We start from the raw sequence: 115,343 nt of genomic DNA on the forward strand, positions 1-115,343 counted from the left end.
CGCTGCCCCCGCCACCGCGACGACGTCCGGCCACCGAGCCGAGCCAGCGCCATGGTGGCGGGACGCGGTGATCTACCAGGTCTATCCGCGCAGCTTCGCCGACGGCAACGGCGACGGCATGGGCGATCTCGCCGGGATACGCGGCCGGCTCCCGTACCTGAAGGAGCTCGGAGTCGACGCGGTCTGGCTCAGCCCGTTCTACGCCTCCCCACAGGCCGATGCCGGCTACGACGTCGCCGACTACCGTGCCATCGACCCGATGTTCGGCACGCTCCACGACGCCGACGCGCTGATCCGCAGCGCCCACGCCCTGGACCTGCGGATCATCGTCGACCTCGTGCCCAACCACTGTTCCGACCAGCACGACTGGTTCCGCCAGGCGCTGCGCGAGGGCCCCGGGTCCCGGCTGCGCGAGCGCTTCCACTTCCGGCCCGGCAAGGGCGAGGACGGCGAACTGCCGCCCAACGACTGGGAGTCGATCTTCGGCGGACCGGCCTGGACGCGGACGGTGAACCCGGACGGCTCACCGGGCGAGTGGTACCTGCACCTCTTCGCCCCCGAGCAGCCGGACTTCAACTGGGAGCACCCGGCCGTCCAGGACGAGTTCCGCTCCATCCTCCGGTTCTGGCTGGACCTGGGCGCCGACGGGTTCCGTGTAGACGTCGCCCACGGCCTGGTCAAGGCACCCGGCCTGCCCGACATCGGCTCCGGCGAGCAGCTGAAGCTGCTCGGAAACGATGTCATGCCGTTCTTCGACCAGGACGGCGTCCACGAGATCTACCGCTCCTGGCGGCGGATCCTCGACGAGTACGAGGGCGAGCGCGTCCTCGTCGCCGAGGCGTGGACCCCGACCGTGGAGCGCACCGCGCTGTACGTCCGCCCCGACGAGATGCACCAGGCCTTCAACTTCCAGTACCTCACCACCAACTGGGACGCGAAGGAACTGCGCGAGGTCATCGACGGCTCGCTCGCCGCGATGCGGCCGGTCGGCGCGCCCACCACCTGGGTGCTGTCCAACCACGACGTCACCCGGCACGCCACCCGCTTCGGCAACCCGCCGGGCCTCGGCACCCAGCTGCGCGAGCAGGGCGACCGCGAGCTCGGCCTGCGCCGGGCCCGGGCGGCCACGCTGCTGATGCTGGCGCTGCCCGGGTCGGCGTACGTCTACCAGGGCGAGGAGCTGGGCCTGCCGGACGTCGTCGACCTGCCGGACGAGGTGCGCCAGGACCCGTCGTTCTTCCGGGCGGAGGGCCAGGACGGTTTCCGCGACGGCTGCCGGGTGCCGATCCCCTGGACGCGCGGGGGCTCGTCGTACGGCTTCGGCAGCGGCGGCAGCTGGCTCCCGCAGCCGGGCGACTGGGCCGAGCTGAGCGTGGAGGCACAGACCGGGGTGGCCGGCTCCACCCTGGAGCTGTACCGGGCGGCCCTCGCCGTGCGCCGCGACCACCCGGGCCTCGGCGCGGGGGAAGCGGTGACCTGGCTCGACGCACCCGACGGCGTCCTCGCCCTGTCCCGCGACGGGTTCGTCTGCACCACCAACACCACGGGCGCGCCGATCCGCCTCCCCGCACCCGGCGTACTCCTGCTGGCCAGTGCGCCGGTCGCGGTGACCGACGGCTTCGCCGTCCTGCCCGCGGACGCCACGGCGTGGTGGACGGTGTGACGATCCCCAGGCCGAGGGGCACCGCGGGGGCGGGTGCTCCCCGGCTCACCGACATCGCCGCGCAGGCCGACGTCAGCGAGGCCACGGTCAGCCGTGTCCTCAACGGCAAGCCCGGTGTGTCGGCGGCGACCCGCACCCGGGTGCTCGCGGCGCTCGACATCCTCGGCTATGAGCGCCCGGTGCGGCTGCGGCGGCGCAGCGCGGGACTGATCGGCCTGGTGGTGCCCGAGCTCACCAACCCGATCTTCCCGGCGTTCGCCCAGGTCATCGAGCAGGTGCTGGCCGGGCACGGCTACACACCGGTGCTGTGCTGCCAGCAGCCCGGCGGGGCCAGCGAGGACGAGCTCGTGGAGCAACTGGAGGAGAGCGGTGTCGACGGCATCGTCTTCCTCTCGGGACTCCACGCGGACACGGCGGCGGACCAGGGACGCTATGCCGAACTGGCGGCGCGCCGGGTGCCGTTCGTGCTCGTCAACGGCTGGAACGAACAGGTCTCGGCGCCGTTCGTCTCGCCCGACGACCACATGGCCGCGGGCATGGCCGTGCGCCATCTCGCCGAACTCGGGCACGAGCGCATCGGGCTCGCGGTGGGGCCGGTGCGCTACGTGCCGTCGCGGCGGAAGACGGAGGGCTTCCTGGCGGCGGCCGGACCGGACGCCGAACGGTACGTCCGGCACACCCTGTTCAGCGTCGAGGGCGGTCACGCCGCCGCCGCCGAGCTCATCGACGCGGGCTGCACCGGAATCGTCTGCGGCAGCGACATGATGGCGCTCGGGGTGATCCGGGCGGCGCGCGAGCGCGGCCTGGACGTGCCGGGCGAACTGTCGGTGGTCGGGTACGACGACTCGCCGCTGATCCCCTTCACGGACCCGCCGCTGACGACCGTGCGGCAGCCGGTCCAGGCCATGGCGTCGGCGGCGGTCGGCGCGCTGCTGGAGGAGATCCGCGGGAACCCCGTGCCCAGCACCGAATACGTCTTCCAGCCGGAGCTGGTGGTACGCGGCTCGACGGCGAGGGCGCGGAGCTGACCGGTCGGCCGGGACGGCCGTCACGCCATCTGCCCGCAGGGTGAAAAACCTTGCAGGCAGATGGCGTCCGTGTTTCCCGGATGTGTCCGAACGGTTGACCGGGCAATCGTTCGGGCCTACCGTCACCTGCGCGGAGGGTCCTTTCAGTTTTGCAGCAAGAACCTTCAACACCCCCACCCCAGGCCCTCGCTCACCACCTCCCACCTCCCTTCCTGAGCCGCAGGAGGAAGCACATGGCCAGCAGATCTCTGGCTGCCGCGCTCGCCGTCGTGGCGGGCACGGCAGCCGCGGTGATCGCGCCACCCGGGGCAGCGCAGGCGGCCCCGCCCGGCACCAAGGACGTCACCGCCGTCCTCTTCGAATGGCGCTTCGACTCGGTCGCGCAGGCGTGCACCGGCACCCTGGGCCCGGCCGGGTACGGATACGTCCAGGTCTCCCCGCCCCAGGAGCACATACAGGGCGGGCAGTGGTGGACGTCGTACCAGCCCGTCAGCTACCGGATCGCGGGGCGGCTGGGCGACCGCGCCGCGTTCACGAACATGGTCGACGCCTGTCACTCGGCGGGCGTCAAGGTCGTCGTCGACACCGTCATCAACCACATGGCCGCCGGGAACGGCACGGGCACGGGCGGCTCGTCGTACACCAAGTACGGGTACCCCGGCCTGTACTCGGCCCCGGACATGGACGACTGCACCGCGCAGATCACCGACTACCGGGACCGCGCCAACGTCCAGAACTGCGAACTCGTCGGGCTCGCGGACCTCGACACCGGCGAGGAGTACGTCCGCGACAGGATCGCGGGCTACATGAACGACCTGCTGTCGCTCGGCGTCGACGGCTTCCGGGTCGACGCCGCCAAGCACATGCCGGCCGCGGACCTGGCCGCGATCAAGGCCAGGCTCAGCGACCCGGGCGCGTACTGGAAGCAGGAGGCGATCCACGGCGCAGGCGAGGCCGTCCAGCCCGACGAGTACCTGGGCAACGGCGATGTGCAGGAGTTCCGCTACGCCCGCGACCTCAAGCGGGTCTTCCTCAACGAGAACCTGGCGTACCTGAAGAACTTCGGCGAGGGCTGGGGCTACATGACGAGCGGCAAGTCCGCCGTCTTCGTCGACAACCACGACACCGAGCGCGGCGGCGACACCCTGAACTACAAGAACGGCGCCGACTACACCCTGGCGAACGTGTTCATGCTGGCCTGGCCCTACGGCTCGCCGGACGTCCACTCCGGCTACGAGTGGTCCGACAAGGACGCGGGCCCGCCCAACGGCGGCACGGTGAACGCCTGCTACAGCGACGGCTGGAAGTGCCAGCACGCCTGGCGCGAGATCTCCTCCATGGTCGCCTTCCGGAACGTGGCGCGCGGTCAGGGCGTCACGAACTGGTGGGACAACGGCGCCGACGCGATCGCGTTCGGCCGGGGCGACAAGGCGTACGTGGCCGTCAACCACGAGACCTCGGTGCTGACCCGCACCTTCCAGACCTCCCTCCCGGCCGGCGACTACTGCGACGTCCAGTCGGGCACGGGCGTCACGGTGAACGGCGCCGGCCAGTTCACCCGGACCCTCGGCCCGAACACGGCCGTCGCGCTGCACGCCGGTGCGAGGAACTGCGGCGGCGGATCGTCCGCCTCCGGCGCCTCGTTCGCGGTCAACGCCACGACCGTGCCCGGCCAGGACATCTATGTCACCGGCAACCAGGCCGCCCTCGGCAACTGGAACACCGGCAGCGCCCTCAAGCTCGACCCGGCGGGCTACCCCGTGTGGAAGCTCGACGCCGGCCTGCCCGCCGGCACCTCCTTCGAGTACAAGTACCTGCGCAAGGACGCCGTGGGCAACGTCACCTGGGAGACCGGGGCGAACCGTACGGCGACGGTCCCGCCCACCGGCAGGGTGAGCCTCGACGACACCTGGCGGTCCTGAGGTCCAGGGCCGGGCGGCCGGCCGCCGGTGCACGTCCCGGCGCCGCCGCCCGTCCGGACCCCGGGCGCGCGCGGCCGGGGCGGCACCACCACCACGGCCGTTCCGCCCGGACCCGGGCGGTCCGAGAAGTCCCGCGGGCCACGGGCCGCGCGCCACGAGCCCACGAGCAGCCCATCAGCCCACGGCCACAGACGTGTTCCGACGAGTACCGACACGCGTTCCGACACGCGTTCCGACGAGTCCAGACCAGTGAGGAGAACCCTTGTGACACCCCCCTCGCGCGCCCGGCGCAGAACGGTGGCGGCCGGCCTGGCCGTGGCCGTGTGCGCCGCACTCGCGCCCGCCGTGCCCGCCGCCGCGGCGAAGCCGCCCGCCCCACCGTCCGACGCCCACCTCGCCGCACAGCCCGCCCGGCACGATCTGACGCGCGAGCAGTTCTACTTCGTGCTGCCGGACCGGTTCGCGAACGGCACGCGGGCCAACGACCGCGGGGGACTGACCGGTTCACGCCTGGAGACCGGCTACGACCCCACCGACAAGGGCTTCTACCAGGGCGGCGACCTCAAGGGACTCACCAAGCGCCTGGACTACATCAAGGGCCTCGGCACGACCGCCATCTGGCTCGCGCCCATCTTCAAGAACCGGCCCGTACAGGGCAGTGGCGAGGACGCGTCGGCGGGCTACCACGGTTACTGGATCACCGACTTCACCCAGGTCGACCCGCACTTCGGCACCAACCGGGACCTGGAGACGCTGATCGACAAGGCCCATGCCAAGGGCATGAAGGTCTTCTTCGACGTCATCACCAACCACACCGCCGACACCGTCGACTACGCCGAGAAGGCCTACGGCTACCGCCCCAAGGGCTCCCACCCGTACCTCGACAAGAGCGGCCGCCCGTTCGACGACCGGGACGGGATCCCGCGCGGCGCGGTCGACGCCGACTCCTTCCCGTACACCCCGGTCAAGGGCGAGGGCGCCGTCACCAAGGTCCCGGCATGGCTCAACGACCCGACGATGTACCACAACCGGGGCGACTCCACCTGGGCCGGGGAGAGCGCCGAGTACGGCGATTTCGTCGGATTGGACGACCTGTGGACCGAGCGGCCCGAGGTCGTCGAGGGCATGAAGCGGATCTACGAGAAGTGGGTCCGCGATTTCCGGATAGACGGCTTCCGGATCGACACGGTCAAGCACGTCGACCTGGACTTCTGGACCCAGTGGGCGACCGCGCTGGACGCGTACGCGGCCAAGCGCGGCCGCGAGGACTTCTTCATGTTCGGCGAGGTGTTCTCCGCCGACACCGCCGTGACGTCGCCGTACGTCACCCGGGGCCGGCTCGACTCGACCCTCGACTTCCCCTTCCAGGACGCGGCCCGCGCCTACGCCTCGCAGGGCGCAGACGCCGGCCGGCTCGCCAAGGTCTTCGCCGACGACTACCGGTACACCACCGACAAGGCCAACGCCTACGAGCAGGTGACCTTCCTCGGCAACCACGACATGGGCCGCATCGGCACCTTCCTGAAGCAGGACAACCCCGGCGCCGACGACGCCGAGCTGCTGAAGCGGGCCCGTCTCGCCAACGAGCTGATGTTCCTCAGCCGAGGCAACCCGGTCGTCTACTACGGCGACGAGCAGGGCTTCACCGGCGCGGGCGGCGACAAGGACGCCCGCCAGACCCTGTTCGCGTCGAGGACCGCCGACTACCTCGACGACGACCGGCTCGGCACGGACCGCACCCACGCCGACGACGCGTACGACACCGGGCACCCCGTCTACCGTTCGATCGCCGCGCTGTCGAAGCTCACCCGTGAGCACCCGGCGCTGCGCGACGGCGTCCAGCAGGAGCGCTACGCCAAGGACTCCGTGTACGCCTTCTCCCGCACGGACGGGAAGAAGCGCGCGGGAGCCGTCGAGTACCTGGTGGCCGTCAACAACGCCACCACCGCGAAGACCGTCACCGTGCCCGTGGACTCGGCGGAGTTCCGGGCCCTGTACGGCGGTTCCGGCACCGTGCGCGCCACCGGCGGCCGGGTCACCGTCACCGTGCCCGCGCTGTCGTCGCTGGTGCTGCGCGCGACCGGGCCCCTCGCGGCCCCCGCCGCGAAGCCGTCCCTCACTCTCAGGGCCCCCGCCGCCGGGGCGACCGGCACCGTGGAGATCTCCGCCGCCCCCGAGGGCGGACGACTCAACCGGGTCGTCTTCGCCGCGCAGGTGGGCAACGGCAAGTGGCGCACCCTCGGCACCGCCGACCACGCCCCGTACAAGGTGACCCAGCACATCACGGCGCCCGCCGGGACGCCCCTGCGCTACAAGGCGGTCGTCGTCGACAGCCTCGGCCGCACCGCGAGCGCCCGGGCCGCGACCACCGCCGGCCAGGTCCCGCCGCCCGAGAGGCCCACGGCCGTCGAGCGCACCCACGCCGTCGTCCACTACAAGCGCGCCGACGGCGACTACGACGGCGCACGGCTGAAGGCCGCCGGGACCACGGCCGCGTTCACCGGCCGCGACGCCTGGGGCGCCTTCGCCTGGGTCAAGGTCCCCGAGGGCACGTCGGCCCTCTCGTACACCGTCGAGAAGGACGGCGCCGCCGACGGGCCGCAGCGCACCATCGACCTCGGCCGCACCGGCGAGGTCTGGATCACTCAGGGCCAGGACGGCCAGTCCGGCACCGCTCCCGACGGTGCCCGCCCGCCGCAGGACACCGGGAAGGCCGTGCTCCACTACCACCGGCCCGACGGCGACTACGACGGCTGGGGCCTGCACACCTGGACGGGCGCCGCCGAGCCCACCGACTGGTCGAAGCCGCTGATGCCGGTCCGGAAGGACGCGTACGGGGTCACCTTCGAGGTCCCGCTCGCCGACGGCGCCGGCTCGCTCAGCTACATCGTGCACAAGGGCGACCAGAAGGACCTGCCGACCGACCAGTCGCTGTCCTTCGGCAGCCACGGCCGCGAGGTGTGGATGCTCGCCGGGCAGCCTCAGTACCTGCTGCCGATGAGCGGCGGCGCGCCGTCGCTGGACCTGGCCGAGGCGGAGGCGCAGTTCATCGACCGCACCACCGTGGTGTGGAAGGTGAAGCCCACCGACGCCACCAGCCAGCAGCTCGTGTACGCGCCCGGCGGCGGCATCGGGATCGTCGACGGCGCACTCAGCGACGAGGGGCGGTGGTTGCGGCTGAACCCGTCCGCGCTGTCCGACGCCCAGAAGGCGAAGTACCCGCACCTGAAGGACTTCCCCGCCTTCACCGTCGACCCGCGCGACCGCGACCGGGTCGAGGACGCCCTGCGCGGCCAGCTGATCGCCACCCAGCGCAACGCGGCCGGCGCCCTGCTCGCCGCGACCGGAGTGCAGATCCCGGGCGTCCTCGACGACCTGTACGCGGGCAGGGCACAGCAGGCCGCGCTCGGACCGGTGTTCCGCAAGGGGCGCCCGACGCTGTCCGTGTGGGCCCCCACCGCACGCAGGGTCGCCCTCGAACTGGACGGGAAGACCGTCCCGATGCGCCGCGACGACGCCTCCGGCGTCTGGTCGGTCAACGGCCCGGCGAGCTGGCGGGGCAAGCCCTACCGGTACGCCGTGACGGTCTGGGCGCCGAGCGTGCGGAAGCTGGTCACCAACAGGGTCACCGATCCGTACTCCACCGCCCTCACCACGGACTCGGCCCGCAGCCTCGTCGTCGACCTCGCCGACCCGAAGCTCGCGCCCGAGGGCTGGTCCACGCTGCGCAAGCCGGCCGCCGTGCCGCTGAGGGGCGCCCAGATCCAGGAGCTGCACGTCCGCGACTTCTCGGTCGCCGACCGCACCGCGAGGAACAAGGGCGGCTATCTGGCCTTCACCGAGCGTGAGTCGGACGGTATGAAGCACCTGGCGGCGCTCGCGAGGAGCGGCACCTCCTACGTGCATCTGCTGCCCGCCTTCGACATCGGGACCATCCCGGAGAGGAAGTCGGACCAGTCCGTGCCGGACTGCGACCTGAAGGTGTACGCACCGGACTCCGAGGAGCAGCAGGCCTGTGTCGCGAAGGCGGCTGCGAAGGACGCCTACAACTGGGGGTACGACCCACTGCACTACACCGTCCCCGAGGGCTCCTACGCCTCCGACCCCGAGGGCACGCGCCGCACGGTCGAGTTCCGGCGGATGGTGCAGGGCCTGAACGGCGCCGGGCTGCGCACCGTGATGGACGTCGTCTACAACCACACCGTCGCGAGCGGTCAGTCCGAGAAGTCCGTGCTGGACCGGATCGTCCCCGGCTACTACCAGCGGCTCCTCGACGACGGCTCGGTGGCCACGTCCACCTGCTGCGCCAACACCGCGCCCGAGAACGCCATGATGGGCAAGCTCGTCGTGGACTCCGTCGTCACCTGGGCGAGGCACTACAAGGTCGACGGCTTCCGGTTCGACCTGATGGGCCACCACCCGAAGGCGAACATGCTCGCCGTCCGCAAGGCCCTCGACGCGCTCACCGTCGCGAAGGACGGCGTCGACGGGAAGAAGATCGTCCTGTACGGGGAGGGCTGGAACTTCGGCGAGATCGCGGACGACGTCCGGTTCGTCCAGGCCACCCAGAAGAACATGGCCGGTACGGGGATCGCCACCTTCTCCGACCGGGCGCGGGACGCCGTCCGAGGCGGCGGCCCGTTCGACGAGGACCCGGGCGTCCAGGGCTTCGCCTCCGGTCTGTTCACCGAACCCAACGGCTCCGGGGCCAACGGCACCCCGGCCGAGCAGAGGGCCCGGCTGCTGCACTACCAGGACCTGATCAAGGTCGGACTGTCCGGCAACCTGGCGTCGTACACCTTCACCGACACCCGGGGCCGCACGGTCAAGGGCTCCGAGGTGGACTACAACGGCTCACCCGCGGGCTACGCGGCGGTACCCGGTGACGCCCTGGCCTACGCGGACGCCCACGACAACGAGACGCTCTACGACGCGCTCGCGTTCAAGCTGCCGCAGTCCGTCCCCGCGTCCGGCCGGGCCCGGATGCAGGTCCTTGCGATGGCGACGGCCGCGCTCTCCCAGGGGCCCGCACTGTCGCAGGCCGGCACCGACCTCCTGCGGTCGAAGTCGCTGGACCGCAACTCCTACGACAGCGGCGACTGGTTCAACCCCGTCCACTGGGACTGCCGCGACGGCAACGGCTTCGGACGCGGCCTGCCGCCGGCCGCCGACAACAAGGACAAGTGGCCGTACGCCAAGCCACTGCTGACCGCGCCCGCGCTGAAGCCCGGCTGCGCGGAGATCACCGGCACCTCGGCCGCCTACCGCGATCTGCTGAGGATCCGCACGACCGAGAAGGAGTTCGGACTCGGCTCGGCGGACGAGGTGCAGTCGGCGCTCTCGTTCCCGCTGTCGGGGACGGACGAGACCCCGGGCGTGATCACCATGCGCCTCGGTGATCTGGTCGTGGTGTTCAACGCCACCCCGGACCGGCAGACCCAGCGGATCGGCGCCCTCGCGGGCACGTCCCACGGGCTGCACCGGGTCCAGGCCGGAGGCGCCGACCCGGTGGTCAAGTCCGCGTCGTACGACGGTGCCACCGGCACCTTCGCGGTGCCGGGACGCACGGTCGCCGTCTTCACCCGCGGCTGACGCGCGGCGGCGCGCCGGGGTCCTCGGGGCTCAGGCGCGCTGCTGCGGAACCCGCGCCGCGGGTGCCGGGGACGGCACCCGCGGCACGAGGACCACGAGCCTGCCGACGAGGTCCCCGAAGGGCCCGTCGGCCGGCTCGTCCCGCATGATGCGCTCCAGCACGGCCGCCATGTCCGGGTCGTACGCCGCGGGCACCGCCACCAGCGCCGCGAAGTCGTGGACCAGTTGGAGCTCCAGCTCCGCGCGCGGTATCTCCCGTCCGTCCAGCCAGATCAGCGCGGTGGACTCGGCCAGTGACACCCAGGACCGCACCACCAGCCGCAGCCTCGGCGCCGGGTCGGTGACGCCGAGATGGGCCATGATCTGCTCGTAGGCCGCCTGGCGGACCCCGTCGATCACCGCGCTGGTGGTGCCGGTGCCTGCCGCGGGACCGCCCCGCATCAGCGCCGAGAAGCCCGGTCCGTGCTCGTCGACGAAGTCGAAGAACCGGCGCATCACCCTCAGCAGCCGTCCGCCGAGCGGTCCTTCGTGCCGCTCCGAGAAGCGGTGGGCGAGGTCCTCCGCCGCGCGCCGCAGCGCGGCCTCGTACAGGCTCTGCTTGCCGGGGAAGTAGTGGTAGACCAGCGGGCGCGAGATGCCCGCGGCGGCGGCGATCTCGTCGATCGACACCTCTTCGGGGGAGCGGTGGCTGAACAGTTCCAGCGCCACCCCGATCAGCTGCTGCCTGCGCTCTTCGACGCCCATCCTGCGGCGAACCCCGGTCGTCATGCGAACAGCCTAACGGCCGGGCCTCGGACGCCGTCCGCCGCTCGGCCGTTAGGCTTCCGGAGCATGACCGCTTCTGACCAGGAGACACCCGCGGAGACCCCGGCACCCTCGGACGCGTCCGCACTCGTGGACGCGCCCGCGCCGGCGGGAGTGCCCGCGGTGGACGGGCCCGTACCCGTGGACGCGCCCGCGCCCTCGGAGGCGTCCGCAGCCGCGCCGGGGGCCATGACCCCCCGCCAGGCCCGGACGCTCCGGATCGCCGCGGCCTCGGTCGTGCTCGTGGCGCTCGGTGCGGTCCTGGCGGTGCGGCTGGCCAGTCGCACGTCGGTGCTCGTGGTCGGGGTGTACGGACTGGCCATGATCCTGTGCGGAGTTGTCATCGAGCTCAGCCGCCACGGCCGGACCCGGCTGGGCACGTATCTGCTGGGCGCGGGTCTTGCGGCGGCCCTTGCGGCGGACTGGCTGCTGCTGCCCTGAGCCGCTCGGCTCGGGGTGCGTCGGACCCACCCGTCCCGTCCGTGCGCCGTTCAGCGCAGGGCACGCATCCGGGACCCGTCCGCGAGCCTGCCGTCGAGCTCCACCCGTACCCCCTGGCGCGCCGGTACGACGAGGTGGTTGCCCGCCGCGCTGCCGGTGACCCCGCCGGAAGTACGTACGGAGGCGACGTCCTCGCTGCCCGCGGCCAGTACGTACCACCGGCCCGTGCGGGATCTCCAGAGCACGCCCGCGAGCACCTGCGGGTCCCGCGGTCCGCACGCGGGCGACACCTCGGAGCGGGCCACCACCACACCGGGCGCCCGGGCCGCCGGGCCCGACTGCGGCGGCTGGAACTGGGCGAGCACCCGGCCGCCCGTGCCGCGCCAGGTCTCGGCGCGGGTGCACACCCAGGCGGCCCTGCCGTTCCCCTCCGGCAGCCACTGGCGCGTGTAGCGCCAGGCGTTGACCTCCCGCACCCCGTTCGAGCGCATCGTGGGCAGCAGACAGGCCGTGCGCGCCCAGGCGGTGCGGGCCTCCTCGGGAGCCTCGGGGACATCGCCGGCGGACAGCGGAGGACCCCAGGTCAGCCGGGCCGGAACGATCTCGCCGAGATCGGTGACCAGCCGCCGGGAGCCGGCTCCGGCCAGCTCCAGCGCGTGCCACGACCGGCACTCGCGGGCCTCGGCCGGGCTCGGCAGCGCCTCGGTCACCCCATGCGCGTCGCGCCGCAGCGTCCGGGGCTCCGCGTCCGGATCGAGCAGGTCACGCGCCGAGGCCCCGCTCACCCAGGGCGCCGTCAGATAGCGGACCTCGCCGCGACCGCGGTCGACGAGCAGCGCCCCGGCGGTGGCCGCGTCCGCCGAGTCGGTCCGGGCGAGGTCCAGAGCCGGGCCGCCGCTCGCGCCCTCGTCCGGCTCCGCGTACCGCACGACGCGCAGCCCGTCGTGGAACAGCACCACCCGGGCCCGGCCCACCTCGCCCGCGAACAGCAGCTGCGGCGCCCCCATCGGCGGCCCCGGCGGGGTGCCGGGGGTCGCGGACACCTGCACCGTCGCACCGGGCCGCGCCCAGACGGCGAGCGCCCGGCGCAGCAGTGCGCGGTCCCCGGTCAGCGAGCCGCGGGCGGGCCACACGGAGAAGTCCGTGCGGCTGGAGCTCCGCCAGGTCTGGGCGCCGATCCGCTGCAGCCGGGCCGGGTCCAGCGCCGCCTCGGCCGCCGGGTGGCGCGCGTACAGCGGAGCGGCCGCCTCCGCCGGTGCCCAGCCCTCTCCGGGCAGGCTCAGCAGCGTGCCGGACACCAGCACGGCCGCGGCCGCCGCCAGCGCGGCCTTCGCTTGCCGCCGGCGGCGCATCAGATCGGTCGGCCGGGCCTGCAGCGAGCATGGGTCGAACTCGGGGGACTCCAGCAGATCGACCGCGGTCCTGCCCTCCGGGGTGCGGAGCCCGTCCGCCGCCGCGAGCGCCGCGTGCGGGTCGGCCACCCCGGCGCCGGTCAGGACCTGCCGCACCGCGGCGTCCGCCAGCCCCTCCAGGGCGCGCAGCACATACGCGGCACGCGCGGCCCCGGACAGTGCGGACAGCCCCTGGTCCAGCGCGAGTTCATCGGCGCCACCGGAACGCGGGAACAGCCGCAACCCCCGCACCTGGGGCAGCAGCGGCGGGAACTGCACACGCTTCGGCCAGGCCCGCCGCCGCAGTGGGAGCCCCGCGTCCAGCGCCTGCCGCAGCACCCGCCCGCGGACGAACGCGTACCCCGGCACGGCCGTTCCGCGCGGGGCGGGCACCCGTGCCTGACGGGCCTGCGGAAGCCGGGCCGCACGGCCGCGCGGCAGGGAGCGCTGCACGATCCAGTGAGCGGTCAGCACGCGGCGGTTGCGGCCGAGGGAGGGCGGCAGGACGAGGTAGGCGATCCGTACCAGACGTGGGTAGTGCTCCACGAGCGCGGCTTCGGCCTGCTCCACGTCGACGGCGGGGGCGAGTTCCTGGGTGCTCACTGTCAGCAGAACGAGCGAATACTGCGATAGTCACCAGCCCCGGCCGGCGGGCCCGGTGAGACGGGCGCGGATCCGTGCCACCGTCTCGTCGCCCACTCCGAGTCCGTCCCTCACGTACCGCTCCAGCGAGCCGTGGAGCCTGGTCACCTCGTCCCGGGCGGCGGCCAGGTAGTCCGGTGTCACACCGATGAGGGTGAGCGCGATCTCCGGGTCGCCGCCCTGGGCGGTGAAACCCTCCACGAGCGGCGCGAACGCCTGGCGCACCGCCGGGTTCACGGAGAGGTACTCCGCCTCGACGGTGTCCTCGTCCGCGCCGAGCAGGCCCAGCACGACGGCCGCGGCCCAGCCCGTGCGGTCCTTGCCCGCCGTGCAGTGGAACAGCAGCGTTCCGGCGTCCGGCTCGGCCAGGGCCTCCAGGAACGCCCCGTAGCCGTGCCGGGCGGACTCCGTGGAGACCAGGGCCCGGTAGGTGTCGGCGAACAGGGCGTGCGCCCGGCCCCCGCCCAGCTCCCGCTCGGCGGCCGCCGGATCGCCCAGGACCTCCCGCAGGCGTGCGGCCGCGGGCACCGTGCCGGAGGACAGGAAGTCCGCCAGCACATCGGCCGCCAGCACGCGGGTGCCCGGCGGAAGGCGGTCGGGCCGCGCCCGGCGTTCCACCTCCGTGCGGAAGTCGAAGACGGTCCGGACGCCCAGGGCCGCCACGGCCGGGTCGGCCGTGGTGTCCATCCGGTCCAGCTGTCCGGACCGCAGCAGCAGCCCCGGCCGCACGATGCGGCCGCCCGTGAGCGGGGTCGGGCCCAGGTCGCGCAGATTGGCGACGGTGGTCGCGGGGATCGCGGGCATGGCGGCGGCTTCTCCCTGGTGCACGTGGGGCAGCTGGTGCGGGTGCGACGTGCGGCACGTTACCCTCCGTTCCTCTGCCCATCGGGGCGCCGACCGGGCACGATGGCCCGATGAGTACGCAACGAGCCCGAACCACCACTCCGATGGCCCTGGCCGCGCTGGCACTGACGGCCGCCATGGCCCTCACCGCCTGCGGCGGGGACGCGGACGAGGCCCCCGACGTGCCGAGGACGGCGACCGGGAGCCTGGAGCAGCTGGCGAAGCAGGCCGAGTGCGAGCCGAACATCCAGACGGACGCGAAGGAGCTGCGGCAGGCGAACTGCGCGACGAAGGACGGCAAGTACGTCCTCGCCACCTTCGCCACCGACCGCGGCCAGCGCGAGTGGATCAACGAGGCCAAGGACTACGGCGGCTCGTACCTCGTCGGCAGGAAGTGGGTCGCGGTCGGCGACGAGAAGGTCGTGACGGCACTGCGCGGCCGGCTCGGCGGGACCGTGGAGAGCGGCGCCTCGCATGGCGGGCACTCGGGGAGCGGTGCCGGCGGTGGGGGGAACGAGGACGAGCACTCCGGCCATCACTGAGCAGGCCGCGCAGGTGTGGGGGAGGGGGAGACGGGCTGGGGAGGGGTTCGGCGGAAGGTGGCGCCGAACCCCGGGGCTCGGGCGGGGAGTCCGGGGTTCGGCGCCGGCTCAGCGAGCGGTCAGCGGCACTTGCGCCCGCCGTTGATGCAGCTCACCACCTTGTTCATCAGGTTCTCGTCGAAGACGTTGATGAAGTCGCCGTGGTCGGTGATGGGCTTGTGCAGCTGCTCCGGGAACGAGTCGACCGCGAAGACGCTCGGGTTCGCCCCGTCGAAGACCGGCGGCGGCACGTCGTAGACGATGCGCTGCACGAGCTGCGGAATGGCCCGGAAGCCGTTGGGGCAGGCGCCGTTCGCCTGGGCGAAGGCGACATGGGTGCGGTGGTTGGCGCTGTCGGTGTTCTGACCGTCCCAGCAGCTCTGGAACTTGAACGACCGCACCACCTGGCTGCCCTCGGGGCAGATCGGGTACTTGTCCTTCAGCTGGCGGTCCTCGAACCCGGTGCAGCTCCACGACGCGTTCGCGTTCGCGTCACCGTTGACGAACGCCTTGGCGTCGCCGGTGATGATCCGCAGGAACCGCGGCATGGCCGTCACCTTGGACCGCGGGTTGCCGACGAAGTTCAGCGTGACCTGCGACGGCGTCTGGATCTCGCCGACGTTCTGGTCCTTGCCGCCGCCGTCGGCGTCGGCGTCGTTCTCCTGCTGCCCGTTCTGCAGCCGCAGCACCGGCCAGTAGTACGTCGACTTGTCGCCCTGGTTCACACAGGTCGTCTGCCCGTTGGCGAGGTCGTCGTCGCTGGCGAAGGCGTCGTTGGCCTGGTTGCCCACGTAGTCGTGCATGTGGTGGGCGCCGTTGGCGACACCGGGAGCGACGATCACGTTGTCCGGGTTGAACTTCCCGTTCTCGTTCACACCACAGCTGGTCGTGAACGTGCCCCGGGAGGCACCGCGCCGGTTGCGCGGGTTGTCGACGTTCGGCTGGACGGACTGGATGTCGACGAAGTCGGACTGCTCGGGGCCGTTGCCGGCCTGACCGCCGTTGCCGTCGCCCTGGTCCTGGCCGCCGTCGTCCTGGCCCTGGCCGTTGTCCTGGCCGTCGCCCTGACCGCCGTCCTGCCCCTGGTCGCCTCCCTGGTTCTGGTCTCCTCCCTGGTTCTGGCCGCCGTTGTCGTCGCCCCGCAGGGTGCACGACGCCATGGACTCGAGGCCCTGCGGCTTGGGAGCCTTGCCGCGCTCGATGAGCGCCGCGATCCGCTGGAGGATCACCCTCCGCTCGTTCTTCAGCGGAGTGAGGATCTGCTGCTGCCCGTACCGGGGGTCGCTCTCGATCCGTTGCCTGAGGTCGGCGAAGCGCTTGTACGCCGTGGTGATCTGGGTGTCCAGCGTGGCGAGTTCGCGGTCGACGTTGGCGCGCTCCTTCTGGGGCACCACGTCCAGTTCGTTACCGACGTCCGGGCAGTCGATGGTGGAGACCGACCGGCCGGCGGCCTGGGTCCCGTTGGGGTTCTGACCGCGGCTCTCACCCGCGGATGCGTAGACGTTGACCGCGACCAGCCCACCCCCGCCCAGAATCAGGGCAGCCGAGGCGGCGATCGCCCGGTTTGCCAGCGTTGAGCGTTTGCGTGTTGTGCGTGCCATGGAACTCCAATCCCGGGGTGGGAGCAACGCGCCGTTCCATACGGAGTCGCGCCTCGCCCCGTTCAGACGGGACCGGAATTCGTAGAAAACTCCATCCGCAAAACGGATACCACCGGGTGCCAACGGGCATGCCCGCGACGGCGGTTGGCGAAACCTCGCGGCTGCGCCGGTCCGGGTCCGCGCGCCCCGGCCCCCACCGCACGGGTGCGCCCGCCGGGCACGGCCTTCCGGCGCGGGGGCAGTGGGCCGGCGGTGGCGCCCCCGGGTGCTCAGGAGCCGCCGAGCAGCGCCGACTCCTGGGCCGCGGACAGGCCGACCGGGCTCCGGTCCGGACGCAGGGGAGCGCTTCCGCCCAGCCCCTGGAGCCAGGTCCACGTGTCGGCGACCGTCTCCTCGGCCGGCCGGCAGCGCAGACCGGCCGCCAGGGCCCTGGAGACGTCGGCGCAGTGCATCGCGTCGTACGCCTCGCCGCGCGGGATCCACACCGGCAGGTCCGTCCAGGGCTCCACCCCGGCCGCGGCGATCCTCTCGGCGTCGAGCCAGCGCAGCTCCGCGCCGGAGCCGGTCGCCCGGACGCAGGCCTCCAGCAGCCCGCCCATCGTGGTGTGACCGTGCGGCGAGACCAGGTTGAACGGACCGGTCAGCCGCTTCCGCACCGCGTCGAGGGTCCAGAGGGCGAGGTCGCGTACGTCGACGAACTGCACCGGCAGGTCGCGCGGACCCGGCGCGGGCACCGTATCGCCGCGCGCCACCCGGTCCAGCCACCACGGCAGCCGGCCCACGTTCTCCCCGGGCCCCAGGATCAGCCCCGCGCGCACCAGCAGCGACCGGTCGGCGCCGAAGGTCTCCGACACGGCCAGCTCGCCGCCCCGCTTATCGCGGGCGTAGTCGGTCGGCCCGGAGTCCGCCGCGGCACCCTCCACCAGCGGGCCGTCCTCGTCGAGCCCCGCGGCCGCCGGCCACGCGTAGACCGAGCGGCTGGACACGTACACGTAGTGGCCGACCCGGTCCGCGAGCAGCCGTGCCGCGGCGAGGACGGCGGACGGGGCCGACGACCAGGTGTCGACGACGGCGTCCCACTCGCCCTCCGCGAGCGCGCCGAGCCCGTCCGGCGCGACCCGGTCGCCGCGCAGCACCCGCACCCCCGCCGGGGCCTCGTGGCGCCCCCGGTGGAACACCGTCACCTGCCAGCCGCGGGCCAGCGCGGCCTCCACCACGGCCCGCCCCACGAACTCCGTACCGCCCAGCACCAGAAGTCTCATGGTGCCGAGCGTGCCCGCCCACCCGCTCCGACGTGCGGGATTCCGCTGCGGGGAGAATCCGGCCGCGCCCCGTCCGCCCGAAGGACGCCGGAGGAGCCCCGGTGACGCGGAAGGGGCGCCCGCCGGATGACCGGCGGGCGCCCCTTGGCGAAGCGGCTGCGGGATCAGACCTGGCCGGCCTTCTCCAGCGCGGAGCAGCAGGTGTCCACCAGCAGGCGGGTCACCACGTACGGGTCGACGTTCGCGTTCGGACGGCGGTCCTCGATGTAGCCCTTGCCGTCCTTCTCGACCTGCCACGGGATGCGCACCGAGGCACCTCGGTCGGAGACGCCGTAGCTGTACTCGTTCCAGGGGGCCGTCTCGTGCAGACCGGTCAGGCGGTCGTCGATGCCGGCGCCGTAGTTCTTGACGTGGTCCAGCGGCTTGGAACCCTCGCCCAGCGATTCGCACGCGGTGATGATGGCGTCGTAGCCCTCGCGCATCGCCTTCGTGGAGAAGTTGGTGTGCGCGCCGGCGCCGTTCCAGTCGCCCTTCACCGGCTTCGGGTCGAGCGTCGCGGAGACGTCGAAGTCCTCGGCGGTGCGGTACAGCAGCCAGCGGGCGATCCACAGCTGGTCCGCGACCTCCAGGGGTGCGAGCGGGCCGACCTGGAACTCCCACTGGCCCGGCATGACCTCGGCGTTGATGCCGGAGATGCCGAGACCCGCCTGCAGGCAGTTCTCCAGGTGCGCCTCGACGACGTCGCGGCCGTGGATCTCGTCGACGCCGACACCGCAGTAGTAGCCGCCCTGCGGGGCCGGGAAGCCTCCGACCGGGAAGCCGAGCGGGCGGTCCCCGTCGAAGAAGGTGTACTCCTGCTCGATGCCGAAGATCGGCTCCTGGCCGGCGAACTTCTCCGCGACCTCGACCAGCTGGGCGCGCGTGTTGGACGGGTGCGGGGTCATGTCCGTGTTCAGGACCTCGCACAGCACCAGCACGTTGTCGCCGCCGCGGATCGGGTCGGGACACGAGAAGACCGGCTTCAGGACGCAGTCGGACGCGTGCCCCTCGGCCTGGTTGGTGCTGGACCCGTCGAAGCCCCAGATGGGAAGCTCGGAGACGTCTGCGGCGGAACCCGTCAGAATCTTCGTCTTCGAGCGGAGCTTCGCGGTCGGCTCGGTGCCGTCGATCCAGATGTACTCAGCCTTGATGGTCACGGGCCCTCATCCTTTGCGGGTGCAGCGGGTATGAGGCGCAGCTTCGCAACCCCGGATTTCCCGGCCATTGCTCGATTGTGAACCCCGTGTTACTCGGGGATCCCGCGGTCCCCGAACCCGCCGTGCGCCCCGATTCCCGCCGGATCGCGGGCGAATGACCCGGGCCGGGGCCCCGGTGGAGCACGGGCGGGTGGTCCGGACCGGGCCCTCGCGGACCGCCCGGGGAGGACGCGCCCGTACCCGGCCGTCGGGGTTCGGGCGCGGCGCGGGGTGCGCGAGAGCGCCGAGGCGTACGCGAAGGGCGGCGCGGGGACCCCCGACCGCGGTGCCGCAACCGTCGTATACGCAGGTTGATCCGCGAGTCGCCGGGTGCGAGGGCCGGCCGCGCGTCGGCGTCTTCCAGGGGGACGGCGTCACCGGCGGTCCGGCCGGGCGGCTTCCCGGGGCCTGACGGCGGTGTGCCGCGGGCCCGGCTGGTGACCACCCGTCCCCCGCTCCTCCGCCGCCGCCCGCCGGGCAGACTGGCCGCATGACGAGACTGCGCATCGGACTGATCGGAACGGGCCCCTGGGCGGAGCGCACTCAGGCACCGGCCCTCGCCGCGCATCCCGGGGCCGTCCTCAGCGGTGTGTGGGGGCGGCGCGCGGAGGCCGCCGGCGCGCTCGCGTCGGCCCACGGGGTCAAGGCGTACGAGGACGTGGACGCGCTCATCGGCGCGAGCGACGCCGTCGCGTTCGCCCTGCCGCCCGACGTCCAGGCCCCGCTGGCGGCCCGCGCGGCCGCCGCCGGACGGCATCTGCTCCTGGACAAGCCGGTGGCGACGACGGTGGCCGGGGCCCGTGAGGTGGTGGCGGCCGCGGAGGGTTCGGGGGTCGCGTCCGTCGTCTTCTGCACCCTGCGGTTCGCGGCGGACACGGCCCCGTGGATCGCCGAACAGGCCGCCGCGGGCGGCTGGTTCACGGGCCGGGCGCACTGGCTGGGCTCGCTCTTCGGGCCCGGTTCGACGAGCCCGTACGCCGCCTCGCCATGGCGGCGGGAGAGGGGCGGGTTGTGGGACGTCGGGCCCCATGTGCTGTCCGTGCTGCTGCCGGTGCTGGGCGAGATCACGGAGCTGACGGCGCTGCGCGGCCCGGCCGACACCGTCCATCTGGCGCTGCGGCACGCGTCGGGGGCGTCGAGCACGGCCACCGTGGGCCTGAGCGCGCCTCCCGAGGCGTCCGGCGCGAGCATCGACCTGTACGGGGAGCGGGGACGTGTTCCCATGCCGTCGTGGAGCGACGCCGTCGGCGCGTTCCGCTCGGCGGTCGACGCCCTGCTGCAGTCGGCCCGCACGGGCGATCCGCACGCCTGCGACGTACGACTGGGCCTGCGGATCACGGAGATCCTGGCGCAGGCGGAGGAACGGCTGGGGGAGGTGCGGTCCGGGGCGGCCGGAGGCTGAACCCGCCGCGGGACCGGGCATCGCGCCGGGAGGACGCCCCGCAGCAGGCGACGCACCGGGTGCCCGCGGAGCGGTCGCGGGCACCCGGGCGCAGGAGGCGGATCAGCCGACGCGCTCGATGCGCGCGTTGCGGATCAGGAACTTCCCGGGCTCCCGGACCTGCTCGAACGCGGCGTTGTTGAGCAGTGCGCAGCTGCCGGAGGTCGACGTGACCTCGACGGTCGTCGACTTGTCGTTGTCGAGGTTCGTCACCTTGAGCTGGGTGCCGATCGGGAACTGGCCGCTGGAGGCCGCCGGAGCGCCGCCCTCACCGGACAGCGTCACGGTCGATCCGGCGCAGACGACCTCACCGGCGGCGCCTGCCTGGCCCCCTCCGCCTGCCTGGTCCCCGGCGTCGTCCGCGGGCGGCTGCTCGGCGGCCGGGGGCTCGGCGGCCTCGCCGCCACCACCCGCGCCGAGGCGCTCGATGCGGACCTCGCGGATCACGTTCTTGCCCGCCTCGCGGACCTGCTCGAAGGCCGCGGCGTTCAGCAGTGCGCAGCTGCCGGAGGTCGACGTGACCTCGACGGTGGTGGTCTTGCCGTTGGCCAGGTTGGTGACCTTGAGCTGGGTGCCGATCGGGAACTGGCCGCTGGAGGCCGCCGGAGCGCCGCCGTCGTCGGAGAACGTGAGGTTCTGGCCGGCGCATACGACCTCCCCGGCCGCGCCCGCGCCCGCACCTCCGGCCGCCTGGCCCTCTTCGGCCGGAGGCTGGGCCGAAGCCGCCGCCTGGTCTCCTCCGCCGGAGCCCTTCTCACAGCCGGCGGCTTCCTGCTGGAGGTTGATCTGCCTGATCACCGCCTCGCGGTTGGCGATCCGTGCTTCCGACTGGGCGTCGGGATTGGCGCGTTGGCCCGCGATGAAGTTCTCGTTGTTGCGCACCGCCTGGGCGAGGCCGTCACAGGCCGCCGAGGCATTGCTTGTTCCGGTCATGACAACCGCAGTGCCGCCGACCAGTGCCGTGGCACCGATCATGAGCGCGATCTTCTTCTTGCCGCTGAGGGTCTTCTTGCGCGACACGTAAGGCTCCTGTCCCCGGCTCTGAACGGCGGCCGGATCGGTTCCGTGTGCCGTTACGTACGAGTAGGCCGAGGGCCCTGCTCAACGTCCAAGCGGTGACTTCCTTAACTGCGACTTAAGTTTTCGCAGGTGGGCGGGGACCTGGAGGTTCAAGGCCGGCCGCGGGCGCCGCCACGCCGGTCGTCCCGGTCATCGCTTCGAGCGCCGTCACGCCGGTCGTCCCGGTCATCGCGTCGGGCGCCGTCGCTGCCCCGTCGCCGCCGTCGGTACCGATTCCGCCGTCGGCGCCGTGCCCGTCCGTGCGGTTCGGCCCGACCGGCGCGTTCAGCGACCGAGTGCGTCCCGTACCGCCTCGTCGGTACGTGCCACCACTGCCGTGCCGTCGTCCGCAGTGATGATCGGACGCTGGATCAGCTTCGGGTGCTCGGAGAGCGCCGAGATCCACCGGGCGCGCGAGTCCGCGTCCCTCGGCCAGTCCTTGACGCCGAGTTCCCCGGCGACCGTCTCCCCGGTCCGGGTGATGTCCCACGGCTCCAGCCCGAGCCGTTCGAGGACCTCGCGGATCTCCTTCTCCGACGGGACGTCGTCGAGGTAGCGGCGCACCGTGTACGACGCGCCCTCCTCGTCCAGCAGGCGCAGCGCGCTGCGGCACTTCGAGCACGCGGGGTTGATCCAGATCTCCATTCCGACACCGTACTCCCCGTGCGCCACTCGAACACCCCTGAAGGCCCCTTGGCCTGGGGCGATTGTCAGTGGTGGGCGATAAAATCGAACTAGTTCGTGAGGGACCAACCACCGCGCCAGGAGGTCGCCGATGGGCGTTGCCGCAATCACGACGATGACGGGGACGGGGACGGAGCAGGGCATGAGGACGGGGGCCACGAAGAGGAGGGCGAGTCGGCCGGAGCACCGGCCGGTGCTGCCCGAGCCGGCGAAGAGGCCACTGCCCGCGGGACTCCCGCGCGAGTGGTACGAATCGCACAACCGCCGGCTCAAGGCGATGCGCCTGGCCATCGCGCTGCTCGACACGGGTGTGTACCATCCGGCGAACGCCAGCGACCGGCGGATACGCACCACGGCCGAGCGCATCGGCATCCATCCGCCGTCCGACACGACGTGCCGCATGGTGCGCTCACTGATCCACTACGCGGACTGAGGGTCCGCCGGACCTGTACCTGCGGGGACCCGCACCGGTGGTTCCCGCACCGGCGGGGCCGGTACCCGCGAATCCTCGGGTCGACGGACGGCGGTCCGACGGCCGGGACGCACCTTCGGCGGCCCCCGGGCACCTGCCCGGGGGCCGCGCACGGCGCTCGGCCAGTCCACCCCCCGGCCCGTCCGCCCGGCGCCCCGCTCGTGTGGCGTGTCACAGACAAGCGGCCGGGGCTGTGGGAGGTTCAACTCTGCTGTTCCTCAGTTGAGTTGGTGCCGCCCGCCGGCCCGCATACCGAGAGGATCGAATGAGCACACTGGAAGCCATGACGCTGGACCAGGTGGTCGACACGAACCGGTATCCGCTGTCGGAGCTCGACGGCGCCGAGGGACGGGCGGTGGTCGCCCGCGCCCGGCGCGAGCTGTCCGGCCTCGGCTGCACCGTGCTGCCCGACTTCATCCGCCCGTCCCTCCAGGACGTCCTGCGGGAGGAGGGCTCGGCGCTCGCCCCCCGCGCGTACCACGACGTCGAAACGGTGAACGTCTACAACATCGCCGTCGACTCGGACCTGCCCGAGGACCATCCCGGCCGGAGGACGTTCCAGCGCGGCAACGCGTTCGTCGCCAGGGACCGCATCCCCGAGGACTCACTGATCGGACGGCTCTACTCGAACGCCGTGTTCAGGGAGTTCGTCGCACGCTGCTTCGGACTGCCGCGGCTGCACGAACTGGCCGACCCGCTCTCCGGACTGGTCCTCAACGTGGTCCCGCCCGGCATGGAGCACCCCTGGCACTTCGACACCAACGAGTTCACCGTCAGCATGCTCACCCGGGAGGCCGAGGACGGCGGCGTCTTCGAGTACTGCCCCGGCATCAGGTCCGCGCAGGACGAGAACTTCGCCGGCGTACGGGACGTCCTCGACGGCCGCGGCGGCCGGCTGGTCCGCCGACTGCCCCTGCGCCCCGGCGATCTGCAGCTCTTCAAGGGCCGTTACTCGCTGCACCGGGTGAGCCCGGTCCGGGGCGGGACCGCCCGCCACTCCGCGATCTTCGCCTACAGCGAGCGCCCCGGCGTCATCGGGAGCGTCGCCCGCACCCGGCAGTTGTTCGGACGGGTGCTGCCCGAGCATCTGGAGGCCGAGGGCCGTGCCGTCCGGGGCGACCGGCTGCTGGACTAGTGCCGCGCCAGGCGAGGTCTGCCCGTCAAGGAGCGGCGTCCGGTGCGGTGGATCGCAAGGTGCCGGATCGACGTCGTAGGGCCTACCCGGTTGACTCGGCAGCGCCGCGAGTCGCCGTGCCGGGGGCGCGACGGGCCAACGTTGCCTGACGCGGCACTTGGGGCCCCGGCCGCGCCCTGACCCTCCGGGCCACCCCGCAGTCGCCCCGCACGCGGCCCAGGCGCCCGCGGCGCCGGCACATCCGCCCACGGCCACCGGCACACGCGTCCCCCGCCCACCACCGCCGGACCACCGCGGCCGGGCAGCGTGTCCGTCCCGGCCCCGCAGGCGTTTCCCACACAGCGACCCCACGGAGGAGCAGAACCCCGTGCGATTCGACGCCACCGGAAAAGTCTCCCTCGACCACATCTACACCCGACCCGACCCCCGTACGTACTTCAACGTGCTCCGCCCCCTCGGCTACTGCGTCCCCCAGCAGGCCAAACCCTGGTTCACCAAGCTGATCCAGGAGTACCGCGAGTCCCGGCAGGTCGCGGTGCCGCAGGTGCTGGACATCGGCTGCTCCTACGGCATCAACGCCGCGCTGGTGAAGTACGACGCGACCATGGACGAGCTGTACGGCCGCTACGGCGACGCCCGAGCCGCCGACGACAGCCGCGCGGCCCTCCTGGCCCGTGACCGTGAACTGGCCCGCTGCCGCCGCCCCGCACAGCCCCTGCGCTTCGTCGGCCTGGACGCCGCCGGCAGCGCGCTGGCCTACGCCCTCGAAGCGGGCTTCCTCGACGACGCGGTCCACGCCGACCTGGAGAACCACGACCCCACGCCCCGCCAGCACGCCCAGCTCGCCGGCACCGACCTGGTGATCTCGACGGGCTGCCTCGGCTACGTCACCGAGCGGACGCTGACGCGCGTGGTCCGCGCCCAGGGCGGACGTCTGCCGTGGATGGCGCACTTCGTGCTGCGGATGTTCCCCTTCGACCAGATCGAACAGGCCCTTGCCGGGCTCGGGTACCGCACCGTCCGCGTCGGCGAGGTCTTCAGACAGCGGCGGTTCGCCTCCCCCGAGGAGCAGGCGCTCGTCCTCGACGGCATGGCGGCCGCCGGGGTGGATGCGCGGGGCTTCGAGGCGGAAGGCTGGCTCCACGCACAGCTCTACCTTTCCCGGCCGTACGACACCCCAGGCACCGACGACCCGAAACGAGACAAGTGGTGAACAACCCTCAGACGTCCGCGCCGGAGGCCCCGGCGCCCGCCACGGCCCCGTCCACCTTCGCCAACGAGGCGAGCCTGCCGCGGGTACCGCTGCCGACGCCGGAGGCGAGCTGCGAGCGGTTCCTCGCCTGGTGCGCTCCGCTGCTCACCGCGGACGAACTCGCGGCGACCGAGGCGGAGGTCGCCGCCTTCCTCCGGCCCGACGGCCCCGGCCGCGTCCTGCACGCGGCACTGGAGGAGTACGACGCCACCGAGGGCGTGCACAGCTGGCTGGACACGTTCTGGCCGTACCGCTACCTGGGCCGGCGGGACCGCATCGCGCTCAACGCCAACTTCTTCTTCCTGTTCCAGGACACCGGTGAGCGGCAACTGGCGCGCGCAGCCGGGCTGATCGCGGGGGCGTTGCACCACAAGGGCCTGCTCGACCGGGAGCAGCTCCCGCCCGTGGTGCAGCGCGGAGTCCCCCAGTCGATGGTGCAGAACACGTTCCTCTACTCCACCACCAGGATCCCGGGGGTGCCCCGGGACACCGTCCGCGCCCCCTACGGGCCCGACCGGCCCGGCCCGTCCGCCGCCCGGCACATCGTGGTGTTCTTCCGCGGCGGCATGTTCCGGCTGGACGTGCTCGGCCCGGACGGCGTGCCCTACGGGCTGGAGGACCTGGAGGCCGGACTCGGCGCGGTCGTGAAGGCAGGGGCCGAGCCCCCCGCGCCGGACACCTCGGTGGGCCACCTCACCACGATGGCGCGCGCGGAGTGGGCGGCAGCCCGTGAGGAACTGCTGCACGCCGACCCCCGCAACGCCGAGTCGCTGGACGTCGTCGAGACCGCGCTGTTCTGCGTCTGCCTGGAGGACTTCGCACCCGCCGGGGTCCAGGAGGCGTGCGACGAACTGCTGTACGGGGACCGTGGGAACCGCTGGTTCGACAAGGCCGTGTCGTTCGTCGTCTTCGCGGACGGCCGCGCGGGCATCAACGTCGAGCACTGCGAACTCGACGGCACCACCATCCTCGGCTTCACCGACTTCCTCCTGAACACCCCGGCCGAGGAGCACTCCCGCCGCTCGGGGGCCCGCGCCCGGGGCCTGCCCGCGCCGGAGCCGGTCGTCTTCACGCTGGACGCACCGCTCAGGGAGAAGGTACGCGCCGCCGCGGAGTCCTTCGCCGCGTACGGAGAGGCCACCGCGACCACCACGGTGTCCTTCGCGGACTTCGGCAGCACCACGGCCAAGTCCCTCGGCATGTCCCCGGACGCTTTCGTCCAGTGCGCCTACCAGCTCGCCCACCAGCGCGCCAAGGGGTTCCTGGGCGCCACGTACGAATCGATCGCCACCCGGCAGTACCGCAACGGGCGCACCGAGGCCATGCGCGTCGTCACGCCGGAGATGCGGGCGTTCGTCACGGCGATGGAGGATCCCGCCGCGTCCCCGGCCGGGCGCCTCGCCGCGTTCCGTGCCGCGGCCGACGCCCATGTGGCGCGTGCGAAGGCATCCCAGGCCGGCCAGGTGCCCGAACAGCACCTGTGGGAACTGGAACTCGTCCAGCGCCGCCGCGGCCCGGAGCTCGGCGTCACCGAGCAACCCGCGCTCTACCGCACCGCGGGCTGGCTGAAGATGCGCGACGACTACCTCAGCACCAGCTCCGCCCCCTCCCGCAACATCCAGTTCTTCGGCTTCGGCTCCACCAGCAGCCGCTGCATCGGGGTGGCCTACGTACTGCTCCCCGAGCGCCTCAACCTCTACCTGAGCACCCCGCTGCCGGTCGCGGACCGGATGCACGCCTTCGCTGACCGCCTGCGCGACGCGATCGCGGAACTCCGCGCCCTGCTGCGACCCGGAGGGGCGCAGCAGGGCGGCTGACTCCCCCGCCCGACACGGAGGGTCCGTCCCGCGCACGGCGGGACGGACCCTCCGCGTCCCGGGGCCGGGGCCGGGGTTCACCGCAGGAAGGCCAGCCGATCGTCCGCCATTCCCGGCGCGATCTCGATGATCTCCGCCGTGACGACGTCCTGGGCGACGAACGGGTCCTCCTCGACGCGCTTGTGGAGTTCCTCGCGCGAGGCGTTGTGGGCGAGGACCGCGCCGCCGAGCTCCGGCTGGATGCTGCCGACCAGCAGGAACACGCCGTCGTCCAGGCCGCGCCGGATCCACTCCTGATGGCCGGGCATGTGCCGGCCGGCGGCGGCCTTGTTTTCGGAGAACCGGAGCAGGACGACGAACATGGGGTCTCTCATTTCTCGTAGGTCTGCAGCCAGTCGCGCATCCGGTCGACTTCTCGCTGGATGAAGGCCTCGTCGTGGAAGGCGTTGGCCATGACGGCGACGCCCTGGCTGAAAGCGAGCACGTGCATCGCCAGCTCGTCGGCCCGCTCCGCCTGCCCGAGCAGCGCGAACTGTTCGCGGAGCCATGCGCGGAACAGCGTGAACAGGCGGCCGGCCCGGCCGAGCATGGCGTGCTCCAGTTTGGCCAGCTCCGTGGTCAAGGTGCCGACCGGGCAGCCGTAGTACTGGATGTCGGCGCGGTTCGTCAGCACGATCTCGACGTACCGCATGATGCGGCCTGCCGGGGTGGACGCCTCGGTCTCCCACTGCTCCAGCATCCGGCGGGTGTCGGCAAGGCGGGCGTCGATCACCGCGTCCAAGATCGCGTCCTTGGACTTGAAGTGGTAGTAGAAGTTGCCCCGCGACAGTCCGACGGCTCCCGCGATGTCCGCGAACGAGGTGTGCTCGTAGCCGTGTTGGTAGAAGAGCCGGTCGGCCGCCGACACGATCTGCTCACGGGTCGTCACAGCGGTCACGCTGATCCCCTTCCGCCGTAGGACAACCGACCTAGGATCACAACGTAGGTCAACCGTCCCAGGGCGTCAAGTCGTTGACATCGGCGGCGAGGGCGACCTAGCGTGGCGGCGCTCTAGGACAGCTGTCCTACGACCCCTCGACGCAACGTTGGAGCTCCTTGTGCCCCTCGACCTGTTCGCGCCGTTCGACCTGGGCGGCCTCAAGCTCGCCAACCGGCTGGTGATGGCGCCGATGACCCGAAACCGCGCCGAGGCCAACGGGTGCGTTCCCCCGCTGATGGTCACCCACTACCGGCAGCGCGCCACCGCGGGCCTGATCATCGCGGAATCCACCACCGTCTCGCCCCAGGCGGTGGGCTACCCCTTCACCCCCGGCCTCCACTCGGGCGCCCACGCGGCGAGCTGGCGACGCCTGACCGAGGCGGTCCACGCCGAGGGCGGCCGCATCTTCGTCCAGTTGCAGCACTGCGGCCGCGTCTCCCACCCGAGCCTGCTGGACGGCCGGACGCCCGTGGCCCCCTCCGCGCTCGCCCCCGCCGGACAGGCCGTCACCCACGCCGGCCCGCAGGACTTCGTGACACCCCGCGCACTCGAACGTGACGACCTGCCGGGCATCGTCGCCCAGTTCCGCCGCGCCGCGGAGCTGGCCAGGCACGCGGGCTTCGACGGCATCGAGATCCACGCCGGCAACGGCTACCTGATCGACCAGTTCCTGCGCGACGGGGCCAACCACCGCACCGACGCCTACGGCGGCAGCAGGGCCGGCCGTATGCGTCTGCTGAACGAAGTCCTCGACGCCGTGTGCGACCTGTGGCCCGCCGGGCGGGTGGGCGTGCGCCTGACGCCGGAGAACAGCTTCAACTCGATGTCGGACTCCGACCCGCAGGGCCACTTCGAGTACTTCCTGGGGCAGCTGAGTCCTCGCGGTCTGGCGTACGCGCACGTCCTGGAGGGCGACATGACGACGAAGACCGCAGCTGTCGACTACCGCGCGCTGCGGACGAGGTTCTCCGGTGTGTTCATCGCCAACAACGGCTACGACCTCGCGCGCGCCCAGGCGGCGGTGGACGCCGGGGACGCCGACCTGATCGCCTTCGGCACACCGTTCCTGGCCAACCCGGACCTGGTCCGCCGGCACCGGGAGAGCCTACCCCTGACGGCGGCCGACCCGACCACGTTCTACGGTGGCGGGGAAGTCGGCTACACGGACTACCCGTTCCACCGGGGCGACGGAGCCCGAGCGGTGTGACCGACCGGGTCTGCGAGTACCCCGCCCGGCCACCACGCGCAGACCGCTCGACGATCCATGAGGAGCTTCGACCGCACACGACCGTGGGCCGCGTCCTCCCGGAGCGGAGGACACGGCCCACGTACGGCCCAGGTCAGTGTCACTGCGCTCTGACCTGCGGGCTTTCTAGATGTCGAAGTACAGCTCGAACTCGTGCGGGTGCGGACGCAGCTGGATCGGGGCGATCTCGTTCGTGCGCTTGTAGTCGATCCAGGTCTCGATCAGGTCGGCAGTGAAGACACCGCCGGCCTGGAGGTACTCGTTGTCCGCCTCGAGGGCGTCGAGGACCGCCGGCAGCGAGGTCGGGACCTGCGGGACGCCCGCGTGCTCCTCGGGGGCGAGCTCGTAGAGGTCCTTGTCGATCGGCTCGGCCGGCTCGATCTTGTTCTTGACGCCGTCGAGGCCCGCGAGCAGCAGCGCCGAGAACGCCAGGTACGGGTTCGAGGACGGGTCCGGCGCGCGGAACTCGACGCGCTTGGCCTTCGGGTTCGAGCCCGTGATCGGGATACGCATCGCGGCCGAGCGGTTGCGCTGCGAGTACACCAGGTTCACCGGCGCCTCGAAGCCCGGCACCAGGCGGTGGTACGAGTTGACCGTCGGGTTGGTGAAGGCCAGCAGCGACGGGGCGTGCTTCAGGATGCCGCCGATGTAGTAGCGGGCGGTGTCGGAGAGGCCCGCGTAGCCCTGCTCGTCGTAGAAGAGCGGGGAGCCGCCCTGCCACAGCGACTGGTGGACGTGCATGCCGGAGCCGTTGTCACCGAAGATCGGCTTGGGCATGAAGGTCGCGGTCTTGCCGTTGCGCCAGGCGACGTTCTTCACGATGTACTTGAAGAGCATCAGGTCGTCGGCTGCGGCGAGCAGCGTGTTGAACTTGTAGTTGATCTCGGCCTGGCCGGCCGTGCCGACCTCGTGGTGCTGGCGCTCGACCTGCAGGCCGGCGTTCTCCAGCTCCAGCGAGATCTCGGCGCGCAGGTCGGCGAAGTGGTCGACCGGCGGTGCCGGGAAGTAGCCGCCCTTGTAGCGGACCTTGTAGCCCCGGTTGTCCTCGATCGCGCCGGTGTTCCAGGCGCCGGCCTCGGAGTCGATGTGGTAAAAGCCCTCGTTCGCCGAGGTGGCGAAGCGCACCGAGTCGAAGACGTAGAACTCGGCCTCGGGGCCGAAGTACGCGGTGTCCGCGATGCCGGTGGAGGCGAGGTAGGCCTCGGCCTTCTTGGCGATGTTCCGCGGGTCACGGCTGTACTGCTCGCCCGTGATCGGGTCGTGGATGAAGAAGTTGATGTTGAGGGTCTTGTCACGGCGGAACGGGTCCAGGCGCGCCGTGGAGAGGTCCGCGCGCAGCGCCATGTCGGACTCGTGGATGGCCTGGAAGCCGCGGATCGACGAGCCGTCGAAGGCGAGCTCCTCGGACGGGTCGAACGCCGTGGCCGGAATCGTGAAGTGCTGCATCACGCCGGGAAGGTCGCAGAACCGGACGTCGATCATCTTCACGTCGTTGTCCGCGATGTACTTCTTGGCGTCGTCGGCGTTCTGGAACATCCAACTCCTCCTACTCCCGTCCCGGGGAGGGGCGGGGTTGTGACTCGGTCGTGCGGCCAGTGCGGTGGCACACGCAGGACACGACCCTAGGCAGCCGGGATTTCTCCAGCATGACTCATTTGTTTCGCGGAAGTTAACCGGGCGGCCGGTGCCCCGAGCCGCGACACGCCTCGCGGGCCCCTCGGGCTGCCCTCGCCCGGCCCCGTCCGGGCCGGTGACCGAGGCCCGGGAAGGCGCTGCCCCAGGGGTTTCCGGGCACCCGGGAGGCGGTGATCGAAAGCGTGCACAGTACCGTGGACGGGTGGACAACAGGCAAGCAATCGGATCGTGGCTCTCCGGGCCCCGCGCGGCGGCCGAGGACATGGGTGCCGACTTCGGCCACCGGGGCGAGCGGCTCGGGCTGCCGGCGGAGGGGCCGGGTTCGATCGCCCCGCTCGGGCGGCGCTTCGGCGCGCTCTTCATCGACTGGGGCCTGTGCGTGCTCATCGCATACGGCCTCATCACCGGCCGCGACTGGTCCGCGACGGGCAACCCGGCGCTGGTGGTCTTCCTCGCGCTCACCGTGCTGACGGTGGGTACCGTCGGCAGCACTCCCGGCAAGCGCCTGCTCGGGCTGCGGGTCGTCAGCGAGAACGGCGGTCGGCTCGGCGTCGGCAGGGTCCTGGTCCGCAGCGTGCTGCTCTGCCTGGCCGTGCCGGCGCTCATCTGGGACCGCGACGGCCGCGGCCTCCACGACCGGCTCGCCCGCGCGGTCCAGGTGCGCATCTGACGCCTCTCCCGCGCCGCCGCGCAGCCCGGGCCGCGGGAGCCTCGCGTGCCGAGAAGTGGGTACGGCGTACGCCCCGCCGCGAGCAGTGAGCCCGCAGCCCGTGGACCCGCAGGCAGCGCTGCTCGCCCGTGCGGCGCCGCGCTGTCCGCGGACCCCGCCGTCGGGCGCGCCGCCCCGTGCCGGTGCCCGTCCGCGCACCTCGCGCACCCCGCGCGACCCGTCCGTGCGGGCGCACACGGCGCGAGCCGCCCACCCGTGCCCGTCCCCACCGCGCACGAAGAGGGCGCCCCGGTCCGACCGGGGCGCCCTCTTCGTCAGTGTCGGGCGGTCGTGCCCGTCCGCCGGCGAGGCCGGGGACGGGACGGCGTCAGCGCATCTTTCCGCCTCGCGGCATCCGCATGCCCTTCGGCATCGGGCCCTTCGGCAGGGGCATGTTGCTCATCAGGTCGCCCATCGCGCGCAGACGGTCGTTCGTCTGGGTCACCTGCGGTCCGGTCAGCACACGGGGGAGCTTGGTCATCGTGGTGCGCAGCTTCTTCAGCGGCACCTGGCCCTCTTCGTTGCCGACGACGATGTCGTGCACCGGAGCGTCCACGGCGACCCGGGCCATCCGCTTCTTCTCGGCCGCCAGCAGGGTCTTGACCCGGTTCGGGTTGCCCTCGGCCACCAGCACGATGCCGGCGCGGCCGACGGCCCGGTGGACGACGTCCTGGTTGCGGTTCATCGCGACCGCAGGGGTCGTGGTCCAGCCCCGGCCCACGTTCTGCAGTACGGCGGCCGCCGCTCCCGGCTGTCCTTCCATCTGCCCGAAGGCGGCACGCTCGGCGCGGCGTCCGAAGACGATCGCCATCGCGAGGAAGGCCAGCAGGAAGCCCAGGATGCCCAGATAGATCGGGTGGTCGATCAGGAAACCGATCGCGAGGAAGACACCGAAGGTGACGATTCCCACACCCGCGACGACAAGACCGACCTTGGAGTCGACCCGCCGGGTCATCTTGTAGGTAAGGGCGATCTGCTTCAGTCGCCCGGGGTTCGCAGAGTTCTCTGCCTGATCCTTCCTCGCCATGTCCTGAAGTTTACGTGCCTCAGGAGGAGCGAGTCGCCACGGCCTCCAGGACGTGCTGCGCCTCGACCCGGTCCCTGGCGCGGCGGCGGTCCTCGAGGACCGCGGTCCAGGCGTTGCGGCGGGCGGTGCGCTGGCCGCCGCCCAGCAGTACGGACTCGACGGCGAGCAGGGTCTGGGTGAGCGTCGGGAAGGCGTTGGCGCGTACGGAGGTCGCGGCCTGCATGGCGGAGGTCTCCCTCGGGGGCGGGTGGTGAGCGGTGGGAGCGTGCGTGCTGTGCGTGAGGACAGCGTCACTGAACGGTGTTACCAGGGCGTGACTCGCCGGTCAAACGCTGATGAAACCTTTCCGCGCACTGCCGGAACCACTGCGCGGCCCGTACGGGCCCCCGACCTGCGGGGAGCGTACGGACCGCGTGGAACCGGCCATTACCGATCGGTAATTTCTTGTGCGTGAATTCACACGGCCGGGGTGATGGGCACGCTCTCCCCGCTCCGCTGCGCGGCTGCCGACCGCCGCTGGTCCACGGCCTGCTGGTAGAGGCGTCCGGCCCGGTACGAGGACCGCACCAGCGGGCCGGACATCACACCGGAGAAGCCGATCTCGTCGGCCTCCTCCTTCAGCTCCACGAACTCCTGCGGCTTCACCCAGCGCTCGACGGGGTGGTGCCGCACGGACGGCCGCAGGTACTGGGTGATGGTGATCAGCTCGCATCCCGCGTCGTGGAGGTGCTGCAGGGCCTCGCTGACCTCCTCGCGGGTCTCGCCCATGCCGAGGATCAGGTTCGACTTGGTGACCAGGCCGGCCGCGCGGGCCTCGGTGATCACCTTCAGGGAGCGCTCGTACCGGAAGCCGGGGCGGATGCGCTTGAAGATGCGCGGCACCGTCTCGACGTTGTGCGCCAGCACCTCCGGGCGGGAGGAGAAGACCTCGGCCAGCTGGTCCGGCTCCGCGTTGAAGTCGGGGATGAGCAGTTCGACCTTGGTGCGGCCGGCCTCGCGGTCCGCCGTCTGCGCGTGGATCTGGCGCACGGTCTCCGCGTACAGCCAGGCGCCGCCGTCCTCCAGGTCGTCGCGGGCGACGCCGGTGATCGTGGCGTAGTTCAGGTCCATCGTGACGACGGACTCGCCGACGCGGCGCGGCTCGTCGCGGTCGAGCGCCTGCGGCTTGCCCGTGTCGATCTGGCAGAAGTCGCAGCGCCGGGTGCACTGGTCACCGCCGATGAGGAAGGTGGCCTCGCGGTCCTCCCAGCACTCGAAGATGTTGGGACAGCCGGCTTCCTGGCAGACCGTGTGCAGGCCCTCGCTCTTGACGAGCTTCTGCAGCTGGTTGTACTCGGGGCCCATTTTCGCCCGGGTCTTGATCCACTCGGGCTTGCGCTCGATGGGGGTCTGGCTGTTCCGGACCTCCAGGCGCAGCATCTTGCGTCCGTCGGGTGCTACAGCGGACACGACCGGCTCCCTACACTTCGATTCCTCGGCGGACCCCAGGGTACGCCCGTTGATTGTGATGCCCTCACCCGTGGCCAACCTCTGGCCAGGGGTGGGCATTCCTCAGGCTGCCGGGGCGGGCTCCGGAGCCGGGCCCGCGGCCTCCGTCACGGCCTCCGGGCCGGTCCCGCGCTCCACTGCCCGGGGCCGCAGGTCGGCGTTCTCCAGCACCTCGCGCAGGTGCTTCTCGACGACCGGCAGGACCTCGGCGATCGTCACGTCACGACCCAGTTCGCCGGCGAGCGAGGCCACCCCCGCGTCCCGGATGCCGCAGGGCACGATCCGGTCGAACCACGTGTTGTCCGGATTCACGTTCAGCGCGAAGCCGTGCATCGTCACGCCCTTGGCGACGCGGATGCCGATGGCGGCGAGCTTGCGGTCCTCTCGGCGCTGCCCGGCGTTGGACGGGGCGTACTCCGGGCCGCTGAGGCGGGGGTCGAACTCCTCGTCGTGCAGCCGCGGGTCGAGGTCCAGCGACAGTCCTCCCAGCGGGCGCTGCTCGACCGGGTCGCCCAGGACCCAGACGCCGCTGCGGCCCTCGATCCGGGTGGTCTCCACGCCGAAGTCCGCGCAGGTCCGGATCAGCGCTTCCTCCAGGCGCCGGACGTGGGCGACCACGTCCACGGGCCGGGGCAACTGCATGATCGGATAGCCGACCAGCTGACCGGGGCCGTGCCAGGTGATCTTCCCGCCGCGGTCGACGTCGACGACCGGGGTGCCGTCCAGCGGCCGCTCGCTGTCCTCCGTACGCCGTCCGGCCGTGTAGACCGGCGGGTGCTCCAGCAGCAGACAGGTGTCCGGGATCTCGCCGGCGAACCGGGCCGCGTGCACACGGCGCTGCTCGTCCCAGGCCGCCCGGTACTCGACGGCGTCGTCGCCGAAGCCCAGATGGACAAATCGCAGCTCGCTCACCGTTGTGCCTCCCTCAAGCGTTCACGGTGCACTCATCACGCTCCGGCCACTGTACGACTCGTGTCGCACCCGTCAGCGCCGCCCTCAATCCTCACACGATCGGATGAATGCGGGACGAAGGCGGCGGTTGCGCCGGTATGGGCCGCTAAATTCGCGCCGTTCCTCCCCCCAGAGCTGAGCCCGGGGGACCCCCAGGCTGCGAGGGCCGCACCCGGGCCCGGAAGGCAGGAGACCGCACAGCTGATGACGGACCGACCCCCGCAGCGCACCCCGAACCGCCAGCTCGCCGCCCTCATCGCCGAAGCCGGCTTCTCCAACGCGGGGCTGGCCCGCCGGGTGGACCAGCTCGGCCTGGAGCACGGCCTCGACCTGCGGTACGACAAGACGTCCGTGACGCGCTGGCTGCGCGGTCAGCAGCCGCGCGGCACCACACCCGCCCTGATCGCCGAGGTCTTCACCCGGCGGCTCGGGCGGCGGCTGTCGGCCCAGGACCTGGGCCTGGACGCGTGTGCGCCGGTCTACGCGGGGCTGGAGTTCGCCGCCACCCCGGAGGAGGCCGTGGACATCGTCAGCGGGCTCTGGCGCAAGGACTCGGGCAGCCACGCCGAACTGCGCAAGATCGCGTTCACTCCGGCCGGGCTCGTCGTCCCGAGCCGCGACTGGCTGATCGGCCGCGCCGACGAGCGGGTGGCCCGCGGCGAGCCCACCCAGAGCGGAGCGCAGGCCAGGGTGCCGGGACAGGGCGGCCGCACGTCGGTGCCGCGGCAGCGCGGCACGGACCGCGGCCCGGGCCAGCGGGTCGGCCCCGGTGACATCGCGGCCCTGCGGTCCGTCGGCGAGCTCTTCCGGACCCTCGACCACGCCTACGGCGGCGGCCACGCCCGTCAGGCGCTCGTCCGCTACCTGGAGCACGAGGCCGAGCCGATGCTGCGCGGGACGTACGGGGAGGGCACCGGACGCCGGCTGTTCGGGGCGGTCGCGGACCTCACCCGGCTCGCGGGCTGGACGTCGTTCGACATCGCCGCCCACGGTCTCGCCCAGCGGTACTTCGTCCAGGCGCTGCGGCTGGCCCAGGCCGCGGGCGACCGTGCCTACGGGGCGTACGTACTGGTCACGATGGCCCGGCAGGCCGTCTACCTCGGGCACGGACGGGAGGCCGTCCAGCTCACCCGGGTCGCCCAGCAGGGCGTCGGCTCCTCCGCCCCGCCCGCCGTCCAGGCCCTGCTGCACGCGGTCGAGGCCCGCGGGTACGGCGTGCTCGGGGAGGTGCGCTCCTGCACGGCCTCGCTCGTCCGGGCCGAGCGCACACTGGACACCGCCCGGCCCGGGGACGACGTGCCGCACTGGGCGCGGTTCTTCGACGAGGCACAGCTGGCCGACGAGTTCGGGCACTGCCACCGCGATCTGCAGCAGTACCGCGCGGCCGTGCAGCACGCCGAGCGCTCGCTCCAGCTGCGCGCCCCGGGCTTCGCGCGCAGCCGCCTCTTCTGCCGCGTCGTCCTCGCCACCTCCCGGCTCGGCCTGGGGGAGCTGGACCAGGCGTGCGCTCTGGGTGCGGAGGCGGCGCAGCAGGCCTCGGAGATGCGGTCGGCCAGGGCCATCGAGTACGTGCGCGACTTCGAGCGACGGCTGGAGCCCTACCGCGACGCGGCCGCGGTCCGTACCTACCGGGACCGTGTCGCGGCGATGGGCTGATCCGCCGACGCCCGGCACCCGGGGCGGTACCCGGGCGGGACGCCCCCGGTCCCATGGGTGCGCGGCGGGCGTGGGCTCCGCACGCGGCGCGGGCCGCACCGGGGCGGCATACCGGCACCGGAGCGGGAGTGAGCCACGGCCGCGCCCGCGGCCGTGGGTCACGGCCCTGCCCGCGCTTCCGGAGGCTTGGTGCCCCGGTCCCACCGACCCGGTCCGGACCGAGGCCCCCGTGGCCGGACGGCCCCGTCCACGGAGGCCCGGCGGTCAGGCCGCGGCGGTGCCGAGCAGCGCGGGTGCGAGTTCCGGCTGGATGCCGAAGTCGCGCAGTACCGCGTGTGCCGCCCGGCGCCCCGAGTGCAGCGCGCCCTGGACGGTGCTCGTGTCCCGGTGGCCTCCGCAGACGTAGAGCCCGCAGAGCAGCCGCACCGGCCGGCGCAGGTCGTGGGGAGCGGGCATGGCGGGGACGGCCTCCGGGTCGTGGTGCACGTCCAGCAGCTCCCAGTCGGCGGTGGACGTTCCGTACAGGGTGGCGAGATGGGCCCGGACCCGTGCGTCGAGCGCGGCGGGCGGATCGCCCAGCACGGCGGAGGTGATCAGCACCCGGCCCTCGGGCGCACGGGACGGGTCGACCTCGCTCATCACCGCCGTGTGCGCGACCGGACCGGAGCCGTCCGCGTCCAGTACCAGGGCCGGCTCGGCCAACGGTGGCGCAGGGGCGGTGTGGTGCAGGACCGTCAGCGGGTGGAAGTCCGGCACCCGCAGCCCCGGGAGCAGCTCCGCCGCGGCCCGGGCTCCCGTCGCGACGAGCAGGGAGCGGCAGGTGAAGGTGCCGTGTTCCTCGGTGGTGACGGAGGAGATGGACGCCTCGGTGACCCGGGCACCGGTGAGCACGGTGCCCGGCGGCAGCGCGTCCGCGAGCAGCGCCGGAAGCCGGTCGGCACCGCCCGTCGGCACACAGAGCCGGCCGCGCGCGAAGCCGCGCAGCACGAGGTCGGCGCAGCGGCTGGAGGTGACCAGCTCGGCATCGCTCAACAGGGCGGCGAGCAACGGCCGGAGGAAGCCGTGAACGGTACGCGAGGGCAGGCCGCGGTTGAACAGGGCTTCGTGCGTGGGAAGTTCACGCCGGGCCAGTAGTCGCCGGGGCGGCGTCGCGGCGAGCCGTCCGAGCGCCGCCGTGAGCCGGGCCTGGTCGAAGGCGCCGCCGAGGGGTGTCCGGGGGGCGCTTGCCAGGGCGCGCGCCGCAGTCAATGCGCCCCTCGCGCGCCGCGCGCCACCCGTCCCGCGCATGCCGAGGACTTCGCCGGCGCGGTGGTGCCGGCCCTCGCTGTGCACGAGCACGCCGGGCGAGAAGCGGCTCAGCGGCAGGTCGGCCAGGACGGGGGTGCGGCGGAGCTCCGGATACGAGGTGTTGAGCAGCCGGACCGTCCGGTCGAGCCGAAACCCGTCCAGCTCTCCGGTGGCCGTCCGGCCCCCCACCCTCGGTCCGGCCTCCAGTACGACGACCGTGACTCCCGCACCGGTCAGCCGATGAGCCGCCGCGAGCCCGGCGATCCCGGCTCCGACGATGACGACGTCCGCGTGGCGTGCGCTGCTGAGCACGTGCCCCTCCCCGAGGTCGGCGCGGCTGTGGTGGGGTGCTCATGCCCCCAACCGGCTGGCGGAATGCCGAAGTTCGGAACGAGGGTAGAAACCCGGCCGCGGGAATCCACGCGCGCGCGGTGGGCGCCCGGGAGCACGGGGTCGCACGGCCGTGCGATCGGCTTCGCCCCGGCGCGCACGCCGGGGCGTGCGGAGCGCACCACCGTCTTCACGCGGAAGCGCCGGGCGTGAGAGACGGCGCCCGGGCAGTGCCCGCGCCGGGAACCGCACCGGCCCACGACGAGGACCGCTCGGTCGCTCGCCCCCGGTGGAGCCCCCTCGGGCCGTCGGCCCCGGCGCCGCCGGGCCTGCCCGTGTCCGTGTCAGGCGAGGGCCGCGCGGATCGCCTCGTCGACGGACGGATGGGAGAAGGTGAAGCCGGACTCGAGGAGCTTCCTCGGCACGACCCGCTGGCTGCCGAGGACGTCCTCCGCGAACTCGCCGAGATACACCCGCAGGGCTACCGGCGGCACCGTGAGCAGGGTCGGACGGTGGAGCACACGGCCCATCGCCGCCGTCACCTCTCGATTGGTCAGTGGTTCCGGAGCTGTCAGATTGACCGGGCCCGACAGGGTGTCCGTGTCCACGATGTGGCGCAGCGCGGCGATCTCGTCCTGCAAGGAGATGAAGCTCCAGAACTGGCGGCCGCTGCCCAGCCGCCCGCCCAGGCCCGCCCGGAACAGCGGGAAGAGCCTTCCCCACGCACCGCCCTCACGCGCCACCACCAGTCCCGTGCGGGCGAACGCCACCCGGACACCCGCCTCCTCGGCCGGTGCCGCCGCGGCCTCCCACTCCTCGCAGACACCGGGCAGGAAGCCCGCACCGGGGGGCGCGCTCTCGTCGACCGCGCGGTCGCCCGTGTCGCCGTAGTACCCGATCGCCGAGCCGCACACCAGCACCCGCGGCGGCTCCTCCAGTGACGCAAGAGCCTCCGCGAGCGCGGCCGTGCCGAGCACCCGGCTGTCCCGGATCTCCTTCTTGTACGCCTCGCTCCAGCGGCGGTCGCCCACCCCGGCACCCGCGAGATGGACGACCGCCTCGCAGCCGATGAGCCCCGCCGCGTCCACGTACTGCCGTGCCGGGTCCCACCGGACCTCGTCCGCCGCCCGCGGCGCCCGTCTGACGAGTCGCACCACCTCGTGCCCAGCCGTGCCCCCGGCCCGCAGGGAACGCACCAGTGCCGAACCGATCAGACCGCCCGCGCCCGTCACAGCAATACGCATGCGTCACATCCTGCCCCATGACACAGTGACCGCCATGTCCGAACCCGGCACCCCCTTCGTCATACGCCCGGCACAGGGATCCGACGACACCGCCCTCGCCGAACTCGACCGCGCCACCTGGTCGACGCTGCACGCCGTCCAGCCGCGCCCGGTGCCCCCGTACCGGCCGTTCTTCGACGAGACCCACCCGCCGGAGCAGCACCTGGTCGCCGAACCCGTGACCGAAGGCGCGGTCGGGGACGGAAGGATCGCCGGCTACATCCGTGTCTGCGCCCCCACGCCGCTCTCCTGCAACCAGCACGTACGCCAGATCCAGGGCCTCGCGGTGGCCGACTGGGCGCGTGGACGGGGCGTGGCGCGGGCACTGCTCCGCGCCGCCGGTGACGCGGCACGCCGGGAGGGCGCGGTCCGCCTCACCCTGCGGGTGCTCGGGCACAACACCCCGGCCCGCCGGCTCTACGAGTCGGAGGGCTACACCGTCGAGGGAGTCCTGCCCGGTGAGTTCTTCCTCGCCGGTCGGTACGTCGACGACGTGCTCATGGGGCGCCCGCTCACCGGGTAGCCCATGTCGCGGGGGCCAACGGGCGCAGCCCGCCGGACAGTTCGCGCAGACACCGCACCGCCGGTCCCGCCGGCGACCCGGTACCGCCCGCCGCCCCGGGCGGCGCGTCCGACGCTGCCCAGACCTCCAGTCCGATCCGCAGCGCGTCCACGGCGACCGCCGCCGCGAGCCGCAGCTCCAAGGGGTCGGCGTCCGGCCCGGCCAGCCCGGCGAGCACCGGTACCAGGCGCTCCTCCGACTCCTGGTTCACCCGGTACCAGACCGCCCGCAGCGCCGGATCCCGTACCGCCGCGCGCAGCAGCGACCGCGTACGGCGCAGCCCTTCGGCCGATCCGCCCTCCGGTGCCGCGAGCGCCTCGGTGAGCGTCCGCTCCAGGACCTCCGGCAGCGGGGCGCCCGGGCCGGCGGCCGCGAGCAGCGCCAGCCAGCGCTCGGCGCCCATGGCGAGCAACGGCCCGGCGGCGTCCTGTTTGTGGCGGAAGTACCGGTAGAACGTGCGCAGGGCCACCCCGGCCCGGTCCGCGATCTCCTCGGCCGACGTGGCGTCCGGGCCGCGTTCGGTGAACAGTTCCGCGGCGGCGCGGGCGATCTCCAGCCGGGTCGCGGCCTTGCGGCGCTCGGTCAGCGGCCGGCGGGGTGACGGCGGCGTGGTGCTCACCGGACGAAGCGTACGCCCGCCGGCGGCAGACGGGACCGACCGTGCGTCAGGGTCCGGAGCGTCACCCGCCCGTGCGCCGTACGCACTCCGTCCGGGCACGCGCGCGGAGCGTTTCGCGCTCCGGCGCGCGCCCGGGCGGGGGGCGTTCTAGGCCCCGAAGCGCTGCCACAGCGCCGGGAACCGTTCCGCGAGCACCCGGTCGTTCTCGAGGTCGAACGGGGTGCCCTCCGGCTCCGCGGACTGCGCGGCGATCCCCAGATCGGGTGCGGCCGTTCCGGTGAGCTGCTCGTAGGCCTCGTCGGCCGCGTAGCCCAGCTCCTCACCGTCGCCGTCGATCTCCTCGTCGAAGTCGTCCAGGAGTTCGGCGAGGGAGTCCGGCTCGTGCACCGCGCCCTCGAAGACCTCCCGGCCCTGGCCGATCAGCCAGCAGCGGAAGTAGTCGAACGCGTCGTCGCTCGCCCCGTCCAGCAGCACGGTGGCGGCCCCCCACAGATCCCAGCGGTAGGCGCGGTTGTAGCGGGACTCGAAGTGCCGCGCGAAGTCCAGGACGGAGTCGGGGTCGAGCTGCAGCAGCCGCTCGACGAGCAGGTCGGCGTGGTCCTCGGGATCGCCCTCGGCGGCCTCGCGCGTGCTGTCGATGATCTCCCAGAACTCCGTCTCGTCCATCACGGGACAAGCATCGGGGCTCGCGGGGGGCCGCGCACGTGGAGCGGCCGAAATACCGCCCCTCGGAAATCGGCCGCGACGTCGGGCGGGGCCACGGTCCGGAGGGCGGCCGGGCCGCTGCCGCCACACGGACCGGAGGGCGGCCGGGGAGAGCGTCCGGGAAATGCGGACGGAGGATGTCGGGATTCCGTGCGAGCGTCGCAGCATGACGACCGAGACAGCACTGCAGGGGAAGATCGCGCTCGTCGCGGGCGCGACACGGGGCGCGGGCCGGGCCATCGCCGTCCAACTGGGCGCGGCGGGCGCCACCGTCTATGTGACCGGACGCACCACGAGGGAGCGCGTCAGCGAGGTCGGCCGGGCGACCGAGACCATCGAGGAGACGGCCGAACTGGTCACGGCGGCGGGCGGCCTGGGCATCGCGGTCCCCACCGACCACCTCGACGCGGCCGCGGTCCGAGCGCTCGTCGCCCGCGTCGACGAGGAGCACGGCCGGCTGGACGTCCTCGTCAACGACGTCTGGGGCGGCGAGCACCTCGTCGTCTGGGACACCAAGATGTGGGACACCGACCTCGACCGCGGACTGCGCATGCTGGAACTGGGCGTCCGCAGCCACATCATCACCAGCAGCTGTGCCCTGCCCCTGCTCACGCGCCGGCCCGGCGGGCTCGTCGTCGAGGTCACCGACGGCACGGCGGAGACCAACCGCCGCTTCCGCGAGAACTTCTACTACGACCTCGCCAAGAACGCCCCGATCCGAATGGCGTTCACCCTCGGCGAGGACCTGAAGGACACCGGCTGCACCGCGGTGTGCGTGACGCCGGGCTATCTGCGCTCCGAGCAGATGCTGGAGGCCTTCGGGGTCCGCGAGGACAACTGGCGGGACGCGGTCGCCCACCAGCCCCACTTCGCCGTCGCCGAGTCGCCGGTGTACGTCGGCCGCGCCGTCGCCGCCCTCGCCGCCGACCCGGACCGGGCCCGCTGGAACGGGCGGTCGCTCTCCAGCGGACAGCTGGCCCGGGAGTACGGCTTCACGGACACCGACGGGAGCCGGCCGGACGCCTGGGCGTACTTCGAGGACGTCGTGTTCGGGGGCAAGGAGGGATCGGCGGAGGACTACCGCTGAGCCGTGGTCCCGGCGGGCGTGCCCCCGTAGAGGGCGTGCATACCGGCCGCGGCTGTCGCGAACCTCTGGCGGAGGCCTTCCGGGCCCATCACCTCCGACTCCGGCCCGAGCGACAGGAGCTGGGTGAACGCCACCACCTCGGACTCCACCGGCAGCGTGATCGTGCGCCACCCCCGGTCGTCCGCCGGCCCCGCCGCCCCCAGCGCCTCCTCCGCGGCGGCCCGGTCCGTGACGTGGGGCAGCCGGCGGGCCGCCTCCGGGGACAGCCGCAGCACCACCTCGGCCCGCAGGATCGAGCGGGCGAACTGCGCGGCGCGCTCCTCCCAGAAGGCGGGCAGATCGAAGGACGCGTCCCGCTCGAAGCGCTCGTCGGTCAGGGAGACGGCCGTGAACCTGTCGATGCGGTAGACGCGGAACGACGTGCCGTCGGCGAGGGCACACAGGTACCAGACCCCGGCCTTCAGCACGAGGCCGTAGGGCTCCAGCCGGCGCTCGGCCTCCCGGTAGCGCGCCGTCAGCACCCGGTCGCCCCACACGGCCTCGGCGACCACCGGCAGCAGGTCCGGGGTCTCCGGCTCCTGGTACCAGCCGGGTGCGTCCAGATGGAACCGCTGGGCCGCGGAGCGCGAGGCGTCCCGCAGCGACGGGAGCAACGCGGCGGAGACCTTGAGGCGCGCGGCGGAGGCCGCGTCCTCCAGCCCCATCTCGCGCAGCGCTCCGGGCACCCCGGACAGGAACAGCGCCTCGGCCTCGCTCCTGGCCAGCCCGGTCAGCCGGGTCCGGTACCCGCCGACGAGCCGGTACCCCCCGGCCCTCCCGCGGTCCGCGTACACCGGGACCCCCGCCTCCGACAGCGCGAGCGCGTCCCGGGTGACGGTCCGCTCGGAGACCTCCAGCTCCCGGGCGAGCTCGGAGGCGGTCATGGAGGGGCGGGACTGGAGCAGCAGGACCATCTTGATGAGCCGGGCAGCGCGCATGGTGGCCATTGTCGCGGCTCGCACGGACGGGGGCGGCCGCCGGGGACGTCGGTGCGCCGGGACGGGCCGGGGACCGGAATGCGGACGCCCCCGCGGCCCGAGGAGGCTGCGGGGGCGTCCGGGAGAGCCTGGTGCCTGACGCGGCACCAGGGGCTCAGAAGCCGTAGCGCTCGCGGGCGTCCTTCACCGCGGACGCGGGGACCTCGCCGCGCCGGGCGAGCTGCGCCAGCGCCGCGACCACGATCGACTGCGCGTCCACACCGAAGTGGCGGCGCGCCGCCTCACGGGTGTCCGACAGACCGAAGCCGTCCGCTCCCAGCGACGACCAGTCCTGCTCCACCCACTGGGCGATCTGGTCCGGCACCTGCCGCATGTAGTCGCTCACCGCGAGCACCGGACCCTCGGCGCCCTCCAGAGCCTGGCGCACGTAAGGGATCCGGGACTCGCCGCGCAGCAGCGCCTCGTCCGCCTCCAGCGCGTCGCGCCGCAGCTCGGTCCAGGACGTCGCCGACCACACGTCCGCCGTGACGCCCCACTCGGCGGCCAGCAGACGCTGCGCCTCCAGCGCCCAGTGGATCGCCGTGCCCGACGCGAGCAGCTGGATGCGCGGGTCGTCCGCCGCGCCCTCGCCCTCCTTGAAGCGGTACAGGCCCCGGACGATGCCCTCGTCGACGCCCTCCGGCTTCGCGGGCTGCGGCATCGGCTCGTTGTAGACCGTCAGGTAGTAGAAGACGTCCGGGTCCTCGTCCGGGCGGGCCTCGCCGAACATCCGGCGCAGACCGTCCTTGACGATGGCCGCGACCTCGTAGGCGAACGCCGGGTCGTACGTGAGCGCCGCCGGGTTCGTCGCCGCGATCACCGGCGAGTGGCCGTCCGCGTGCTGCAGGCCCTCGCCCGTCAGGGTCGTCCGGCCGGCCGTGGCGCCGACGAGGAAACCCTTGCCGAGCTGGTCGGCGAGCTGCCACATCTGGTCGGCGGTCCGCTGCCAGCCGAACATCGAGTAGAAGATGTAGAAGGGGATCATCGTCTCGCCGTGCGTCGCGTACGACGACGCGGCGGCGATGAAGTCCGCCATCGAACCGGCCTCGGTGATGCCCTCGTTGAGGATCTGGCCGTTCTTCGCCTCGCGGTAGTACATGAGCTGGTCGCGGTCGACCGGCTCGTAGGTCTGGCCCTTCGGCGAGTAGATGCCGAGCGACGGGAACAGCGACTCCATGCCGAAGGTACGGGCCTCGTCCGGGACGATCGGGACCCAGCGCCTGCCGGTCTCCTTGTCGCGGATCAATTCCTTGACCAGGCGGACGAACGCCATGGTCGTCGCCACCGACTGGTTGCCGGAGCCCTTGTCGAAGGCGGCGAAGGCCTTCTCGGCGGGCGCGGGCAGCGGGGCGACCGGGTGGACGCGGCGGGCCGGGGCCGGTCCGCCGAGGGCCGCGCGGCGCTCCTGGAGGTAGCGGACCTCGGGGGAGTCCGCACCGGGGTGGCCGTAGGGCACCTGTCCGTCGGCGAAGTCGCCGTCCTTGATCGGCAGGTCGAGCAGGTCCCGCATGGCCTTGAACTCGTCCGCCGTCAGCTTCTTCATCTGGTGGTTGGAGTTCTTGGACGCGAAGCCCTCGCCGAGCGTGTAGCCCTTGACCGTCTGGGCCAGGATCACCGTCGGGGCGCCCTTGAATTCCAGCGCGGCCTTGTACGCGGCGTACACCTTGCGCGGCTCGTGGCCACCGCGCGAGAGGTGGAAGCACTCCAGGATCTTGTCGTCCGAGAGCAGCTTCGCCATCTCGACGAGCGCGGGGTCCTTGCCGAAGAAGTCCTCGCGGATGTAGGCGGCGTCGCGCGTCTGGTACGTCTGGACCTGCGCGTCCGGGACCTCGCGCAGCCGGCGGACCAGGGCGCCCGTGGTGTCGAGCTGGAAGAGCTCGTCCCAGGCGTTGCCCCAGAGCGTCTTCACGACGTTCCAGCCGGCGCCGCGGAACTGGGCCTCCAGCTCCTGCACGATCTTGAAGTTGGCGCGGACCGGGCCGTCGAGGCGCTGCAGATTGCAGTTGATCACGAAGGTCAGGTTGTCCAGGCCCTCACGGCTGGCCAGCGCGAGCGCCGCGGTCGACTCGGGCTCGTCCATCTCGCCGTCGCCGAGGAACGCCCAGACGTGCGAAGCGGAGACGTCCTTGATGCCGCGGTTGGTCAGGTAGCGGTTGAAGCGCGCCTGGTAGATCGCCGACAGCGGGCCGAGGCCCATGGACACCGTCGGGAACTCCCACAGCCAGGGCAGCCGGCGCGGGTGCGGGTACGAGGGCAGACCGTTGCCGCCCGCCTCCTGGCGGAAGTTGTCGAGGTGCGCCTCGGTGAGACGCCCGTCGAGGAAGGCGCGGGCGTAGATGCCGGGGGAGGCATGGCCCTGGATGTAGAGCTGGTCGCCGGAGCCGTCCTGCTCCTTGCCGCGGAAGAAGTGGTTGAAGCCGGTCTCGTAGAGCCAGGCGGCGGAGGCGAAGGTGGCGATGTGGCCGCCGACGCCGTGCTTGGCGCCGCGGGTCACCATCGCGGCGGCGTTCCACCGGTTCCAGGCGGTGATCCGGCGCTCCATCTCCTCGTCGCCGGCCGGGACGGGCTCGGCGGCGGTGGGGATGGTGTTGACGTGGTCCGTCTCCAGAAGCTTGGGCAGGTCGAGCCCCTCGACGCCCTCGGCGTGCTGGAGGGTGCGGCGCATCAGGTACGCGGCGCGATGGGGGCCGGCGGCCTTGGTGACGGCGTCCAGGGAGGCCGCCCATTCGGCGGTCTCCTCGGTGTCACGGTCCGGGAGCTGGTCGAGCTCGCTCGGAAGCATGGCTACGGGGTCGGTCATGACACCGCCTTCCGGAGAGGAGGGGGAGGTGGAGATGGGGCCTGTCTGGCAGGACGGGGCCGGGCGGACCGGTGAGTCCGTGGTGAACTGTAAGCCGACGATCGATGATCGATCAAAGCGTTGAGCGAAAAACTTCTCCAGGCCGAGAAAGTCGGCACAGGGTGCCTCGAAATGGGGCACGCGGTGCCGGTGCGCTGCGCCCCTCTCCGCGGCCCGTTCTCCGGCACCTGCTCCGCGCCGCGCCCCACTGCGGGCACGCGGGTGCGGGTGCCGGGCGTGGACGCGGCTGCGGGCTCCGGCGACGAGCGGCGGTCCGGCCCGCCTGGGGCCCGCGGGCGGGCGCCCGCCACGCTCCGACCGCGTCGACCACCGCGACCGGCACGCCGTGGAGCGCGCCACCCGACGGCCGAGGGTCACGTCGTGGATGCGCCACCCGCCGCGCGGCGGAACCTCGTCGCGAGGCGATCGAACGCCACCGCGAGCTCGTCCCCGTCGATCACCTCGATGTCGACGCCGAGCTGTGTCATCCACAGCGCGAGCCGGTCCGGATCGTCGGAACCCAGCTCGACACGGCACGTGGACTCGTCGACCACCTCGATGTCGACCGGGATGGGGATCTTCGCGGCGACCTTGGCGGCGGGAGCATGCACGAGTACCCGGGCGCGATACTTCCAGGCCGCCTTGCTGACGCGTCCGACCACGTACTCGACGACATCGTCCTCCGGGATCACCCGCGGCTGGAACCGCGCACCCGTCGGTGCGTGCGGAGCCATGCGGTCGACACGGAAGACCCGCCAGTCGTCACGGTCGAGATCCCACGCGAGCAGGTACCAGAGCGGCCCCCAGCTCACCAGCCGTTGCGGTTCGGTGTGGCGGGCCCCTTCGCTGCCCCCGGGCTTCGTGTATCCGAACCGGAGCCGTTCGTGGCCGCGGATCGCGGCAGCGACCGCGCCGAGAACCGAGAGATCGAGCGGCGGTTCGGCCCCTGGAACGACGCTCGTCGCCTCACGTACCGCCTTGACGCGCCGGCGCAGACGCGAGGGCAGCACCTGCTCCAGCTTCGCGAGCGCGGTGAGCGATGTCTCCTCGACGCCGAGCCTTTGGGTCGCGACCGCACCCAGTCCGACGGCGACGGCGACGGCCTCGTCGTCGTCGAGCAGCAGCGGGGGCATCGCCGTCCCGGCGGCGAGCCGGTACCCGCCCGCGACGCCGGGGCGCGCGTCGACGGGATAGCCGAGCGACCGCAGCTTGCCGATGTCGGCGCGCACGGTCCTCGTGCTCACATCGAGCCGGCCGGCGAGCTCGGAGCTCGTCCAGTCGCGCTTGAGCTGGAGCAATGACAGCAGTTCGAGCAGGCGGGCCGAGGTCTTCAACACGTTCTCCATCATTTCAGCAATCGCGGAAGCCAACCTGCCGCATTGCCTGGGAACGTCGGGGTCATGAACGAGAACAACGCACTCACACCGTTCCGCATCGACATCCCGCAGTCCGACATCGACGATCTGCGCGACCGGCTGGCACACACGCGCTGGCCGATCCCCGTGCCGGGCCGAGACGATCGCACCGACTTCAGCCGCGGCATCCCGCTGGGGTACCTGAAGGAGCTCGCCGAGTACTGGCGCGTCGGGTTCGACTGGCGTGCGCAGGAGGTGAAGCTCAACGAGTACGAGCAGTTCACGACGGTCGTCAACGGCCAGACGTTCCACGTCGTCCACGTGCGATCGACGAACCCGGAGGCCACCCCGCTGATCCTGAACCACGGCTGGCCGGGCTCGTTCGTCGAGTACCAGCGACTCATCCCGCTGCTGACCGACGAATTCCACGTGGTCGTCCCGTCACTGCCCGGCTTCGGGTTCTCCACCCCGTTGTCAGGGACCGGCTGGGAGCTGGCGCGGACGACGGAGGCCTACGCCGAGATCATGACGCGTCTCGGCTACGAGAGGTTCGCGGCCCACGGCACCGACATCGGTACGGGCACCACCAGCCGCCTCGCGGCGCTCCACCCGGAGCGCGTCATCGGCACGCACCTCGGCAGCGACCGCGCGTTGCTCTCGCTGGTCGGCGACAAGTTCCCTTACCCCGACGGTCTGTCCGATGACGAGATCGCCCAGATCGAGGCAGTGCGCACCGAGTACGCGGCCGAGCGCGGGTATCTCGAGATGCAGAACCACCGTCCCGACACGATCGGCGCGGCACTCACCGACTCGCCGGTCGGTCAGCTCGCGTGGATCGCCGAGAAGTTCAAGACCAGGACCAGCGGCGCCTACCGGACGCCGGACGAGTCGGTCGACCGCGACCAGCTCCTCACGAACATCAGCCTGTACTGGTTCACCCGCAGCGGCGCGTCGAGCGCGCAGTTCTACTACGAGGGCGAGCACTCCGGACTCGAGTGGGTCATGGCCTCCGGCGTGCCGTCCGGATGGGCCGTGTTCGACACCCACCCGGTCATGCGCCGCGCGATGGACCCGGGGAAGGCGATCGGCCACTGGAGCGAGTTCACCGAGGGCGGTCACTTCCCCGCGATGGAGGAGACGGAGCTGCTCGCGGACGACATCCGCACCTTCTTCCGCGGCATTTCCTGACTTCGCGTCAGGGCGCGCGGGCCACGAAGGCCCGAAGGCCCGGTCGGTCCGGCACGTCCAGGACCTCGTCGACGTCGAACCCGGCGGCGTTCAGCGACGCCTCGATCTCGTCCCGCTCGTAGGACCGCGGGGTCGAGATCGGGGTGACCACCTCGCCGTCGGGCAGGATGCCCCTGGGAGCGGCGGCGCTACGCGCGGGGGGCGCAGCCCAGGACGTGGGCCTTGACCAGCGCACCGATCCGCGGGTCACGCCGGCGGAAGGCCTCCACCAGTTCCTCGTGCTCCTCCGCGTACGACTTCTGCTTCGTCCCCAGCCACCGGATGGACAGCGCGGTGAAGACCTCGATCCCCAGGCCCTCCCAGGTGTGCAGCAGCACCCCGTTGCCGGCCGCCTTCACCAGTTCCCGGTGGAACGCCACCGTGTGCCGCACCTGCGCCGTCCCGTCCGCGGCACGGTCCGCCTCGTACAGCGCCGCGACGTGCGGTTCCAGCGCCGAGCAGTCGGCGGCCAGCCGCTCCGCGGCCAGCTCGGCGGCGATCTGCTCCAGGCCGGCCCGGACCGGGTAGCTCTCCTCCAGGTCGGCCGCGGTGAGGTTGCGCACCCGTACGCCCTTGTTGGGGGCGGACTCGATCAGCCGCAGGGACTCCAGCTCGCGGAGGGCCTCCCGCACGGGCGTCTGGCTCACGGCGAGCTCCGTGGCGATCCGGCGCTCCACGATCCGCTCGCCCGGCTTCCAGCGGCCGCTGACGATGCCCTCCACGATGTGCTCGCGGATCTGATCGCGCAGCGAGTGGACGACGGGCATGGTCATGAACCGCTCCTTCAAGAAGAGAAGACTCCTAGACAATACGGCGGCGGCCCCGCCCGGAAGTACTCCCGGGCGGGGCCGCCGCTGGTGAGGCTGGTTACAGCCGGGGCGCTCAGATGCCGAGCTCGACCTCGAACTCACCGGCCTCGAGGATCGCCTTGACCGTGGTCAGGTAGCGGGCGGCGTCGGCGCCGTCCACCAGACGGTGGTCGTAGGAGAGCGTCAGGTACGTCATGTCGCGGACGCCGATGACGGTGCCCTCGGGCGTCTCGATGACGGCCGGACGCTTCACCGTGGCGCCGATGCCCAGGATGGCGACCTGGTTCGGCGGCACGATGATCGTGTCGAACAGCGCACCGCGCGAACCGGTGTTGCTGATCGTGAAGGTCGCACCGGCCAGCTCGTCCGGCGTGATCTTGTTGCCGCGGACCTTGCCCGCCAGGTCGGCGGTGGCCTTGGCGATGCCGGCCAGGTTGAGGTCGCCCGCACCCTTGATGACCGGGGTCATCAGGCCCTTCTCGGAGTCCACGGCGATGCCGATGTTCTCCGAGTCGAAGTAGGTGATGGTGCCCTCGTCCTCGTTGATCCGGGCGTTGACGACCGGGTGGGCCTTCAGCGCCTGGGCCGCGGCCTTCACGAAGAACGGCATCGGGGAGAGCTTGACGCCCTCGCGCGCCGCGAACCCGTCCTTGGCCTGGGCGCGCAGCTTCATCAGCCGCGTGACGTCGACCTCGACGACCGACGACAGCTGGGCCTGGCCGTGGAGCGCCTTCATCATGTTGTCGCCGATGACCTTGCGCATGCGGGTCATCTTGACGGTCTGGCCGCGCAGCGGGGACGGCTCGGTCGAGACACCGGCCGGGGCCTTCCCGGCCGCCGGAGCGGCGGCGGCCGGAGCCGGCGCCGCGGCCTTCGCGGCCTCGGCGGCGGCGACGACGTCCTGCTTGCGGATGCGGCCGCCGACACCGGTGCCCTTGACCGAGGAGAGGTCCACACCGCTCTCGGCCGCGAGCTTGCGGACCAGCGGGGTGACGTAGGCGCCCTCGTCCGCGGCCGTCGCGGCGGGAGCCCGTGCCGGGGCGGGGGCGGCGGGCGCGGGCTGCGCCGGGGCCGCGGGAGCCGGGGCGGCGGGCTGTGCCGGGGCGGCGGGCTGCGCGGGAGCCGCGGCGGCCGGCTGAGCCGGAGCCTCGGGAGCCTCGGGAGCCGCCGGAGCCTCGGGAGCCGGGGCGGCAGCGGCGGGCTGCGCCGGAGCCTCGGGGGCGGCCGGAGCGGCACCCGGGGCGCCGATGACGGCGAGCTTCGCGCCGACCTCGGCGGTCTCGTCCTCGCCGACCACGATCTCCAGCAGCACGCCGGAGGCCGGTGCGGGGATCTCGGTGTCGACCTTGTCGGTGGAGACCTCGAGCAGGGGCTCGTCCTCCGCGACCTCCTCGCCGACCTCCTTCAGCCAGCGGGTGACGGTGCCCTCGGTGACCGACTCGCCCAGCGCGGGCAGGACGACGTCGGTGCCCTCGGCGCCGCCGCCACCGGCAGCGGCCTCGGCGGTCGGGGCCGGAGCGGGCGCGGCCTGCTCCGCGGCCGGGGCGGCCTGGGCGGGCTGCTCGGGCTCGGGGGCGGGGGCCTGGGCCTGCTCGGCGGCGGGCTCCGGGGCGGCGGCAGCCGCACCCGAGCCGTCGTCGATGACGGCCAGCTCGGCGCCGACCTCGACGGTCTCGTCCTCGGCGACCTTGATGGACGACAGGACGCCGGAGGCCGGTGCGGGGATCTCGGTGTCGACCTTGTCGGTCGACACCTCGAGCAGCGGCTCGTCGGCCTCGACGCGCTCGCCCTCGGCCTTCAGCCAGCGGGTGACGGTGCCCTCGGTGACGCTCTCGCCGAGCGCCGGGAGGGTTACGGAAACCGGCATGGTTTCGGTTGCTCCTTACGGTGGGGTCTCCCCGGCTCGCGCGAAGCGCGGGGCCGGGGGAAGTGCGGTAGTGGTCGTCGCGCCCGTGGACTCGGCTCAGTCGTGGGAGTGGAGGGGCTTGCCGGCGAGGGCCAGGTGGGCCTCGCCGAGTGCCTCGTTCTGCGTCGGGTGCGCGTGGACGAGCTGCGCGACCTCGGCCGGCAGGGCCTCCCAGTTGTAGATCAGCTGGGCCTCGCCGACCTGCTCGCCCATACGGTCACCGACCATGTGGACGCCGACCACGGCACCGTCCTTGACCTGGACGAGCTTGATCTCGCCGGCGGTCTTCAGGATCTTGCTCTTGCCGTTGCCCGCCAGGTTGTACTTCAGAGCGACGACCTTGTCCGCGCCGTAGACCTCCTTGGCCTTGGCCTCGGACAGGCCCACGGAGGCGACCTCGGGGTGGCAGTACGTCACCTTCGGCACGCCGTCGTAGTCGATCGGGACGGTCTTCAGACCGGCCAGGCGCTCCGCCACCAGGATGCCCTCGGCGAAACCGACGTGCGCGAGCTGAAGGGTCGGGACGAGGTCGCCGACGGCCGAGACGGTCGGCACGTTCGTGCGCATGTACTCGTCGACCAGGACGTAGCCGCGGTCCATCGCGACGCCCTGCTCCTCGTAGCCCAGGCCCTGGGAGACCGGGCCGCGGCCGACGGCGACCAGCAGCACCTCGGCCTCGAAGGTCTTGCCGTCGGCGAGGGTGACCCGCACGCCGTCCTCGGTGTACTCGGCCTTCTCGAAGAAGGTGCCGAGGTTGAACTTGATGCCGCGCTTGCGGAAGGCGCGCTCGAGGAGCTTCGAGCTGTTCTCGTCCTCGACCGGGACGAGGTGCTTCAGGGCCTCGATGATCGTGACGTCGGTGCCGAAGGACTTCCAGGCCGAGGCGAACTCGACACCGATGACGCCGCCGCCCAGGACGATGGCGGACTTCGGCACGCGGTCCAGGACCAGCGCGTGGTCGGAGGAGATGATCCGGTTGCCGTCGATGGTCAGGCCGGGCAGCGACTTCGGCACCGAACCGGTGGCGAGGAGGACGTGGCGGCCCTCGACCCTGCGGCCGTTGACGTCGACGGACGTCGGGGAGGACAGCCGGCCCTCACCCTCGATGTAGGTGACCTTGCGGGAGGCGATCAGACCCTGCAGGCCCTTGTACAGCCCGGAGATCACCTCGTCCTTGTACTTGTGCACGGCCGGGACGTCGATGCCCTCGAAGGTGGCCTTGACGCCGAACTGCTCGCTCTCGCGGGCCTGGTCGGCGATCTCGCCGGCGTGCAGCAGGGCCTTGGTGGGAATGCATCCGCGGTGCAGGCAGGTGCCGCCGACCTTGTCCTTCTCGATCAGGGCGACGTCCAGGCCCAGCTGAGCTCCGCGCAGGGCCGCGGCGTAACCACCGCTGCCACCGCCGAGGATCACTAGGTCGAAAACGGTGCTGGCGTCGTTCGCCACGTCACGTCCTCCATGCATGTGCGCCGGGCGCCGGTGTCTCCCAGGGCGGGGGACTACCGGGCGGCGGCTGGTGTTCGGCCGCTTGTCTTCGGCCCTGTGGTGGGGGCCCTGTCCTGCCGAGAACCCATCTTCGCACTTGTCGACGGAAGGCGGGACGCGGGGCCGGGATACGGGACGGCGGTTCGGCCGTCCCTCTCGGTTACCTGTACGTACGAACCTACGGATTTCGTCGAGGGCGAACGGAAGACCGGCTCCCGATATTCCTGCGGACCCGGGGCGCCGGCCCGGGGCGGCGGGTTCCGGGCGTCCCCCGGAACCCGCCGCGCGGGCGTCAGCCCAGGTCGCCGTCGGCCGTGCGCTCGGCCAGCCTGACCAGGGTGCGGACCGCGGAGCCGGTGCCCCCCTTGGGGGTGTAGCCGAACGGCGCGCCCTCGTGGAAGGCCGGGCCCGCGATGTCCAGGTGAGCCCAGGTGACGCCCTCGCCGACGAACTCCTGCAGGAACAGGCCGGCGACCAGGCCGCCGCCCATCCGCTCGCCCATGTTCGCGATGTCGGCGGTCGGGGAGTCCATGCCCTTGCGCAGGTCCGAGGGGAGCGGCATCGGCCAGGAGTCCTCGCCCGCGTCCTCCGCGATCTCGTGGACCGAGGTGCGGAACGCCTCGTCGTTGGACATGATCCCGAAGCGCCGGTGGCCCAGCGCCAGGACCATCGCGCCGGTCAGCGTCGCCACGTCCACGATCGCGTCCGGGCTCTCCTCCGAGGCCTTGGTGATCGCGTCGGCCAGCACCAGACGGCCCTCCGCGTCGGTGTTGAGCACCTCGACCGTCTTGCCGCTGTACATGCGCAGGACGTCACCGGGCCGGGTGGCGTTGCCCGACGGCATGTTCTCGGCCAGCGCCAGCCAGCCGGTGAGGTTCACGCGCAGCCCGAGCCGGGCCGCCGCGACGACGGCGGCGAACACGGCGGCGGCGCCGCTCATGTCGCACTTCATCGTCTCGTTGTGGCCGGCCGGCTTCAGCGAGATGCCGCCGGAGTCGTAGGTGATGCCCTTGCCGACGAACGCGAGGGACTTCTCCGCGTCCGGGTGCGTGTACGCCAGCTTCACCAGGCGCGGGCCGTGGGTCGCGCCCTGGCCGACGCCGAGGATGCCGCCGAAGCCGCCCTTGACGAGCGCCTTCTCGTCCCAGACCTGCACCTTGAGGCCGTGCTCCTTGCCGGCGGCGATGGCGACCGCGGCGAACGACTCGGGGTAGAGGTCGTTCGGCGGCGTGTTGATCAGGTCGCGGGCACGGTTCATCTCCCCGGCCACGGCGACGGCACGCTCCGCGGCGGCCTTGAAGGCCTTGTCGCGCGGCTTGGTGCCCAGCAGGGCCACCTCGGCCAGCGGCTTCTTGGCGCTCTTCTCGTCCTGGTAGGCGGTGAAGGCGTACGCGCCGAGCAGGGCGCCCTCCGCGATCGCCTGGGCGTCCTCGGCGGCCTCGACCGGCAGCGCGAACGCGGCCTTCTTCGAGCCGGTCAGCGCGCGGGCGGCGGATCCGGCGGCGCGACGCAGCGACTCGGCCGGATACGCGTCGTCCTTCTCCGGTGCGGTGCCGAGCCCGACCGCGAGCACGACCGGGGCCTTCAGGCCCGACGGCGCGGGCAGCTTGGTCACCTCGCCCTCGGCACCGGAGGCGCCGAGGGTCTCGAGGACGGTGGCGAGCTTCCCGTCGAACGCCGCGTCCACGGCCTCGGCGCCGGCTGCGACGACCGGGCCCTTGGCGCCCTTGGCGACGCCGACGACGACCGCGTCGGCGCGCAGCGTCGCAGCGCCGGCTGTGCTGAGAGTGAGAGCAGTCACGGTGGTGAAATCTCGCTTCCGTTGAGTTTCCTGGGCCGAAGTGGTGGGTCGGCCGCCCGGCGCATCGTAAGTCGGGCGGGTAGGAGCGCCGTCACGAGCCTACGCGCGCCCGCGATGTTCGCTCGTGCCGACGGGGATTCACCCATCCGTGGTGTCTCCGCCGAGTTGCCCACGCGAGCGGGGAGTCCTGCGTCACACTCGGGCCGAATGCGCAAGGGAGCAAGTGGCTGCTTTGCATGATTTCCACATGTCCTCCCCGGTGTCTTCGCGGGGAGGATCAACAAGGGGTGGGGGAAACACCATGGCACCCGTATTCGCCACGGGGTTCGGCACGCGTGCACTGACGAGCGGATCCGGCCGGGCATCCGCGCCGGGCGCGCTTCAGGGGGGAACGGCCGGGCGGGGGCCCGGCCGAGGGGGCCGGCTCGGTGCGGCGGCGGTCGCGCTCACCACGTCGGCGCTGTTCGCGGCGGCACTGCCCGCGTCCCCGGCCGCGGCGGCCGACCCGGTCCCGCGGATCGACCTCAAGGTGCTCGTCGTCGACGACGGAGGCTCGGCGGTCGCCGCCGTCACCTCCGAGCTGCGCAGCACCGGCGTTCCGTACAGCGTGCTCGACCTCGGGGACCCGGGCCGTCCGAAGATCGACGCGGCGTTCCTGAGCGACACCGTGAGCGGCCGGCCGCGCGCCAAGTACCAGGGAGTGGTGCTGCCGAACGAGGCCCCGTTCGGGTCGGACTCCGCCGGGACCGCGGAGCAGGCCGCGCTCGTGGCGTACGAGAAGCGGTTCGGCGTCCGCCAGGTCGACGCCTACACCTGGGCCCACCCGGGAGTGGGGCTCGACTACACCAGCGAGGGCGGCTGGTCCGGCACGCTCGACGGCACGGCGGCCGCGGTGACGGCGGCGGGCCGCTCCGGTCCGTTCGGGTACCTCGACGGTGCCCTGGCCTTCGAGGACAACGCGCCGGGGATCAGCGAGAGCTACGGCTACCTGGCCCGCCCGCGCGAGGGATTCACCAGCTATGTCGACGCCCCGGTGCCGGGCGGCGAGGGCCGCGCCAGCCTCCTCGGGGAGTACGCCCGCGACGGGCGCCGCGAGCTCGTCGTCACCTTCGCGTACAACCAGCACCAGCGGCAGTTCCGGCTGCTGGCGCGCGGGATCGTCGAGTGGCTCACCCAGGGCGTCCACCTCGGCCAGAGCCGCAACTACTTCTCGGTCCACATCGACGACGTCTTCGCGTCCGACTCCCGCTGGGACACCGAGCGCAACTGCACGCCCGGAGACATCGACTGCGCCGGGGGAGCGGGCGAGCAGGCCCCGGACATCCGGATGACCGCCGCCGACGCCCAGTACGCCGCCCAGTGGCAGCGCACCAGCGGCTTCACCCTCGACATGGTCTACAACGCGGGCGCCGGCGAGGAGTGGAAGGCCGAGAACGGCGGCACGGACGCGCTCACCGCACAACTGCTCGCCGACCGGGCCCAGTACCGCTGGGTCAACCACACCTACACCCACCCGTTCCTCGGCTGCGTCCAGGACGTCTCCGTCGTCCCCTGGCAGTGCTCGAAGGACTCGGCGGGCAACACCCGCTGGATGAGCCGCGCCGAGATCTCCGCGCAGATCCGCGACAACCACGCCTGGGCGGTGGGCAAGGGCGTCTCCGTCGACCGCACGGAGCTCGTCACCGGCGAGCACTCGGGGCTGAGGACGCTTCCGCAGCAGCCGGTGGACAACCCCAACCTGGCCCCCGCGCTCGCCGACAACGGCGTCAGGTGGATCGCGAGCGACAACTCCCGCGAGCCCCAGCAGCGCCCCGTCGGCAGCGCCGTCACCGTGCCCCGCCACCCGATGAACGTGTACTACAACGTGGGCACGGCGGCCGAGATGGCCGACGAGTACAACTGGATCTACACCTCCCGGGCCGACGGCGGAAGCGGCATCTGCGAGACCAACCCGGCCTCCACCTGCCTGGACGAGCCGCTGGACGTGGCCACCGGCTACGGCACGTACATCGTGCCGCAGGAGGCCAGGATCGCCCTCGGCCACATCGTGGCCAATGACCCGCGCCCGCACTACGTCCACCAGTCCAACCTGGCCGAGGGCCGGATCCTCTACCCCGTCCTCGACCGGATCCTGGACGACTACCGGGCGCTGTTCGCCGACAACACCCCCCTCGTCAACCCGCGCCACCGCGACGCCGGCACGGAACTGGGCCGCCGCGCCGCCTGGCAGTCGGCCCTCGACGCCGGACAGGTCACCGCGTACCGGATCGGCACCACCGTCACCGTCCAGGCCCCACACGGCGTCGTCGTCCCGGTCACCGCACCCGAGGGCACCCGCAAGCAACTCCTGCTCGGCACGAGCGCCTTCGGCACCGCCTACGCGGGTCAGCGCTCGGCCTGGACCCAGCCGGAGCTGCTGCAGTCCGCCGTCACACTGCGACTGCCCTCCTGACCGGGCCGGCCCGGTAGTTCGGCGCGCGCCCCGGCCGCACGGCCGGGGTGCGTCGCCCCCGCGCCCCCGCGCCCCCGCGCCCGCTCAACTCGCGTCGTGCCCGGGGCACCTCCGTGCGCCGGCCCTCGCAGCCTCAGCACCCTCAGTACCCCAACACCGTCATGTCCAGGGAGACACAGCACGATGAGCCAGGGACGCCATGTCACCATGCTCACCGAAGGCACCTATCCTCATGTCCACGGCGGCGTCAGCACCTGGTGCGACCAACTGGTCCGGGGCATGCCCGAGGTCGACTTCACCGTCGTCTCCCTCACCGGCAGCGGCCGTGAGCCCGTGACCTGGGAGCTGCCGCCCAACGTCCGTGCCCACACCGCCGTGCCCTTGTGGGGGCCGCGGCCCGGCCGTGGCCGCTCCCCGCGCCGCGGCGCCGACCGCAGCCGCTTCCTCGACACCCTCGAGCGCTTCCTGCTGTCCCTGCTCGATCCGGAGGCATCCGCCGACTTCGGCCCCGCGCTCGACGCGCTGGCCGACGAGGCGCGCGGGGGCCGGCTCTCCGCCGCACTCCGCACCGAGGCCGCCGTCCGCACCCTGATGCGCCTGTGGACCCGGCAGTCCCTGCCCACCGCCGCCGCCGGACCCACCGTCCACGACGCCCTGACCGCGGTCGACCTGCTCGAACACGCCCTGCGCCCGCTGGCGGTGCGCATCCCCGGGGACAGCGTCGCCCACGCCGTCAGCAGCGGGCTCGCCACCCTGCCCGCGCTCGTCGCACAGCGCCTGGACGGGGTGCCGTTCCTCCTCACCGAACACGGCATCTACCTGCGCGAGCGCTACCTCGGATACCGCACCGAGGCACCGCGCTGGCCGGTCAAGGCGCTGATGCTCGGCTTCTACCGCGAGCTCAACACCCTCGGCTACGAACGCGCCGATCTGATCACCCCGTGCAACCGCTACAACCGGCGCTGGGAGGAGCGCGGCGGCGCGTTCCCCGGAAAGATCCGCACGGTCTACAACGGGGTCGACCCGTACGCCTTCCCGCACGCCGGGGCCGAACCGGCCGTGCCCACCCTGAGCTGGGCCGGCCGGATCGACCCGATCAAGGACCTCGAGACGCTGATCCGTGCCTTCGCCCTGGCCCGCGAGGAGGTCCCCGACCTGCGGCTGCGGCTGTTCGGCGCGGCCCCGGCCGGGTGCGAGTGGTACGCAACCGGGCTGGAGAAGCTCACCGCCGAACTGGGCGTCGCCGACGGGGTGTTCTGGGAGGGCCGGGTGGGCGACGTGGCGCGCGCGTACGCCGCGGGGCACGTCGTGGTGCTCTCCAGCATCAGCGAGGGCTTCCCCTTCTCGATCATCGAGGCGATGTCCTGCGGGCGCACGACGGTGTCCACCGACGTGGGCGGGGTGCGCGAGGCCGTCGGTGACACCGGCCTGGTGGTCCCGCCGCGCGAGCCCGAGGCGCTGGCCGCCGCCGCCCTGGAACTGCTCCGGGACGACGCGCGCCGCGCCGAACTGGGCCGCCGCGCCCGGCAGCGGGTCGTCGACCTCTTCACCCTGCGGCGTTCGGTGGACGCCTTCCGGCAGATCTACCGGGAGCTCGACGGTACGCCGGGGGCGGTGTACCGGCCGTCGGCCGCCGAGACGGTCGCCGACTGGACCCTGGAGCTGAGGGACCCCTGGTACCAGGAGCACACGGCCTGGGGACACCACTGGTCCGAACCCTCGGAGTCCGTCGGAGGTGGCGTCCGATGAGCGGCTCGCCGTGGCCGAAGGACCCGGGGACGGCCGTGCGGGAGGCCCTGCCGCCGGCGCCGGAGATGGGCCCGTACGGCCGGGCCGGGGCCGACCCGGTCGACGAACTGGCCGGGCGGCTGGCCGGCTTCGTGGCGGCCGCCGTCCACCCCGACGAGGTGGCGGCGCTGCTGGAGTCCGACGGGCTGACGGACGAGCAGATACGCCGGCGGTACGGACACGACGACTCCTTCGCCCTGGCGGAGGACCTGTACGCGCGCGTCGCGCGGCGCTTCCCGCGGTCCGAGGAACCGCCGCCGGCCCCCGGGAACCCGACGCTCCTGGCCTGTCTGCTGCGGGGCCTGCTGTTCACCCTCCCGGGGCTGGGCCACGTGCTGGCCGCGCCGCTCCTCGTGGGAGGTCGCCCCGCCCACGTCCCGCTGCTGGCGGCGGCGCTGGCCGGCTGGGCCTGGAACCAGGCCCTGGCCCACCGCGCGTACGCCTGGCTGGGACTGGGGGACCGCCCCGCGGCGGCCCGGGCGCTGCTGCGGGGCGCGCCCGTGGGCGTGGTGCTCGGCGCGGCCGCCGCCGCGGCCGTGGCACCCGTCGCACCCGTTCACGTCCCGGCGCTCCTGTTCGCCGCGGGGCAGTCGCTCTACCTCGCCGCGGCGACGGTGCTGCTGGTCCTCGGCCGGGAGCGTGTCCTGCTGCCGGCCCTGCTGCCGCTCGTGGGCGGGGCGCTGTTCGCGGCAGTGCATCCGGCGCCCACCTGGACGCACCTCGTGCTCCCCCTGGCTTCGGTCGCCGCGGCCGTGGGCCTCGCGGCGGTCGCGGTCGCGGGCGTGCCGCGACCGGCGGGCTCCCTCGGCCGTGGCCGGAACCGCTGCCGGCGCACGGGGCCGGGAGGGCTGGGCGGTTCGGTGCCGTACGGCCTCTTCGGGCTCGGTTCGGGGGTGCTGGTGCTCCATGTCGCCCTGGAGTCACCGCCGTTCGCGGTGGCCCTCACCCTCGGCATGGGACCCGCGGAGTGGCTGCTGTACCGGTTCCGTGCCGACAGCCTCGCCGGACTGCGGGCCTGCACCTCCCCGCGCGCCTTCCGGATGGCGGTCGCGGCGGCGCTGGTGCGTGCCCTCGCCGGGTACGCGGGCTCCCTGCTGACGCTCGTGGCCGCCGCGCTGCTGCTGTGGCCCGGCGGGGGAGCCGGTCCGGACGCGTCCACCGCGGCCGGTGTGCTGCTGCTCGGAGCGGTGCTGTGGACCGGGCTGCTGCTCCAGGCGTTCGGCGCCGTGCTGAGCCCCGCACTGGTGTGCTGTGCGGCCGCGCTCGTCCCGGTGCTCCTGCCCGGTTCGGAGCCGCTTCTCGTCCCGGCCGCCGCGTCGGCGGTGCTCGTCATGCTGGTCTGTGCTCAGCTGGGCCGGATCACCGCACATCGCTGAGGGAGCCCCGGACATGAGCCTTCCCGCCCGGACGAGAAGCCTGCTGCTGCCCCTCGTCGCCCTGCTGCTGCTGGCCGGCTGCACCTCCGTCCCGGACGACCCCGCGCCGCCGCGCACCACCCGCTGGCTGCCGGGGCCCGGCACGCCGTGGCAGTGGCAGCTCAGCGGCCGGCTGGACCCGGACGTGGACGTCCCGGTCTACGACATCGACGGCTTCGAGCACCCGAGGTCCACGGTCGCCGACCTCCAGCGGCGCGGCCGGAAGGTGATCTGCTACCTGTCCACCGGCGCCTGGGAGGAGTTCCGTCCCGACGCCGCGCGGTTCCCCCGGGTACTGCTCGGCAAGGGGAACGGCTGGCCGGGGGAGCGCTGGCTCGACATCCGCCGCACGGACGTGCTGGAGCCGCTGATGGCCGAGCGCTTCGACATGTGCCGGGACAAGGGCTTCGACGCGGTCGAGCCCGACAACATGGACGGCTACGCCAACGACACCGGCTTCCCCCTCACCGCCGGCGACCAGCTCCGCTACAACCGGCTGATCGCCCGGATGGCCCATGAGCGAGGGTTGTCGGTCGGGCTGAAGAACGACCTGGACCAGATCCCCGCCCTCGTCGGCGACTTCGACTTCGCCGTCAACGAACAGTGCGCGCAGTACGCGGAGTGCGCGGCGCTGACTCCGTTCGTCGAGGCGGGCAAGGCAGTGTTCCACGTCGAGTACGAGGTGCCGGCCGGTCGCTTCTGCCCCCAGTCGCGGCGGCTCGGACTGAGTTCGATGCTGAAGCGCTACGAACTGGACGCCTGGCGCCGGCCCTGCTGACCCGGCTCCACCGGGGACCTGCCGCCCGTGCGGGTGGGCAGATCACGGGACCGGGCGATCGCCGGGGTCCCGCGCGGGCTCCCGCCGTGCGCCCGTGCCTGCCGTGCGCTCGTGCCCGGCGCGGCCGGCTACCAGGGCGACCCGACGACGAGCGCGAGCAGCGCCGCGGTGGCCGCCGTCTCCGCGATCCCCCCGAACACATCGCCCGTGACCCCGCCGAAGCGCCGTAGGCAGTGCCGCAGCAGCAGTTCGGCGGCGGCGGTCCCGGCGAGTACGGACAGCGCGAGCCGCAGCGGCCCGTACCCGCCCGGCAGCGTTCCCCAGGCGGCGCAGACGGCCGCGACCGCGAGAGCGACCCCCAGCGCCTGCCGCGCCGGGACGGTGGCGGCGACCATCGCGCCCAGCCCCTCCGGGCGGGCGGCCGGGATTCCGGTGCGGGAGGCGAGCGTCAGCGCCAGCCGGGCGACGACCCCGGCGGCGGCCGCCGCCGTCGCCCCGTGCACCCAGCCGCGCCCGTAGAGCTCGTACAGCGCCGCGACCTGGGCCAGCAGCACGAACAGCAGGGTGATCACGCCGAACGGCCCGATGTCCGACCGCTTCATGATCCGCAGCGCGTCCTCGGCGGGCTTGCCGCTGCCCAGGCCGTCGGCGGTGTCGGCGAGTCCGTCCAGGTGCAGACCGCGGGTGAGGGCGGCCGGCACGGCGGCTGAGGCGACCGCGGCGAGCAGCGGACCCGCGCCGAGCAGCAGGAGCAGCCCGCCGGCTGCCGCCGCGCAGAGGCCGACGACGAGTCCGGCGAGCGGGGCCCAGCGCATTCCCGCGCGTGCCGCGTCGCGGTCCCAGCGGGTCACGCGCACCGGCAGCACCGTGAGGGTGCCGAAGGCGAACCGCAGGCCCACGGGTCCGTCCGAGTTGAGGGAGCTCACCGCGCGCAGGGTAGCCGGTGCGCCGCGACGGTAAATTGCGCATGACGGACAAAACGGGAGCGGGTGGCATGGGTCACTGGTTTTACCGCAACATCGTGGAGCCCGGGAAGCTCCCGCTGCTCCTCGCGCTGGCCTCGTTCGTCCTGACCTTCCTGATCACCCGGACCGTCACCCGGATGATCCGGGCGGGCAAGGGGCCCTTCGGGAACGTCAAGGCGGGCGGACTCCACATCCACCACGTGGTGCCGGGCGTCGTGCTCACCGTGGTCGGCGGCTTCGGCTCGGTCGCCAGCAGCCAGCACACCGGCGCCGGCACCGTGGTGTTCGCCGTGGTCTTCGGCGTGGGCGCCGGGCTCGTCCTGGACGAGTTCGCGCTGATCCTCCACCTGGACGACGTCTACTGGACCGAGGACGGCCGCAAGAGCGTCGAAGTCGTCGTCCTCACCGCGTCCGTGCTGCTGCTCACCCTCGGCGGCTTCGCGCCGCTCGGCGTCAACGACCTCACCGCGGACGAACGCGACGACCGGCGGGCCTTCCTGCTCACCCTCGCCGTCAACTTCATGTTCGTCCTGATCACCCTCTTCAAGGGCAAGCTGCGCATGGCGGTCATCGGCACCCTGGTGCCGTTCGTCGCGATCATCGGGGCGCTGCGGCTGGCCAGACCCACCTCGCTCTGGGCCAGGCGCCTCTACCGGCACCGTCCGCGCTCCCGGGCCAGGGCGATGCTGCGCGCCTTCCGCCAGGACAGGCGCTGGAGCGGGCCGCGCCGCAAGCTCCAGGACCTGATCGGCGGCGCCCCGGACCGGCTGCCGGTGACCGGAGCCACCGGATCCGGCCGGGACCGCGAACCGCGCTGAAAGCACGCCGTCACGGCGATCGCCACGAACACCCCGGCGATCGCCGCGAGGTGCTCCTTGCCGGCCAGATTGGGTTTCACCACCACTTCCACCACCATGGCGACGACCACCAGCCCCATCGTCAGCCGGGCCGCGTAGCGGGCGCACACGTACACGGCGAGGCCGACCACCGCGGCCGACGGCCCGGTGTCCACGACGTGGGCGTCCGAGGCGGGCAGCCCGAGCGGGTGGTCCGGCCCGAGCGCGACCCCGGCCCGGGCGTACAGGGTCCCGGCGAGCGTCGCCCCGTAGGCGACCGCCAGTGTGCGCGGCCGGCCCAGGCAGATCTCGGCGATGCCGAACACCAGGAGGATCTGTGCCAGCGCGCCCCACACCGGCAGGTCGAGCGCCGGGACGAACAGGGAGAGCGGAGTGCGCAGCAGAGCGAGCCAGAGCGGGTCCTCGGCGCGTACCGAGCCGATGCTCTGCACCGGCTCGTAGCCCCAGGACCGGTTCTGCACGAGCTGGCAGAGGGCGGTGAGGCAGACCGCGGTGAGCGTGAGGGGGATCGCGCGCCACGTCCTCGCCACGAGGGCGCTGCGCACGGTCCGGTACAGCGGCCCCCACTCACGGCGCGCGAAAGCGCGCGCCCGGTTCACCGGCCGTCCGCGGAGGGAGCGCGGCGGGCCGCCGCGGGCGGGCGGCGGACGGTTCCGGTCCGCAGGGGACCGGCGGCCTCGTGGGCGAGCATGGAACGTGGCTCCCGGACTGGTCGGTACTCGGCATGGGCGCGGTACGACGACTCGTTCCACCACCGGCGGGCGGATCCCGGGACCGGACGGCGAGCACCACCCCCGGCGCCGTCGAGCGTCGCGCCGTGTGCCAAGACCCGCCGGAACGGCCGGAAGTTGACTCTGGCCGGAGTGATCCCGATCTCTCGCGGGTGGCCGGGGAGCGGGCGCGTCGGTGGCGGGTGCGTCGGTGGCCCGTGGCGGGTGTCCGGCGACTGGCAGGGTGGCGGGCGCGTGGGTGGCGGGACCGGCCGGTCGGTGCCCTGTGGGCGGCCGGGTGGGCCCGGTCGGTGGCTCGTCGTACTCGCGCGTCCCGGTGAGCCTCCCCGTCAGCGGGCCTCGCCGTCGCCGGCGGCCACGCTCTCGCTCCCCGCCTCGGCCGGGGTCGAGTCCCCGACGTCGCTCCCGCCGCCGGCCGGGCGCTCGGGCAGCTCCGCGGCCAGCGCGGCGGCCGCCTGGACGAGGGGAAGGGCGAGCAGGGCGCCGGTGCCCTCCCCGACCGTGACCCCGTGCTCCAGGAGCGGTTCCAGGGCCATCCGGTCGAGCGCCTTCGCCTGGGCCGGCTCCCCGCTGACCTGCCCCGCGAGCCACCAGTCCGGCGCCCGGAAAGCCGCCCGCTGGGCGACGAGGGCGCACGCGGCCGACACGACCCCGTCCAGGATCACCGGCATCCGGCGGACCGCCGCCTGCAGCAGGAATCCGGTCGTCGCGGCCAGATCCGCGCCGCCCACGGCCGTCAGCAGGGCCAACTGGTCGCCCAGCACGGGCCGGGCCCGGCGCAGTGAGTCGCGGATCGCCGCACACTTGCGCATCCACGCCAGGTCGTCGATGCCCGCGCCGCCGCGGCCGGTGACGACGGAGGCGTCCGTACCGCACAGCGCGGCCACCAGGGCGGAGGCGGGCGTCGTACCGCCGACGCTGAGATCGCCCAGGACGACCAGGTCGGTGCCGGAGTCGGCCTCCTCGTCGGCGATCGCCACGCCGAGGCGTACGGCCCGCTCGGCCTCCTCGGGGGTGAGCGCGTCCTCGACGTCGATCCGGCCGCTGCCACGCCGCACCCGGTGCCGGACGACGTCCTCCGGCAGCAGGTCGGGGTCGCAGTCCAGACCGGCGTCCACGACCCGCACCGGCACGTCCATCCGCCGGGCCAGCACCGCGACCGGGCTCGATCCGTCCAGCACCGAACGCACCAGTTCGTGCGCCGAGCCCGCCGCACGGCCCGACACACCCAGCTCCGCCACCCCGTGGTCCCCGGCGAACAGCACCACCCGGGGCCGCTCGACGGCCCGAACCGGCACGGCACCCTGCGCCGCCGACAGCCACTCACCCAGCTCGTCCAGCCGCCCGAGGGCGCCCGGCGGCACGGCCAGCCGCTCCCGGCGTTCCTCGGCATCGCGCCGCACACCGCTGTCGGGGCGCTCGATCAGATCGGAGAAGTCGTCGAGATTCAGCGAGCTCATTCGCCGAACAGTACCGGCCCGCGCCCGGTGTTCCGCCGTCGGGCCGCGTCGGGATCCCCGCGGCGGGAGCAGCGCCGAGGCGCGTCCCCGCGCCCGCGATCCGGGGCGCGGGAGGGGCCGCTGCGCCGGTCGCGCCCGGTTCACCGGTGGTGTGCCCCGCCTCGGCGGGGCACCCGGGCGGGGGCGTACGGGAAGCGCGGAACCGGCCTCGTCCCGCGGCCCCGACGACGGCGCGGGCCGGCCCGTGCGGGGGGCCGCCAGGGGAGCGACGCCGGGCCGGGAGCCGACGCCGGGTCCGGGAACCGTCGCCGGGCCTGGAACCAGTGTCGGGTCTGGAACCAGTGTCGGGTCTGGGACCGGCGTCGGCGGGCCGGGGTGGGGCCGCCACGGGACCGTCGAGACCTGCCGGGGTCACCGGAGCGGCAGCGCCTGCCCCGCCACCACCAGCAGCATGTGTTCGCACTCGGAGGCGAACGCGGCGTTTAGACGCCCCAGTTCGTCCCGGAAGCGGCGGCCCGACGCGGTCGCGGGGACGACGCCCGAGCCGACCTCGTTGGTGACGGCGACGACCGTGCGGCGCGTGGCGCGCAGGGCCTCGACGAGGGCGGCCGTGCGACGGCGCAGGGCCGCACGGCCGACCGTCTCCCAGCGCTCGTCGTCCCAGGCGCCGACCTGGTCCATCGCGTCCGTCAGCCAGAGCGCCAGGCAGTCGATGAGCAGCGGAGGGCCGTTCTCGGACAGCAGCGGGACGAGGTCGCAGGTCTCCACGGTCCGCCAACTCCCCGGCCGGCGTTCACGGTGGGCCGCGACCCGCTCCGCCCACTCCGTGTCGTTGCCACGTGTCCCGCCCGTCGCCACGTACACGACGTCGGGGAACGACTCCAGCCGCCGCTCCGCCTCCAGCGACTTCCCTGACCGCGCCCCGCCGGTGACGAGGGTGCGCCGGGGCACATCCGGTACGTCCTGGTACTCGCCCACGTACAGCGTCGTCCCGTCCGGCACGGTACGGGTGCCCGCCGCCGCCAGCCGACGGTCGAGCTCGGGGCCGGGCGGGACGTCGTGGTCGATGTGGACGGCGATGACATCGGTCGTCGGCCCGACCGCGCCCCGCGCCCGCAGTTTCGCCAGGCCGTCCGGCCGCCCCAGCACATCGGCGACGACCATGTCGTACGGGAGGGGATCGCCGTCCGTGACACCGGCCGGTGCCCCGCCGGGCGGCAGGTACAGCAGTCGCTCTCCGTCGGGTGAGGTGACCTCGTACCCCGTGCCCGGAGAGTCCAGCGGCACCGCCCGCACCCGGTGCCCGCTGATCAGCGTCAGCTCCTGGCCGTCCGGCACCCGCCCCGCCGACGGCAGCCCCGCGGGCAGCTCCACGGCGGGCCCGCTGTGCGGGTGCGACAGGAGCACCTGACGTACGCCCACGAGCGAATGGCCCGCGCGCGCCGCCGCAAGCGCGGCACCGGGCGTCAGGTCGAGCAGCAGCGCGCTGTCCACGAGCAGGGCCGTCGCGGCGCGCGCCCGGTCGCCACGGGCGGCGGCGCAGCCCGCACAGGTGCAGTCGGGGCGGGGGAGTCCGGTGGGGGCTCCGGTGCCGAGCAGAGTCAGTTCCACGGTCACGATCTTCCCGCGTCCCCGCGGCGGGTGCGCGCCCGGCTACGCTGCGGGCAGCAAGGTGATCGGCAAGGACGATCGGCACAGCGATCACGTGGTGGGACCAGGAGGCGCACATGGCATGGACGTGGCGGTTCGAGAAGTCCGACGGGACGGAGGTCCAGCCGGCCGTCGAGCCGGAGGAGTTCAGCACGCAGGGGGACGCCGAGTCCTGGATCGGTGAGGTCTGGCGCGATCTCCTGGAGGGCGGCGCCGACCACGTCTTCCTCTACGAGGACGGCAGTCGTGTCTACGGCCCCATGAGCCTGCACGCCGAGAGCTGACCCCTCGCAGCCGCGGGTCCGCGGCGCCGCAGATGCGGCGCCGCGGACCCGCGGTTTCCTCGTTCCCGGCCGGGCTTCCGGCGGGTCTGCTTCCGGCGGGTCCGCGCTGCGGGGCTGTCTTGGGCGGGTCCGCCTTCGACGGGGCCTCGTTCCCGGCCGGGCTTCCGTCGGGCCTGTTTCGGGGGGGTCCGCGCTGCGGGGCTGTTTTCGGAGGCTCTGCTTCGATGCGTCCGCGGTCCACGGCCGGGCTTCCGGCGGCCGCTTCCCACCGGCCCGCGTTCTGCGGCCTCGTCCCTGCGCCTCCAGGACGAGGGCGCGTCCCCCTCCCCGCGCGTCCAGGACGAGGGCGCGTCCCCGTCCCCGCGCCTCCAGGACGACGGTGCCTCCGTGTCCCCGCGCCTCCACAACGACGGTGCCCCCGCCGTCTCACCGTGCCGCGGACAGGAACTGTGTGGCCGCGAGTTCCCCGTAGAGCGGGTCCTCCGCCACCAGTTCCGAGTGGGTGCCGATCGCACGGACGCGCCCCGCGTCCATCACCACGATCCGGTCGGCCAGCGTCACGGTGGAGAGCCGGTGGGCGACCACCAGGACCGTCACCTCGCGGGCTGCCTCGGCGACGACGTCCCGGAGCGCCAGTTCGTTGACCGCGTCGAGCTGCGACGTCGCCTCGTCGAGGAGCAGCAGCCGGGGCCGCCGCAGCAGGGCGCGGGCTATCGCGACCCGCTGGCGCTCGCCGCCCGAGAGCTTCGAGCCGCGGTGCCCGACCACCGTTTCCAGCCCGTCGGGCAAGCGGTCAACGAGTGCGTCCAGCCTCGCCCGGGCGAGGACGTCACGGATCTCGTCCTCCGTCGCGCCGGGCGCCGCGAAGACCAGGTTCTCCCTCAGGGTCCCGGCCAGCACCGGAGCGTCCTGCTCGACGTAGCCGATGGCTGCGCGCAGCGCGGGCAGGGACCAGTCCCGTACGTCCCTGCCGTCGACCAGTACCCGGCCGCCGGCCGGCTCGTAGAACCGCTCGACGAGGCCGAAGACCGTCGTCTTCCCCGCGCCCGAGGGGCCGACGAAGGCCGTCATCCCGGGGCCGGGCACGTCGAAGGTGACGCCGTGGTGGACGTACGGCTGGCCGTCCCGGTACCGGAAGCTCACGTCCTCGAAGCGCACGGACGCCGCCCTGCCGGGGGCGTCCGGCCCCGCCTCCGGTGGCCGCGCCCCAGCCGGCCCCGCCGTCGCCACGGGACCGGCCGGCGCGTCCGTCCTCCCCGCCCCCGCCTGGCCCACCGATTCCGGTCCTGCCGGGTGCAGCTCCTCCGTCTCCAGCCGCTCCGCCTCCGCGATCCGGGCGACGGCCGCCGACCCCACCTGGTACTGGGATGCGGCCTCGACCAGCTCCGTGACCGGCTCGATCAGATAGAAGAGGTAGAGCAGGAACGCCATCAGCGTGGACACGGATATCGCCCCCGAGGCGACCCGCGCCCCACCGATCCCCAGCACCGCCAGGAACGACACCTGCACGGCGAGCCCCACGGACGACGCCGCCACCGACTGCCACTTGGCCGTCCGCACGCCGTACCGCCACGCGCGCCTCGCCGCCGTCTCCACGACGGCGGCCTCGCGCTCCTCCGCACCCGACGCCTTGACCGTACGGAACGCGCCGAACACCCGCTCCAGCACGGTGGAGATCTCCCCGACCGCCTCCTGCGACCGCTGGGTGGCCTGCGCGATCCTCGGCATCACCAGTGCGACGGCCCCGCCGATCAGGACGATCACCCCCACGGTGACACCGAGCAGCACGGCGTCCAGGACCGCCATCAGCACGAGCGTCGCGACGCAGGAGAGGGACCCGGTGACGGCCGAGACGATCGACTGGGTGGTGACGGCCCGCAGGAGGGTGGTGTCCGAGGTGACCCGGGACATCAGGTCGCCCGGTTGGGTGCGCTCCACTTCCGGAATCCGCAGCCTCAGCAAGCGGCCGATGAGCGTGCGGCGAGCGGCGAGCACGACCGACTCGGCGGTGCGTTCCAGCACATAGGCGCCGAAAGCGTGGATCGCGGTGCCGAGGACCACCAGCGCGGTGAGCACCAGCAGAATCCCGTTGATCGACTCGCCGGCGCCGAGCCGGTCCACCAGGGCCTTCGCAGCAAGCGGCTGGAGCAGTCCGCTCACGGCCCCGAGCAGCGCGAGGAGCGCCCCGAACGCGACCGTCCAGCGGTGCGGCCGGAAATGGCGGTAGAGCGCCCGGAAGGTCTCCCGGGCGGGCAGACGGGGTGTGTCCGTCGTGGTCAGGTCCGATGCAGTGGTCACACGGAGACGGACGCACCGACGGCCCCGACGCCTGAGCGGGCGCCGACGTTCGTACGATCGGATGCCGCGGGCGCCGCCCCGTACGAGCCGGCCCGGGCGCCCGCCGGAGTCCGTCACCCGCCCTCGCTCGCGCAGTCACCCGCCCGGACCGCGGACCTGCGGCCAGCAGGGGGAGGACCTGTACGGGCGCGAACCCGCACGGGCGCGAACTCGCACGGGCGAGGACCCGCACGGGCGCGAACCCGCGCGTCGCTACTGGCCGCGCACTCCGCAGAGATGCAGTAGCGCCGCCACCGAGCGGTACGGGTCCGTCCGGCCCGCGCGGTCCTCGGCCGTCAGCAGCCGGGTCAGCTCGTCCCCGGACGGCGGCTCAGCGTCGTCCGCCGCGGTGTCCGTGAAGACCCGCACCCCGTACCAGGCGTGCAGCGGCGCCGCGATCCCCGCCAGGGTCGCCGTCAGCGACGCCAGCCGGTCGCCGCGCACCTGGAGGCCGAGACGGTTGGTGTACGTGTCCGTGTCGAAGGCGGTCAGCGCCCCGTCCCAGTCCCCGGCCAGCCCGGCCCGCATCGCCAGCGCGTCCGCGTTCCGCACGAGCAGCGACAGCAGACCCCCCGGAGCGAGCATCCGCGCCAGACCCGCCAGCATCGCGTCCCGCTCCTCGACGTACATCAGCACGCCGTGGCACAGCACCACGTCGAAGGCACCGGGCAGGAAGTGCACGCCCGTGTCCCGGCCGTCGCCCTCGATCATCCGGAAGCGCTCCCGGATGCCCTCGGGCTCGTGGGCCAGGGCCTCACGCGCGACCTGCAGCATCCCGGCGTCGGACTCCAGACCGGTGACCTTGTGCCCGGCCCGCGCCAGACGCAGGGCCTGGGTGCCCTGGCCCATCCCGACATCGAGGACGCGCAGCCGCTGCCCGACGGGGAAGCGGGCGGCCAGCTGCTCGTCGAGCTGCCGGGCCACCAGCTCCTGCCGGACCGTGTTGCGCAGCCCGCCCAGGCCCTGCAGCCAGGCGGCGGCCCCGCTCGCGAAACCGGAGACGTCGCCTCTGCCGGGGGCGTCGGCTCTGTCTGAGACGTCGGACTTCGAGGAGACGTCCGCGCTCAGGGCCGCTCTCCGCGCTTGACCTGGGGCTTGGGCAGGCGCAGTCGGCGAATCTGGAGCGTGCGCATCAGGCCGTAGGCCACCGCGCCGCGCTTCGGCTCGTCCGGGAAGCGCTCGTTCAGCTGCTTCTTCAGCCGGATCCAGATACCGATCGAGTCGACCACGATCATCACGATCACACCGAGCCACAGCAGCATCGCGATGTTCTGCAGCTGGGGGACGCGGATCATGGAGAGCACCAGGATCACCACGGCCAGCGGCAGGAAGAACTCGGCGATGCAGAACCGCGAGTCCACGAAGTCGCGGACGAAGCGACGCACCGGACCCTTGTCGCGCGGCGGCAGATAGCGCTCGTCGCCTCCGGCCAGCGCCTCGCGCTGCTTGGCCAGGTCGGCACGGCGCGCCTCGCGCTGGCGGCGCATGGCCTCCTTGCGGTCGAGGGGTGCCGACTGCGCCCGGCGACGCTGCGTCTGGGCCTCACTCCGCTTCGGGGTCGGGCGGCCCTTGGGGGCCTCGGGGTCGCGGGGCTGCTTGGAGAGGTCCGCCGTCACCTTGCCGGTGGGGGCCTTCTCTTCCTTGGAACGGCTACGGAACACAAAACACAAGGGTACGGGGTGGCGGGCGACTGCCCCAGCCCCTTGGGGAACGATCCGGCAACGGCGCGCGTCCTCACGGGCAGAAGCAGCAGGAACGTGCCCGGGGCGACACGACCGCCGCCTCCCCCGAAGTCCACCTACTCCTTGCGCGGGAGCGGGACGGCCCGCAGGTCGTCCTTGGGGATGAGCGCATCGGCGCTCGAACAGTGCGGTAATGGATGCAGGGCCCGTACTGTGGGTTCTGGAGAAGCCGGAGCTGAGTCCGTCAGAAGGGGGCGCGCGAAGCCCATGAGCGGTGTCATGAAGCGTATGGGGATGATCTTCCGCGCGAAGGCCAACAAGGCCCTTGACCGGGCCGAGGATCCGCGCGAGACCCTCGATTACTCGTATCAGAAGCAGCTGGAGCTGCTGCAGAAGGTCCGCCGCGGCGTCGCCGACGTGGCGACCTCCCGCAAGCGCCTGGAGCTGCAGCTGAACCAGCTCCAGAGCCAGTCCTCCAAGCTGGAGGACCAGGGCCGCAAGGCGCTGGCACTCGGCCGCGAGGACCTTGCGCGCGAGGCGCTGTCCCGCCGTGCCGCGCTCCAGCAGCAGGTCACCGATCTGGAGACCCAGCACCAGACGCTGCAGGGCGAGGAGGAGAAGCTCACCCTCGCCGCCCAGCGGCTGCAGGCCAAGGTCGACGCCTTCCGCACGAAGAAGGAGACCATCAAGGCCACGTACACCGCCGCCCAGGCCCAGACCCGGATCGGCGAGGCGTTCTCCGGCATCTCCGAGGAGATGGGCGACGTCGGTCTCGCGATCCAGCGCGCCGAGGACAAGACCGCCCAGCTGCAGGCGCGGGCCGGTGCCATCGACGAGCTGCTCGCGTCCGGCGCGCTGGACGACCCGACCGGGATGGCGAAGGACGACATCGCGGCGGAGCTGGACCGCATCTCCGGAGGCACGGACGTCGAACTGGAGCTGCAGCGGATGAAGGCCGAGCTGGCCGGGGGCAGCACCCAGCAGCAGGCCATCGAGGGAGGCGAGGGCTCGGCGCAGGACCAGGCCCAGGGCCGTACCCAGCACAAGTTCGACAAACAGTAGGGACGGCGCGTCATGATCGTACGGATCATGGGGGAGGGCCAGTGGACCGTGGCGGACAGCCACTTCGCCGAGCTGAACAAGCTCGACGACGAGCTGTTGGCCGAGATGGAGACGGGTGACCGGGACGGCTTCCGCCGCACCCTCTGCGCGCTGCTCGACGAGGTGCGCCGCTGCGGGGCACCGCTCGCGGACGACGCACTGGAGCCCTCCGAGCTGATCCTGCCCTCCCCGGACGCGACGCTCGACGAGGTCCGCGCCATGCTCAGCGACAACGGCCTCATCCCGGGCTGATCCCGGCCCCGGCTCCCGCTTCGACCACGGCCCGCGGCCGGACACCCCCGTCCGGCCGCGGGCCCCGTCGTCGCCGACCTCGGTCCGGCCCGGGGCTGGCGCGTCGCCGGGCCTGAGCGCCTGTGCCCGGACCCGGGGGCCTCGCCTCCGTCCCGGGGACCCTCCGCTCCGGCCCCGTCTCCGCCCGGCTGCCGTCGTCCGTCTCCGCCGGTGCGTTCGGCTGCTTCCCTCCTCCTGGCTCGCGGTTCCTCCGTGTGTTCGCCGGGTCGTGCGTCACGGACCCCGGCTGCCGTCGTCCGTCTCCGCCGGTGCGTTCGGCTGCTTCCCTCCTCCTGGCTCGCGGTCCTTCCGCCGGTCCGCCCGGTTGCCCGCCACAGGCCCACGGCTCCAGCTCCGGCCGGCCTGCCCCGGGTCCCGCCCCCGCCCGGATCCGACCCCGTACCGTTGCCTGACGTGACCGCACCTCTGACCGGCCTCAGCCGGCTCGCGCCGACCCGCTCCTGGCTGCGTGCGCATCCGACGGCGTTCGACGCGGGCCTCGCGGCGGCGGTGCTCGTGTGCATGGTCGTCGCGTCGTTCGCCGACCCCCACGGGCCGCACGGACCGACGTTCGGCACCCGCACGCCCGAGCTCCGCAGCCTGCTGCTGATGACGGCGGCCGCCGGAGCCCTCGTGTTCCGGCGCGGCCGCCCCGTGACCGTGCTGGCGGTCACCGGTGCCGTGTCCGTCGCCGAGCTCGTCGCCGGCGACCCGCCCGCGCCCATCGCCATGTCCGCGGTGATCGCCCTCTACACGGTCGCCTCCCGCACCGACCGGCCGACGACCTGGCGGGTCGGCCTGCCGACCATGACCGTGCTGACCGGGTCGGCCATGCTGTTCGGCTCCGCGCCCTGGTACAGCCAGGAGAACCTCGGCATCTTCGCCTGGACCGGCATGGCGGCCGCCGCGGGCGACGCCGTACGGAGCCGCCGCGCCTTCGTCGACGCCATACGGGAGCGGGCCGAACGGGCCGAGCGCACCCGCGACGAGGAGGCCCGCCGCCGTGTCGCCGAGGAGCGCCTGCGGATCGCCCGCGACCTCCACGACGTCGTCGCCCACCACATCGCCCTGGTCAACGTTCAGGCCGGAGTGGCCGCGCACGTCATGGACAAGCGTCCGGACCAGGCCAAGGAGGCCCTGTCGCACGTGCGGGAGGCGAGCCGCTCGGCGCTGAACGAGCTGCGCGCCACCGTCGGTCTGCTCAGGCAGTCGGGGGACCCCGAGGCGCCCACCGAACCGGCCCCCGGACTCGCCGTCCTCGACCCGCTGCTGGACGGCTTCCGGCGGGCCGGGCTGCCCGTCGAGCTGGCCCGCACCGACCAGGACACCGCGCTGCCCGCCGCCGTCGACCTCGCCGCGTACCGGATCGTCCAGGAGGCACTCACCAATGTGCGCAAGCACGCCGGGGCGGCCGCCAAGGCGGAGGTGAGCGTCGTACGGGTGGGCCGGACCGTGGAGGTCACCGTCCTCGACGACGGCCGCCCCGCCGGCACGGTACGGGAGGGCGCCGACGGCGACCCGGCGGCCGGGGGCGGCAGCGGCGGGCACGGCCTGATCGGGATGCGTGAGCGCGTCACGGCCCTCGGTGGCACGCTGACCGCGGGCCCCCGCTACGGAGGTGGCTTCCGGGTGCAGGCGATACTGCCGGTCAAGGCCCGCGCGGAGGGGGACGAGGACGGATGACCATCAGGGTGCTGCTCGCCGACGACCAGGCTCTGCTGCGCAGCGCGTTCAAGGTGCTGGTGGACTCCGAACCCGACATGGAGGTCGTGGGCGAGGCCGCGGACGGCGCCGAGGCCGTGGATCTCGCCCGCTCGGCCCGCGCCGACGTCGTCCTCATGGACATCCGGATGCCCGGCACGGACGGCCTCGCAGCCACCCGCATGATCAGTGCCGACCCCGGACTCGCCGAGGTGCGGGTGGTGATGCTGACGACGTTCGAGGTGGACGAGTACGTCGTCCAGTCACTGCGGGCCGGCGCCTCGGGCTTCCTCGGCAAGGGCGCGGAACCCGATGAACTGCTGAACGCCATCCGGATCGCGGCCGCCGGCGACGCGCTGCTCTCGCCCGCGGCCACCAAGGGGCTCATCGCCAAGTTCCTGGCGCAGGGCGGGAGTTCGGAGGGCGGACAGGGCTCCGGGGCGTACTCGGAGCGGCTGGCCGCGCTGACGGGCCGCGAGCGCGAGGTCCTCGTCCTCGTCGCCGGCGGCCACTCCAACGACGGGATCGCGGACCGGCTGGAGGTCAGCCCGCTCACCGTCAAGACGCATGTGAACCGGGCGATGGCGAAGCTCGGCGCCCGCGACCGGGCGCAATTGGTGGTCATCGCGTACGAATCGGGCCTGGTACGCCCACGGGTGGACTGAGTCTCCACCCGGCAGTACTCCATGCGGAGTACGCAGCGGACCAGGATCTGGACCTGGGGCCGACGGATCCGCCCGCACGGATGCCGGATCGTATGGATGGGCACCTGCCCCCGCTCCGGTCCCGGGTCAGCGAAACCATTGCCGCCGGCCACACGTCACAGAAGAGAGACCCCATGTCCTGGCTGTCCAGACTCAGCCTCGCGCAACGGGCCCTGACAGGGCTGATGTCGGTCGTGGCGATCGTCTTCGGAGCGATCGCCATTCCCCAGCTCAAGCAGCAGCTGCTGCCCTCCATCGAACTGCCGATGGTGTCCGTGCTGGCCCCCTACCAGGGCGCGTCGCCCGATGTGGTCGAGAAGCAGGTCGTCGAGCCGCTCGAGAGCACCATCAAGGCGGTCGACGGCATCAAGGGCGTCACCTCGACGGCGAGTGAGGGCAACGCCGTCATCATGGCCTCGTTCGACTACGGGGACGAGGGCACCAAGCAGCTCGTCGCCGACGTCCAGCAGGCCGTGAACCGCGCCCGCGTCCAGCTGCCCGACGACGTCGACCCGCAGGTCGTCGCCGGCTCCACCGACGACATACCGACCGTCGTCCTCGCCGCCGGCTCCGGCCCGGACCAGCGCGGGGGCGCCCCCGGGCCGGAGGCTCTGGGGGACCTCGCCGACCGGCTGGAGCGGACCGTCGTCCCCGCGCTCGAGGACATCGAGGGCGTCGGCCAGGTCAGCGTCGACGGCGTCCAGGACCTCCAGGTCTCCGTCACGCCCGACGACCGGAAGCTGGCCGCTGCCGGGCTGGACACCATGGCCCTGGCGGAGGCGCTCAGGGCGGGCGGAGCCACGATCCCCGCGGGTTCCTTCTCCGAGGCGGGTAGCAGCCGCACCGTCCAGGTCGGCGGCGGCTTCACCTCGCTGAAGCAGATCGAGGACCTGCGGATCGCCCCGCAGGCCGCTCCGGGCGCGGAGCCGCGCAAGCCGGCCGAGCCGGTCCGGCTCGGCGACATCGCCACGGTGAACCAGGAGGAGTCGCAGCGCGTCTCCATCACCCGCACCAACGGCCGACCGAGCCTCGCCGTGATGGCCACGATGGGCAAGGACGGCAGTGCCGTCGCCATCTCCGACGCGGTCAGGGAGAAGCTTCCCGAGCTCCGCAAGGACCTGGGGGCGGGAGCCGAGCTGTCCGTCGTCTCCGACCAGGGCCCGGCGGTCTCGAAGTCGATCTCCGGTCTGACGACGGAGGGAGCGCTCGGTCTGCTGTTCGCCGTGGTCGTCATCCTGGTCTTCCTGGCCTCGATCCGCTCGACCCTCGTCACCGCGGTCTCCATCCCGCTGTCCGTCGTCCTCGCGCTGATCGTGCTGTGGACCCGCGACCTGTCGCTCAACATGCTCACCCTCGGCGCGCTGACCATCGCGATCGGCCGCGTCGTGGACGACTCGATCGTGGTCCTCGAGAACATCAAGCGACACCTCGGCTACGGCGAGGAGCGGCAGTCCGCGATCCTCACCGCCGTCCGCGAGGTCGCGGGCGCCGTCACCTCGTCGACGCTCACCACGGTCGCCGTCTTCCTGCCGATCGGCCTGGTCGGCGGCATGGTCGGGGAGTTGTTCGGATCGTTCAGCCTGACGGTCACCGCCGCGCTCCTGGCGTCCCTGCTGGTCTCGCTCACCGTGGTGCCGGTGCTCTCGTACTGGTTCCTCCGCGCGCCTAAGGACGTCCGGGGCGTCGATCCGGACGAGGCGCGCCGCAAGGCCGAGGAGAAGGAGGCCCGCAGCCCGCTCCAGCGGATGTACGTGGCGGTGCTGCGGTTCGCCACCCGGCGCCGTCTCACCAGCGTGGCCATCGCGCTCGTGGTGCTCGTCGGCACCTTCGGCATGGCGCCGCTCCTGAAGACCAACTTCTTCGACCAGGGCGAGCAGGAGGTCATGTCGATCAAGCAGGAGCTGAGGCCGGGCACCAGCCTGGAGGCGGCCGACGCGTCGGCGAGGAAGATCGAGAAGGTCCTCGACGGGATCGACGGGATCGAGGACTACCAGGTCACCGTCGGATCCTCCGGCTTCATGGCGGCCTTCGGCGGCGGTACGGGCGCCAACCAGGCCTCGTACCAGCTCACCCTGGAGGACGCGGCCTCCTACGAGCGGACCCGCGACCGCATCGACGAGGAGCTCGGCAAGCTCGACGGCATCGGCGACACGACCATCGCGGCGGGCGACGGCTTCGGCAACCAGGACCTCAGCGTCGTGGTGAAGGCCGCCGACCCGGAGACCCTGCGCACCGCCTCCGAGCAGGTACGGGGCGAGGTCGCGAAGCTCGACGACGTCACCGACGTCCAGAGCGACCTGGCCCAGTCCGTGCCGAGGATCTCCGTCAAGGCCAACGCGAAGGCCGCCCGGGCGGGCTTCAGCGACGCCGCGCTGGGCGGCGCGGTGGCCCAGGCCGTCCGCGGCACTCCGGCGGCCAAGGCGATCCTGGACGACACCGAGCGGGACGTCGTCATCACCTCCGCCAAGCCGGCGACGACGATGGCCGAGCTGAAGGAGCTCCCCCTGGGGCCGGTGAAGCTCGGGGACATCGCCGAGGTGAAGCTCGTGCCCGGCCCGGTCTCCATGACCCGCATCGACGGCGCCCGCGCCGCCACGATCACGGCGAAGCCGACCGGCGACAACACGGGTGCGGTGAGCGCCGCGCTCCAGTCGAGGATCGACGCGCTGGACCTGCCGGAGGGCGCGACCGCGTCGATCGGCGGTGTCTCCGAGGACCAGGACGAGGCCTTCGCCTCGCTGGCCCTGGCGATGCTGGCGGCGATCGCGATCGTGTTCATGCTGCTGGTCGCCACGTTCAAGTCGCTGGTCCAGCCGCTGATCCTGCTGGTGTCCATCCCGTTCGCCGCGACGGGCGCGCTCGGTCTGCTGATCGCCACCGGCACCCCGATGGGCGTTCCGGCCCTGATCGGCATGCTGATGCTGATCGGCATCGTGGTCACCAACGCGATCGTGCTCATCGACCTCATCAACCAGTACCGGGCGCAGGGCCTGGGCGTGGTCGAGGCGGTCGTCGAGGGCGGCCGCCACCGGCTCCGCCCGATCCTGATGACGGCCCTGGCGACGATCTTCGCCCTGGTGCCGATGGCGCTGGGCGTCACGGGCGAGGGCGGCTTCATCGCCCAGCCGCTGGCCGTGGTCGTCATCGGCGGCCTGGTGACCTCCACGCTGCTGACGCTGCTGCTGGTGCCGACGCTCTACACGATGGTGGAACTCGGCAAGGAGCGCCGCCGTGCGCGGCGCGAGGCGAAGCGGGCGCGGAAATCCGGCGATGTGCCGCCGCGGCGGGCGGAGGAGGCCCCGGAGCCGGCAAACGCGTAGCCGTACGCGCGGGCACGGGCCGTCCACGCACTGCAGCCGTCCCTGGTGGCGCGGGCCCGTCGTCCGGGCGCCGGGGGCGGCGGCCGGACGCGCCCCGCGCGGGCGCTCCCGGGCCCGTGAGGTGGGGCACCCGGCCCCGCCTCACGGGGAAACGCCGTCGCCCCGGCACACGGACGGGTCGTGTGCCGGGGCGACGCGGGGTCTGCGGACGCGGCGGCTGCGCCCGTCACCGTCAGGGCAGCGCCAGCATGCGCTCCAGGGCGAGCTTGGCGAAACTCTCGGTCTCGCTGTCGACCTGGATCCGGTTGACCGGGTTCCCCTCCGCCAGGGACTCCAGCGCCCACACCAGGTGCGGCAGGTCGATCCGGTTCATCGTCGAGCAGAAGCAGACCGTCTTGTCGAGGAAGACGATCTCCTTGCCCTCGGGGGCGAAACGGTTCGCCAGGCGCCGTACCAGGTTCAGCTCCGTGCCGATCGCCCACTTGGAGCCCGCCGGCGCGGCCTCCAGCGCCTTGATGATGTACTCCGTGGAGCCGACGTGGTCCGCCGCGGCGACGACCTCGTGCTTGCACTCGGGGTGGACCAGGACGTTCACGCCCGGGATGCGCTCGCGGACGTCGTTCACGGAGTCCAGCGAGAAGCGGCCGTGCACGGAGCAGTGGCCGCGCCAGAGGATCATCCTCGCGTCGCGCAGCTGCTCGGCGGTGAGCCCGCCGTTCGGCCGGTGCGGGTTGTAGACGACGCAGTCGTCCAGGGACATCCCCATGTCACGGACGGCGGTGTTCCGGCCGAGGTGCTGGTCGGGCAGGAAGAGGACCTTCTCGCCCTGCTCGAAGGCCCAGTCCAGCGCGCGCTTCGCGTTCGAGGACGTACAGATGGTGCCGCCGTGCTTGCCGGTGAACGCCTTGATGTCCGCGGAGGAGTTCATGTACGAGACGGGAACGGTGCGTTCCGCCACGCCGGCCTCGGTGAGGACGTCCCAGCACTCGGCGACCTGCTCGGCCGTGGCCATGTCGGCCATGGAGCAGCCGGCGGCGAGGTCGGGGAGGACGACCTTCTGGTCGTCACCGGTCAGGATGTCCGCCGACTCGGCCATGAAGTGCACACCGCAGAAGACGATGTACTCGGCCTCCGGCCGGGCCGCCGCGTCCTTGGCGAGCTTGAAGGAGTCGCCGGTGACGTCTGCGAACTGGATGACCTCGTCGCGCTGGTAGTGGTGACCGAGCACGAACACCTTGTCGCCGAGCTTCTCCTTCGCCGCGCGGGCGCGCTCCACCAGGTCCGGGTCGGACGGGGAGGGAAGGTCGCCGGGGCACTCGACGCCCCGCTCGCTCCTGGGGTCGGCTTCGCGTCCGAGCAGCAGCAGGGCGAGCGGCGTCGGCTGGACATCCTGGGAGCCCCCTGCCGCGCCGGGCGCGGTGAGGGAGGGCTGGGCGGTGGTCACGTCACGCACCCTTTCTACTCTTCGGTCGGGGCGACGGAGCCGCCGCCGGTGGGCCCCCGGGGTGCACCGGAGGAGCCTTTTCGTCTATTTGACACTATCTATCATAACCGCTTCACGTCACTTTGACGATGTCCATAGCGTCGATGTGACGCAATTCCTGGTTCCCGGGCCGAGCCGTCCACAGGTCGATGACCCGGGGGGAGGGCATGTGCGAGCATGAAAGGGAAAGACCAGGGCCGGTCCGGAATGAATCCGGAGCCCCGCCGGTTGCCAACGTCGGCAAGCAGTCTCCGTACAACCCGGGAGAGAAGCAGATGTCCGTATCGGACGAGACCACCACCGTGAGCGACGGCATCCTCCTGTCGGACGCCGCCGCGGCCAAGGTGAAGTCCCTGCTGGAGCAGGAGGGCCGGGACGACCTGGCGCTGCGCGTCGCGGTTCAGCCCGGCGGCTGCTCCGGCCTGCGTTACCAGCTCTTCTTCGACGAGCGTTCGCTCGACGGCGACGTCGTCAAGGAGTTCGACGGGGTCAGGGTCGTGACCGACCGTATGAGCGCGCCGTACCTCGGCGGCGCCTCCATCGACTTCGTCGACACGATCGAGAAGCAGGGCTTCACGATCGACAACCCGAACGCGACGGGCTCCTGCGCCTGCGGCGACTCCTTCAGCTGAGCCGCCCGGACGCCGGAGGGCGGTGACCCTGTTCCGGGTCACCGCCCTCCGGCGTCCGGCGCCCGCTCCACTGCGGGACGCCCGCTCACTTGCGGGGCACGGCGTCGCCGCTCTCCACGTCGACGACCGTGCGGTCACCGAGCGGCGCGTCCAGCGTGACCTTCTCCGTCAGCTCCTTGGCGATCAGGATGCAGACCCGCCCCGGATCCGGCCGGGACTCGATGATCCTCACCCTGACCTCGGTGGCGGTCTCCTGCGCCTCGGCCGAGTAGTGGCTGCACACCCCGCCCCAGAAGCGCAGCGTCAGGGTGCGCCCGTCCTTCGCCACGGCGTACGACTCCACGCCCCGGACCGTCGTCTCCGGCAGCTTCGAGGCGTCGGGCGGCGACGGCACCGCGGTGCCCGACGGCACGGGCGCCTGCCGGGCCGGCTTCAGGTACTCCGGCGCCACGGCGGGCTGGATGATCGTGGACTCCTTCGAGCCGGTCTTCGGCCCTGTCGTGAACAGCCACGAGGGCACCAGCGCGGGCCGCCCCTCCACCGAGTGCACGGCCAGCCCGAACTCGGCCCGTGTGATCGTCACCACCTCGGCCGGGGCCGGCGTGCCGCTCTCCGGCTCGCAGGGAGCGGCCGGCTCCTTCCCCGCCAGCGGCCCCGGCGTCGCGCAACCCCCGATGCCGACCCGGCCACCGCCCCCGCGCTCCGCGTTCAGCCGCTCCAGTGCCTCCTCGGCGCCGACGACCGGGTACTCGGGGCCCTCGGCCGGCTTCACCAGTTGCCCGCTGCCGTTCCCCACCGTGCCGTCGGCGCCCACGTGCACGCTGGTGGACCAGCCGTACGTGGGCAGACCGCCGACCGGCGGATCCGCGCGCACGACCCGGTACGCGCCCAGGACCTGCTTCGCGTCCAGCCGCGCGTCGCCCAGGCCCAGTGCGGCCAGCACGGGAGCGGCGGCCTTCTTCGCCGCCTCCTCGCCCACCGTCTTGACGTCCGGCAGCCGGTGCGCGTCGGGGACGGTCCCGCTGGGCCTGCAGACGTTCTTGTCCTTCACGCAGTCGTCGCCCTTGGGCAGACCGAAGGAGCTGAACGTCCATGTGCCCGGGGCCTGCCGGTTGACCTGGAGCAGGGGGCCGCCGCCGTCGCCGTCCGTGCCGGACTTCCACACCCCGCCCTCCAGCCGCGGCGCGCCCGGTACGCCGAGTGCCTCGGCCAGCGCCTCGACCTGCGCCCTGCCGACCGTCCCGTTCGCCTCGTACACACGGGCGGAGCCGGGGCCGTCCGGCAGCTCGCCCCGGGCCCGGTACTCCACCCCGCCGGGGCCGGGCTCGCCGACCGCGACGCCCGTGCCGCCGTCCAGCGCCAGCGGCGGGGGCTCGGGGCCGGAACCCGGTGCGCCGCCCCCGCCGTCGCCGGCGGTCGTGGCGAACCATGCGCCGCCACCGCCCGCGACCAGGACCGCGGCGGCCACGGACGCGATGGCCAGCGGAGACCTCCGAGGACGCCGGACCGCGGTGCCCTCGGGACCACCGGCGTCGTCGGCGCTGTTCTGGGGGCGCTCTGTGCTGCTCACCGCATCGCTCCTTCGGGACCCTTTCCGGGGGACACCCATGGGACGGAGGGGAGGAGCGCGCGGTTCCCGGAATGCGCCGTGTGCCTGCCGGAGCGCTGGGGGCGCGTCAGTCGCCGTACACGGGCATCGAGTCGACCAGCCGTGCGGAGGCGGGGGAGACGACCACCCCGTGGATCAGCGACGGGGACACCGGGGCGGCCGCGGCCATCGGCGGCACCGCCCAGTGCGGCGCCATCCGCGCGCTGTCGCCGCGCAGCTCCGCCAGGCTGATCTCGATCTGCCCGGGCTCGACCGACCGGCGCTCCCGGAAGGCGACGTACGACGTGGGGTTCGGCATACGGGAACCGTACGCAGGGTTACGCTGAGGCAAAAGACCTACTATCGGGTAGTTTCCGTACTACAGAGGGGCCCGTGTTAACCGGTAGCGTTAACCGTCAACTCCGCCTCCCCTCCAGGAGCACTCAGCCGTGCGAATCGCAGTCACCGGCTCCATCGCCACCGACCATCTGATGACCTTTCCCGGCCGCTTCGCCGACCAACTGGTCGCGGACCAGCTCCACACGGTCTCCCTCTCCTTCCTCGTCGACAACCTCGACGTGCGCAGAGGAGGGGTCGGCGCCAACATCTGCTTCGGGATGGGCCAGCTCGGCACCAACCCGGTCCTGGTCGGAGCGGCGGGCTCCGACTTCGACGAGTACCGCGCCTGGCTCGACCGGCACGGCGTCGACACCGCGTCCGTACGGATCTCCGAAGTGCTGCACACCGCGCGCTTCGTCTGCACGACCGACGCCGACCACAACCAGATCGGCTCCTTCTACACGGGCGCGATGAGCGAGGCGCGCCAGATCGAGCTGAAGTCGGTCGCGGACCGCGTCGGCGGACTGGACCTGGTGCTGATCGGCGCCGACGACCCCGAGGCGATGCTGCGCCACACGGAGGAGTGCCGCTCCCGCGGCATCCCGTTCGCCGCGGACTTCTCGCAGCAGATCGCGCGGATGAACGGCGACGAGATCCGGATACTGCTGGACGGGGCGACCTACCTCTTCTCCAACGAGTACGAGAAGGGGCTCATCGAGTCGAAGACGGGCTGGACGGACGAGGAGATCCTGGACCGCGTCGGCCACCGCGTCACCACGCTCGGCTCGCGCGGTGTGCGCATCGAGGGCAAGGGCGAGCCGGCGATCGAGGTCGGCTGCCCCGAGGAGGACGCCAAGGTCGACCCGACGGGCGTCGGCGACGCGTTCCGCGCGGGCTTCCTGTCGGCGCTGTCGTGGGACGTCGGCCTGGAGCGCGCCGCGCAGGTCGGCTGCATGCTCGCGACGCTGGTCATCGAGACACTGGGCACCCAGGAGTACACGCTCCGCCGCGCCCACTTCATGGATCGCTTCACCAAGGCCTACGGCCACGACGCGGCGTCGGACGTCCGGGCGCACCTTTCCTGATCCCGGGCCCGCCGCCCCGAACGCCGCGCCCGCAGAGCCCCGTGTTCTGCGGGCGCGGCGTTCCGCGCAACGGCTCGTCGGCGGGCCCGGTGCCCCGGCGCCGCTGCCCGCGAGCGGACGCGCCCCGCCCCGCCCGTACCGCGGGCGCGGTGTCAGCCGCGGCGGCGCACGACGTAGGCCGTTCCTCCCGGCGCCGGGGACTCGCCCACGTACTCCTGGTCGCGCATCTCGCACCAGGCCGGGATGTCGAGCCGGGCCGCCTCGTCGTCGGCGAGGACCGTGACCGTGCCGCCGACCGGCACGTCCCCGATGACCTTGGCGAGTTCGATGACGGGGAGGGGACAGCGCTTGCCGAGGGCGTCCACCACGAGCGACCCGGACGCGGCGGACGAGGGAGCCCCGGCCGCCGGTGCTCCCAGCCCGCCGCGGACCCCGGCGACGACCCCGGGCAGGACCTCCAGGAACCGGTCGACGTCCTCCTCCGCCGTGCCCGACGGCAGGGACACCCGTACGTTGCCCTCGCTCAGCACGCCCATCGCCCGCAGTACATGGCTCGGAGTGAGCGTCGAGCTCGTGCACGACGAGCCCGAGGACACGGAGAAGCCCGCGCGGTCCAGCTCGTGCAGCACCGTCTCCCCGTCGACGTAGAGACAGGAGAAGGTGACGAGATGGGGGAGCCGGCGCACCGGGTCGCCGACCACCTCCACGTCCGGCACCAGCTCCGGGACCCGGGTGCGGATCCGGTCCACCAGCTCCCGCAGCCGCCGGGCCTCCGACGCGGCGGAGTCCCGCACGGCCCGCAGCGACGCCGCGGCCGCCACGATCGCCGGGATGTTCTCGAAGCCGGGGGCGCGCCCCGACTCCCGTTCGTCCGCCGGGTCCTGGGAGGCGAAGCGGACGCCCTTGCGGACCGCGAGGAGCCCCACACCGGCCGGACCGCCCCATTTGTGCGCGCTCGCGGTGAGCAGCGACCAGTCCGCGTCGACCGGGCCCCAGCCGAGGGTCTGCGCGGCGTCGACGAGCAGCGGCACCCCCGCCGTCCGGCAGAGGCCGGCCACCTCGGCGACCGGCTGCTCGGTGCCGACCTCGTGGTTCGCCGACTGCAGGCACGCCAGCGCGGTGTCCTCGCGCAGTGCCTCCGCGAACACTCCCGGTGACACCGCGCCCCAGCGGTCCACGGGCACCTCGGTGACGGGCCGGCCCTCCGCCGCGTGCAGCACGGCCGAGTGCTCGACCGCGGACACCACCAGGTGGCTCCCGACGCGACGGCGGCCCGCGAGCGCGCCCGAGATGCCCGTATGGAGGGCTCGTGTCCCCGAAGAGGTGAAAACGAGCTCGTCCGGGCGGCAGCCCACGGCGTCCGCCGCCGCCTCCCGTGCCGCGTCCAGCAGCAGCCGCGCGCGCCGGCCCTCGCGGTACAGCCGGGCGGGGTCCGCCCATCCCTCGTCCAGGGCCGCCTGGAGCGCCTGCCGGGCGACGGGGTGCAGGGGAGCGGAGGAAGCGGCGTCGAAGTAGGGCACGGGCCCACGCTAACGCGCGGGTCGTAAGAAGGCGTCAGAAGGCGGCCGCGGGGGCTCAGTCGGGGGCCCGTGGCCAGGCGCGACACGGCCCCCGGAACCTCGCAGTCCACCCCTTCGGGTCGTCGGACGGCGCGTTGGGCACCCTCCATGCGCGACCCCAAATAGCGTCCAGTAGGGTTTGGTCCGCATAAACATCCAAACCCCTGCCCGCGCCAGGGCCGGCGACCGACCAGCGAGACGGCCGCGGGCGGTCGCGCGGGCGAGACTCTCGGGAAGGCGCTACGTGAGTCCCAACGGCTCCGACCTCCCCCACCGCCCGAACGGCGGGGGCGGTACCCCCATGTCGCGGCGCCCGATGCGGCGGAAGCTGCCGCAGGTGCTGACGGCGGGCTTGATCGTGGCATCCGCCACGGGTTGCTCCCCCACTTGGGAGGACTTCCCCCGCCTCGGTATGCCCACCCCCGTCACGGAGGAGGCTCCCCGGATCCTCTCCCTCTGGCAGGGCTCGTGGGCGGCTGCCCTCGCCGTGGGCGTGCTGGTGTGGGGTCTGATCCTGTGGAGCGTCATCTTCCACCGGCGCAGCCGGACCAAGGTCGAGGTTCCCCCGCAGACCCGGTACAACATGCCCATCGAGGCGCTGTACACCGTGGTCCCGCTCATCATCGTCTCGGTGCTGTTCTACTTCACCGCGCGTGACGAGTCGAAGCTCCTCGCCCTCTCCGACAAGCCCGCCCACACCGTCAACGTGGTCGGCTACCAGTGGAGCTGGGGCTTCAACTACCTCGAGGACGTGGACGGGAACCCGGCCACCGGCGATGCAGCGGCCCAGAAGACCCTGAACGCGATTCCGGACAAGTACACCAACGACTTCCCCAAGGGTGCCGAGGGCGTCTACGACGCCGGCATCCCGGGCGACCGGAACCCGCAGACGGGCAACCCCGGCCCCACGCTGTGGCTGCCGAAGGGCGAGAAGGTCCGCTTCATCCTGACGTCGCGGGACGTCATCCACTCCTTCTGGGTGGTCCCCTTCCTGTTCAAGCAGGACGTCATCCCGGGCCACACCAACGTCTTCGAGGTCACTCCGAACCAGGAGGGCACCTTCCTGGGCAAGTGCGCCGAGCTCTGCGGTGTCGACCACTCCCGGATGCTCTTCAACGTCAAGGTCGTCTCCCCGGAGCGCTACCAGCAGCACCTGAAGGAGCTGGCCGAGAAGGGGCAGACCGGCTTCATCCCGTCGGGCATCGCGCAGTCTGACCCGGCCCGGAATGCGGAGAAGAACCAACTGTGAGCATCCTCAACGAACCCCAGGGTGCCGCGGCGGCCGATGACTCGTACGAGAACGAGCTCCCCGTCCGGCGCCGGCAGCCCGGCAACGTGGTCGTGAAGTGGCTCACCACCACCGACCACAAGACCATCGGCACGCTCTACCTGGCGACCTCGTTCTTCTTCTTCTGCATCGGCGGCGTCATGGCGCTCTTCATGCGCGCCGAACTCGCCCGTCCGGGTACGCAGATCATGTCGAACGAGCAGTTCAACCAGGCGTTCACGATGCACGGCACCGTGATGCTGCTGATGTTCGCGACGCCGCTGTTCGCCGGATTCGCCAACTGGATCATGCCGCTGCAGATCGGCGCGCCCGACGTGGCGTTCCCGCGGCTGAACATGTTCGCGTACTGGCTGTACCTCTTCGGCTCGCTCATCGCGGTGGGCGGCTTCCTGACCCCGAACGGTGCGGCCGACTTCGGCTGGTTCGCCTACTCCCCGCTGTCGGACGCCGTCCGCTCGCCGGGCGTCGGCGCCGATCTCTGGATCATGGGTCTGGCCTTCTCCGGCTTCGGCACGATCCTCGGCTCGGTCAACTTCATCACCACGATCATCTGCATGCGCGCCCCGGGCATGACGATGTTCCGCATGCCGATCTTCACCTGGAACGTGCTGCTGACCGGTGTGCTGGTCCTGCTGGCCTTCCCGGTGCTCGCCGCGGCCCTGTTCGCGCTGGAGGCGGACCGCAAGTTCGGCGCCCACATCTTCGACGCGGCCAACGGCGGCGCCCTGTTGTGGCAGCACCTCTTCTGGTTCTTCGGCCATCCGGAGGTGTACATCATCGCGCTGCCGTTCTTCGGCATCGTCTCCGAGATCATCCCGGTGTTCAGCCGCAAGCCGATGTTCGGTTACATCGGCCTGGTGGCCGCGACCATCGCGATCGCCGGTCTGTCCGTGACCGTGTGGGCCCACCACATGTACGTCACCGGCGGAGTGCTACTGCCGTTCTTCTCCTTCATGACCTTCCTCATCGCGGTACCGACCGGTGTGAAGTTCTTCAACTGGATCGGCACGATGTGGAAGGGCTCGCTGTCCTTCGAGACCCCGATGCTCTGGACGATCGGCTTCCTGATCACCTTCACCTTCGGTGGTCTGACCGGCGTCATCCTGGCCTCGCCCCCGATGGACTTCCACGTCTCCGACTCGTACTTCGTCGTCGCGCACTTCCACTACGTCGTCTTCGGCACCGTGGTCTTCGCGATGTTCGCCGGATTCCACTTCTGGTGGCCGAAGTTCACGGGCAAGATGCTGGACGAGCGCCTCGGCAAGATCACGTTCTGGACACTGTTCATCGGCTTCCACGGCACGTTCCTGGTCCAGCACTGGCTGGGCGCCGAGGGCATGCCGCGCCGTTACGCGGACTACCTGGCCGCCGACGGCTTCACCGCGCTGAACACCATCTCGACGATCAGCTCGTTCCTGCTCGGCCTGTCGATCCTCCCGTTCGTCTACAACGTGTGGAAGACGGCCAAGTACGGCAAGAAGATCGAGGTCGACGACCCGTGGGGCTACGGCCGTTCGCTCGAATGGGCGACGTCCTGCCCGCCGCCGCGGCACAACTTCCTCACCCTGCCGCGGATCCGCTCCGAATCCCCGGCGTTCGATCTGCACCACCCGGAGATCGCGGCTCTCGACCAGCTCGACCACGCCGGTCACGGTGCCATCACCGCTGACAAGGAGGCCGGCAAGTGAAGATCCAAGGCAGGATGTTCATCTGGCTGAGCGTCTTCATCCTCGCCATGGCCATCCTCTACGGGGTGTGGTCGAAGGAGCCGGCCGGTACGACGGCGCTCTTCCTGGCCTTCGGCCTGAGCATCATGATCGGCTACTACCTGGCCTTCACGGCCCGGCGCGTGGACGCCATGGCGCAGGACGACAAGGAGGCCGACGTCGCGGACGAGGCCGGCGAGGTCGGCTTCTTCTCGCCGCACAGCTGGCAGCCGCTCTCGCTCGCCTTCGGCGGCGCGCTGGCCTTCCTGGCCGTCGCGATGGGCTGGTGGATCATGTACTTCTCCGCCCCGCTGATCCTGGTCGGCGTCTTCGGCTGGGTGTTCGAGTACTACCGCGGCGAGAACCAGAACCAGTAGCGGACGCGCCGCTCCGGACCACGCAGGGGCCCGGACACTGACCCGTAAGGGTGGTGTCCGGGCCCCTCGTTTGCAGTCATCCGGCGCGCCGCTGCGGGGGGTTCTTCATAGCGTGTGCTCATGAACGTCACGCCGCGCAAGCGCACCGTAGCGAGCTGCACCGTGCTCGCCCTGGCCCTCGGGGCGGGGACGACCGCGTGCGGCGGCCAGGACAGCCACCCGTTGTCGGCGAGGCCGTACGACGCGGCGCGCCAGGTCGCCTTCAACGCGCCTCCCTCGGGCACCAAGGCAGACCCGGACAAGCCCCTGGTGGTCACCGCCAGGGGCAAGGACGGCCGGATCACGGACGTCACCGCAGTCGACACCGCCGGCCGCTACCTGGCGGGCGAACTCTCCGCGAACGGTGCGAGATGGCGTTCCACGGGCCCTCTCGCGGCCGGAACGCGCTACACCGTCCGGGTCTCCACGGAGGACGGCGGCGGCGCTCCCGGCGTCCGCACCCTCACTTACGAGACCGCGTCCCCGAAGCGCCTCCTGGGCGTCGAGCTGGGCCCGAAGACGGGCACCTACGGGGTCGGTCAGCCCATCACCGCCGAGCTCAGCCGCCCCGTGGCCGCCACGGCGGACCGGGCCGCGGTCGAACGGTCCTTCAAGGTCACCTCGTCGCCCGAGGTGGAGGGCGCGTGGCACTGGGTGGACGACAAGAAGCTGCACTACCGCCCGAAGGAGTACTGGCCCGCCGGGGCCTCCGTCGAGGTGCGCAGCAACCTGGACGGCGTGAAGGTCGGCGACCGGCTGTACGGCGGCCCCACCAAGCCCCTGAAGCTGACCATCGGCGACCGGGTGGAGGCCGTCACCGACGCCTCCACGCACCAGATGACGGTCAAGCGCAACGGGGAAGTGATCAAGACCATGCCGGTGACCACCGGCAAGCCGGGCTTCTCGACGCGCAACGGCGTCAAGGTCGTGCTCGGCAAGGAGTACTTCGTCCGCATGCGCGGTACCAGCATCGGCATCCCGGTCGGCAGTGCGGAGTCGTACGATCTGCCCGTCTACTACGCGACGAGGGTCACCTGGAGCGGCGAGTACGTCCACGCCGCGCCCTGGTCCGTCGGCTCCCAGGGGTACGCGAACGTCAGCCACGGCTGCACCGGCATGTCCACCGGCAACGCGGCCTGGTTCTTCAAGACCGTCCGCGAGGGTGACATCGTCAAGGTCGTCAACAGCCTGGGCGCCCCGATGGACCCGTTCGGGAACGGCTTCGGCGACTGGAACCTCGAATGGGACGAGTGGCGCTCCGGCAGCGCGCTGCTGGCGGGGACCCGGGACGGCGGCAGCGCGGCCGACGAGGCACGGTTGCGCCCCAGGATCTGAGGCGTACCGGAGACGGGCCCCCGCGGCGTCAGGCCGCGGCCTGACGCCCGCGCAGCAGTCCCGCCAGGGCCTCGGCGAACTCCACCGGCTCGACGGGCAACGTCACCGCCGCGTCCGCACGGCTCCAGGTGGCCAGCCAGGCGTCCTGCGGGCGCCCCATGAGCACCAGGACCGGCGGGCAGCGGAAGATCTCGTCCTTGATCTGCCGGCAGACGCCCATGCCGCCCGCGGGCACCGCCTCGCCGTCGAGCACGCACACGTCGATTCCGCCCCTGTCCAGCTCCTTGAGGACGGCGGGCAGGGTCGCGCACTCGATGAACTCGACCGCGGGAACGTCGGCGGCCGGGCGGCGGCCCGTGGCGAGCCGCACCTGTTCGCGGGTGCCGGCGTTGTCGCTGTACACCAGCACCGTGGCGGTCGACTGCATTGTTCCTCCGGGATCGTCGGGGAGAACGGGGCTGCACCGATGGGCCGGATGCTACTCCTCACGGGGCCCGCTCAGCACCGCCCGTACCGGCTCAATGACTGCTTTTGATGGGCCGTTCGGGCTGGACACGACTCACTGACACACCGAACGGCACCCCCCGGAGTGAGGGCTGGATAAGCGACCGACATAATGTCGGTCGTGGCGACAGCAACGACAGTAGAAACCGGGCACGCGCACCCGTCGGTCAATCGGCCGAACCTCACCAGCGTCGGAACCATCATCTGGCTGAGTTCCGAGCTGATGTTCTTCGCGGCCCTCTTCGCGATGTACTTCACCCTGCGATCGGTGACGGGTGCCGAGTACTGGGCAGAACGGGCTTCGACCCTGAACTTCCCGTTCTCGGCGACCAACACCACGATCCTGGTGCTCTCCTCCCTCACCTGCCAGCTCGGCGTCTTCGCCGCCGAGCGCGGTGACGTGAAGAAGCTCCGCACCTGGTTCGTGATCACGTTCGTGATGGGTGCGATCTTCATCGGCGGCCAGGTGTTCGAGTACACCGAGCTGGTCAAGCACGAGGGCCTCTCGCTCTCGTCGGACCCGTACGGCTCGGTCTTCTACCTGACCACCGGCTTCCACGGCCTGCACGTGACGGGCGGTCTCATCGCCTTCCTGCTCGTTCTCGGCAGGACGTACGCGGCCCGGAGGTTCACCCACGAGCAGGCAACCGCCGCCATCGTCGTGTCCTACTACTGGCACTTCGTCGATGTCGTCTGGATCGGCCTCTTCGCCACGATCTACATGATCAAGTAGCCGGGCTCCGTACCCGCACACATTCCAGAAGCATCGACGCAGAAGATCCTGACACCGGGGTAATCCGTGAAAAAGCTCTCCGCACGACGACGCCATCCGCTGGCGGCGGTCGTCGTCCTACTCCTCGCGCTGGCGGCCACTGGGGGGCTGTACGCCGCGTTCGCGCCCGCGGACAAGGCGCAGGCCGATGAAACCGCCCAGTCCCTCGCCATCGAGGAGGGCAAGAAGCTCTACACCGTCGGCTGCGCCAGCTGCCACGGAACCGGCGGTCAGGGCACCTCCGACGGGCCGTCCCTGATCGGCGTGGGTTCTGCCGCCGTGGACTTCCAGGTCGGCACCGGCCGTATGCCCGCCCAGCAGCCGGGCGCCCAGGTGCCGAAGAAGCCGAACATCTACTCGCAGGCCGAGATCGACCAGCTCGCTGCGTACATCGCCTCCCTGGGCCCGGGTCCGGTCACGCCAACCGAGAAGGAGTACAACCCCGAGGGTGCCAACATCGCCCGAGGCGGCGACCTGTTCCGCACCAACTGCGCCCAGTGCCACAACTTCACGGGTGAGGGCGGTGCGCTGACGCACGGCAAGTACGCCCCGAACCTCGAGGGCGTGAGCCCGAAGCACATCTACGAGGCCATGCAGACCGGCCCGCAGAACATGCCGTCCTTCCCCGACACGACGATGCCGGAGCAGGAGAAGCGCGACATCATCGCGTACATCCAGACGGTGAACAGCGGCGAGGCGGAGACCCCGGGCGGACTGAGCCTCGGTGGGCTCGGACCCGTCAGCGAGGGACTGTTCGCATGGGTGTTCGGTCTGGGTGCGCTGATCGCCACCGCCATCTGGGTCGCGGCCCACACCGCTAAGGCCAAGAAGTCATGAGTAGCCAAGACATTCCCGAAGAGACCCTGCCCTCCGAGCAGGAGAACGCGCACGGCGCCGTGGCGACGAAGGACCCCTTCGCCGACCCGGGCCTCCCTGCCCACCGGCCGCGGATCCAGGACATCGACGAGCGGGCCGCCAAGCGGTCCGAGCGCACGGTCGCCCTGTTGTTCACCGTGTCGATGCTCGCGACGATCGCGTTCATCGCGTCGTACGTGATCTTCCCGGTCGACAAGATCGTCTACATCTGGCCGTTCGGTCACGTCAGCGCGCTGAACTTCTCGCTGGGCGTGACGCTCGGTGTCGCCCTGTTCTGCATCGGCGCGGGCGCGGTCCACTGGGCCCGCACCCTGATGTCCGACCAGGAGCTGGTGGACGAGCGTCACCCGATCGAGGCCCCGCCGGAGGTCAAGGCCAAGGTCCTGGCCGACTTCGCCGCGGGAGCGGAGGAGTCCGGCTTCGGCCGGCGCAAGCTGATCCGCAACACCCTCTTCGGCGCGCTCGCCATGGTGCCGCTGTCCGGTGTGGTGCTGCTGCGCGACCTCGGTCCACTGCCGGAGGACAAGCTCCGCCACACGCTGTGGGCCAAGGGCAAGCAGCTCATCAACATGAACACGCACGAGCCGCTGCGCCCCGAGGACGTGGCCGTGGGTTCGCTGACCTTCGCCATGCCCGAGGGTCTGACCGAGCACGACCACAGCTTCCAGACCGAGATCGCCAAGGCCGCCCTGATGATCGTCCGGATCCAGCCGGAGGACATCAAGGACAAGCGCGAGCTCGAGTGGTCCCACGAGGGCATCGTCGCCTTCTCGAAGATCTGCACCCACGTGGGCTGCCCGATCTCCCTGTACGAGCAGCAGACCCACCACGTGCTCTGCCCGTGCCACCAGTCCACCTTCGATCTCTCCGACGGCGCCCGCGTCATCTTCGGCCCGGCCGGTCACGCCCTTCCGCAGCTGCGGATCGGTGTGAATGACGAAGGCTTCCTCGAAGCGCTCGGCGACTTCGAAGAGCCCGTCGGTCCTGCTTTCTGGGAGCGCGGATGAGCACTGCATCTGACAAGAGGAAGGCTCCGGCCGGCGAGCGCGTCGCCGACTGGGCCGACGGCCGGCTGGGGATCTACTCCCTCGCCAAGGCCAACATGCGCAAGATCTTCCCGGACCACTGGTCCTTCATGCTGGGTGAGGTCGCGCTCTACAGCTTCATCATCATCATCCTCACGGGTGTGTACCTGACGCTGTTCTTCCACCCGTCGATGAACGAGGTGGAGTACCACGGCAGTTACGTCCCGATGCAGGGCGTGCTGATGTCGGAGGCGTACGCCTCGACCCTGGACATCAGCTTCGACGTCCGCGGCGGTCTGCTGATCCGGCAGATCCACCACTGGGCGGCGCTGATCTTCCTCGCGGCCATGATGGTCCACATGATGCGCGTCTTCTTCACGGGCGCGTTCCGCAAGCCGCGCGAGATCAACTGGCTGTTCGGCTTCCTGCTGTTCGTCCTGGGCATGTTCACCGGTTTCACCGGTTACTCGCTCCCGGACGACCTGCTCTCCGGCACCGGTGTCCGCTTCATGCAGGGCGCGATCCTGTCCGTGCCCATCGTCGGCACGTACCTGTCGATGTTCCTGTTCGGCGGGGAGTTCCCCGGCGGCGACATCGTGGCCCGGTTCTACTCGATCCACATCCTGCTGCTGCCGGGCATCATGCTCGGCCTGCTGGTGGCGCACCTGATCCTGGTCTTCTACCACAAGCACACGCAGTTCGCGGGCCCCGGCCGGACGAACAACAACGTGGTCGGCATGCCGCTGCTGCCGATCTACATGGCCAAGGCCGGCGGCTTCTTCTTCCTGGTCTTCGGCGTCATCTCGGTCATCTCGGCGATCGCCACGATCAACCCGATCTGGGCGCTCGGCCCGTACCGGCCGGACCTGGTGTCCACGGGCGCCCAGCCCGACTGGTACATGGGCTTCTCCGAGGGCCTGATCCGTGTGATGCCCGGCTGGGAGATCAACCTCTGGGGCCACACCCTGGTCCTGGGCGTCTTCATCCCGCTGGTGATCTTCCCGCTGGTGCTGGCGTCCATCGCGGTCTACCCGTTCATCGAGTCCTGGGTCACCGGGGACAAGCGCGAGCACCACATCCTGGACCGCCCGCGCAACGCCCCGACCCGTACCGCCTTCGGTGTGGCCTGGCTGACCTGGTACTTCGTGCTGCTGATCGGTGGTGGGAACGACCTCTGGGCGACCCACTTCCATCTGTCGATCAACGCGATCACCTGGTTCGTCCGGATCTTCTTCTTCGCCGGACCGGTCCTCGCCTTCATCATCACCAAGCGGATCTGCATGGGTCTGCAGCGGCGCGACAAGGACAAGGTGCTGCACGGACGCGAGTCCGGCATCATCAAGCGCCTGCCGCACGGTGAGTTCGTCGAGGTCCACGAGCCGCTGACGCAGGAGGCCCTGCACACGCTCACCGCCCACCAGCAGTACACGCCGGTCGAGATCGGCCCGACGGTCGACGAGAACGGCGTGGAGCGGAAGGTCCCGCGCGCCGAGAGGCTCCGGGCGCGGCTCAGCAAGGCGTACTACGGCAAGGACAACCAGGTCGCGAAGCCGACCGTCGAGGAGTACAAGGAGATCACGAGCGGCCACGGCCACCACTGATCCCCTTCGCTGATCGCAGCGATCGCCACGGCCGGGTACCTCCCGGCGACAGTCGGGCGGAGAGCCCCGTCCATCCGATGGACGGGGCTCTCCGCCGTCCCGGGGGTCGATAGGGTGGGGGCATTCCCATCCGAACGGACCCAGGAGCGACCATGAGCGCTGTGACCCCCGCAGGTGGATCCACCGCGGCGGGCCTTTCCTGGCCCGAGGTGCTGGACTCCCTGCTGTACGGCCGTGACCAGAGCGCGGAGGCCACCGCCTGGGCCATGGACCGCATCCTGCGGGGCGAGGCGACCGACGCGCAGATCGCGGGCTTCGCCGTGGCTCTGCGGGCCAAGGGCGAGACCGTCGAGGAGATCTCCGGGCTCGTGCGGACGATGTACGAGCACGCCAGGACGATCGAGGTGCCCGGGGACACGGTGGACATCGTGGGCACGGGCGGCGACGGCGCCAAGACCGTCAACATCTCCACCATGTCCGCGATCGTCGTGGCCGGCACCGGCGCGAAGGTGGTCAAGCACGGCAACCGGGCCGCGTCGAGCGCGAGCGGCGCCTCGGACGTCCTGGAGAAGCTCGGCGTCAATCTGGAGCTGACACCGGAGCGGGTCGCCGCGGTCGCCGAGGAGGCGGGGATCACCTTCTGCTTCGCGGTGAAGTTCCACCCGGCGCTGCGGCACGTCGCCGCGGCCCGCAGGGAGCTCGGCATCCGCACGACGTTCAACTTCCTGGGGCCGCTGACCAACCCCGCTCGGGTGGGGGCCCAGGCCACCGGCGTCGCGGACGCCCGGATGGCGCCGATCATGGCGGGTGTGCTGGCCGCGCGCGGCTCCAGCGCGCTGGTCTTCCGCGGCGACGACGGCCTGGACGAGCTCACGACGACCGCGACCTCGCGGGTGTGGGCGGTCCGGAACGGCGCCGTGCACGAGGAGACCTTCGACCCCCGGGACGTGGGCATCGAGCCGGTCCCGGTGGAGGCACTGCGCGGCGCGGACGCCTCGTACAACGCGGATGTCGCCCGCCGGCTGCTCGCCGGGGAGACCGGGCCCGTGCGGGACGCGGTCCTGCTGAACTCGGCCGCGGCGCTGGTCGCGCTCGGCAAGGACGAGGGCGATCTCGTGGACCGGCTCAGGGCCGGGATGGCGCGGGCCGCGGAGTCCATCGACTCGGGCGCGGCGAAGCGGGCGCTGGACCGCTGGGTGGCCGCGAGCAACGCATGATGTGGCGCGGGGCGCAGTCCGGATGGCGGACTGCGCCTTGCGTGCCGTGAGACGTGTGGCAGGATGCTTCCCAAGGTCATGAGTGACAGCGACTACGGCCCCGGCCCGCTGTCCGGCAACCCTCCGTCCGTGGCGGGGTGCCCCGGGTGAAGACCAGGCCGTGGGCAGCGAGGTCCGCGGCAAGCGCGGACCCCGCGGACATCGGTGAATGTCGCAACCCTGGGGTCCTGGTCCTCGAGGGAGCTGTCTCGTGAGCAAGCGAATGCGTTAGGGCCGTCGGCCCCTCTCCTCCTCCGTGCGCGTACCCGTGGTGCCGCGCGTCGAGGCAACACCCGTATGCGGAACGGCCGTTGTGAGCCGTCATACCGCGGGCGGGTCCTTTCGCACCTATTCGCCCTTGTCTGCCGGGAGATACCGTCATGTCCGTGCACCCGAACACCGTCGAGACCGCCGCCCCTGCCGCAGCCTTCACCGCCACGTCCGGGGACGGCTCGACCGCGGCCGGCGCGGCCGGCGCCACCGCCACCGCCGTTCGTACCGCCGCCGGCGACCACGACCCCTGCTGTGACGCCCCGCTGCCGGTGCTCGGACGGGACGTCACCGTGCCGCTCGTGACCGGTGGCGAAGTCACCTACGCCGCGCTCGACTACGCGGCCAGCGCCCCGGCCCTGCAGCGTGTGTGGGACGACGTCGCCGCGTACGCCCCGTACTACGGCAGCGTCCACCGCGGCGCCGGGTACCTCTCGCAGCTGTCCACCGACCTGTTCGAGGACGGCCGGGCAACGGTCCATGAGTTCCTGGACTGCCGCGACGGCGACCAGGTCGTGTTCACGCGGTCGACGACCGACTCGCTGAACCTGCTGGCCGGCGCGCTCCCCGACGGCTGCGAGGTCTTCGTCTTCGAGACCGAGCACCACGCCGCCCTGCTGCCGTGGGCGAGCGCCCGCGTGACGTACCTGAACGCGCCGCGCACCCCGGGCGAGGCGGTCCGGACGCTGGAGTCGGCGCTCGCCGGCCGCGATCCCCACGGCCCCGCCCTGGTCTGTGTGACCGGTGCGTCCAACGTGACGGGCGAGCTGTGGCCGGTAAGGGAACTGGCCGCCGCGGCGCACGCCCACGGCGCGCGCATCGTCCTGGACGCCGCCCAGCTCGCCCCGCACCACCGCGTCTCCGTGCGGGAGCTGGACGTCGACTGGGTCGCCTTCTCCGGGCACAAGCTGTACGCGCCGTTCGGCTCCGGTGTGCTCGCCGGCCGCGCGGACTGGCTGCAGGGCGCCGAGCCGTACCTCGCGGGCGGCGGCGCCTCGCGGAGGGTCTCGCGGCGTACCGACGGCGGCGTGGACGTCGAGTGGCACACCACCGCGGCCCGCCACGAGGCCGGTTCGCCGAACGTCATCGGCGTCCACGCGATCGCCTCCGCCTGCAGGGCGCTCACGGAGGCGGGCTTCGACGCCCTCGTCGAGCGCGAACGGCACCTCATCGCGAAGGTCCGTGCGGGTCTCGCCGAAGTGCCCGAGGTCCGGGTGCTGTCGCTGTTCGGCGACGACTCCCCCCGGGTCGGCGTCATCTCCTTCGTGGTGGAGGGCTGGAACAGCTCGCACTTCGCGGCCGCGCTGTCCGCCGAGTACGGCATCGGCGTGCGCGACGGACTGTTCTGCGCCCATCCGCTGGTGCGCACGCTGCTGGGCGGTGACCCGCGGGAGGCCGGCGAGTGCGGTGCCCCGGAGACCGGGCAGGGCGAGCGTAGCGAGGTGGGGGTCCACCCGGCCGAGGGCCGGGGGAGGTCGCTGAACGCGATCCGGGTCAGCTTCGGGGCCGGCACGCCGGACGAGCACGTGGAGCGGTTCGTGGGGGCGGTCGCGGAACTGGTGCGCGACGGTGCGAAGTGGAACTACCGCACCGAGGACGGGCGCTGCGTCCCCGCCGTGTGAGCGGTGCGGGCCGAGTCAGCCGTGCGGGCCGTGTGAGCGGTGCGGGCCGGACGGGCGGCGGCGGGGCCCCTCCCGCACCGGCGCCGGCAGCCCCGACCGCTCTGCCTGCGGCCAGGCCGGGTCCGCGGCTCGCGGCACCGCAGGCCGGGCCCGACCGCTGCGGCGGGCACCGGCCGACCCGGGGGCCGCGATGCCGGGGCGCGAACGCGCTCGACGCGGAACTACGCGTCGAGCCCGATCGCGAACGCCGCCTCCAGGTCGTGCTGGGAGTACGTACGGAACGCGACATGGGTGTCGGTGGCCTCGACGCCCGGGATCTTGCTGATCCGGCCCGGGATCACATCGGCGAGGTCGTCGTGTTTCGCGACCCGGACCATGGCGATCAGGTCGTGGGTGCCGGTGACCGAGAAGACCTCGCTGACGCTGTCCAGGGAGGCGATCGACTCGGCGATCTCGGGGATGCGGTCCACACTGGTCTTGATGAGCACGATCGCGGTGATCACGGCTGTCCTTCTCCCTCGGTGGCCGCTGCTGGGGGTTTCACTCTAGCGGCCTGCCGGAATCGGCCCCACGCGTAGAGGAATCCGATGCCGAACCCCACCAGATGTGCCAGATACGCCACCCCGGGCCCCGTGGACGAGCTCTGGGCCTCCGCCAGCCACTGCAGGACGAACCAGAAGACCAGCACGATCCAGGCGGGGAAGCGCAGCGGCAGGAAGAAGAGGAAGGGGTAGAGGCTTGTCACCCGCCTCCTCGGGAAGAGGCAGAGAAAGGCGCCCAGCACGCCCGAGATGGCTCCGGACGCCCCCACGAGCGTGTGGTCCGACTCCGCGTTGGCCGCCGCGTAGGCGAGGAGCGCCAGATAGCCGCACCCCAGGTAGAAGAGCGCGAACTCCGCGTGCCCCATGCGTTCTTCGACCATGGCGCCGAAGACGTGGAGGAAGAGCATGTTGCCCAGCAGATGGAGCCAGCTGCCGTGCACGAAGAGCGCGGTCAGCGGGGTGAGCAGGGCCCTCGGGGAGCCCCCCGTCAGTTCGCTCGGGATCACTCCCCAGCGTTCGAAGTGGACGGCCTGGGCGGTGAGCAGGGCTTCTCCGGTGCCGTACGACGGGTTGAGCCCGGAGACCGGACCGACGACGAACAGGAGGCAGCACATGCCGATCGCTCCGTAGGTCACCACCGGGCCGGTCGTCATGCCCCGTACCGCTGTCCACCGATCGATCATGCCCAGAGCATGGCGTACCGGGACCGATGCGGTCGGACCGCCTCGCCGTGTCACGGCGGACCCGTGAGGTCGTAGGGTTACGGGCAGTAGGCACGAGGAGACGAGGACGGCAGATGACGACGGTACCCATGCCGACGGAGACCACCCGGTGGCGCTGCACCCTGTGCGGCAATCTCACCCGCTTCGACGTGACCCGGTCCTCCAAGGTCGTCGAGTACGTCCATCTGGATCTGGCGGGGGAGCCCAAGGTGGAGGAGCGCGAGGTGGTGAGTGAGACCATCGAGTCGGTCCGCTGCCGATGGTGCAACGCCGTGGACCAGATCGAACTGGTGGACAGGCCGGGCAGCGGCTCCTGACGGAGCCGTGCGACCCGCGGGAAGACAGTGGGGTGACGGATCGTGGAGCAGCCCGAGAGCGGCGCCGGGCCGGCCGGTGCCGGCGACGCCGCCGAGGCGCTCGACCGCCCGCTGCCGGAAGGCGTGCGGCGACGGGTCGTCGCACTGGTCTCGGACGCCTTCGGCGGGCTGACCGTCACCGAACTGCCCGCCCAGTTGCGGCAGTACGCCCGCTTCACCCCGACCCGCCGGGCGAAGTACGCGGGCAATGCCATGGCCGCGGCCCTGGAGGGCGACCCCGTCTTCCGGCAGCGCATCGGTGAGCGGCTCCGCGACGCCCAGCCCGAGCTCGCCTCCGCACTGGAGTCCGGGACGCCTCCCGCGGCCGCCGACCCCGTCGACGTGGCGGCGGCCGCCTATGTGCTGCGGCCGGCCGGCTGGGGCAAGCTGGTGGCCGCCGCCGGCGAGGAGGCCCAGCGCGTCGACGCCGAGCGCGCGGACGAGGAGAGCAGGCGCGAGCTTCAGCGGCTCCGTGAGGAACTGGACCGGTTGAAGGCGCAGCACAAGGCGGAGACCGAGCGGCTGCGCACCGAGCTGGACGCGGCCCGCAAGGAGTCGGACGCGCTGCACCGCAAGCTGCGCAGCGCCCAGAGCGACGTCAAGCGCGCCGAGGCGGCCGTGCGCCGCGGCAACGCGGAGCACGAGGGCGCCAGGGCCGAGGCGCACGCGCAGGTCTCCGCGGCCGAGAGCGAGGCGCGCCGGCTCAAGGCCAGGCTCACCGAGGCGGAGGCCGCGGTCGAGGCGAGCCGCAAGGCCGCCCGCGAGGGCCGGTCGATCGAGGACATGCGGGTGCGGCTGCTGCTGGACACCGTGCTGGACGCGGCTTCCGGGCTGCGCCGCGAACTGGCCCTGCCCCCCGCCTCCCTGCACCCGGCCGACACCGTCGAGGCGGTGGAGCCCGGCCGGATGACCCCCAAGGACATCGCGGCGCGCGCACTGTCCGAGACCGATCCGGCGATGCTGGACCAGTTGCTGGCGCTGCCCCAGGTGCATCTGCTCGTGGACGGGTACAACGTCACGAAGACCGGCTATCCGACGATGCCGCTGGAGAAGCAGCGGCTGCGGCTGCTCGGTGGACTCGCGATGCTGGCCGCGCAGACCGGCGCCGAGATCACCTGTGTCTTCGACGGCGCCGAACTCGCCGCGCCCGTGCTGCTGGCGCCCCCTCGCGGGGTGCGGGTGCTGTTCTCCAAGCCCGGTGTGACCGCGGACGAGCTGATCCGCCAGCTGGTCCGGGCCGAGCCGCCGGGCCGGCCCGTGGTGGTGGTGTCCACGGACCGCGAAGTCGCCGACGGGGTGGCGAGGGCGGGGGCGAGGCCGGTCGCGTCCGCGATGTTGCTGAAGCGGCTTTCGCGTGTGTAGTGCGACTCGTAACTCCTGGGCCTAATGCCCGATTCCGCGGAACGTACCGTCAAGTCGCCGCTACTGCCCGTGGGGTGTGTGTAAAGAATGCGCTTCGTGGGCCAGATTTTTCTCATGAGGATTTGAACTGATCACAGGAAGGTCACTAGGGTCAGGCCTCGAACCTTCGCGCGGTTGATCGTCCATCCGGGATGACAGCGAAGGAACCGCCGATTTCGCGCAGTTCATCCCTTTTTCGTGGGGGATCGAGTGTGCGCGGAGCCGGGGATCCAACCCCCACGGCCCGGCAGGCGGCTCGAGGAAGAAGGAGCTCGCCTTCGTGGCGTCCCACCGTCGTCCCAAGCAGCCGAGCCGCACCCGTGTGACCGTGCTCACCGCGACCGCCGCCGCGGCCGTCGCCCTCACCTCCCAGGCCGCCCAGGCCGCTCCGGCCAAGCCGAGCAAGGACGAGGTCAAGGCCAAGGTCGACGCCCTCTACCACGAGGCGGAGAAGGCCACCGAGGACCACAGCCTGGCCAAGGAGCAGCAGACCAAGCTCCAGAAGGAGATCGACGCGATCCAGGACCGCGTCGCCCGTGGCCAGGACGAGCTCAACACCATGCGGGACAAGCTGGGTTCGGTGGCCAGCGCCCAGTACCGCTCCGGTGGCATAGACCCGTCCGTCCAGCTCTTCCTCTCCGGCGACCCGGACACGTACCTGGTCAAGGCGTCCGCGATGGACCAGCTCGGCGCCAAGCAGGCGACCGCGCTCGAGGACATCCAGTCGAAGCAGCGGGACCTCGCCCAGCAGCGCGCCGAGGCCACCCGCAAGCTCGGTGACCTCCAGGACGTCCGCAAGACGCTCGGCGAGAAGAAGGCCAAGATCCAGGGCAAGCTCTCCGAGGCCCAGAAGCTCCTCAACACCCTGACCGCCGCCGAGCGGGCGAAGATGCAGGAGGAGGAGCAGCGCGCCAGCCGTGCCGCCGGCGAGCGGGTGAACCTCGGCAACGAGGTGCCGGCCTCCCAGCGCGGTGCCGCCGCGCTGAACGCCGCCGCCACCCAGCTCGGCAAGCCGTACGTCTCCGGCGCCGAGGGCCCCAACTCCTACGACTGCTCCGGGCTGACCCAGTGGGCTTACCGCCAGGCAGGCGTGAGCCTCACCCGGACCACCTACACCCAGCAGAACGACGGTGTGAAGATCGGCCGCAGCCAGCTCAAGCCGGGCGACCTGGTCTTCTTCAACAGCCTTTCGCACGTGGGTCTGTACGCGGGCAACAACCAGATCCTGCACGCCCCGAAGCCAGGCACCGTCGTCCGCTACGAGTCCATGGACTACATGGGCACCTTCCAGTTCGGCGTCCGGATCTGACGCTCCTCCAACCGGCGCCCAATCGGGCGAATCACGGTATGTGCCGCTGACGGTGCGCCCCGCCGGTGACCTGTGGTCTCCCACGGGGCGTCACTGTACGTGCCCGACGCGGCTTTTGGCCGTCCGCTCTCCCCGCCGTTACTGTCTGCCGCGCAGCAGCCGCTCAGGCTGCGTCCAGCGGAAGGGAGTACGGCTCCTGTGGCGTCCCATCGCCGACCCTCGGTATCCGGTTTCGACCGGGGTGCCCGGGTCACCCTCCTTTCAGCCGCGGCGGCCACCGCCGCGGCCGCGCTCGGTACCGCACCGGCCGGAGCCGACCCGTCCGGCGGCCCCGCCGCCACCCGCGCCGAGGTCGACCGGCTGTACGAACAGGCCGAGAAGGCGACGGAGCGGTACAACCAGGCGGGCGAGCGCGCCGACGAGCTGCGCGCCCAGGTGGCCCGGGCCCAGGACCGGGCGGCCCACGGCCAGGAGGCCGTCAACCGGATGCGGGACGCGCTCGGTTCCGTGGCCGGTGCCCAGTACCGGTCGGGCGGGGTGGATCCCGCGCTCGCCCTGCTGCTCTCCGGCGATCCCGACACGTACCTCGACCGGGCGGCGGTGCTGGACCGGCTCGGCGACCGGGAGGCGACCGTACTGAGCGACCTCCGGCGGGCACAGCGGCGGCTCGGCCAGGAGCGCTCCGAAGCCGCCCGGACACTGGCCGAACTGGAACGGACCAGGACCGCCCTGGCCCGGCACAAGCGGACCGTCGAGGCCAAGCTCGCGACGGCCGAGCGGCTGCTGGCCTCGCTGCCGGCCTCGGAACGTGCGGCCTACGACCGGGCGTCGCGCTCCGGCCGCGGTGTCCCCGACCTGTCGGGCCGCGTGAGCCCCTCGTCCGCGCGAGCGGGCGCGGCCGTGGCGGCCGCGCAGAGCGCCGTCGGCAGACCGTACGTCTGGGGTGCCAACGGCCCGAACGGCTTCGACTGCTCCGGCCTGACCCAGTGGTCCTACGCCCAGGCCGGCGTCGGGCTGCCCCGCACCTCCCAGGCGCAGCGGTACGCGGGGCAGCAGGTCCCGCTGTCCCAGGCGAGACCCGGTGACCTGGTCACGTACCGCTCGGACGCCAGTCACGTGGCCATGTACGTCGGCAACGGGCAGGTCGTCCACGCGCCCTACCCCGGGGCGGCGGTGCGCTACGACCCGGTGGGAATGATGCCGATCGCCTCGGTGACCCGGCCATGAGCGGGGCGGGTCCCGCGTCCGGGCCCGTGACGGGATCGGTCCTGAACCTGTTCCGAGCCGGTCCGGACGATCGCCCTCCGAGCCCGCGCGCGTTCCGGGCCGGTCCGGACGATTGCCTTCCGAGCCCGCGCGTTCCGGTCCGGGCCGTGGGCCGATCGCCCCGCGCCCCCGCGCCTCGTCCGGGGCGTGCCTCCTCCCCAAGGGCGTCCGCCGGGTCCGGGTGCCCGTCGGCTCGCCTACGATCGGCAGGGTGGCCGGTCAGGGGTTCTTCGGGTGGACGGCGGGACGGCGGCGCGGGGCGGCGCTCGTCCTGACCGGGCTCGTCCTGGCCGGGTCCCTGCTGACGGGCGGCTGCGCCGACGCACCCCGGCGGGACACCACCGGCCAGGAGGTCCAGCGCACGCTCGACGCCCGCGCCGCCGCGGTGCTCCGCCACGACGAGGCGGGGTATCTGGCGGCCCTCGACCCCTCCGCCCGGCAGCTGAAGGCGGCCGGGCGCACGGAGTTCGCGAACCTCGCCGAGGTGCCGCTGAGCTCCTGGGAGTACCGGCTCACCGGAGTACGGCGGTCCGGCGACGACCGGGCCACGGCCGACGCCGAGCTGCGCTACCGGCTCGACGGGTACGACACCTCTCCCGTGACCGCAGAGCGCCGTCTGGAACTGGCCGAGCGGGACGGCCGCTGGTACATCACCGCCGACCGCCCCGGCCGCGGCGGCGGGCAGCAGCTGTGGCAGCAGGGCGACATCGAGGTGGTGCGCGGCACCCACAGCCTGGTGCTCGGCGTCGGTCAGGAGCCGGCGCGGCTCCGGCGGATCGCGGCGGACGCCGACCGGGCCGTCCCCGCCGTCACGACCGCGTGGGGCGGGGCCTGGGCGGGACGGGTGGTGGTCGTGGTGCCCGCCTCCCTGGACGCCATGGGGCGTCTGCTGGGCGCCCCCGCGGAGGAGTACCGGGGCATCGCGGCGGTCACCACGGGCAGCGCGGCCGCCCCCGGCAGGGGCGGTGGACCGGCGTCCGCGGACCGGGTGACCGTCAACCCCGAGGCGTACGGAGTGCTCGGCGACCTCGGTCGGCGTGTCGTCCTCACCCACGAGACCGCGCACGTGGCCACCCGTGCGCACACCTCGGCCGCCACCCCGCTCTGGCTCTCCGAGGGCTTCGCCGACTGGGCCGCCTACCGCGGCGACGGACGCGACCCCCGTCGGGCGGCACCGGAACTGCGGCGAGCGGTCCTCCGCGGCGATCTCCCCGCCGCCCTCCCCACCGACGGCGACTTCCGCTTCGGGGGCGACGCACGGGCGCTGGGGCGGGCGTACGAGGGCGGCTGGCTGGCCTGCGCGCTGATCGCCGACCGTTGGGGCGAGGAGCGGCTGCGCGCGTTCTACCGGGCGGTGGGTGCCTCGGGGGCGCGCGACGGGGCGGTGGAGTCCGCCTTCGACAAGGTGCTGGGCACGAGCCTCGAACGCTTCACGAGGGACTGGCGGGAGTACGTGGGCGAGCGGCTCGGGTGAGGCGTGCGGCGCGCGGGCCCGGGGCGGTGGCGCGTCCCCGGCGGGTCGGGTGCCGGCAGGGCGTCCGGATGTGGCGGGGCGGGTCGGGTCCCGGCAGGGCGTCCGGCGAGCAGCTGTCCGAAGTCCGCTCCCGCCCTCGCCGAGCGGTGCGGGTTCGCCCCCGTCGGGCCGTGCGTGTTCGCACCGTCCGTGCGTGCCGCCCCCGCCGAGCCGTGGTGCCCGCACCGCGTCACGCACCGCGTCAGGACCCCACCGAAGCACTGTCGCGGTCGGACCGAGCCGGGAGCTCCCGCCGGCCGCGCCGCCGACGCGGTGTGACGGTGCTCGTCCAGAGGCGGCGGCAGGCCAGTAGCGTCGCCGCGACCAGGAGGCCGTTGCGGGCCGCGAGGACCGCGATCCCCTGGGGGTCGCTCGCGACCACCTTGTCGAACCAGACCGGGAACTCCAGGAAGGTGAGCCCCGTGGCGACCAGCACCAGCAGGCTCGGCAGGGTCATCCGGCTCGACCGGAAGGCGAGACAGACCGCGGCCAGCCCGAGCAGCCAGATCAGGTACTGGGGGCTGATCACCCGGCTCGTGGTCGTGAAGAGGAGCACGGCCGTGAACGCCGCGTCCGCCGGGGTCGCGGTGGAGAACTCCGACGCCCGCAGCCGCCACACCGCCAGCCAGCCGAAGGCCGCGGCCGTGAGGCCCAGCGCCACGCCGCTGACCAGGGGGACGTACGGGCCGAGGAACTCCACCGAACCGTAGTTCAGCAGGACCTGTCCCTCCCAGCCGAAGTGCCGTGCCACGTGGAAGACCAGCGCGCCCAGCGATTCGACCTCGGTGCCCCGGTCCCGCTGGAAGCCGAGGAACGCCAGGGCCCCGGGCATCGACGCGGAGAGGACCAGCAGCAGGGACGCGGCCGTGACCGTCGCGGCGCCCCAGGCCCGTCTCTGCCACAGCCCGGCCAGCAGCAGCAGCGGCCACACCTTCAGCATGGCGCCGAACCCGGCCAGCGCACCGGCGACCCCGGGCCGGCGGGCGGCGGCGAAGAGCGCGGCGACCGCGACCGCGGTCACCATCAGGTCGTAGCGGGCGTACGCCGTCGGACCCAGCAGCGGCACTCCGGCGATCCAGAACCACATCCCCCTCGTCGACCTCCCGGGCCGCCGCCCCGCGTACTGCAGCAGCCCGAGGACCGCCGCGTCGCAGACCAGTGCCAGCACGAAGAAGGCGCGTGCGTAGTCCAGGAACGGAAGCACGCCGGGGGAGAGGATCGCCAGCGCGGCCGCGGGCGGGTACTGCCAGGTGACGTCGTCCAGCGGGTACGTGCCGGTCCTCAGCACCTCGTACCAGCCCTGGTAGATCACCGCGACGTCGCTGGTCACGTCGGGACCCCGGACGGGGAGGACCTTCAGCACCCAGAGCAGCAGCAGTGCCCTGGTGAGGGCGAAGGCCGCGGCGGCCGAGGCCACGGAGAACCCGGACGCCGAAGGTCTCCCCGCGGTGCCGCCCGCCGTGGCGGAACGCCCTGTGCCCTTCATGATCACCCCGTGCCGCTCGATCGGTCCCGTGCCCTGCGCGCCGCCCCGCCGCCGTGCCGGCCCGGCTGTCATGATGCCGGTCGCGCCGGTCCGCCCGCGATGGGACATGGCCGCCGTTGGTACTGTCGGCGGCGATGGACAAGACCCTGATCGTGACCAACGACTTCCCACCGCGCCCCGGTGGCATCCAGGCGTTCCTCCACAACATGGCGCTGCGCCTGGACCCCGAACATATCGTCGTCTACGCCTCCACCTGGAAGCACGGTCGCGAGGGGGCGGAGGCGACGGCCGCGTTCGACGCCGAGCAGCCGTTCACGGTGGTCCGCGACCGGACGACGATGCTGCTGCCCACCCCGCGCGTCACCCGGCGCGCGGTGGGGCTGCTGCGGGAGCACGGGTGCACGTCGGTGTGGTTCGGTGCCGCCGCCCCGCTCGGGCTGATGGCTCCCGCGCTGCGGCGGGCGGGTGCGCGGCGTCTCGTGGCGACGACGCACGGCCACGAGGCGGGGTGGGCCCAGCTGCCCGTATCCCGGCAGCTGCTGCGCCGGATCGGCGAGGGCACGGACACGATCACCTACCTCGGCGAGTACACGCGCTCGCGGATCGCCGCCGCGCTGACGCCCGAGGCGGCCGGGCGGATGGTGCAACTGCCGCCGGGCGTCGACGAGAAGACCTTCCATCCCGGCTCGGGCGGCGAGGCGGTGCGCGAACGGCTCGGGCTCACCGACCGCCCGGTGGTCGTCTGCGTCTCCCGGCTGGTGCCGCGCAAGGGCCAGGACACCCTGATCCGGGCCATGCCCGCGATCCTCGCGCAGGTGCCGGACGCGGTGCTGCTGATCGTCGGCGGCGGGCCCTACGAGAAGGACCTGCGGAAGCTCGCCGGGACCACGGGCGTGGCGGCCTCCGTCCGCTTCACCGGGGCGGTCCCCTGGGAGGAACTGCCCGCGCACCACGGCGCCGGTGACGTCTTCGCGATGCCGTGCCGCACACGCCGCGGCGGGCTGGACGTCGAAGGCCTGGGCATCGTCTATCTGGAGGCGTCGGCGACGGGCCTCCCGGTCGTCGCGGGCGACTCCGGCGGTGCGCCGGACGCGGTGCTCGACGGCGAGACGGGCTGGGTCGTGCGCGGTGGCTCACCGGAGGAGTCCGCGGACCGCATCGTCACCCTCCTCCAGGACCCCGACCTGCGCCGCCGCATGGGCGAGCGGGGTCGCGACTGGGTCGAGGAACGCTGGCGCTGGGACCTCCTGGCGGACCGTCTCAGGACGCTGCTGTAAGCCGGGCGATCCGGACGGACACCGCTCGTACGGCCGGCGGACATGCCCCGCGCTCCGGATCGATGTTGGCCTCGCGGCGGGGTCGTGGGGGCCCTGCCACCCCGGTCCGCCCGCGCGTCGCGTTCGGGTGTTCGCACGGTCCCGGCCACATCCACCCGCCCGCGGCGCGAACCGCACTCTTGCGCCGCGCCAGAAACCTCTGCGCAGCGGATAGGCGGAACCGAAAAATCCGCACATGCTGCGCACTATGACACCAAATCTGACGCGCCGTCACCTCTTGGGTCTCGGCGCCCTCCAGACCGCAGCCGCGCTCGGCCTCACCCGTATCGGCCCCGCGCCCACGGCCCACGCGGCGACCGTCCCGGCCGCCTCCCGGGCCGGAGCCGCCGACCACACGCCCGCCCTCGTCATCGGCTCCGGTTACGGCGCCGCCGTCACCGCCCTGCGCCTCGGCGAGGCCGGAATCCCCACCCTCGTCCTGGAGATGGGCCGGCTCTGGGACACCCCGGGCCCCGACGGAAAGCTCTTCTGCACCACCGGCGCCCCGGACCACCGCTCGATGTGGTTCCGCACCCGCACCGAGGCCCCGCTCGCCCAGTTCCTCTGGCTGGACGTCGTCAACAAGGACATCAGCCCCTATCCCGGCGTCCTCGACCGCGTGCGCTTCGACAGCATGTCCGTGTACGTGGGCCGCGGCGTCGGCGGGGGATCGCTCGTGAACGGCGGGATGGCCGTCGTCCCGCAGCGCGCGTACTTCTCCGAGATGCTGCCGAACGTCGACGCCGGGGCCATGTACGACCGGTACTTCCCGCTCGCCCGGCGGATGCTGGGCGTCAACACCGTCGACCCGGCGTGGTTCGAGTCCACCAAGTGGTACCGCTTCTCGCGGATCTCCCGCAAGCACGCCGCCAACGCCGGGCTGCGGACCGTGTTCGTGCCCAACGTCTACGACTTCGGGTACATGCAGCGCGAGGCCGCCGGCCAGGCGGTCCGCTCCGCGCTCGCCGGAGAGGTCATCTACGGCAACAACCACGGCAAGCGCAGCCTCGACAGGACCTATCTCGCCGCCGCGCTGGGAACCGGCAACGTCACCATCGAGACGATGCAACGGGCCCGCGCGCTGCGAAGACAGCCGGACGGCACGTACGTCGTCACCGCCGACCGCATCGACACGACCGGCGAGGTCGTCGCCACCCGCGACATCGGCTGCACCCGGCTGTTCCTGGGCGCCGGCAGCCTCGGCTCCACCGAACTCCTGCTGCGCGCCCGGGAGTCGGGCGCGCTGCCGGATCTCAGCGAGCACCTCGGCACCGGATGGGGAACCAACGGCAACGTCATGACGGCCCGGGCCAACCACCTCTGGGACACCGTCGGCGCCCACCAGGCGACCATGCCGGTGATGGGCATCGACGACTGGTCCAACACCGCCAACCCCGTCTTCGCCGAGATCGCCCCGCTGCCGATGGGTTTCGAGCACTGGATCAGCCTCTACCTGGCCATCACCAGGAACCCGGAGCGCGGCAGGCTCGTCTACGACGCCGGCACCGACGCGATGCGGCTCCTGTGGACCCCGGCACAGAGCAAGGTGTCCGTCGACTCCGCCAGGAAGCTGTTCGACCGCATCAACCTCAGGAACGCCACGATCTACCGGTACGACCTGTTCGGCGGAAACAAGACCTTCGCCGACGACTTCACCTACCACCCGCTCGGCGGGTGTGTGCTCGGCCGGGCCACCGACGACCACGGCCGGGTCAGGGGCGCTCCCGGGGTGTACGTCACCGACGGAGCCCTCGTGCCGGGCTCCATCGGTGTCAACCCGTTCCTCACGATCACCGCGCTCGCCGAGCGCAACATCGAGCGGGTCCTCGCCGAGGACTACGCCCGGTAGATCGCCTCGATCTCGTCCGCGAAGTCCTTGGCCACCACGTTCCGCTTCAGCTTCAGCGACGGCGTGATGTGGCCGGCCTCCTCAGTGAACTGGGAGCTGAGAACCCTGAATTTCCGCACCGATTCAGCCTTGGAAACCGCGGCGTTGCCCTCGTCCACCGCCCGCTGGATCTCCGCCAGCAAATCCGCGTCCTCGCGCAGCGAGGCGGCCGTCGAACCGGCCGGCTTGCCGTTGTCGGAGACCCAGCGGGCCAGGAACTCCTCGTCGATGGTGACCAGCGCGCCCACGAACGGCCGCCCGTCGCCCACGACCATGCACTCCGCGACCAGCGCGTGCGCGCGGATGCGGTCCTCGATGACCGCCGGTGCGACGTTCTTGCCGCCCGCCGTCACCAGGATCTCCTTCTTCCGGCCCGTGATCGCGAGGTAGCCGTCCTCGTCGAGGGTGCCGATGTCACCGGTGTGGAACCAGCCGTCGGCCAGCGCCTCCGCCGTCGCCGTCTCGTTGTTCCAGTAGCCCGTGAAGATGTGCTCGCCGTGCAGCAGCACCTCGCCGTCGTCGGCGATCCGCACCACCGAACCCGGCAGCGGCTGCCCGACCGTACCGATCTTCTGGCGGTCCCAGGGGTTGAACGCCGTCGCCGCACAGGACTCCGTGAGGCCGTAGCCCTCCAGCACCGTGAAGCCGATGCCGCGGAAGAAGTGCCCGAGCCGCTCGCCCAGCGGGGCGCCGCCGGAGACCGCGAACTCGCCGCGCCCGCCGAGCACCGCACGCAGCTTGCCGAAGACGAGCTTGTCGAACACCTTGTGCTTGATCTTCAGCCCCAGCGGCGCGCCCTGCGGGGTGCCGATCGCGCGGCTGTACTCGATGGCCGTCGCCGCGGCCTTGTCGAAGATCTTGCCCTTGCCGTCCGCCTGCGCCTTGGCCCGCGCCGAGTTGTAGACCTTCTCGAAGACCCGCGGCACACCGAGGATCAGCGTCGGGCGGAACGAGGCGAGCTCGTCGGTGAGGTCCTTGATGTCCGGTACGCAGCCGAGCTTGATGGGCGCCATCACCGACGCGACCTCGACCATGCGCCCGAAGACGTGCGCGGCGGGGAGGAAGAGCAGGACCGAGCTGTCACCGGTGCGGAACAGCGGCTTCAGGCGCTCGACCAGGTTGCCGCACTCCGCGAAGAACGCGCGGTGGGTGAGCACACAGCCCTTGGGGCGGCCCGTGGTTCCCGAGGTGTAGACGATGGTCGCCGGGTCGTCGGCCTTGGCGGACGCGCTGCGCTCGTCGACCGTCCCGTCGGGGATCTCCGCCCCGGCCTCGGTGAGCTGTGCGACCGCGCCGCCCTCGATCCGCCACACGTGCCGCAGCGCCGGCAGGGCGACGCGCACCGACTCGACGGCCGCGGCGTGCTCCTCGCTCTCGACGATCGCGGCGACGGCGCCGGAGTCCCCGAGGATCCACTGCACCTGCTCCGGCGAGCTGGTCTCGTACACCGGGACGGTCACACCGCCGGCGCTCCAGATCGCGAAGTCGAGCTGCACCCACTCGTAGCGGGTCCGCGACATCAGGGCGACCCGGTCGCCGGGCTGCACACCCGCGGCGATCAGGCCCTTCGCGGCGGCCCGCACCTCGGCGAGGAACTGCGCGGCGGTGACATCGGTCCAGGTCCCGGCGACCTTTCTGCCCATGACCGCGACCTCGGGGTGCTGCGTCGCATTGCGGCGGATGAGATCCGTCAGATTGCCGTCCGTCGGGACCTCGTACAGGGCCGGAAGGCTGAACTCACGCAAGACTGCTGCTCCTCATCGGGCGCCGGCGCCACGGCTCTGTGTGAACGCACCGGGGACTGCCCGGACGTTACCCATCAGTACTCAGCTCCGGATAGGGGTCCCGGCCAGATGTTCCCTGCGTCACACCTGTGTGCCGCACCACCGCGAACACTATTCCACCAGCCGGACGACTCGGAAGTAACCGCAGGTCCGGTGCCCTCTACTGGGAATCGGGCGACCACTCTAGGGTGATCGGCATGCGAGTCCATGTGGTCAGTGACGTGCACGGCAACGCGAGGGATCTGGCCAGGGCCGGAACCGGCGCCGACGCCCTGATCTGCCTCGGCGACCTGGTGCTCTTCCTCGACTACGCCGACCACTCGCGCGGCATCTTCCCCGATCTCTTCGGGGTCGAGAACGCGGACAGGATCGTCGAGCTGCGCACGGCGCGGCGCTTCGAGGAAGCCCGCGAGTTCGGCCGCCGCCTCTGGGCGGGCCTCGACCGGGACGCCGTGATCCTCGCGGCGGTGCGCAGGCAGTACAGCGAGCTGTTCGCCGCGTTCCCCACTCCGACGTACGCCACCTACGGCAACGTCGACGTCCCGGCCCTCTGGCCGGAGTACGCGCGCCCGGGCACCACCGTGCTCGACGGTGAGCGGGTCGAGCTGGACGGGCTCGTGTTCGGCTTCGTCGGCGGCGGGCTGCGGTCCCCCATGCGCACCCCCTTCGAGATCTCCGACGAGGAGTACGCGGCCAAGGTCGAGGCGCTCGGCGAGGTCGACGTCCTGTGCTCGCACATCCCGCCGGAGGTGCCGGAACTGACGTACGACACGGTCGCCCGCCGCTTCGAGCGCGGCAGCTCGGCCCTGCTCGACGCCATCCGCCGGACCCGGCCCCGGTACTCCCTCTTCGGGCATGTGCACCAGCCGCTGGCACGGCGCATGCGGATCGGCGCGACCGAGTGCGTGAACGTCGGGCACTTCGCGGCGACGGGGCGGCCGTGGGCCCTGGAATGGTGACTGCCCGGGGCGCGATACATTGCACACCGCAACCCGTCCGGCGTTCACTGGAGGAGCCACGGCGATGGCGGAACACACCAGCTCGAGCATCACCATCGACGCGTCCCCGGCCGACGTGATGGGGGTGATCTCCGACTTCGCGCGCTACCCGGAGTGGACCGGCGAGGTGAAGGAGACGGAGGTCCTGGAGAAGGACGACCAGGGCCGTGCGCTCCAGGTCCGGCTGGTCCTCGACGCCGGCGCCATCAAGGACGACCACGTCCTCGCCTACACCTGGACCGGGGACGACAAGGTCTCCTGGACGCTGGTCAAGTCCCAGATGCTGCGCGCGCTGGACGGCTCGTACGCGCTGAAGCCGGTCGCCGGCGGGGAGCGGACCGAGGTCACGTACCAGCTGACCGTCGACGTCAAGATCCCCATGCTCGGGATGATCAAGCGCAAGGCGGAGAAGGTCATCATCGACCGCGCCCTGGCCGGTCTGAAGAAGCGCGTCGAGTCCGCTCCGAAGGGCTGAAGCCGCCCTCCATGCGCACCGTTTTCGTCACCGGCACCGGCGGGGCCGGCCGGAGCACCGTCGCGTCCGCACTCGCCCTTGCCGGGGCACGGCGGGGCGAACGGGTCCTGCTGCTCTCCGACGAGCCCTCCGGGGCGCTGACCGGCACGGGGCCCGCAGTCGCCGGGCCGGACTCCTCGGGATCGGGCTCCGCAGCCACAGGTGCCGCCGGGCCGGACGCCCCGGTGCCCGGCCCCACCGTCGTCCGCGTCGACTCGGGCACCGACTTCCGCCACGAGTTCCTCACCTTCCAGGAGCGGGCCGGGGCGGCGCTCGACCTGCTCGGGGCCGCACCCTTCGAGGACGGTGAGCTGACGGAGCTCCCGGGCAGCGAACAGTTCGCGCTGCTGCGCGCCCTCAGGCACGCCGCCGGGAACGGCCACGACCTGCTGGTCGTCGACCTTCCGCCGGTGCGCCGGGCCGTCGCCCTGCTCGCCCTGCCCGAGCAGCTGCGCCGCTACCTCCGTCGGCTGATCCCGGCGGAGCGCCAGGCCGCCCGCTCGCTGCGCCCCGTGCTCGCCCAGCTCGCGGGCGTGCCGATGCCCGCGCAGTGGCTCTTCGAGACGGCCGCCCGGTGGGACGAGGAGCTGGCCGCCGTCCAGGCCCTGGTCGAGAGCCCCGACGCCTCGGTCCGCCTGGTCGCCGAACCCGGCCCCGAGGCCGCGGACCACGCCCTGCGCACGGCCCGGCTCGGCCTCGCCCTGCACGGGCCGGCCCCGGACATGGTGATCGCGAACCGGATCGTCCCGGTCGGGTCGTCCGACCCCTTCCTCGGTGCCCTCTCGGGGCGCCAGCAGAGCGCGCTCAAGGGCTGGCGCGAGGAGTTCGGCGCCCTACCGGTCCGGGAGGTGCCGCACGCCGGCCGTGACCCCCGGCAGCCCGGCGAGCTCGCGCAGCTGCTCGACGGGCCCGCCGGCAGCACCGCCGGACCCGTCCCCGGGAACCCCTGGACGGTGGAGGACCGCCGGGCGGAGGACGGTGTGCTCGTCTGGCGGCTGCCGCTGCCGGGAGCCACCAAGGGCCGCCTCCAGCTGGTCCGCAGGGACGACGAACTCTTCCTGACCGTGGGCGCGTTCCGCCGCGTCCTGCTCCTGCCGTCCGTGCTGCGCCGCTGCACCGTCAGCGGTGCCGCGCTCCGGGACGGCGAGCTCCGCATACGCTTCGAGCCCGACCCGGGACTCTGGCCGCGGGGTCGCTGAACGGTTGCCCCCCGTTCGGGTACCGTCGACCTACGAGGCACTTTCCGAGGAGTACGCCATGAGCGATGCCACCGAACGTCCCGCCGTCGACGCCGACGCCTGGGCGACGGCGTGCGCCGAGGACCTGGAGGAGGAGCGGGCCCGCCGCAGCGAGCGGTACGGGCAGCAGGCCACCGGTACCGCGGGCGAGGAGCTGCGCAAGCTGCTGGACGCGGTCGCGGACAAGATGTCGTCGCTGCAGAACCCGCTGCTCGGCCTCGCCGGGCAGGGGGCCGTGCAGCAGCTGATCAGCCAGGCGAAGTCGGCCGTCGAGCCGGTCATCGAGCGCAACCCGCAGGTCTTCGACCATCTCGCCGCCGCGGGCAACGAGCTGCTGGCCGCCTACCGCTCCGCCGTGGAAGGCCATGAGCGCCGCTGGACCCGGGACGAGCCGTCCGCAGGGGCGGACGGCACGGCCCGCCGGGACCGGCCGGACGAGGGCCCCGGCCCGAGCGAGAAGATCGACCTGGACTGAGGCAGGGGCTCCCTCCGGTACGGTTGGCCATAGCGGGGCTCGACCGAAAACTGAGGGACACATGGGACTCACCATCGGCGTCGACATCGGCGGCACCAAGATCGCGGCCGGCGTGGTCGACGAAGAGGGCACCATCCTTGAGACGCACACGGTGCCCACTCCGCCGACCGCCGAAGGCATCGTGGATGCGATCTGCTCGGCCGTCACCGGAGCCGGTAAGGGGCACGACATCGAGGCGGTCGGCATCGGCGCCGCCGGCTACGTCGACGACAAGCGTGCCACCGTCCTCTTCGCACCGAACATCCAGTGGCGGCACGAGCCGCTGAAGGACAAGGTGGAGCAGCGCGTGAGCCTGCCGGTGGTCGTGGAGAACGACGCCAACGCGGCGGCCTGGGGCGAGTACCGGTTCGGCGCGGGCCAGGGACACAACGACGTCATCTGCATCACGCTCGGCACGGGCCTCGGCGGCGGCATCATCATCGGCAACAAGCTGCGCCGTGGCCGCTTCGGCGTCGCGGCGGAGTTCGGCCACATCCGGGTCGTCCCCGACGGCCTGCTGTGCGGCTGCGGCAGCCAGGGCTGCTGGGAGCAGTACGCGTCCGGGCGCGCGCTCGTCCGCTACGCGCGCCAGCGTGCGGCGGCGACCCCGGAGAACGCGGCGATCCTGCTCGGTCTCGGCGACGGCACCCCCGAGGGCATCGAGGGCAGGCACGTCAGCGAGGCGGCGCGACAGGGCGACAAGGTCGCCGTCGACTCCTTCCGCGAGCTGGCCCGCTGGGCCGGCGCGGGCCTGGC

The 115,343-nt window shown here is 72.4% G+C and carries 93 protein-coding genes, 2 pseudogenes and 1 riboswitch (2 of these 96 running past the window's edge); of the genes and pseudogenes, 52 read left to right on the forward strand and 43 right to left on the reverse strand.

The features are described from left to right. From O7595_RS24735 to pulA, 4 genes are all read left to right on the forward strand, one after another. Window positions 1-1,663, forward strand: the 3' portion of a protein-coding gene (locus O7595_RS24735) for a glycoside hydrolase family 13 protein (protein ID WP_269730814.1). The gene continues 14 nt to the left of window position 1, outside the view; the window shows 1,663 of its 1,677 coding nt (coding positions 15-1,677); its start codon lies off the left edge, out of view; the stop codon is at window positions 1,661-1,663. Next, on the forward strand, window positions 1,648-2,691 hold the full coding sequence (locus tag O7595_RS24740; RefSeq protein ID WP_269730815.1) for a LacI family DNA-binding transcriptional regulator: 1,044 nt from the start codon (window positions 1,648-1,650) through the stop codon (window positions 2,689-2,691). The genes O7595_RS24735 and O7595_RS24740 overlap by 16 nt, the downstream gene beginning before the upstream one ends. A 233-nt stretch (window positions 2,692-2,924) precedes the next feature. Next, window positions 2,925-4,613: a carbohydrate-binding module family 20 domain-containing protein gene (locus O7595_RS24745; protein ID WP_269730816.1), complete on the forward strand. Its 1,689-nt coding sequence runs from the start codon at window positions 2,925-2,927 to the stop codon at window positions 4,611-4,613. 264 nt (window positions 4,614-4,877) lie between these two features. Continuing rightward, window positions 4,878-10,205 (forward strand): pullulanase-type alpha-1,6-glucosidase, encoded by a 5,328-nt coding sequence (pulA, locus tag O7595_RS24750; RefSeq protein WP_269730817.1) that lies wholly within the window; start codon window positions 4,878-4,880, stop codon window positions 10,203-10,205. A 30-nt stretch (window positions 10,206-10,235) separates the two neighbouring features. Here pulA and O7595_RS24755 read toward each other — a convergent pair whose 3' ends face one another. After that, the gene (locus O7595_RS24755) at window positions 10,236-10,973 is read right to left on the reverse strand and encodes a TetR/AcrR family transcriptional regulator (RefSeq protein WP_269730818.1); all 738 of its coding nucleotides are present in this window, start codon (window positions 10,971-10,973) and stop codon (window positions 10,236-10,238) included. Between the two features lie 63 nt (window positions 10,974-11,036). Between O7595_RS24755 and O7595_RS24760 the strand changes: the two genes are divergently transcribed. After that, window positions 11,037-11,450: a hypothetical protein gene (locus tag O7595_RS24760; RefSeq protein WP_269730819.1), complete on the forward strand. Its 414-nt coding sequence runs from the start codon at window positions 11,037-11,039 to the stop codon at window positions 11,448-11,450. Between the two features lie 50 nt (window positions 11,451-11,500). Here O7595_RS24760 and O7595_RS24765 read toward each other — a convergent pair whose 3' ends face one another. Together O7595_RS24765 and O7595_RS24770 are read right to left on the reverse strand one after the other, a co-directional pair. Further along, window positions 11,501-13,411, reverse strand: coding sequence for a hypothetical protein (locus O7595_RS24765; protein ID WP_269732612.1), 1,911 nt, complete (start codon window positions 13,409-13,411; stop codon window positions 11,501-11,503). A 63-nt stretch (window positions 13,412-13,474) separates the two neighbouring features. Further along, window positions 13,475-14,287, reverse strand: a complete 813-nt coding sequence (locus O7595_RS24770) for a tyrosine-protein phosphatase (protein ID WP_269730820.1) — start codon at window positions 14,285-14,287, stop codon at window positions 13,475-13,477. Between the two features lie 143 nt (window positions 14,288-14,430). Here O7595_RS24770 and O7595_RS24775 point away from each other — a divergent pair, with 143 nt between their 5' ends. Further along, window positions 14,431-14,868, forward strand: coding sequence for a hypothetical protein (locus O7595_RS24775; protein WP_443071857.1), 438 nt, complete (start codon window positions 14,431-14,433; stop codon window positions 14,866-14,868). Window positions 14,869-14,987: 119 nt separating this feature from the next. Here the strand turns inward: O7595_RS24775 and O7595_RS24780 are convergent, their stop codons facing one another. The 3 genes from O7595_RS24780 to glnII form a co-directional block, all read right to left on the reverse strand. After that, window positions 14,988-16,508 (reverse strand): DUF1996 domain-containing protein, encoded by a 1,521-nt coding sequence (locus O7595_RS24780; RefSeq protein WP_269730821.1) that lies wholly within the window; start codon window positions 16,506-16,508, stop codon window positions 14,988-14,990. A gap of 269 nt (window positions 16,509-16,777) precedes the next feature. Beyond that, window positions 16,778-17,770 (reverse strand): NAD-dependent epimerase/dehydratase family protein, encoded by a 993-nt coding sequence (locus O7595_RS24785; RefSeq protein WP_269730822.1) that lies wholly within the window; start codon window positions 17,768-17,770, stop codon window positions 16,778-16,780. A gap of 164 nt (window positions 17,771-17,934) precedes the next feature. Beyond that, complete coding sequence (gene glnII, locus O7595_RS24790) at window positions 17,935-18,966, reverse strand: glutamine synthetase (RefSeq protein ID WP_269730823.1); 1,032 nt, start codon at window positions 18,964-18,966, stop codon at window positions 17,935-17,937. Between the two features lie 529 nt (window positions 18,967-19,495). Here glnII and O7595_RS24795 point away from each other — a divergent pair. After that, window positions 19,496-20,407, forward strand: a complete 912-nt coding sequence (locus tag O7595_RS24795) for a Gfo/Idh/MocA family protein (protein ID WP_269730824.1) — start codon at window positions 19,496-19,498, stop codon at window positions 20,405-20,407. 102 nt (window positions 20,408-20,509) lie between these two features. On the opposite strand, the pseudogene O7595_RS33960 reads toward O7595_RS24795, so the two are convergent. Next, window positions 20,510-20,839: pseudogene (locus O7595_RS33960) on the reverse strand (hypothetical protein); the annotation flags it as partial. A gap of 951 nt (window positions 20,840-21,790) precedes the next feature. Continuing rightward, a complete protein-coding gene (locus O7595_RS24805) occupies window positions 21,791-22,150 on the reverse strand; it encodes an arsenate reductase family protein (RefSeq protein ID WP_269730825.1) in 360 nt (119 codons plus the stop codon). 181 nt (window positions 22,151-22,331) lie between these two features. On the opposite strand from O7595_RS24805, the gene O7595_RS24810 reads away from it, so the two are divergent. The 4 genes from O7595_RS24810 (at window position 22,332) to O7595_RS24825 (ending at window position 26,865) form a co-directional block, all read left to right on the forward strand. After that, on the forward strand, window positions 22,332-22,622 hold the full coding sequence (locus O7595_RS24810) for a hypothetical protein (protein WP_269732614.1): 291 nt from the start codon (window positions 22,332-22,334) through the stop codon (window positions 22,620-22,622). Between the two features lie 304 nt (window positions 22,623-22,926). Continuing rightward, window positions 22,927-23,796: a HalD/BesD family halogenase gene (locus O7595_RS24815; RefSeq protein ID WP_269730826.1), complete on the forward strand. Its 870-nt coding sequence runs from the start codon at window positions 22,927-22,929 to the stop codon at window positions 23,794-23,796. A gap of 367 nt (window positions 23,797-24,163) precedes the next feature. Then, a complete protein-coding gene (locus O7595_RS24820) occupies window positions 24,164-25,009 on the forward strand; it encodes a class I SAM-dependent methyltransferase (protein ID WP_269730827.1) in 846 nt (281 codons plus the stop codon). After that, window positions 25,006-26,865, forward strand: coding sequence for a choline/carnitine O-acyltransferase (locus O7595_RS24825; RefSeq protein WP_269730828.1), 1,860 nt, complete (start codon window positions 25,006-25,008; stop codon window positions 26,863-26,865). Before O7595_RS24820 ends, O7595_RS24825 begins: the two co-directional genes overlap by 4 nt. Window positions 26,866-26,942: 77 nt before the next feature. On the opposite strand, the gene O7595_RS24830 is transcribed toward O7595_RS24825, so the two are convergent. Next, complete coding sequence (locus O7595_RS24830) at window positions 26,943-27,227, reverse strand: YciI family protein (protein ID WP_269730829.1); 285 nt, start codon at window positions 27,225-27,227, stop codon at window positions 26,943-26,945. A gap of 8 nt (window positions 27,228-27,235) precedes the next feature. Continuing rightward, window positions 27,236-27,802 (reverse strand): TetR/AcrR family transcriptional regulator, encoded by a 567-nt coding sequence (locus O7595_RS24835; protein WP_269730830.1) that lies wholly within the window; start codon window positions 27,800-27,802, stop codon window positions 27,236-27,238. Between the two features lie 160 nt (window positions 27,803-27,962). Here O7595_RS24835 and O7595_RS24840 point away from each other — a divergent pair, with 160 nt between their 5' ends. Next, complete coding sequence (locus O7595_RS24840; protein ID WP_269730831.1) at window positions 27,963-29,051, forward strand: alkene reductase; 1,089 nt, start codon at window positions 27,963-27,965, stop codon at window positions 29,049-29,051. A gap of 165 nt (window positions 29,052-29,216) precedes the next feature. On the opposite strand, the gene glnA is transcribed toward O7595_RS24840, so the two are convergent. Further along, window positions 29,217-30,626 carry a type I glutamate--ammonia ligase gene (glnA, locus tag O7595_RS24845; RefSeq protein WP_093660179.1) on the reverse strand — a complete coding sequence of 470 codons (1,410 nt, stop codon included), beginning with the start codon at window positions 30,624-30,626 and terminating at the stop codon, window positions 29,217-29,219. 301 nt (window positions 30,627-30,927) lie between these two features. Here glnA and O7595_RS24850 point away from each other — a divergent pair, with 301 nt between their 5' ends. After that, a complete protein-coding gene (locus O7595_RS24850) occupies window positions 30,928-31,395 on the forward strand; it encodes an RDD family protein (protein WP_269730832.1) in 468 nt (155 codons plus the stop codon). A 367-nt stretch (window positions 31,396-31,762) separates the two neighbouring features. Here the strand turns inward: O7595_RS24850 and O7595_RS24855 are convergent, their stop codons facing one another. From O7595_RS24855 to lipB, 4 genes are all read right to left on the reverse strand, one after another. After that, window positions 31,763-32,461 carry a DUF4191 domain-containing protein gene (locus O7595_RS24855; protein ID WP_093660175.1) on the reverse strand — a complete coding sequence of 233 codons (699 nt, stop codon included), beginning with the start codon at window positions 32,459-32,461 and terminating at the stop codon, window positions 31,763-31,765. Window positions 32,462-32,480: 19 nt separating this feature from the next. Then, window positions 32,481-32,684, reverse strand: coding sequence for an SCO2195 family GlnR-regulated protein (locus tag O7595_RS24860; protein ID WP_017949918.1), 204 nt, complete (start codon window positions 32,682-32,684; stop codon window positions 32,481-32,483). Window positions 32,685-32,917: 233 nt separating this feature from the next. Continuing rightward, window positions 32,918-33,910 carry a lipoyl synthase gene (lipA, locus tag O7595_RS24865; RefSeq protein WP_269730833.1) on the reverse strand — a complete coding sequence of 331 codons (993 nt, stop codon included), beginning with the start codon at window positions 33,908-33,910 and terminating at the stop codon, window positions 32,918-32,920. A 102-nt stretch (window positions 33,911-34,012) separates the two neighbouring features. Continuing rightward, window positions 34,013-34,861 carry a lipoyl(octanoyl) transferase LipB gene (gene lipB, locus O7595_RS24870; protein WP_269730834.1) on the reverse strand — a complete coding sequence of 283 codons (849 nt, stop codon included), beginning with the start codon at window positions 34,859-34,861 and terminating at the stop codon, window positions 34,013-34,015. Between the two features lie 243 nt (window positions 34,862-35,104). Here lipB and O7595_RS24875 point away from each other — a divergent pair, with 243 nt between their 5' ends. Continuing rightward, the gene (locus O7595_RS24875) at window positions 35,105-36,556 is read left to right on the forward strand and encodes a regulator (protein WP_269730835.1); all 1,452 of its coding nucleotides are present in this window, start codon (window positions 35,105-35,107) and stop codon (window positions 36,554-36,556) included. A 264-nt stretch (window positions 36,557-36,820) separates the two neighbouring features. Here the strand turns inward: O7595_RS24875 and O7595_RS24880 are convergent, their stop codons facing one another. Together O7595_RS24880 and O7595_RS24885 are read right to left on the reverse strand one after the other, a co-directional pair. Further along, a complete protein-coding gene (locus O7595_RS24880) occupies window positions 36,821-38,155 on the reverse strand; it encodes an NAD(P)/FAD-dependent oxidoreductase (protein WP_269730836.1) in 1,335 nt (444 codons plus the stop codon). Window positions 38,156-38,517: 362 nt separating this feature from the next. Next, window positions 38,518-39,417: a TIGR01777 family oxidoreductase gene (locus O7595_RS24885; protein ID WP_269730837.1), complete on the reverse strand. Its 900-nt coding sequence runs from the start codon at window positions 39,415-39,417 to the stop codon at window positions 38,518-38,520. Window positions 39,418-39,451: 34 nt separating this feature from the next. Between O7595_RS24885 and O7595_RS24890 the strand changes: the two genes are divergently transcribed. Beyond that, window positions 39,452-39,979 carry a GNAT family N-acetyltransferase gene (locus tag O7595_RS24890; protein WP_269730838.1) on the forward strand — a complete coding sequence of 176 codons (528 nt, stop codon included), beginning with the start codon at window positions 39,452-39,454 and terminating at the stop codon, window positions 39,977-39,979. Here the strand turns inward: O7595_RS24890 and O7595_RS24895 are convergent. Together O7595_RS24895 and O7595_RS24900 are read right to left on the reverse strand one after the other, a co-directional pair. Further along, a complete protein-coding gene (locus O7595_RS24895; RefSeq protein WP_269730839.1) occupies window positions 39,969-40,637 on the reverse strand; it encodes a TetR/AcrR family transcriptional regulator in 669 nt (222 codons plus the stop codon). The genes O7595_RS24890 and O7595_RS24895 overlap by 11 nt on opposite strands. Before the next feature lie 147 nt (window positions 40,638-40,784). Then, window positions 40,785-41,303, reverse strand: coding sequence for a DUF4240 domain-containing protein (locus tag O7595_RS24900; protein ID WP_269732615.1), 519 nt, complete (start codon window positions 41,301-41,303; stop codon window positions 40,785-40,787). Between the two features lie 205 nt (window positions 41,304-41,508). Here O7595_RS24900 and O7595_RS24905 point away from each other — a divergent pair, with 205 nt between their 5' ends. Next, window positions 41,509-42,429, forward strand: coding sequence for an SDR family oxidoreductase (locus tag O7595_RS24905; protein ID WP_269730840.1), 921 nt, complete (start codon window positions 41,509-41,511; stop codon window positions 42,427-42,429). On the opposite strand, the gene O7595_RS24910 is transcribed toward O7595_RS24905, so the two are convergent. The 3 genes from O7595_RS24910 to O7595_RS24920 all read right to left on the reverse strand — a co-directional run bounded on the left by O7595_RS24910 (window position 42,420) and on the right by O7595_RS24920 (window position 47,621). After that, window positions 42,420-43,406 (reverse strand): helix-turn-helix transcriptional regulator, encoded by a 987-nt coding sequence (locus O7595_RS24910; protein ID WP_269730841.1) that lies wholly within the window; start codon window positions 43,404-43,406, stop codon window positions 42,420-42,422. The genes O7595_RS24905 and O7595_RS24910 overlap by 10 nt on opposite strands. A 154-nt stretch (window positions 43,407-43,560) precedes the next feature. Continuing rightward, on the reverse strand, window positions 43,561-46,245 hold the full coding sequence (aceE, locus tag O7595_RS24915) for a pyruvate dehydrogenase (acetyl-transferring), homodimeric type (RefSeq protein WP_269730842.1): 2,685 nt from the start codon (window positions 46,243-46,245) through the stop codon (window positions 43,561-43,563). Between the two features lie 413 nt (window positions 46,246-46,658). After that, window positions 46,659-47,621 (reverse strand): helix-turn-helix transcriptional regulator, encoded by a 963-nt coding sequence (locus O7595_RS24920; protein ID WP_332328291.1) that lies wholly within the window; start codon window positions 47,619-47,621, stop codon window positions 46,659-46,661. Between the two features lie 63 nt (window positions 47,622-47,684). Between O7595_RS24920 and O7595_RS24925 the strand changes: the two genes are divergently transcribed. Beyond that, window positions 47,685-48,827 carry an epoxide hydrolase family protein gene (locus O7595_RS24925; protein ID WP_269730843.1) on the forward strand — a complete coding sequence of 381 codons (1,143 nt, stop codon included), beginning with the start codon at window positions 47,685-47,687 and terminating at the stop codon, window positions 48,825-48,827. A 7-nt stretch (window positions 48,828-48,834) separates the two neighbouring features. Here O7595_RS24925 and O7595_RS24930 read toward each other — a convergent pair whose 3' ends face one another. From O7595_RS24930 to O7595_RS24950, 5 genes are all read right to left on the reverse strand, one after another. Then, a complete protein-coding gene (locus tag O7595_RS24930; RefSeq protein ID WP_269730844.1) occupies window positions 48,835-48,978 on the reverse strand; it encodes a hypothetical protein in 144 nt (47 codons plus the stop codon). Between the two features lie 37 nt (window positions 48,979-49,015). Further along, entirely contained in the window at window positions 49,016-49,639 is a 624-nt protein-coding gene (locus O7595_RS24935) for a GntR family transcriptional regulator (RefSeq protein ID WP_017949905.1), read from the reverse strand. 109 nt (window positions 49,640-49,748) lie between these two features. After that, window positions 49,749-51,542 carry a 2-oxoglutarate dehydrogenase, E2 component, dihydrolipoamide succinyltransferase gene (sucB, locus tag O7595_RS24940; RefSeq protein ID WP_269730845.1) on the reverse strand — a complete coding sequence of 598 codons (1,794 nt, stop codon included), beginning with the start codon at window positions 51,540-51,542 and terminating at the stop codon, window positions 49,749-49,751. 96 nt (window positions 51,543-51,638) lie between these two features. Continuing rightward, window positions 51,639-53,027: a dihydrolipoyl dehydrogenase gene (gene lpdA, locus O7595_RS24945; RefSeq protein WP_269730846.1), complete on the reverse strand. Its 1,389-nt coding sequence runs from the start codon at window positions 53,025-53,027 to the stop codon at window positions 51,639-51,641. 331 nt (window positions 53,028-53,358) lie between these two features. After that, window positions 53,359-54,867, reverse strand: coding sequence for a leucyl aminopeptidase (locus O7595_RS24950; RefSeq protein WP_269730847.1), 1,509 nt, complete (start codon window positions 54,865-54,867; stop codon window positions 53,359-53,361). 301 nt (window positions 54,868-55,168) lie between these two features. Here O7595_RS24950 and O7595_RS24955 point away from each other — a divergent pair, with 301 nt between their 5' ends. The 4 genes from O7595_RS24955 (at window position 55,169) to O7595_RS24970 (ending at window position 61,300) form a co-directional block, all read left to right on the forward strand. Beyond that, window positions 55,169-57,319 (forward strand): hypothetical protein, encoded by a 2,151-nt coding sequence (locus O7595_RS24955; RefSeq protein WP_269730848.1) that lies wholly within the window; start codon window positions 55,169-55,171, stop codon window positions 57,317-57,319. A 183-nt stretch (window positions 57,320-57,502) separates the two neighbouring features. Continuing rightward, window positions 57,503-59,068 (forward strand): GT4 family glycosyltransferase PelF, encoded by a 1,566-nt coding sequence (gene pelF / locus O7595_RS24960; protein ID WP_269730849.1) that lies wholly within the window; start codon window positions 57,503-57,505, stop codon window positions 59,066-59,068. Beyond that, window positions 59,065-60,483, forward strand: a complete 1,419-nt coding sequence (locus tag O7595_RS24965; RefSeq protein WP_269730850.1) for a hypothetical protein — start codon at window positions 59,065-59,067, stop codon at window positions 60,481-60,483. The genes pelF and O7595_RS24965 overlap by 4 nt, the downstream gene beginning before the upstream one ends. A gap of 13 nt (window positions 60,484-60,496) precedes the next feature. Further along, entirely contained in the window at window positions 60,497-61,300 is an 804-nt protein-coding gene (locus O7595_RS24970; protein ID WP_269730851.1) for an endo alpha-1,4 polygalactosaminidase, read from the forward strand. Window positions 61,301-61,428: 128 nt separating this feature from the next. Here the strand turns inward: O7595_RS24970 and O7595_RS24975 are convergent, their stop codons facing one another. Continuing rightward, window positions 61,429-62,226 carry an adenosylcobinamide-GDP ribazoletransferase gene (locus O7595_RS24975; protein WP_269730852.1) on the reverse strand — a complete coding sequence of 266 codons (798 nt, stop codon included), beginning with the start codon at window positions 62,224-62,226 and terminating at the stop codon, window positions 61,429-61,431. A 68-nt stretch (window positions 62,227-62,294) separates the two neighbouring features. Here O7595_RS24975 and O7595_RS33705 point away from each other — a divergent pair, with 68 nt between their 5' ends. Continuing rightward, window positions 62,295-63,083, forward strand: coding sequence for a hypothetical protein (locus O7595_RS33705; RefSeq protein ID WP_332328295.1), 789 nt, complete (start codon window positions 62,295-62,297; stop codon window positions 63,081-63,083). Here the strand turns inward: O7595_RS33705 and O7595_RS24980 are convergent. From O7595_RS24980 to O7595_RS24990, 3 genes and pseudogenes are all read right to left on the reverse strand, one after another. After that, a pseudogene (locus O7595_RS24980) lies at window positions 63,005-63,721 on the reverse strand (hypothetical protein); the annotation flags it as partial. The gene O7595_RS33705 and the pseudogene O7595_RS24980 overlap by 79 nt on opposite strands. 461 nt (window positions 63,722-64,182) lie before the next feature. Beyond that, entirely contained in the window at window positions 64,183-65,304 is a 1,122-nt protein-coding gene (cobT, locus tag O7595_RS24985) for a nicotinate-nucleotide--dimethylbenzimidazole phosphoribosyltransferase (protein WP_269732617.1), read from the reverse strand. Between the two features lie 420 nt (window positions 65,305-65,724). Further along, a complete protein-coding gene (locus O7595_RS24990; protein ID WP_269730854.1) occupies window positions 65,725-66,924 on the reverse strand; it encodes a bifunctional adenosylcobinamide kinase/adenosylcobinamide-phosphate guanylyltransferase in 1,200 nt (399 codons plus the stop codon). A gap of 116 nt (window positions 66,925-67,040) precedes the next feature. On the opposite strand from O7595_RS24990, the gene O7595_RS24995 reads away from it, so the two are divergent. Further along, window positions 67,041-67,247 carry a hypothetical protein gene (locus O7595_RS24995; RefSeq protein ID WP_269730855.1) on the forward strand — a complete coding sequence of 69 codons (207 nt, stop codon included), beginning with the start codon at window positions 67,041-67,043 and terminating at the stop codon, window positions 67,245-67,247. A gap of 426 nt (window positions 67,248-67,673) precedes the next feature. On the opposite strand, the gene O7595_RS25000 is transcribed toward O7595_RS24995, so the two are convergent. The 3 genes from O7595_RS25000 to O7595_RS25010 form a co-directional block, all read right to left on the reverse strand. Beyond that, window positions 67,674-69,545, reverse strand: coding sequence for an ABC transporter ATP-binding protein (locus tag O7595_RS25000; RefSeq protein WP_269730856.1), 1,872 nt, complete (start codon window positions 69,543-69,545; stop codon window positions 67,674-67,676). A 252-nt stretch (window positions 69,546-69,797) separates the two neighbouring features. Then, complete coding sequence (locus O7595_RS25005) at window positions 69,798-70,508, reverse strand: class I SAM-dependent methyltransferase (protein ID WP_269730857.1); 711 nt, start codon at window positions 70,506-70,508, stop codon at window positions 69,798-69,800. A 140-nt stretch (window positions 70,509-70,648) separates the two neighbouring features. Beyond that, a complete protein-coding gene (locus O7595_RS25010) occupies window positions 70,649-71,245 on the reverse strand; it encodes a DUF3043 domain-containing protein (protein ID WP_269730858.1) in 597 nt (198 codons plus the stop codon). Window positions 71,246-71,533: 288 nt separating this feature from the next. Here O7595_RS25010 and O7595_RS25015 point away from each other — a divergent pair, with 288 nt between their 5' ends. The 5 genes from O7595_RS25015 (at window position 71,534) to O7595_RS25035 (ending at window position 78,383) form a co-directional block, all read left to right on the forward strand. After that, the gene (locus O7595_RS25015; RefSeq protein ID WP_269730859.1) at window positions 71,534-72,328 is read left to right on the forward strand and encodes a PspA/IM30 family protein; all 795 of its coding nucleotides are present in this window, start codon (window positions 71,534-71,536) and stop codon (window positions 72,326-72,328) included. A gap of 12 nt (window positions 72,329-72,340) precedes the next feature. After that, complete coding sequence (gene pspAA / locus O7595_RS25020; RefSeq protein ID WP_138055773.1) at window positions 72,341-72,619, forward strand: PspA-associated protein PspAA; 279 nt, start codon at window positions 72,341-72,343, stop codon at window positions 72,617-72,619. 453 nt (window positions 72,620-73,072) lie between these two features. After that, complete coding sequence (locus O7595_RS25025) at window positions 73,073-74,341, forward strand: sensor histidine kinase (RefSeq protein WP_269730860.1); 1,269 nt, start codon at window positions 73,073-73,075, stop codon at window positions 74,339-74,341. After that, window positions 74,338-75,024, forward strand: a complete 687-nt coding sequence (locus O7595_RS25030; RefSeq protein WP_269730861.1) for a response regulator — start codon at window positions 74,338-74,340, stop codon at window positions 75,022-75,024. The genes O7595_RS25025 and O7595_RS25030 overlap by 4 nt, the downstream gene beginning before the upstream one ends. A 173-nt stretch (window positions 75,025-75,197) precedes the next feature. Further along, entirely contained in the window at window positions 75,198-78,383 is a 3,186-nt protein-coding gene (locus O7595_RS25035) for an efflux RND transporter permease subunit (protein ID WP_269730862.1), read from the forward strand. 232 nt (window positions 78,384-78,615) lie between these two features. Here the strand turns inward: O7595_RS25035 and nadA are convergent, their stop codons facing one another. Further along, a complete protein-coding gene (gene nadA, locus O7595_RS25040; protein WP_269730863.1) occupies window positions 78,616-79,827 on the reverse strand; it encodes a quinolinate synthase NadA in 1,212 nt (403 codons plus the stop codon). A 314-nt stretch (window positions 79,828-80,141) separates the two neighbouring features. Here nadA and erpA point away from each other — a divergent pair, with 314 nt between their 5' ends. Further along, window positions 80,142-80,498 carry an iron-sulfur cluster insertion protein ErpA gene (gene erpA / locus O7595_RS25045; protein ID WP_093660113.1) on the forward strand — a complete coding sequence of 119 codons (357 nt, stop codon included), beginning with the start codon at window positions 80,142-80,144 and terminating at the stop codon, window positions 80,496-80,498. Between the two features lie 85 nt (window positions 80,499-80,583). On the opposite strand, the gene O7595_RS25050 is transcribed toward erpA, so the two are convergent. Beyond that, window positions 80,584-82,068 carry a hypothetical protein gene (locus O7595_RS25050; RefSeq protein ID WP_269730864.1) on the reverse strand — a complete coding sequence of 495 codons (1,485 nt, stop codon included), beginning with the start codon at window positions 82,066-82,068 and terminating at the stop codon, window positions 80,584-80,586. A 106-nt stretch (window positions 82,069-82,174) separates the two neighbouring features. Further along, window positions 82,175-82,405, reverse strand: a complete 231-nt coding sequence (locus tag O7595_RS25055) for a hypothetical protein (RefSeq protein ID WP_269730865.1) — start codon at window positions 82,403-82,405, stop codon at window positions 82,175-82,177. 130 nt (window positions 82,406-82,535) lie between these two features. Here O7595_RS25055 and O7595_RS25060 point away from each other — a divergent pair, with 130 nt between their 5' ends. Continuing rightward, a complete protein-coding gene (locus O7595_RS25060) occupies window positions 82,536-83,510 on the forward strand; it encodes a carbohydrate kinase family protein (protein WP_269730866.1) in 975 nt (324 codons plus the stop codon). 152 nt (window positions 83,511-83,662) lie between these two features. On the opposite strand, the gene O7595_RS25065 is transcribed toward O7595_RS25060, so the two are convergent. After that, window positions 83,663-85,030, reverse strand: coding sequence for a cysteine desulfurase/sulfurtransferase TusA family protein (locus O7595_RS25065; RefSeq protein WP_269730867.1), 1,368 nt, complete (start codon window positions 85,028-85,030; stop codon window positions 83,663-83,665). A gap of 283 nt (window positions 85,031-85,313) precedes the next feature. On the opposite strand from O7595_RS25065, the gene ctaC reads away from it, so the two are divergent. The 4 genes from ctaC (at window position 85,314) to O7595_RS25085 (ending at window position 89,814) form a co-directional block, all read left to right on the forward strand. Then, a complete protein-coding gene (gene ctaC, locus O7595_RS25070) occupies window positions 85,314-86,318 on the forward strand; it encodes an aa3-type cytochrome oxidase subunit II (protein ID WP_443071720.1) in 1,005 nt (334 codons plus the stop codon). Further along, window positions 86,315-88,045, forward strand: coding sequence for an aa3-type cytochrome oxidase subunit I (ctaD, locus tag O7595_RS25075; protein WP_138055781.1), 1,731 nt, complete (start codon window positions 86,315-86,317; stop codon window positions 88,043-88,045). The genes ctaC and ctaD overlap by 4 nt, the downstream gene beginning before the upstream one ends. Beyond that, window positions 88,042-88,440: a cytochrome c oxidase subunit 4 gene (locus O7595_RS25080; RefSeq protein WP_138055782.1), complete on the forward strand. Its 399-nt coding sequence runs from the start codon at window positions 88,042-88,044 to the stop codon at window positions 88,438-88,440. Before ctaD ends, O7595_RS25080 begins: the two co-directional genes overlap by 4 nt. A 120-nt stretch (window positions 88,441-88,560) precedes the next feature. After that, window positions 88,561-89,814, forward strand: a complete 1,254-nt coding sequence (locus O7595_RS25085; protein WP_269730869.1) for a L,D-transpeptidase — start codon at window positions 88,561-88,563, stop codon at window positions 89,812-89,814. A 28-nt stretch (window positions 89,815-89,842) separates the two neighbouring features. Here O7595_RS25085 and O7595_RS25090 read toward each other — a convergent pair whose 3' ends face one another. Then, entirely contained in the window at window positions 89,843-90,241 is a 399-nt protein-coding gene (locus O7595_RS25090) for a hypothetical protein (protein ID WP_269730870.1), read from the reverse strand. A gap of 189 nt (window positions 90,242-90,430) precedes the next feature. Between O7595_RS25090 and ctaE the strand changes: the two genes are divergently transcribed. From ctaE to O7595_RS25120, 6 genes are all read left to right on the forward strand, one after another. Continuing rightward, on the forward strand, window positions 90,431-91,051 hold the full coding sequence (ctaE, locus tag O7595_RS25095) for an aa3-type cytochrome oxidase subunit III (RefSeq protein WP_093653333.1): 621 nt from the start codon (window positions 90,431-90,433) through the stop codon (window positions 91,049-91,051). Window positions 91,052-91,117: 66 nt separating this feature from the next. Further along, window positions 91,118-91,927 (forward strand): cytochrome bc1 complex diheme cytochrome c subunit, encoded by an 810-nt coding sequence (qcrC, locus tag O7595_RS25100; RefSeq protein WP_269730871.1) that lies wholly within the window; start codon window positions 91,118-91,120, stop codon window positions 91,925-91,927. Then, window positions 91,924-92,973 (forward strand): cytochrome bc1 complex Rieske iron-sulfur subunit, encoded by a 1,050-nt coding sequence (gene qcrA / locus O7595_RS25105; RefSeq protein ID WP_269730872.1) that lies wholly within the window; start codon window positions 91,924-91,926, stop codon window positions 92,971-92,973. Before qcrC ends, qcrA begins: the two co-directional genes overlap by 4 nt. Next, the gene (gene qcrB, locus O7595_RS25110) at window positions 92,970-94,592 is read left to right on the forward strand and encodes a cytochrome bc1 complex cytochrome b subunit (RefSeq protein ID WP_269730873.1); all 1,623 of its coding nucleotides are present in this window, start codon (window positions 92,970-92,972) and stop codon (window positions 94,590-94,592) included. Before qcrA ends, qcrB begins: the two co-directional genes overlap by 4 nt. 152 nt (window positions 94,593-94,744) lie before the next feature. Next, a complete protein-coding gene (gene trpD, locus O7595_RS25115) occupies window positions 94,745-95,809 on the forward strand; it encodes an anthranilate phosphoribosyltransferase (protein ID WP_269730874.1) in 1,065 nt (354 codons plus the stop codon). A 74-nt stretch (window positions 95,810-95,883) separates the two neighbouring features. Further along, window positions 95,884-96,001: riboswitch (SAM riboswitch) on the forward strand. 227 nt (window positions 96,002-96,228) lie between these two features. Beyond that, window positions 96,229-97,740, forward strand: a complete 1,512-nt coding sequence (locus tag O7595_RS25120) for an aminotransferase class V-fold PLP-dependent enzyme (RefSeq protein ID WP_269730875.1) — start codon at window positions 96,229-96,231, stop codon at window positions 97,738-97,740. A gap of 221 nt (window positions 97,741-97,961) precedes the next feature. On the opposite strand, the gene O7595_RS25125 is transcribed toward O7595_RS25120, so the two are convergent. Continuing rightward, on the reverse strand, window positions 97,962-98,243 hold the full coding sequence (locus tag O7595_RS25125; RefSeq protein ID WP_269730876.1) for an Lrp/AsnC family transcriptional regulator: 282 nt from the start codon (window positions 98,241-98,243) through the stop codon (window positions 97,962-97,964). Further along, the gene (locus O7595_RS25130; protein ID WP_269730877.1) at window positions 98,240-98,965 is read right to left on the reverse strand and encodes a rhomboid family intramembrane serine protease; all 726 of its coding nucleotides are present in this window, start codon (window positions 98,963-98,965) and stop codon (window positions 98,240-98,242) included. Before O7595_RS25130 ends, O7595_RS25125 begins: the two co-directional genes overlap by 4 nt. A gap of 113 nt (window positions 98,966-99,078) precedes the next feature. On the opposite strand from O7595_RS25130, the gene O7595_RS25135 reads away from it, so the two are divergent. The 5 genes from O7595_RS25135 to O7595_RS25155 all read left to right on the forward strand — a co-directional run bounded on the left by O7595_RS25135 (window position 99,079) and on the right by O7595_RS25155 (window position 104,810). Continuing rightward, complete coding sequence (locus tag O7595_RS25135) at window positions 99,079-99,321, forward strand: hypothetical protein (RefSeq protein WP_269730878.1); 243 nt, start codon at window positions 99,079-99,081, stop codon at window positions 99,319-99,321. Window positions 99,322-99,363: 42 nt separating this feature from the next. Then, on the forward strand, window positions 99,364-100,722 hold the full coding sequence (locus O7595_RS25140; protein WP_269730879.1) for an NYN domain-containing protein: 1,359 nt from the start codon (window positions 99,364-99,366) through the stop codon (window positions 100,720-100,722). Between the two features lie 319 nt (window positions 100,723-101,041). Further along, window positions 101,042-102,070, forward strand: a complete 1,029-nt coding sequence (locus O7595_RS25145) for a C40 family peptidase (RefSeq protein ID WP_269730880.1) — start codon at window positions 101,042-101,044, stop codon at window positions 102,068-102,070. Window positions 102,071-102,268: 198 nt separating this feature from the next. Continuing rightward, the gene (locus O7595_RS25150) at window positions 102,269-103,297 is read left to right on the forward strand and encodes a C40 family peptidase (RefSeq protein ID WP_269730881.1); all 1,029 of its coding nucleotides are present in this window, start codon (window positions 102,269-102,271) and stop codon (window positions 103,295-103,297) included. Window positions 103,298-103,547: 250 nt separating this feature from the next. Beyond that, complete coding sequence (locus tag O7595_RS25155) at window positions 103,548-104,810, forward strand: hypothetical protein (protein ID WP_443071721.1); 1,263 nt, start codon at window positions 103,548-103,550, stop codon at window positions 104,808-104,810. Between the two features lie 241 nt (window positions 104,811-105,051). Here O7595_RS25155 and O7595_RS25160 read toward each other — a convergent pair whose 3' ends face one another. Continuing rightward, the gene (locus tag O7595_RS25160) at window positions 105,052-106,335 is read right to left on the reverse strand and encodes a glycosyltransferase 87 family protein (protein ID WP_443071858.1); all 1,284 of its coding nucleotides are present in this window, start codon (window positions 106,333-106,335) and stop codon (window positions 105,052-105,054) included. A 134-nt stretch (window positions 106,336-106,469) separates the two neighbouring features. Here O7595_RS25160 and O7595_RS25165 point away from each other — a divergent pair, with 134 nt between their 5' ends. Next, on the forward strand, window positions 106,470-107,612 hold the full coding sequence (locus O7595_RS25165; RefSeq protein ID WP_269730883.1) for a glycosyltransferase family 4 protein: 1,143 nt from the start codon (window positions 106,470-106,472) through the stop codon (window positions 107,610-107,612). 235 nt (window positions 107,613-107,847) lie between these two features. After that, on the forward strand, window positions 107,848-109,500 hold the full coding sequence (locus O7595_RS25170; protein ID WP_269730884.1) for a GMC oxidoreductase: 1,653 nt from the start codon (window positions 107,848-107,850) through the stop codon (window positions 109,498-109,500). Here O7595_RS25170 and O7595_RS25175 read toward each other — a convergent pair. Continuing rightward, complete coding sequence (locus O7595_RS25175) at window positions 109,488-111,284, reverse strand: AMP-dependent synthetase/ligase (protein WP_269730885.1); 1,797 nt, start codon at window positions 111,282-111,284, stop codon at window positions 109,488-109,490. The genes O7595_RS25170 and O7595_RS25175 overlap by 13 nt on opposite strands. A 236-nt stretch (window positions 111,285-111,520) precedes the next feature. Here O7595_RS25175 and O7595_RS25180 point away from each other — a divergent pair, with 236 nt between their 5' ends. The 5 genes from O7595_RS25180 to O7595_RS25200 all read left to right on the forward strand — a co-directional run. Beyond that, complete coding sequence (locus tag O7595_RS25180; protein WP_269730886.1) at window positions 111,521-112,282, forward strand: metallophosphoesterase family protein; 762 nt, start codon at window positions 111,521-111,523, stop codon at window positions 112,280-112,282. 64 nt (window positions 112,283-112,346) lie between these two features. Further along, window positions 112,347-112,796, forward strand: a complete 450-nt coding sequence (locus tag O7595_RS25185) for an SRPBCC family protein (protein ID WP_269730887.1) — start codon at window positions 112,347-112,349, stop codon at window positions 112,794-112,796. A gap of 11 nt (window positions 112,797-112,807) precedes the next feature. Beyond that, window positions 112,808-114,034 carry an ArsA family ATPase gene (locus O7595_RS25190; protein WP_269730888.1) on the forward strand — a complete coding sequence of 409 codons (1,227 nt, stop codon included), beginning with the start codon at window positions 112,808-112,810 and terminating at the stop codon, window positions 114,032-114,034. A 58-nt stretch (window positions 114,035-114,092) separates the two neighbouring features. Next, complete coding sequence (locus O7595_RS25195) at window positions 114,093-114,548, forward strand: DUF5304 domain-containing protein (RefSeq protein ID WP_269730889.1); 456 nt, start codon at window positions 114,093-114,095, stop codon at window positions 114,546-114,548. A 61-nt stretch (window positions 114,549-114,609) separates the two neighbouring features. Next, window positions 114,610-115,343, forward strand: partial view of an ROK family glucokinase gene (locus O7595_RS25200; protein WP_138055802.1) — the 5' portion only. It continues 208 nt past the right edge of the window; 734 of the gene's 942 nt are visible here — the first part of the coding sequence; its start codon is at window positions 114,610-114,612; its stop codon lies off the right edge, out of view.

Source organism: Streptomyces sp. WMMC940 (genome assembly GCF_027460265.1).
Classification (GTDB): Bacteria; Actinomycetota; Actinomycetes; order Streptomycetales; family Streptomycetaceae; genus Streptomyces.

What these genes read in the sequence shown, in the direction of transcription:
- O7595_RS24745 (WP_269730816.1), top strand. Translation starts at nt 2,925, where the DNA reads ATGGCCAGCAGATCTCTGGCTGCCGCGCTCGCCGTCGTGGCGGGCACG.
- O7595_RS24755 (WP_269730818.1), bottom strand. Translation starts at nt 10,973, where the DNA reads ATGACGACCGGGGTTCGCCGCAGGATGGGCGTCGAAGAGCGCAGGCAG.
- O7595_RS24760 (WP_269730819.1), top strand. Translation starts at nt 11,037, where the DNA reads ATGACCGCTTCTGACCAGGAGACACCCGCGGAGACCCCGGCACCCTCG.
- O7595_RS24770 (WP_269730820.1), bottom strand. Translation starts at nt 14,287, where the DNA reads ATGCCCGCGATCCCCGCGACCACCGTCGCCAATCTGCGCGACCTGGGC.
- O7595_RS24775 (WP_443071857.1), top strand. Translation starts at nt 14,431, where the DNA reads ATGGCCCTGGCCGCGCTGGCACTGACGGCCGCCATGGCCCTCACCGCC.
- O7595_RS24780 (WP_269730821.1), bottom strand. Translation starts at nt 16,508, where the DNA reads ATGGCACGCACAACACGCAAACGCTCAACGCTGGCAAACCGGGCGATC.
- O7595_RS24785 (WP_269730822.1), bottom strand. Translation starts at nt 17,770, where the DNA reads ATGAGACTTCTGGTGCTGGGCGGTACGGAGTTCGTGGGGCGGGCCGTG.
- O7595_RS24795 (WP_269730824.1), top strand. Translation starts at nt 19,496, where the DNA reads ATGACGAGACTGCGCATCGGACTGATCGGAACGGGCCCCTGGGCGGAG.
- O7595_RS24805 (WP_269730825.1), bottom strand. Translation starts at nt 22,150, where the DNA reads ATGGAGATCTGGATCAACCCCGCGTGCTCGAAGTGCCGCAGCGCGCTG.
- O7595_RS24810 (WP_269732614.1), top strand. Translation starts at nt 22,332, where the DNA reads ATGAGGACGGGGGCCACGAAGAGGAGGGCGAGTCGGCCGGAGCACCGG.
- O7595_RS24815 (WP_269730826.1), top strand. Translation starts at nt 22,927, where the DNA reads ATGAGCACACTGGAAGCCATGACGCTGGACCAGGTGGTCGACACGAAC.
- O7595_RS24830 (WP_269730829.1), bottom strand. Translation starts at nt 27,227, where the DNA reads ATGTTCGTCGTCCTGCTCCGGTTCTCCGAAAACAAGGCCGCCGCCGGC.
- glnA (WP_093660179.1), bottom strand. Translation starts at nt 30,626, where the DNA reads ATGTTCCAGAACGCCGACGACGCCAAGAAGTACATCGCGGACAACGAC.
- O7595_RS24855 (WP_093660175.1), bottom strand. Translation starts at nt 32,461, where the DNA reads ATGGCGAGGAAGGATCAGGCAGAGAACTCTGCGAACCCCGGGCGACTG.
- O7595_RS24860 (WP_017949918.1), bottom strand. Translation starts at nt 32,684, where the DNA reads ATGCAGGCCGCGACCTCCGTACGCGCCAACGCCTTCCCGACGCTCACC.
- O7595_RS24875 (WP_269730835.1), top strand. Translation starts at nt 35,105, where the DNA reads ATGACGGACCGACCCCCGCAGCGCACCCCGAACCGCCAGCTCGCCGCC.
- O7595_RS24885 (WP_269730837.1), bottom strand. Translation starts at nt 39,417, where the DNA reads ATGCGTATTGCTGTGACGGGCGCGGGCGGTCTGATCGGTTCGGCACTG.
- O7595_RS24890 (WP_269730838.1), top strand. Translation starts at nt 39,452, where the DNA reads ATGTCCGAACCCGGCACCCCCTTCGTCATACGCCCGGCACAGGGATCC.
- O7595_RS24900 (WP_269732615.1), bottom strand. Translation starts at nt 41,303, where the DNA reads ATGGACGAGACGGAGTTCTGGGAGATCATCGACAGCACGCGCGAGGCC.
- O7595_RS24905 (WP_269730840.1), top strand. Translation starts at nt 41,509, where the DNA reads ATGACGACCGAGACAGCACTGCAGGGGAAGATCGCGCTCGTCGCGGGC.
- O7595_RS24910 (WP_269730841.1), bottom strand. Translation starts at nt 43,406, where the DNA reads ATGCGCGCTGCCCGGCTCATCAAGATGGTCCTGCTGCTCCAGTCCCGC.
- aceE (WP_269730842.1), bottom strand. Translation starts at nt 46,245, where the DNA reads ATGACCGACCCCGTAGCCATGCTTCCGAGCGAGCTCGACCAGCTCCCG.
- O7595_RS24925 (WP_269730843.1), top strand. Translation starts at nt 47,685, where the DNA reads ATGAACGAGAACAACGCACTCACACCGTTCCGCATCGACATCCCGCAG.
- O7595_RS24935 (WP_017949905.1), bottom strand. Translation starts at nt 49,639, where the DNA reads ATGACCATGCCCGTCGTCCACTCGCTGCGCGATCAGATCCGCGAGCAC.
- sucB (WP_269730845.1), bottom strand. Translation starts at nt 51,542, where the DNA reads ATGCCGGTTTCCGTAACCCTCCCGGCGCTCGGCGAGAGCGTCACCGAG.
- O7595_RS24955 (WP_269730848.1), top strand. Translation starts at nt 55,169, where the DNA reads ATGGCACCCGTATTCGCCACGGGGTTCGGCACGCGTGCACTGACGAGC.
- pelF (WP_269730849.1), top strand. Translation starts at nt 57,503, where the DNA reads ATGAGCCAGGGACGCCATGTCACCATGCTCACCGAAGGCACCTATCCT.
- O7595_RS24965 (WP_269730850.1), top strand. Translation starts at nt 59,065, where the DNA reads ATGAGCGGCTCGCCGTGGCCGAAGGACCCGGGGACGGCCGTGCGGGAG.
- O7595_RS24970 (WP_269730851.1), top strand. Translation starts at nt 60,497, where the DNA reads ATGAGCCTTCCCGCCCGGACGAGAAGCCTGCTGCTGCCCCTCGTCGCC.
- O7595_RS33705 (WP_332328295.1), top strand. Translation starts at nt 62,295, where the DNA reads ATGGGTCACTGGTTTTACCGCAACATCGTGGAGCCCGGGAAGCTCCCG.
- O7595_RS24995 (WP_269730855.1), top strand. Translation starts at nt 67,041, where the DNA reads ATGGCATGGACGTGGCGGTTCGAGAAGTCCGACGGGACGGAGGTCCAG.
- O7595_RS25015 (WP_269730859.1), top strand. Translation starts at nt 71,534, where the DNA reads ATGAGCGGTGTCATGAAGCGTATGGGGATGATCTTCCGCGCGAAGGCC.
- pspAA (WP_138055773.1), top strand. Translation starts at nt 72,341, where the DNA reads ATGATCGTACGGATCATGGGGGAGGGCCAGTGGACCGTGGCGGACAGC.
- O7595_RS25030 (WP_269730861.1), top strand. Translation starts at nt 74,338, where the DNA reads ATGACCATCAGGGTGCTGCTCGCCGACGACCAGGCTCTGCTGCGCAGC.
- O7595_RS25035 (WP_269730862.1), top strand. Translation starts at nt 75,198, where the DNA reads ATGTCCTGGCTGTCCAGACTCAGCCTCGCGCAACGGGCCCTGACAGGG.
- erpA (WP_093660113.1), top strand. Translation starts at nt 80,142, where the DNA reads ATGTCCGTATCGGACGAGACCACCACCGTGAGCGACGGCATCCTCCTG.
- O7595_RS25055 (WP_269730865.1), bottom strand. Translation starts at nt 82,405, where the DNA reads ATGCCGAACCCCACGTCGTACGTCGCCTTCCGGGAGCGCCGGTCGGTC.
- O7595_RS25085 (WP_269730869.1), top strand. Translation starts at nt 88,561, where the DNA reads ATGAACGTCACGCCGCGCAAGCGCACCGTAGCGAGCTGCACCGTGCTC.
- O7595_RS25090 (WP_269730870.1), bottom strand. Translation starts at nt 90,241, where the DNA reads ATGCAGTCGACCGCCACGGTGCTGGTGTACAGCGACAACGCCGGCACC.
- ctaE (WP_093653333.1), top strand. Translation starts at nt 90,431, where the DNA reads ATGTCGGTCGTGGCGACAGCAACGACAGTAGAAACCGGGCACGCGCAC.
- qcrA (WP_269730872.1), top strand. Translation starts at nt 91,924, where the DNA reads ATGAGTAGCCAAGACATTCCCGAAGAGACCCTGCCCTCCGAGCAGGAG.
- qcrB (WP_269730873.1), top strand. Translation starts at nt 92,970, where the DNA reads ATGAGCACTGCATCTGACAAGAGGAAGGCTCCGGCCGGCGAGCGCGTC.
- trpD (WP_269730874.1), top strand. Translation starts at nt 94,745, where the DNA reads ATGAGCGCTGTGACCCCCGCAGGTGGATCCACCGCGGCGGGCCTTTCC.
- O7595_RS25120 (WP_269730875.1), top strand. Translation starts at nt 96,229, where the DNA reads ATGTCCGTGCACCCGAACACCGTCGAGACCGCCGCCCCTGCCGCAGCC.
- O7595_RS25130 (WP_269730877.1), bottom strand. Translation starts at nt 98,965, where the DNA reads ATGATCGATCGGTGGACAGCGGTACGGGGCATGACGACCGGCCCGGTG.
- O7595_RS25135 (WP_269730878.1), top strand. Translation starts at nt 99,079, where the DNA reads ATGACGACGGTACCCATGCCGACGGAGACCACCCGGTGGCGCTGCACC.
- O7595_RS25160 (WP_443071858.1), bottom strand. Translation starts at nt 106,335, where the DNA reads ATGAAGGGCACAGGGCGTTCCGCCACGGCGGGCGGCACCGCGGGGAGA.
- O7595_RS25165 (WP_269730883.1), top strand. Translation starts at nt 106,470, where the DNA reads ATGGACAAGACCCTGATCGTGACCAACGACTTCCCACCGCGCCCCGGT.
- O7595_RS25170 (WP_269730884.1), top strand. Translation starts at nt 107,848, where the DNA reads ATGCTGCGCACTATGACACCAAATCTGACGCGCCGTCACCTCTTGGGT.
- O7595_RS25180 (WP_269730886.1), top strand. Translation starts at nt 111,521, where the DNA reads ATGCGAGTCCATGTGGTCAGTGACGTGCACGGCAACGCGAGGGATCTG.
- O7595_RS25185 (WP_269730887.1), top strand. Translation starts at nt 112,347, where the DNA reads ATGGCGGAACACACCAGCTCGAGCATCACCATCGACGCGTCCCCGGCC.
- O7595_RS25190 (WP_269730888.1), top strand. Translation starts at nt 112,808, where the DNA reads ATGCGCACCGTTTTCGTCACCGGCACCGGCGGGGCCGGCCGGAGCACC.
- O7595_RS25195 (WP_269730889.1), top strand. Translation starts at nt 114,093, where the DNA reads ATGAGCGATGCCACCGAACGTCCCGCCGTCGACGCCGACGCCTGGGCG.